Source organism: Candidatus Poriferisodalis sp. (genome assembly GCF_965214215.1).
GTDB lineage: Bacteria > Actinomycetota > Acidimicrobiia > Acidimicrobiales > Poriferisodalaceae > Poriferisodalis.
In genome coordinates this window covers 1-114,427 of record NZ_CBDCBD010000003.1, presented here as the reverse complement: position 1 = coordinate 114,427, position 114,427 = coordinate 1, and the positions used below count along the sequence as shown (strand labels likewise).

Here is a 114,427-nt window from a genome sequence, read left to right as displayed (position 1 = left end):
CATCGACCACAGCTTTGCATCTGCGGCGGCGCTCGCCGCAGTTCGACACGGCGAGCCGTAATCACCCGAGTCTGTGCCGACCAGGTTGTTAGCTTGCGGGGGTGCCCGAGTTCGTACTGGCCGTCGATCTCGACGGTGTGTGTGCCCAGCACACCGAGGCATTCCGCCGGGTGGTGGCGCGCGAGCGGAACGTGAGTGAGGACACCCTGCCCCTCGTGCGCAGTTGGAGCTTCAAAGAGTGGGGCCTCGACGATGGCGACTTCGAGGAGTTGCACCGCATCGCGGTGCTGGACTACCGCATGTTCCGCGACATCGATCCGATGCCGGGTTGCTCGGAGGCGCTGTGGCGCCTGTCCGATGCCGGTGTGTGGATCCGGCTGGTGACGCACCGGCTCTACACGAGCTGGGGCCACCGGGTGACCGTCAGCGACACCGTGGAGTGGCTCGACCGCTATCGCATTCCCTACCGGGACATCTGCTTTCTGGCAGACAAGTCGGTGGTGAACGCTGACGCGCACATTGAGGATGCGCCGCACAACATCGAGGCCATCCGGGCTGCTGGCGGCCATGCCATCGTGTACGACCAGCCGTACAACAGCGATCTGGCCGCCCCTCGCGCCCATGACTGGGTCGAGGTCGAGGAGATGATCGTCGAACTGATGGCGGCGGCCGGCAGTGCGGTGGCCCGTCCGTTGCCAGGCATTGACGCGGGCTCAGACCGGCTGGAACGGCGCACCCTGGATACGGCATGAGCAGTGCCCAGACCGAACCGGTCACGCCGCCCCCGCCGATCGACGCGGCGACAGTGGTGGTCCTGCGCGACGCCGCCCCCGCCGCCGCCCCCGGCCACGGCTTCGATCGCGCCCCCAGCGATGTTGGGGCACACATCGAGGTGCTGATGCTCAGGCGCAATTCGCGGGGCTTCTTCGGCGGCATGTGGGTGTTCCCCGGCGGCCGGGTGGATCCTCCCGACCGGGCTGCGCCCGGCGACGTAGTCGGCCCATGCGATCCCCGGACCGCCACAGGGTCCGCGGGCCTGCATTCGGGCGACATGCGGGGGTACCGCACCGCCGCAGTACGCGAGGCCGAAGAGGAGGCAGGCATCGACTTGTCGGGTGCTGAGCTGACTCACTTCGCCCACTGGCTGCCGCCGCCGATCCGGCCCAAGCGATTTTCGACGCACTTCTTCGTCTGCAAGGCACCGTTGGAACTGGAAGAGGTGCGCGTCGATGGCAGCGAGATCCTGGACCACGCTTGGGTGTCACCTGCGGCGGCGCTGGAACGGCGGGCAGCGGGCGAGATCGAATTCGTCACGCCCACATTCGTCACCCTCACGTGGCTGTGCGGCTTCAGCACTTCTGCCGAGGTGCTGGCCGCCGTGAACGGTCACGAGTGTTTTCACACTGAAATCATCCCGTCGCCGGAGACTGACCCCGGCAACGTCGCCGTCTACGTGGGCGACGCCGCCTTCCCCGACGGCGATCTGGATGCGCCCGGTCCGCGGCGCCGCTGCATCATGGTCCGCTCCGGCTGGCGCTGGGAAGAACACGACGGCACCGCTGCTGCTGCGGGCTGAAGGTGAGGTCAGTCGAATGGGATCAGGCGGCGGGCCCGATCGATGAGACGCTCGATCTGGTCCTGCTGGGGCGGTCCGTCCGGGCCGCCGCCGGGGCGAGCGGCGCGGAAATCCGTGGGCGCCTCAGACGGGTCAGCGCCGAGGGAGATCATGGTCAAAATGCCGAGCACTGCCGTCCGCGCCATTCCTGCACCGCAGTGCACGAGCACGTTGGAACCCCGGTAGAGCGCATCGTTGGCGTAGGCGACAGTTCCCATCAGCGCATCGTCGAAGGTGACGTACCCGTCGGGCGTGGGGAGCCACAGCGCTCGAGCGTCGAAGTCGCTGCGGAACCGCACCTCGTCGAGGTCGAACTCCCCGAACCGCTCGGCATGCTCTGCGAGCGTCGCTGTCAAGTCGTCCTGGTTGACCTGCGACGCCAACCACGGCGGCATGTGGGTCAGCAGCCACGGGATGTAGTCGGGATAGCGCAGCCTGATCTCATCGGGTGTGAGCAGGCAGACCAGCGACGTGGCTTCCACACGGTCGAGAGCGGACTGGGGGTCGGGACCGACGGCGGAGAAGTTGGTGACGAACAGGCGGCCGCGGGCCGGCGGAGAGGGCAGCGGAATCTCGTCGATGCGGTGCTGCACGGCCCTCACGCACCCTCTTGGACGTCAGCGCCACCGCCCTTGCGGAACCGCGCGAAGCGGCGCTTCGGTTCCTCGGGCGGTTCGGGCAGAGGCGGCCACGCCTGCGGCAGCTCCTGCTGCCCGCTGCGACGTACCTCGTCGAGCTCTTCGCGGCTGTAGGGCTCCGAGCGGGGATCGAGCGCCCGGTAGCGGGCCTCGGCACTCGCGAAGTTCTCAGCGGTGATGAGGTCGTCGATCAGGGTGCACGGTTCCCAGTCGGCGCGAGGCCCGAGATATACGTAGCCGTCGGCCACGTCGCGCAGTCGCAGAGCGGTGTCGACACCGTCGAGGGAGCCATGCACCTCCGTCATCGCGACACTGCCGAGCGTCGAGGCCACCACGTCCAGACCGAATCGGATGTCGGCGCGGCCACGTCCCTCCGGCGAGCGTGAGATCAGCTCCTCGACGCGTTCTGTGGCCCCGGTGTCGGACAGCGCGCCGTGAATCACGACTCGCCGACAGCCGTCGCTCATCCAGCGCCACAGCAGGTTGCCCGCAGAGGTTGTCGGCGAGCAGTCGACCCACTCGACAAGATCTGTCGTGGTGGCGGCGACATTCATGTACACGAGCGCCCGCTGTCCCCGGCGCAGCACTTCCGCAGTAAGCACGCTCGCTGCGTGAAACGCGGACATGTCCCGGTAGTGCCCGCCGAGCGACCAGTTCCGCAGCCCGAGTTCGGCGGCTGAGCGACCGTCGAGCAGGTCGGGATCCTCCACGTAGGTGGGCAGGCCGAGCGCGATCACGCGGATGGGCCGGCGGTCGTCGTCTCGGCGGCGTTCAGCGTCGTTGTGCCTCCAGACTGCGTGCAGCACATCAGCATATTCCTGGTAACCGAATCCGATCCCGAGTAGATCGACGAACAGATCGGCGCACGCCCGGCTGTCCCAGTCGGGCCCATCGACCAGCGCATCGAGCTCGGCTTGCCGGCGCGAGTTGGTGAACTCCCAGGCGAGGTTCTCCACGCCGTTGTCGGCGAGCTCGGAGAGGCTGCCTGCCAAGAAGCGCAGATGCTGGCGCACCCCGATCTGATCTCCCAGCAACACGATCTGGTGACGACCGCAGATGCCGCCGAGGTATTCCTCAGGCGAGTGAAGCGCGGATGGGGACCGCTCGTCGTCGGTGGTTTCGGGCGGCACCGCCTATGAGTCTGCCCGCTGGCGACGTCGAATCTGACGCCAAGACGGCCGACAGTCGACTCAGAGCACTTGTGTCCAGGCCAGTTCTGCCGCTGCAGCCGACTCAGAGACCGCCGCCGCGAAGTCGTTTGGGGTGGATTTGCGATCTCTCAACTCTGGATCGAGGGCATACCGCCGAGCGTGCTCCACGTGGACCGCGGGCACTGGTTCGGGCAGCGGGGTCGGCGCTCGGCGTTGGTAGTCCGGTTCGAGGTAGATCCAGCCGCTGGCGAGCGTGCCAAGCGGTTCGCGGTCAAGGCTCGTCTTGCATACGAGCCGCGCTGTGGGACCCCGGTCGACATCGAAGGCGAGCGGCACGGCCAAGTCGGGGTGCATCGCAAACGTCGCATCGAGTGCGCCGTCTGCCACCAGCGCGTAGTCGCACAATTCGCCGTCGGCAGGCAGCGGCTCGTGTATCAGCACGGTGACGGCTCGGTCGGCCACAACTTCGTATACGCGGTTCGCCGCGCCGACCACGTAGCCGCCGACGACCTCGGCGTCGATGGCATCCCATACTTGGTGCGGCACCCGCCGCGCTCGGGTCATCGCATGTGCTGTGCGTGTCAGCACGAGCGCTCGATGCCCGGGCTCGATGACCTCAGTGAGCAGCACGTCGCACATATGCGCCGACACCGGGCCGCGATTTCGCAGATGCGGCCACGCGTACGACGTCCGCAGGTCGGCCGTGTCGGTGACGGCATCGAGGTCCAGGTCGTAGTCGAGCCCAAGCACGCGCATGGGCGGCCCGCTGACGACGAAGCGGTGGTTCACCTCCCATACCGCTCTCAGCACATCGAGGTACTCGCGGTAGGCGAAGTTGTGACGGATGCCCCAGCGAAGTAATGCCTCGCGTGCAAGCTGCTCGTCGAAGGTCGTGCCGGTGACCACCGCATCCAGCCGTGCTTGGTCGTCGACGCACGCGTATTCCATCGCGACGATGCTCACGCCGGACCGGTACGCCGCCGCAATGAGATCCTGCAGGAACAGCCCCGCGCGACGTGTGGGTGTGTGGTGGCCAACGAAGACGACTTGGTGACGCTCAAAGAGCTCGCAGACGTAGGTAAGCGGGTCGGTGCCGTGTGTTGCGAGCCATTCGGCAAGCTCTTCGATGAGCGCCGGCTGGATCGGTGGAAGCTCGCGACGATGCCGGTACAGAGCAATCCGCTCGAGCAGCGCACGATCGTCTCGACGCCCGTCCACCTGCTTCGACAGTACCGTGTCGGGCCGTGGGAATGCGCATCTACGACACAGCGCAAAAGGCGGTCATCGAGCTCGAGCTCGGCGACCACGTTGGCATGTACGTGTGCGGCATCACGCCTTATGACGCCACCCACCTCGGCCATGCCGCCACCTACCTGGCGTATGACTTGATGATCCGGCGTCTCGAAGACATGGGCCACTCCGTCACGCTGGTGCGCAACTACACCGACGTGGACGACAGCATCCTGCCCAAGGCGGCTGAGCTCGGCGAGCACTATCTGGCACTGGCCGAGCGGGAGATCGAGCGTTTCGAAGCGGACATGATCGCCCTGCAGGCACGGCCAGCGGCGCACGAGCCGCGGGCCACCGGGTCCATCGACGCCATGATCGCCATGATCGCCAAGCTGCTTGACGCGGGCCACGCGTACGTCTCGGCTGATCGGGTGTTCTTCGATGTCGCCACCTTCCCGCAATTCGGGAAGCTGTCGGGCTATAGCGCCGACCGTATGACCGAGCTCGCGGCTGAGCGCGGCGGCAGTCCCGACGACCCCCGCCAGCGCAACCCGCTCGATTTCGTGCTGTGGCAGGCCAGCGCAGACGGCGAGCCCTCATGGCCGTCGCCGTTCGGCCCGGGACGTCCTGGCTGGCACATCGAGTGCTCAGCAATGGGTTACGCAGCGCTGGGCCCCACGATCGATATCCACGGTGGCGGCGGCGACCTGGTGTTTCCCCACCACGAGTGCGAGATTGCTCAGAGCGAGGCAATTCATGGCGCTCCGTTGGCCCGCTACTGGGTGCATGCGGGGCTCGTGGCGTACCAAGGGGACAAGATGTCGAAATCGCTCGGCAATCTCGTCTTCATCTCGGATCTGCGTGCCCGCGTCGACCCGCGAGCCATCCGGCTCGCGTTGATGGCACACCACTACCGCACCGAGTGGGAATGGTTCGACTCGGAGGGCCTCGCGGCCCAGCGCGACCTCGACACGTTGGTGGGAGCTGTGGCGGGTGCGCCGCCAGCCGCCGGATCCAGCGGAGGGTCATCGGGCTTGCTCGCTGAGGTGCAGGCTGTGCTGGATGACGACCTCAATGCCCCGATGGCCCGCGCCGCACTGCTCGACGCGGCCGCAGCCGTCGATCGCGGGGCGGCGGGCACCGCTTTGCGAGGCGAGTTGGCAGCCGGGGCGGCGCTGTGCGGCATCGACTTGTCCCGGCCGCCTGCTACTGCTGCGCCGTGACGCGGTGCGCCCGGAGACAGGTGCAGAGGCTGAGCCGGCAGGCGAAGCCGTGGCCCGAGCGGCCCGTGAGCGCAGCGAACAAGAGCGGGAAGCAATCCGCTCAACCGTCCGAGAATGCGCCAGTTGGCGCTCGTTCGTAGGGCAGTAGCGATGGCGACGCTGGCTGTGGTCAACCAGAAGGGCGGCGTGGGCAAGACGACGGTCGCGCTTGGCATCGCCGAAGCTGCGTGCGCTGGCGGGCTGAGCGTCCTCGTCGTGGATCTGGACCCCCAGTCGAACGCGTCTGCCGGTCTTGGCGTGTGGAATGGCTCGCCGAACGTTGACGACGCGCTCGCCGACCCGACGCCCGGTGCAGTGCTCGCGGCGGTCACCGACGCCCGCTGGCCCCCCGACGGGCCGTGTCCCCAGCTGGCGCCTGGTAGCTATGCCTTGGCCAGCCGGGAGCCTCAGATGGCTGCCGACTTGGTGGGCGCGCAGGATCGCTTGCGTATCGCTCTCGCAGGTGTGAACCACGATCTCGTGCTCATCGACTGCCCCCCGTCGCTGGGACTGCTGTGCATCAACGGTCTGTTCGCAGCCGACCGTGCGCTCGTGGTGACCGAGCCGGCCGCTTGGGCAGCCGACGGAGTCGACCTCATGCGGTCCACCATCAAGCGAGTCTCGCAGCGCCAGGGCACTCCCACGATTGCTGGCATCGTGGCGAACCGCGTGGGGCGCACACGCGACAACGCCTATTGGGCCCAGCAGCTCGCTGAGCGCTTCGGCGCCGACATGTTGCCGCCCATCCCGCAGCGGGCCGCCATCGCTGAGGCTTCCGGGCAGTCTCTGCCGCTGCGGGCGCTCGGCCGCCGGGCTGGCGCACCAGAAGCGGCGCAGGCATTCGACGAGCTCTGGGCCGACCTCGAGCGCCGCCTGGGCTGAGAGCTGGCGGTACGCTCGAATTGCGCGCCGCTGCGGGGTTTCACTATGGCCAACTACGACCCGAACCGACCACGGCCGAGCGTCGAACCGACGGTCGCGCTCCCGGGTGACCTGCGGTCGGCCGAGGCTGCGGACGCACCGCCTGTCTCACCCGCCGACACCGATGCCGACCCGGCTCCTGCGCCCGCGTCGCACCTCTTGCCGCGCCATGCCGAACCGGTCGACCGCCGCCTGCTTGCGGCATTCGGAGGCGCTCTCGCCGCCGGATGGCTGGTTGCGGCAGTCGTGGCGTGGTGGCTGTGGCGGCGCTGGCGCCGTCGCCGTTGAACCATCCACGCTTGCGATGTTGAGATGGGCCACGCTGTGAATGTGGAACCCCGCGCCGGCAGCGTCATTGCCGACGATGCTCGAGTGGTGGAGGCTCCGAAGAGCTTGAGTCCTTCGGGCGCGTCGACCTTCCGGCAGTGCGCGAGGCGCTGGAAGTTCCGCTACGTCGACAAGCGGCCAGACCCCCCGGGAGAGCCCGCGTTGCGCGGCACGTTTGTGCATCACGTGCTGGAGGAGCTGCTTGCGGTCGCACCCTCACAGCGAACGCTTGAGCGTGCGCGTGCAATCTGCCGAGACCTGTGGCCGCAGCTCGCTGCAAATTCCGATTTCATGGCGCTGGAATTGCCCGAAGACCAAGAACGGGCCTTTCGATGGAATGCGTGGACGGACATCGAGGGCTACTTCGCGTTGGTGGATCCCGTCGAGGTCGACGTGGTGGATCGTGAGCGCGATGTTCATACCTCGCTCGAAGGAGTGCCGTTCCGGGGCATTGTGGATCTTGTCGACCGGGTGCCCGCCGGACTGCGCGTCACCGACTACAAGACGGGCCGTCCGCCCCCGCAGCGCTTTGTCGACAGCCGCCTGTCGCAGGTCTGGTTATATGCAGCTGCGCTTGAGTCTGTGGGCGATGACGTCAGCGACGTGCGGCTGCTGTACCTGGGCGAGACGGGTGCCGGCCGCGGGGAACGCCGGCCCACTGAGATCGCCCGCCCGTTCGACCCAGAAGCGGTCTCGGCGGCGGTCGACCAGCACTGCAGCACATGGGATCGCATCGCCGAGGCCACAGCGACGGGCCGATTCGAACCCACCCCGGGCCCGTTGTGCAGCTGGTGCCCCTATCGCGACGACTGTCCCGAAGGCCAGCTCGAGCACCAGCGGAGGAACGGCATCGCTGCGTGAGCGATGCCGCATCAGACATCGCATCGCTGCGTGAGCGATGCCGCATCAGACATCGCATCGCTGCGTGAGCGATGCCGCATCAAACACCGCATCGCTGATCGCTGCGTGAGCAAAGCGGTGCAGGCACCGGCCATGCTGTAGGCCGATCTGGCGAACCGGGGAGCATCAGATGGACTACGAGCAGATCACTGTCAGCGACCACGACGACGTGCGGGTGCTGACGCTGAACCGGCCCGAGAAGCTGAACGCGTGGACACCGCGCATGCAATCGGAGCTGACCCACGCTGTGACGAGCGGCAACGACGATCCGTCGGTCGGCGCCTTCGTCATCACCGGTGCGGGTCGCGGCTTCTGCGCCGGCGCAGACATCGCTGAGGTCTTTGCCGCCCGGATTGATGCCGCAGACGAAGCGGGTGGCAGCGTGGGTGAAGCCGCCGCCGGTGATGATGCCGCGGCAGACGACTGGGTCAATCTCGTGCGCAGCTCCAAGCCCATGGTGGCGGCCATCAACGGCGCCTCGATCGGCGTCGGCCTCACGATGGTCTTGTCCATGGATTTTCTGGTAGCCCACAGCAATGCGAAGCTTTCGTGCCGTTTCGTCAAGATGGGCGTGACGCCGGAGCTGGCGTCGTCGCACATCCTCATCCAGCGATGCGGCTGGGGAGCGGCCTCGGATCTGGCACTGTCCGGCCGGATCGTCCTCGGAACCGAGGCAGCCGAGCTGGGCCTCGTCGACGAAGTCACCGACGGGGACGTCTTCGAAGCAGCGCTCGCCCGCGCGCGCAGCTACGCGGAGAATCCGCCGACCATGCTGCAGTTGACCAAGCAGCTCCTGTCCGACAATGGATCCGACACCGATCTGCGGGCCGTGCAGCGTCGTGAGATGGAAGCGCTGAATGTGGCTCGCGCATCGGACGATCACCGTGAGGCAGTCGCTGCGTTCCTTGAGAAGCGCCCGCCAAAGTTCCGGTAGGCCAGTCCTGCCGAAGCCCCGGACCGCATCGCTGCTCGCTGGTTGCCGACGGGCCAGCGATGCCTGAGCTTCCCGAAGTCGAAGTCGTCCGGCGACAGTTGGAACCGTCTCTGGCCGCACGGCGGATCACCGATGCCTGGGCTCATCCGTCGCGTAAGTTCGCATCCGGCGTCGATGCGGTGGGTAGCGAAGTCGAGGCATTGCGACGGCGCGGCAAGTACCTGATTGCCGAGCTGGACTGCGGCCGTGACTTGATCACGCATCTCGGCATGACCGGGCGGCTGTGCTTTGCCGACACGTCCACTGCGGCACGCGACGACTTGCCGCCGCCTCGGCCCGTCGATGGATCGGCGGCGGAGGCCATGGCCCCAAGAGCAGTCAGCGCTGACGACCCATATGTGCGTGCCTGGTGGCGTCTCGACAGCGACGAGGTGCTCTGCCTGCATGATGTTCGCCGGTTCGGCCGGATTGCCGTCTGCGACCGGGGCGACTACCGCGATCTGCCCACGCTGGCGGCAATGGGTCCAGAGCCGTTGGATGAGGGCTTCGACGCAGCAGCGTTCTGGCGAGCGAGCCGGAGGTCGAGCCAGCGCATCAAGACACAGCTGCTGCACCAGCGCCTCGTCGCCGGCATCGGGAACATCTACGCCGACGAAGCGTTGTTCTTGGCGTGCATCAACCCGTCAGCTCGCGCGATCTCGCGGCCGCGAGCGGAGCTGCTGCTGGCAGCGCTGCGCGATGTGCTGGTCGCGAGCATCGAGCGCGGCGGCAGCACGCTGCGCGACTACTACAGCCTCACCGGCGCCGGCGACAATCAGAAGTACTTCGTCTGCTACGGCCGCGCGGGCGAACCGTGCGTGCGCTGCGGCACCGAATTGCGCCGCCGGGTGCTAGATCAACGCTCGAGCACGTGGTGCCCTGCCTGCCAAAGGCGTTAGCGCGGCAGCGGCCTCGCTGCAGCCGGGCATACTTGCAGCACATCCAACGATGCACGCGGGGGTTCGGGTGGACAACGAACTGTGGCGATGGGTCTGGGTTGCGGTAGCGATGGTCATGGGCATCGGCGAGATCTTCACCGCCGGTTTCTTCTTGCTGCCGTTCGCCTTGGGCGCCGTGCTGGCTTCGGCCGCCGCGTGGATCGATCTTCATGGCGGCGTGCAGTGGCTGCTCTTCTTCGGCGGCACCGGCGTATCCATGCTGATTCTGCGCCGTTTCATGCGCCGCCAGGACCGGCCTGACGATCTCCCGGTCGGCGCGAATCGGTACGTCGGCATGGACGCCCGGGTCATCGAGGACATCGACCTCGTCGAGAACACGGGACGCGTCCGAGTTGAGTCGGACGAGTGGCGGGCAGTCGCCGATTCCGGACCGATCGAAGAGGGCTCCCTCGTACGGGTCACTGCATTGCGTGGCACCAAGCTGCTCGTCGAGCTTGCCGAGCCGCCACCCCCGGACTACGTGCGTCATAGTGACCCAATGGTCGCGCCCGCCGCGGAAGCAAGCCCGGAAGACAGCGCAGAAGCTGACACGAGCGAGTCGGGCTCTGACAGCGGCGACCAGAACGAACACTCAGACACTCCGAGGAGCGATTGATGGACAGCATCGAACCGGGAGTCATCCTCCTGGCAATAGTCGCACTGGCGATCTTCGTGATCGCCGCGAAGGGCTTGCGCATCGTCCGTCCCTTCGAACAGGGCCTCGTTGAGAACTTGGGCAAGTACCGATCCACCGTCGAGCCCGGTCTGCGCTTTGTGATCCCGTTCATCCAGCGGATCTTGAAGGTGGACATGCGTGAGCAGGTGGTGGACGTGCCACCGCAGGAGGTCATCACCAAGGACAACGTGGCGGTCACCGTCGATGCTGTCATCTACTACGAGCCCACCGACCCGGTGAAGCTGAAGTATGCGGTCGGCAACTTCATCATCGCCGTGACGAAGCTGGCCCAGACCAACCTCCGCAACGTGATCGGCGATCTGCAGCTCGACGATGCGCTGGTGTCACGCGAGGTCATCAACTCCAAGCTGCGACAGATCCTCGACGATGCCACCGACAAGTGGGGTACTCGTGTGGTGCGCGTCGAGATCCAGCGCATCGAGCCGCCAGCCGACGTGACCACGGCGATGCACCGTCAGATGAAGGCAGAGCGCGATCGGCGCGCGGCGGTCACCGAGGCCGAGGGCGAGAAGCGCGCGGCGATCCTGCAGGCGGAGGGTGTGAAGCAGTCCCAGATCCTGCGGGCAGAAGGCGAGGCTGAGGCGATCAAGCGAGTCGCCGATGCCGACAAGTACCAGAAGCTCACGGTCGCCGAAGGCGAGGGCCAAGCCATCGAGCGGGTCTTCATGGCGATCCACAACGGCGATCCCACCGACGACCTGATCGCCATCAAGTACCTCGAAGCGCTACAAGGCATCGCGGACGGTCAGGCCACCAAGATCTTCCTGCCGCTCGACACCAGCGGTGTGCTCGGTGCCGTCGCGGCCATGGGCGAGATGTTCCGCGAGACAAACAGCCCGGCCGCCAGTTCCAGCGGCGCCCAATCCGGCGAGTAGCGCTCGCCGCAGCTTCTCCGACAGTCCAGCGGATCAGTCGGAGCGGAGCGCTTCGGTGGGCGACACCTTGGCTGCCCGGATTGCCGGATACAAGCCGGCGATTGCTCCGATCAGCACGGCAGCAGCGATCCCGCCGATCGGCGCAATGGGCGGAATGATCACGCGCCAGCCCTGCGCTGTCGCGTAGACGTATGTCACGGCCACGCCCAGCAGGACGCCGACGGTGCCACCCAGCGAAGCGAGCGTCAGGGCCTCGATGAGGAACTGTCGACGGATGTGTGCCCGGGTCGCTCCGATCGCCCGGCGCAGTCCGATTTCGCTGCGCCGTTCGATGACTCCGATCACCATGACGTTCGCGACGCCGATCGCACCGACGAGCAGAGCCACCGCTCCCAAGCCCAAGAACAGACCGGTGAAGGAACTCTCGGCAGCCGATTGTGCCTCGAGCAGGTCTGACGGACGGCTGATTTCCACTTCCTCGGGGTTCTCGGGATCGATGGTCCCAGCGAGCACATCACGGGTGGCGTCGATGTGAGCTTGGTCGACGCGGACGTACACGACCGTCGGGGCCCCCTCGGTGTCGAAGTAGTCCTCCGCCGCCTGATCCCCGATCAACACGGCGCGGTCCAGATCTGCTGCGAGCGCGAATGGCTCCAGCACGCCCACGACCTCGACCCAGTGCTCGCCGATGTACAGCTCGACGGGAACGTCAAGGTTGCGAATGCCGAGACGCTCAGCTGCTACCGAGCCGACGACGGCGACCGGATGCGACCTGGTCCCCTCGGTGAGGAACGAGCCGTCCTTGACCGTGCCGTGCAAGGTCTCCAACAGACCCGGATCGGTTGCGAACACCCTGATGCCCCCGGTTTGGTCCGCAGGCACAAAGTCATTTCGGTAGACGCCGACATCGACGCTGTACACCGCTGCAGTTGCCTCGACGGTGGCGACACGCCCGACGGTCGCAACTGCGGTCTGCGGGAGCGCCGAATCGCCCGCTCCGAACCCTGACCCGGCTTCGACGGTCAGCAAATTCGTGCCGAGCGCGCCGATCTGGTCAAGCAGAGCCGATTTCGAGGAATCCGACAGGCCGAGAACGCTCACCAGCGATGCGATCCCGATGGCTATGCCGAGTGCCGACAAGACCGAACGGAGCTTGCGGGCCGCCAAGGAACCGAGACCGACCCGAATGACCTCGGACAACCGCAGCCGGCTGGGTGCGAGCGGCGCGGTCACTGCGGCCCGATCACCGGGAATTGGGCCGGACGTCACGTTCGAGCCGTCCATCGAGGATCTGCAGCTGACGAGGCAGCGCGGCTGCGATCTCTTCGTTATGGGTGACGACGACGATCGTGCGGCCTTCGGAGTGGAGCGACTTGAAGAGTTCCATGATCGACGCCGACGTCGCGGAGTCGAGGTTGCCGGTGGGTTCGTCGGCCAGGACGAATGCTGGCTCGTGCACCAGTGCCCGTGCGACGGCAACCCGCTGCGTCTCGCCGCCGGACAGTTCATTGGGGCGGTGCCACATGCGATCCCCGAGGCCGACGCGTTCCAAGACCAACTCCGCTGCCGCGCGCCGCTGCGGGCGAGCAGCGCCGTGGTACAGCAGGCCGTTCGCGACGTTGTCGATGATGGGAATCCCAGCGAGCAGAAAGAAGCGCTGGAACACGAAACCGACGCGCCGTCCCCGGACTGCGGCGAGATGATCATCGCTGAGCACCGAGCTGTCGATTCCTTCGATCAGCACGCTGCCGCTCGTGGGCTGGTCGAGCGTGCCCATCACGTGGAGCATGGTGGACTTGCCGCTGCCGGACTGACCGACGACGGCGACCATCTCGCCTCGATCGATTCGCACCGAGACCCCATCGAGGGCAACGACAGGCGGCGATCCCGGATAGCTCTTGGTGACGTCACGCAGTTCGATCGCAGGCGCCGATGGATCGGGTGCGGCCAACATGTGCTGGCTGGCGCGGACGCGGCGCGATCGTCCCGGCGTCGACGATCGTTCCAGGGCATTGGCGTCGAAGTCGTGTGACGCGGGGCTACTCACCGGGGAACCACGACGTGCATTCCGGCTGCCAGCTCCCCGCTGGCGACTTCGACATCACCGTCGACGAACAGTCCGGTCTCGATGCCGACGAGACGCGTGGTTCCGTCCTCGTCCAGCACCTCGACGGCGTAGCCGCCCTCGACGAGGGCCAGCAGGGCGGTGGCGGGTACCACCAATGCGTCCCGAATCAGCGTCTCGGTGACCTCCACCGTCACCGTCGCGCCGATCCACACCGGCGACGCAGGTTCGGTGAGCAGGATCGTGACCTCGACGGTGTTCTCGCCGGACTGAGCGTCGAGTGCAGGCGTCGGGTTGATGGCGGTGACCGAACCCGCCACGTCGGTGTCGTCCGGCAGTTCGACGTTGACGGCGATTCCCACTGAGATCAGGTCGCGATCGCTGAGCGGCAAGCTGGCGATGACCCGCTGCGTGGTCGCCATACCGCCACCTCCAGGCGTCTCGATCACGGTGAGCGGCGCGAGTGTCGCGCCGACCTCGCTGTCTTGGCCCACTTCGACGCCCTGGCCCCACGAGCCGATCTGCACGGGCCCAGCGGTGAACAGCACATCTGCGGTGCTCACTGTGCCGTCGACGTGCTGGTCGGTGTGCTCTTGCCAGCTGCGCACCGCCGCAGCAGTGTGCAGGTCGAAGATTCCGTCGACCTCGAACGCTTCGTCGTCGCCGAATCCCAGTTCGGCAAGGTTTGCTTCGAGTTGGGCAACGTCGGCGCCTTCGAGGCCAACAGTCATGTTTCGATAGGCCGGAATCCCGCCGTACATGACGAACAGCGGGCGGTAGGTCTCGGCGTAAGCGGCCGCGTCGGCTTGAGCGCTGCGAAGAGCTGCTTCAGCGCTTGCCAACGAAGACTCGAGAGCGGAGAGTTCTTCCGCAGACGGTTCGGCGAGAAGATCAGCAAGGGCCTGCTCGGCGGCCAGGACTGCGGCGTCCGCTGACTCGAGTTCCGCCGCCGACGCACCGTCGACCAGATCAGCGAGAGATTCTCTGGCCGTCGCGAGATCGGCACGAGCCTGCTCGAATCGGACATCGGTCGGATTCTCGAGAAGTTCCAGGCGCTCTTGGGCGGTGAGCACTTTGGACTCGGCGTCGTCGATCTCGGCTTGGGTCGGGCCTGCCAGGAGTTCGGCGAGTGCCTCTTGGGCGGTGAGCACTGTGGACTCGGCGTCGTCGATCTCGGCTTGGGTCGGGCCCGCCAGCAGATCGGCGAGGTGTTCTTCGGCAGTCAGCAGTTCCGCACGCGCCAAGTCGATCTCGACCTCATTGTCCGAATATTGAAGTTCGTCGCGGAGCCGTTCCCGGGCCGCGCGCCGTGCCGCTGTGGCCGTATCGATTTCTGCTTGGGACGCCCCAGCGTTCAGGGTGGCGAGAGCTTCTGAGGCGGTCTGCACGGCGGCTCGTGCGGAGTCGATCTCGGCTTGCGATGCACCCGTCTTCAGCGTGGTCAGTGCCGCTTCGGCGTTGGCGACCTCGACACGGGCCGCCGCGAGGTCGGCGGCGGTGGGATTGCCGAGCGCCTCAAGTGCCTCCGATGCGGCCGCGACCGCTGCTTGTGCGCTGTTGAGGTCCGCAGTGCTCGGCGGTTCGAGCAGGTGGTCGCGCTCCTCGATGGCCTCGGTGACCGCAGCTCGTGCCGTAGCAGCCTCAGCATCGCTCGGCCCCGACATGGCTTCGCTCAAGTTGTCCGATGCCGTCGAGAGCCCATCTTGGGCCGATGCCACCTCGGCGAGCACGCGAGCTGTGTCTTCATCGGTGGGCTCGTAGACGACGAGATAGAGCTGCTCGCCCTGCCGTACAACGGTCCCCTCGCCGGCGAGATGCATGAGTACGCCGTTGCTGCGGGCTGTGAGCGTGACCGTTCCCTCATAGTCCAGCGTTCCGCTGATCTCGGTGTACTCGGTCAGGTCGCGCTGGCTGATGAGCGTTGTGCTGAGGCTTGACTCTCCTTGGGAGTCCGCATCGTCGTCGGCGCCGTTCCCGATCGCGACCAGTGCGGCTGCGCCGACGGCAACGATGAGAATTGCCGCTGCCGTTGCTCGCAGCGCCCGGCGCTTGGACCGCACGGTCATTGCCGGCCGCCGAAGCGCCCTGCAGTGGGCAAGTGCTCGCTGCAGAGCTCGAACGCAGCGCTGTCGTCGCCGTCGTCGAGGTCAATCCCGCCAAATGGCCCCCCAGACCCTGGGCCGCTGCCTCCTCGCCCGAAGGCGTTCGGATCCGGGTCGGCGATGTCGATGCCGTTGTCGCGCATGCACTGAGCAAACTCGAGCAGGCGGTCGAAGAGCTCAATCTGCAGCTCGTCGAAATTCTGCCCGCCTGGGCCCAAGGCGAGGCCCTCGATGAGTCCGTCGCATGCGGCTCGCGCTGCGGGCAGGTCCGGATCCCGCCCGATTTGGCTGCGATTCTCGTCATCTTGATCGGCGCCCCCTGGGCCGAATCGACGGCCGAACGCGATCGTGCCGTCGGCTTCCACGACCGGATCGGGGAAGTCCACGCCGTTGTCGCGCATGCACTGGGCGAAGTCGAGCAGGCGTTCCTCGTCGGTGATTTCGGCGGGTGTGCCTGGGTCTGAATCTGAGGTTGAGTCTGCCTCGGCACTTGCGTCCGCGGCGGCGACAGTCGTCTCGCTGGCGTCGGCTGCCCCTGATGCCCCGTCCACGCCGGCGGCGGTCAGGGAGTTGTCTGGGGTTGTGGTCGTCACCGATTCGAGCGTGGCGAGACCGCTGGAATCACTGCTGCCGCAGGAAGCTGCGGCCAGCGCGGTGATCGCCACGACTGCCATCGGCACGGTCCAAGAAAGCTTGCGCATGCGAAAGATCCTCCACGTCGGGCGAATTGCAACGTAGGGACTCCAAGTGAGAGACGGCTAAGAACGGTCCGGATCGGCACCGTTGCGGATGTAGACGCACACGCCGCAATTGCGCCTAGGGTGCGCGGCCATGGCGTTGGGGTTGCCGTCGGTGCTGGTGGGTTCGTGGACCGATGACGACGCCGAGACCGGTGTGACCGTCGTGCTCCCGCCCCCAGGCACCCTGGGCGCCATCGCGGTGCGGGGCGGGGCGCCCGGCACTCGGGAGGCCGCTGCGCTCAGCTCGACTGGCGCCGGCGTCGAATGTCACGGCGTGGTGTTGTGCGGCAACAGCGTGTTCGGCCTCGCAGCGGCCGACGGTGTCGTTCGCTGGTGTGCCGAGCAGGGCCGCGGTCTCAACATCCGCGACAGCATCGTGCCCGTCGTCGGCGGAGCGGTCGTGTACGACATCCAGTCGCCGGACAGCGAACGTCCGACTGCGGCGGCCGGTTGGGCCGCCTGTGAAGCCGCCAGTGCCGCCGAGCCCGAAACCGGTCGGGTCGGCGTCGGGCGTGGCTGCACGATCGGCAAGGTCGCCGGCCGAGATTTCTCGGTGCCCGGCGGGTTGGGCGCTGCGGTGGAGCGTTCGGGCGAGGTCGTCGTTGGCGCTGTGGTGGCAGTGAATGCCCTGGGCGATGTCATCGACACTGATGGCACCGTGCTGGCCGGGTGTACGGCGCCTCCTGGTTCTGAGCGGTACCCCTATGCAGCGATCGACGCGATACCCGGATTCACCGGGCGCGGCACCGAAGAGCCCGAGTCACCCGAGCGCGGCAATACCACCATCGGCTGCGTGGTCACCAATGCTCGTCTGACCAAGCCGGAGGCTTGCCGGGCAGCCGACCTTGCGCACACGGGCATCGCCCGGGCAATAGAGCCGCCGCACACGAATTTTGACGGCGACGCCTTGTTCCTGCTCGCCACAGGCGAAGTCGACACCCAAGCTGATCTCGTCGCGATGCTCGCAGCGGCGGCGGTCGCACGGGCGATCCGTTCAGAATTCGTCACCTGAGGCTGAGCCGATCGGCGAAGCCGTGGCCCGAGCGGCCCGTGAGCCCAATCGCATGAGAATGGGGAACAAGGGCTGAACGCAGCAGGCGGCACGATGCGGAGGCTGGATTCCGCGCGTCTTCCAAGCTGGCCGCGACTGTGGCAATCTGGTCGCACCAGAGAAAGGGGGTGGTCCACACAATGCCGAAACGTAAGAGGACTCTGGAGGTGGCCGGGCGCTGAGGCGACCCGCTTCCGAGAAGGGGACGTCTCCATCAGGTGGCGACTCCAACCCGGACCACCGAACCCCACAAGATCCGCGTGCTGGTCCTCATGCGGCCGCAGCTCCGCCCCAAGGCGGTGGTGCGAACATGATCTTCGGGTAAGCGCAGGCCCCGGCCAACGGGCCGGGGCCTGTTCGCGTCTGCGGAGTGCTTTCGACGGGGCATGTTCGGCCTTGCCCAGCGTCTTGCCCGGACCCGGTCACGTCGAGCGAGGCACCGCTATGGTCGGCCCATGGATTTCGACTGGCCCGACGATGACGATCCTCGCCGCGTCGCGGTGCGTGACTGGCTCGACGACCACGACGGCGATCCGAGCCAGGAAGCGCTCGCGCACGCAGGATACGTGGCACCTCATTGGCCGAAGCCCTACGGCCTCGACGCTGACCCCATCACCCAGCTGCTGATCGACGAGGAGCTTGCCAAAGCCGATGTGAAGCGGCTGGCAGGCGGCATCGGGCTCGGCTGGGCCGGTCCGACAATCCTCTACGGCGGCACAGACGCGCAACAGGACCGCTACCTGTGGCCGATCCTTACCGGCGAGGAAGTGTGGTGCCAGCTGTTCTCTGAGCCTGACAGCGGCTCCGACTTGGCCAACTTGGCGACCCGGGCCGTGCGCGACGGCGATCGGTACATCGTCAACGGTTCGAAGATCTGGTCCTCTGGGGCGCATCGCAGCAAATTCGGCATCCTCATCGCCCGCACAGACCCCGATGTGTCCAAGCACCGCGGCGTGTCCTACTTCATCTGCCCGATGGACGCGCCCGGCCTCGAGCTCCAGCCGATCGTCGACATGACCACGGCTCACTCGTTCAACCAGACGTTCTTCACCGATATGGAATTGCCCGTCGAGAACCGGATCGGGGACGAGAACGACGGTTGGCGGCTGGCAAAGATCACGCTCGGCAACGAGCGGGTATCGCTGTCAGGCGAAGGGGCGCTGTGGGGCAGCGGCCCCAGTGCTGCCGATCTGCTCGACGTTGTGCGATCGGCTGGCGGCTTGGCCGACCCGGTGATGCGCGACCGGGCGGCGCGCCTGCACATCGAGGGAGAGGTGCTGCGTCTCATCCGTCTGCGGACGCTGAGTGCGCGTCTGGCAGGCCGCCAGCCGGGACCCGAAGCCAGCGTGCGCAAAGCGCTTGCTGACGATCACGGCCAGCATGTGATGACGCTGGCAAAGGATCTCTCAAGTGCCCACGGGCTGCTCACAAACACCGGCCCGCTCGGCACATCGCCCGATTTCCCGAAGACTCAGGCGGTCGTTGAAGGATGGAACGGCTGGCACGGCGGCTACCTGTTCAGCCCTGCGCTCACGATCGGCGGCGGCACCTCGGAGGTGCAGCGCAACATCATCGCCGAGCGGGTGCTGGGCCTGCCCCACGACGTCGACGTGGATTCCGGCAAGACCTGGGCCGAGTCCCGATCCTCGCTCGCCTGATCCGCCGCCCCGATCGGGCTGCGGCTAGCGGCCGGTGAATGTGGGAGGGCGCTTCTCCAGGAACGCCTTGACGGCTTCCTTGGTGTCCTCGGTGGTGAAGTTGAGCGACTGAGCCATGCCCTCGCCCTCGAGTGCGGTGTTGAAGTCGGCCGAGGCGTTGAGCGTCAGCAGGCGCTTCGTCATTGCGACAGCAATTGGCGGCCCGGCGGCGAGGCGATCGGCCCAGTCATCGACGAAGGCGTCGAGGTCGCCGTGGGGCACCACCTTGTTGACGATTCCGAAATCCTCGGCTTGTTTGGCATCGGTCACGTCTGCGAAGAAGGCCAACTCCTTCGCACGGTGCAGGCCGATGAGCCGCGGCAGTATCCACGTACCGCCGAAGTCGACACTGAGTCCGCGGCGAGCGAAGATCTCGCTGAAGCGAGCCTGATCGGAGGCCACGATCAGGTCGCAGGCGAGGGCCAGATTCATGCCGGCGCCCGCAGCGACGCCGTTCACCTTGGCGATGACCGGCACCATGATCGAGTAGAGCGCCGAAACCGTCTGGTGAATCACATTCAGGTCTTGCAGCGCGTGTCGCTTCGGCCCGTCGTCGTCACCGCCGGCGAGATCGGCGCCGCTGCAGAACGCATCGCCTGCGCCGGTCATCACGACGCAGCGCACCGTGGGGTCGCCGCCGATCTGGTTCCACGTGTCGCGCAGCTCGGTGAACATCTGGGTGCTCGCCGCATTGAGGTGGTGGGGCCTGTTCATGGTGATGGTGACAACGCCGTTGTCTGCCGCGTCGATGATCAGAGTCTCGAGTTCTGCCGATTCCATGAGCAGCGACGCTAGTGGTGGGGGGCGCGCTGCGCCCGTTGGCTCAACGACGCTGATCGGACCAACCAGCTAGGCGTTCGACCGTCTGATTCATGTCGTCGTTGCTGCCGGCGAACGAGAAACGGATGTAACGGTGCCCCTCGGCAGGGTCGAAGTCGATGCCGGGTGTGGTGGCGATGCCGAGTTCCGCAAGCCACTTGGCTGCGAGCTCGGCGCTGTCGTCGGTGAGATGGTCGACATTGGCGTAGATGTAGAAGGCTCCGTCGGGCGGGGCGATGCGATCAATGCCCGCCGAGGGCAAGCCGTCGAGCAGGATTCGGCGGTTGGCGGTGTAGCGCGCCACGTTCGCCTCGAGCTCGCCGATGCTGTCGAAGGCGCCCACGGCGGCGTACTGAGAGACCGTGGCCGCGGCGATGGTGGCGTTCTGGGCGAGGCGCTCGACTGGCGAAACGAGGTCGGGTGGAAGCAGCAGCCATCCCAGCCGCCAACCGGTCATCGAGAAGTACTTGGAGAAGCTGTTCACGACGACGGCACTCGGGCTGTGAGCCGCCGCCGTGGCCGCCTGCGTTCCATAGGTGATGCCATGGTAGATCTCGTCGGACACGAGCCGCACGCCGGAGTCGTGGCACCAGCGAGCAAGTCGGCCCAGCTCGTCGGCCATGAGCATGGTGCCGGTGGGGTTTGCGGGACTGGCGACGACCAGCCCGTCGAGTGAGCCGGCGCACTCAACCCCCTCGGCGGTCAGCCGGAACCCGGTCTCGGGTGTGACCGCAATCTCGATGACCTCGATGTCCAGCGCTTCGAGAGTGTTGCGATAGCAGGGATAGCCCGGTGACGTCACCGCCACCCGGTCGCCTGCCTCGAAACACGCCAGGAAAGCGAGCGTGAACGCCCCGCTGGCACCTTGGGTGACCACGATGCGATCTGCATCTGTGTCGTGCCCATACCAGTCGGCGTAGTGCTGAGCGAGGCGCTGCCGCAGTGGTTCGATGCCCACGGCCGACGTGTAGCCCAGCACGTCACCGTCGATGGCAGCCTTTGCAGCGGCACGCGCTCCCGCGGGGGCGGGCGTGGATGGCTGGCCGACCTCCATGTGCACGACTTCGCCGCCAGCGGACTCCCGCTGCGCAGCAGCTCGCATCATCTCCATCACGAAGAACGGCGCGATGTCCGCCCGCTCCGAGATCTTGAGGCCGCTCACGCCCGGGCCCATTCGCGCATGGCCTCAGAGGTTAAGCAGCTGCGCGGATAGGCGCGCCTGCTCATCTCTGGCATCTGTGCCTACTGGCTCGAGTCCTCAGAGCCCGTCTCGGGCGACGGGGCAATCTGGGGTGTTTGTACGCTGCCGCGGTGCCCGGCCACGCCACAGATGTACTGGCGCCTGGCCTGATGGTGTGCGGGACCGCATCCAACGCCGGCAAGAGCACGCTCGTGGCAGGTCTGTGCCGCTTGCTGGCACGGCGTGGCGTGCGAGCGGCTCCGTTCAAGGCCCAGAACATGGCGTTGAACTCCGCGGTTACTGCCTCGGGTCACGAGATTGGCAGGGCCCAGTTCGCACAGGCGCAGGCTGCGGGCGTCGAAGCGACAGTCGCCATGAACCCGGTGCTGCTCAAGCCCACCGGTGACGTCGACGCACAGGTGATTGTGGAGGGCCGCCCACTGGGTTCGATGAGTGCGGCGCAGTATCACCGCTACAAGCCGGAACTGTTCGAGCTTGTCCTGAAGTCACTGCTCCAACTGCGCTGCGAATTCGACGCTGTCGTGCTGGAAGGAGCGGGAAGCCCCGCAGAGATCAACCTTGCCGACAGCGACATCGTCAATCTGCGCGTCGCCGAGCGGGCGGGCGTGCCAGCGATCGTCGTCGGTGACATCGACATGGGCGGGGTCTTCGCCTCACTCGCGGGCACTGTCGCGCTGCTCCCTGCCGCACAGCGGGACCTTGTGCGTGGCTTCGTGATCAACAAGTTCCGCGGCGACCCGAGCCTGCTCGGCGACGGCCTCGTCGATCTCGAGCGACATAGCGGGGTGCCCACGCTCGGCGTGATACCGATGCTCGACGAGCTGCACATCGACGCCGAAGACTCCGTCGCGTTGGCACAGATGCCGCCGCCACGGGCCGATGCTCATCTCGACGTGGCCGTGATCGCACTTCCGTACCTGTCGAACTTCACCGACCTCGATCCTCTCTTGGGGGAATCCGATGTCGCCGTGCGTCTCGTTCGCTCGGCGCGCGAGCTGGGTCGTCCTGACCTGATCGTGCTGGGAGGATCCAAGGCCACGGTGAAGGACTTGGCATGGATGCGCTCACGGGGCATCGCCGATGCTCTGCGCGAAGCCGTCAATGAACACGGCGCAGTCGTGCTCGGACTTTGCGGCGGCTACCAGATGCTCGGCGCGAGCATCCATGACGACATCGAGTCGCGACAAGGGAAGGTGCAGGGTCTGGGCTTGCTCAGCGTCGAGACCATGTTCGAGGCGGACAAGGTGCTCGCCCAGCGCCGAGGTAAATCCTGCGGAGCTGACGTATGGGGCTACCAGATCCATCACGGCCGGGTCCAGCCCACCTCCGGCAGCGGTGAGGAGCCCTGGTTGTGGCTCGGCGGCGAGCTTGAGGGCTGGCGCAGCGGTCGGGTGATGGGCACGTCGCTTCACGGCGTCTTCGAAAGCGACGAGTTCCGGCACGCGTTCTTGGCCCGGGTGGCTGCCGACCGCGGCTGCCCCTACACGCCGGAACCCTGCTCGTTCGCCGAACGCCGCGAGGCGCAGTTCGACGGGGTCGCCGACGCCATCGAGGAGCATGCCGACGTGAGGGCGCTCCTCGAGATCATGGGCGTCGAAGCGTGACCGAGACTTAGCCGCAGCCGTCGCCGGTCGCGGAGAGCCTCAGTAATCGATGCCCTTCTTGGCGCGGATGCCTGCGTCGTAGGCGTGCTTGGTCTTCGTCATCTCTGTCACGGTGTCGGCAAGCTCGATCATCCATTCCGGGGCGTCGCGGCCGGTCAGCACCAGCGACACCCGCTCTGGTCGGTCACGGAAGGTGGCCTCCACTTCGGTTGCATCGATCCAGCCCCAATTGAGGGGATAGGTGATCTCGTCAAAGATGACGAGACGGTGATTGCCCGATTCCACCAGCGCCTTGCCATGCCGCCAAGCCTCGCGGGCCTCGGCCTCGTCCCGGGTGAGGTCTTCGCTGTCCCAAGTGAAGCCTTCGCCCAGCGACCAGAAATCGATGCCGAGCGGCTCGGCCATCATCTGCTCGCCGGTCACCCAGTTGCCCGATTTGAGGAACTGCACCACCGCGACAGGCCAGTCGCGCGCACGGGCCCGCATCGCAGTGCCGAACGCCGCTGACGACTTCCCCTTGCCGTTGCCGGTGTTGACCACGATGAGGCTGCGCGCCACGCGCAGGCCGTCGGGGCGAGGGTCGTCGGTGGGCGGCGCGTCGGTGGGTGTCGAGCCGTCTGGTTGTGATGCATTCATGAGTGGTCTCCATTCTGTGCGGTGCCGCGCCCTGCGTGCACCGCGTTGGTCGTGTGTGCTGTTGTCGTTGCTGTGGGGACGATGACGGGGCCGTCGCAGTCGCGCAGCACCCTGACGTGTGCTCCGAAATGGCGAGCGATGCTTTCTACGGTGAGTACGCCCTCGGGACGCCCGCACGCCGCCACGCGCCCCTCAGACAGAATGGCGACCCGGTCGCCATAGCGGGCTGCGAGAGTCAGGTCATGCAGGGTGGCAATGACCGTCAGGTTCCGCTCGCGACGCAGCCCATCGACGAGATCGAGCACATCTTGCTGATGGCCCAGATCGAGTGCGGTCGTCGGCTCGTCGAGCACCAAGATCGGTGACTGCTGCGCGAGCGCCCGAGCCAGTACGGTTCGCTGCCGCTCGCCACCGGAAAGTGATTGGACAGCCCGGTCCTCGAAGCCGCCGAGATCAAGCCGTTCGAGCACTTCAGCGGCGATTCGACAGTCTGTGGCTGTCTCGGCAGCGAAGATGCCCCGGTGCGGTGTGCGGCCCAGCAGCACGTAGTCGCCTACGAGCATTCCCTGAGGGATGACGGGCGACTGGGGTACGTAGGCGAGGTACTGGGCCCGCACGGAGCGCCGCTGGCTCGACAGGCCGTCAATGCGAACCTTGCCGTCAAAGGCGACGAGCCCGAGAAGGGCCCGCAACAGGGTCGTCTTGCCGGCGCCGTTGGGGCCCACGACGTTCACCCATTCGCCCGCCGAGACGCTGAGGTCGACTCCCTGCAGGATCGGCGTTCGGTCGAGGCTGACCTCAAGCGCCTCCACTTCGACGGTGGCGCTCACCAGATCTCCCGCCGGCTCGTCCGCAGTACGAACACAAAGAAGGGCGCTCCCAAGAACGCCGTGACCACGCCGATCGGCAGCTCAGCCGGGGAGAGCACCGTGCGTGCGGTCAGATCGGCAAGCACCAGGAACGCCGCGCCGAACAGCACGGAGAGCGGCAGCAGGACGCGGTTGCTGGTGCCGAAGATCAGCCGGATTGCGTGGGGCACGATGATGCCGACGAAGCTGATCAGCCCGCTCACCGACACTGCGGCGGCCGCGCCGAGCGATGCCGCAAGCAGGACTATCAGCCGGATCCGGCGGGGTTCGAGGCCGAGCGCCGCAGCTTCTTCGTCCCCGACCGCAAGCACGTCCAGCGCCCGCCGGTAGCGCAGCATGATGGCGGTCGTCACCAAGAAATACGGCAGCAGCAGTGCCGGCTCGGCCCAGCCCGATGTGGCGATCCGACCGAGGAGCCAGGCGAGGATCCTGCGGAACGCGTCGGCGTTGGCTTGCAGCAGATACGTCTGGCAGGCAGCGAGAAAGCTCGCCACTGCGATTCCCGCGAGAATCAGCGATGCAGTCGAACGGCCGCCGATGTGTCCGGCGAGGTATGCCACGGTCACCGCGCCGAGCGCCCCGCCGAACGCCGCGATCGGAACGAGGTCGAACACGCCGGCGCCGTCACCGATGTCGTTGACGATGGCGATGGTCGCGCCTAGCCCGGCGCCGGCGGCAATGCCGAGCAGGTAGGGGTCGGCGAGGGGGTTACGAAAGGCCGCCTGATAGGTGGCTCCGCTCGTGGCGAGCGTTGCGCCCACCAGCAGCCCGAGTACAACGCGGGGCAGCCGGATGTCGGTGACGATTGCTTTGTGCGCGTCATTGAGGCCCGACTCGACCGCAATGCCAGGCAGCAGATCGGCCAGCTCCATCAGCACCCGGTGCGTTGAGATGCCGACCGGGCCAATAGTCAGCCCGGCGCCGACAGCGATGACGACGGCAACGATGCCGGCAACAAGCGCTCGGGCTTGCAGTCGCGATGCCTGAAGTTGGACATCGTCGGCACTGGTGGCGCCAGATGCGCCGATAGCGCGCATCACGACCTCACCCTCCAGTCACCAGCGCCGCACACGACGCCGCGACGCAGCGCTGCGGGTACCGGTCAGCTCGCTGCCCCGATCGAGATGACGGCGTCGGAGATTGCCGCGATGAACTCCACGAGGCGGGGCCCCCAGCGCGAGACGATGTCGTCATTGAGCTCGACGACCCGGCCGTGCCCGACGGCACTCAGGGTGTCCCAGCCTGTGCGGGCAGCAACCGTCTCGGCATTCTGGTCGCAGCACAGCGTGTCCGCCAGGAAGATCAAGTCGGGATCGGCGTCGACGATGTACTCGTTGCTGAGCTGCGGATAGCCGTACGAGCTTCCGTCGGAATCGGCGGGATCGGCAATGTTGTCAAGCCCGAAGAGCGAATACACCTGTCCGATGAAGGTGCTGCTTGTCACCGAGTACAGGCCGTCGGTGAGCTCGTGGTAGTAGGTGAGCCCCGAAGCGTCGGGTGCAGCGGCGATGAGAGCGTCAATCTCGCTGCGCATCTCCGAGATCAAAGCGGCCGCTTCGTCGATCTGCCCGGTGGTCTCGCCGAATTGTGCGATCTGCACATACACCTCGTCGAAGGTGGCGGGTGCGTCGATGCCGAGCACCGCAATCCCCAGCGACTCGAGGTTGGCCTCGATGTCGCCGTCGCTGCCCATGACGACGAGATCGGGGTCGTATGACGCGATGGCCTCGACGTTCGGCTGCCAGCCGCTCAAGTCGGTGACGGGTGCCTCGGGCGGGTAGTAGGAGTAGTCATCGACGGCGACCACCCGGTCCCCGGCACCGATCGCGAACAAGAACTCGGTGCCGGTGGGGGAGATGGAGACGATTCGCTGATAGCGGTGCTCCGGTTCGTCGGGCGCCGGTTCGGTGTCTTCAGTCGCTTCGGCCGACTCTGCCGTTTCGCCGGTCTCCTCCGCCGTCTCGGAGGCGGCTTCGGCCGTCGTCGTCGGCGCCTGTGTTGCGGCCGGTGCCTCGGCGCCGTCAGCAGCCTCGGTGGCCGCCGCGGGCGTCGGAGAGCTGTCGGTGTTGTCCCCGGTACAGGCTGACGCCCCCAAGAGCACGACTGCCAGTGCCCACAGCAGCCGCGTCAGCGGCATTGCCCGATTGGTCGTAGGACGGTTCATGGTGTTCTCCCTTGCGCTCGAGTTCAGGGCCGAGCAGCGGGAGCACCCACCGCACGAGCCGCTCCTTACCTCGAGGAATCGGTTCGTGGATGGCAGACGGGAGGCGACCGGACTCGTCCCCCGAAGGGGCATCACCGTTGCGGGACAGTGCCGGGATCTCACCGGCTTCGCTCACGACAACCGGGTGCGAGTGTAGAGGCTGAGCTGCATGGCGAAGCCGTGGCCCGAGCGGCCCGTGAGCGCAGCGAACAACATCTGGATACGACGAGAGACGCGCCGTGCCGGCTGCGCCCTAGGGCGAGACCGTCGTCGAGCGGCCCTTGCGCATGCGCCAGTAGCTCGCCGTGATCGGCACCGTCAGCGTGACGAGGATCACGAGGTTGACTCTGCCATTTATGCCCGGCGGATACACCGGTTCGACGAGGTAGTGCGAGACAAAGCCGGTCTCATACGGTTCCTGCCCGCCGCGGCGAAGCAACCACGTCTCCCACACGGTCAGCGGGCAGTCCGAACCGGTGAGGTTGACCACGCCGGCGGCACCAATCGCCCCCAGGTGCCACTTCATCAGCCTCGGCCAGCGCCTCGCCATGAACCCGCCCACCAGCAGGAACACGATGTAGCTCAGGTGCGATGCCGCCACAAGCCGCGCCAGCCCGACAGCAACCATCGCTTCGCTCCTGTGTCAAGCCGCTGCTGCGACGCTATCGAGCGCTTACGCCGCGTGCGGCGCCAAATTCGTGGGCGTGACCATTGTCGCGGCGGCCGGTTGATTCGACCGCAGGTCGGTCCAGCGGGCAGACTCTTGACATGGGCTCAGCGATGTTGACCGATCTGTATGAGCTGACCATGCTCGATGCGGCCCTGCAGTCGGGGGTCGCGTCCCGGCGCTCGTGCTTTGAGGTGTTCGCCCGGCGGCTGCCGCCTGGCCGTGGCTACGGCGTGGTGGCTGGCCCGGGGCGCCTGGCCAAGCTGCTGGCCGATTATCGCTTCGAGAGCGATGATCTCGAGTATCTCGCCAGCTTGGGCCGCTTCAGCGACGCGCTGCTGGAGCATCTCGCCACGTTCCGGTTCGACGGCGATGCCTGGAGCTACCGAGAGGGCGATATCTACGTGCCGGGCAGCCCGGTGCTGCGGGTGGACGCCTCGTTCGGTGCGGCGTTGCTGGTGGAGACGCTCGTGCTGTCGGTGCTCAATCACGACTGCGCGGTCGCCTCAGCAGCGGCACGGATGCACGACGCCGCGGTCGGACGCCATCTCATCGAGATGGGCGGTCGCCGCACCCACGAGCTCGCCGCCGTGGCCGCAGCGCGAGCGGCCTGGCTGGTCGGCTTCGATGCCACCTCCAATCTGGCTGCCGGCACGCGGTTCGACATTCCGACGGCAGGTACCGCGGCGCACGCCTTCACGCTGGCCCATCACGACGAGGAAGCAGCGTTCGAGGCGCAGATGCGCGCGCACGGCCTCGAGACCACGCTGCTCATCGACACCTATGATCTGCGCACCGGGCTCGAGCGCGGGCTGGCTGCCGCGAAGCGGCTCGGCGGCGTTCCCGGCGCTGTGCGCATCGACTCGGGCGATCTGACCGTCGAGGTGCCGCGGGTGCGTGGATGGCTCGACAATGCCGGCGCCGAGTCGACTCGCATCGTGGTGTCGGGCGACCTCGACGAGTACCGCATCGCCGACCTGGCAGACCTGCCGGTCGACGGCTACGGCGTGGGCACCCAGCTCGTGGTGGGCTCGGGTCACGCCACCGCCGGCATGGTGTACAAGGCAGTGGCCATTGCCCGATACTCCGGCACGTTTGAGCCGGTCATCCCGGTGCAAAAGACATCGGAGGGCAAGGCCACGCGTGGCGGCGTGGTGCGGCCGTACCGGGTGGTGCGCGACGGCGAAGCCGTGTCTGAGACGCTGGTGGAGCAGGACCGCCCAGGCCCAACCAACAGCCGGCCGCTGCACGTGCCGCTACTGCGATCTGGTCAGGCCGCGTACCCCTACGCCCTCGCGCAGGATCGCGTCTTCCATCAGCGAGTTCGCAGCGAAATGCCCGCCACGATGCGCAGACTCGACGGCGCTCCGGCGTTCGAAGCCGAAATCGCCGCCGAATCCCGCTTGAACTAGCTGCCCGGCTGCGGCACCAGGCGCAGGTACGGCAGCGGCGATTCCCAGCCGTCGGGGTACTTCTGGGCCGCCGCTTCGTTGGAGACCGCGGGCACGATGATGACGTTCTCGCCCTGTTGCCAGTTGGCCGGCGTGGCGACCTGCTCAGCAGCGGTGAGCTGGCACGAGTCGAGCAGGCGCAAGATCTCCGCGAAGTTGCGGCCGGTCGTCATCGGGTAGGTGAGCGACGCCTTGATCTTCTTGTCAGGGCCGATGATGAACACCGTGCGAGCCGTGGCATTGTCGGCCGCCGTGCGGCCTTCGGAAGTGTCGCCGGTGTCTGCGGGAAGCATGTCGTAGAGCTTGACGACGTTCAGTTCAGGATCGCCGATGAGTGGGTAGTTGACTTCGTGGCCGGTCGCGGAGGCGATGTCGGCTTTCCAGTTCGTGTGGTCGCTCACCCCGTCGACGCTGATACCGATGATTTTGCAATCGCGGGCGGCAAAGTCGTCCTTCAGCCCGGCGACTGCTCCGAGCTCGGTGGTGCACACCGGGGTGAAGTCTTTCGGATGAGAAAAGAGCAGTGCCCAGCCGTCGCCGATCCAGTCGTGGAAGTTGATCTCGCCTTCGGTGGTGTTGGCGGTGAAGTCGGGAGCGGTGTCGTTGAGGCGCAGTGCCATGTTCGTCCTCCATCGTGGGCAGTGCCGGCCGCGGCACGTGTCGGGCAGGTTAGCGCCATATTACGATAAATCCGACCTGATTAGTCGGGAATTACCCGGCCGCCTGGACGCGGCCGTCTGGCGCTCTCCACCGGATGCCGCCGCTCAGCAGCAATCGCGAATCGGTGTGCCGTCGGCGTGGTGGTAGTGGACATTCGACGACTCGTTGAGTGCGCGGTCGCCTGTCCGTGCCTGAGAGGTCTCGAACACCCCGGCTGCGGCGCCCAGCTCCAACGCCCGTTCCACATCCACCACCCGGGGCCCTCGGCGCTGCACTTCAGCAGTCGCCGCTTCGTCGGCGCCGATCGTGCGCTCCCGGTCGCCGTCAAGCGACAGCACCGTCGGGCCTCGTAGCTCCACGGCTTCACCCAACTCGACGCGGCGGTGATCGAGCACGGGCACAGTCCGGTACAGCCCGGGTGCCAGCGCGACGCGCATCGGCCGACCGCCCGGTCCGCACTCCACCAGCACGCCCGCGTCCTCGTCGAAGGGGCAAGGCCGTAGCAGCCCCGCCAGTGAGCTCAGCCCGATACTTGCAGGATGGGCGCGCGACACCAGGACCTGCCGCAGTAGCGCCCCGTCCGCTGGCATCCGATTGCCGACGAAGTCATCGGCCAGCGTCACGGCGTCGACCAGCGCGATCTCGGTCCAACCGTCCGGCAGCACCCCGGTGTGCAATCCGACTGTGATCAGCTTCGAACGGGGGGCGCACGCCGCGGGGTCGACCACTCCGCTCGCCAGGAGCCCGGCGGCGGCACCGGCCACTGTGGGCTCGGTCAGGCTGGGAAACACGTTGTTCGTACCGGTCGACATCGGCACCACGACGGCCTCGGGCCACACCCCGCAGACCGTGCGGTTGGTCCCGTCACCGCCCAGCGTGACCAGCACGCTGACATTGCGTGCCCGCATAGCCTCGACGGCGCGCACCGTGTCGGTGGGCGAGACGGTCGCACCGACGTCGACGATCTCGATCTCGGCATCTATGCGCAGGTCGGTGAGTGCCCCGGTGGCGATGCCGAACGGTTCTGCCATGGCCACGATTCGCGTCGCCCCGGCGGTGACGGCGCCGATGACTGCCCGGGCGATGCGATTGCGCTTGTCCTCGGTGGTGGACACAGCGCCTCGCGCCGCAACCCGGCGAACGTCGCGCCCCGAGACCGGGTTCGCAATGATCCCGACTGTGCCGTCGGCGGTGTTTCGGCCGGAGCAGTGCTCGTTCAGCCTTGGGGCAGATCCGACCATCGCTCGATGACGCTAACCACCCGCGGCGCCTGACTGCCGCGCGGTGCTCTGAACTGTTGTACTGGGGACATGGCCGGTGGAGCAAAGACAGGCGACCTCACTCCACTCGAAGCGCACACCTGGTCGCCGGCTGCATTGACCATTGCGGGGGCAGATTCCTCCGGCGGAGCCGGGCTCGCAGCGGATCTGCGCGCGTTCGCCGCATCCGGCGTTCACGGCGCCTTTGCGCTGACGCTGGTGTCGGCACAGAACACCGCCGAGTTCCGAGCTGCGCAACCCGTCGATGCCGAGTTGGTGGCGGCGCAGATTCACGCGGTGCTCGACGACATGCCAATTGCGGCTTCCAAGACGGGCCTGCTGCTCACTGCTGACACTGTCGCTGCCGTCGCATCGATGGCGGCCCGGCGGCTCCCCCAATTGGTGGTGGATCCGGTGCTGGTGGACGGTGCCGGCGAACCCATGCTCAGCCCCGAAGCCGAGCGATCGGTCGCAACTCGCCTGCTGCCGAGCGCCCGGGTCGTGACACCCAACCATCTTGAGGCGGGGCGATTGGTCGGCAGCGATCTGGGCGACGAGATTGAGGCGTGGATCGACGCCGCCCATGAGCTTGCGGCCGCGGGTCCCGAGGCCGTGATCGTCACCGGCGGCCGACTCCAGACTGGCGAGACGATCACCGATGTCGTCGTCTGCAACGGCAAGGTGCGTCTGCTGTCGGCTCCGCGCATAGACACCCGCAACGTTCGTGGGTCGGGAGACATTTTCTCGGCGGCCATCTGTGCAGAACTGGCCAAGGGCGCAGAGTTGGATGCTGCGATTGACCGTGCCCACGATCTGACAACACGCGCGATCTCCGTGGGGGCAACTCGCCGCCTCGGCAGCGGCCGCGGACCCGTCGACCCCTTCGCCGTCTGAACCCGGTCCCGTTCGGACCAGCCTGCCTACACTGCGAACGCTGAACGTGGCGTCGAGCCCGAGTTCGCCTCGAGGTCGACGGAGGCGCACACCCCAGGAGGCACACGGTGACACGCGAGCGCTGGCAGGCAGAGTTCGAGGCCACCTCGGTGCGCGACGCCGATTTCGAAACGATGAGCGGCCTCGACTTGGAACCGCTGTACGCGCCTGCCGACGACGAGCCCGATTCGAACGTCAGCTGGCCCGGCCAATACCCCTACACGCGCGGCGTACACGCCAGCGGCTACCGCGGCCGGCTGTGGACAATGCGGATGTTCGCCGGTTTCGGTACACCGGAAGACACCAACAAGCGCTTCCACGAGATCCTCGAAGCGGGCGGTGGCGGTCTGTCGACTGCGTTTGACATGCCCACCCTCATGGGCCTCGATTCCGACGATGTCATGTCGCTGGGCGAGGTGGGCCGCTGCGGCGTCGCAGTCGACTCGATCGAGGACATGGCAGCGCTGTATGACGGCATTGACCTTGAGGCGACGACCACGTCTATGACGATCAACGCGCCCGCCGCCACGATCTGGGCGATGTTCGTGGCCAACGCCGAAGAACATGGCGCGCATCGCAGCAAGCTCGGCGGCACGCTGCAAAACGACATCCTCAAGGAGTACCAAGCCCAAAAGGAATGGGTGTACCCCCCGCGGCCCTCGATGCGTCTCGTTGCCGACACCATCGAGTTCGCCACCAACGAGATGCCCCGGTGGAACTCGGTGTCGATCAGCGGCTACCACATTCGCGAAGCCGGTTCGACGGCGGCCCAAGAGCTTGCATTCACCTTGGCCAACGGGTTCGCCTACGTCGAGGCCGCCGCCCAGCGGGGCCTGTCGACCGACGAGTTCGCGCCGCGGCTGAGCTTCTTCTTCAATGCTCACATCGATTTCTTTGAAGAGATCGCCAAGTACCGAGCGGCACGCCGCATCTGGGCTCGGTGGATGCGCGACCGTTACGGCGCGCAGAGCGAGCGGTCGATGATGCTGCGGTTCCACACCCAGACGGCGGGGGTGTCGCTCACTGCGCAGCAGCCGGAGATTAACATCGCTCGCACGGCGATCGAGGCGCTCGCCGGGGTGCTGGGAGGCACTCAGAGCCTGCACACCAACTCGATGGACGAGGCACTGGCGCTGCCGACCGACAAGGCGGCCCGGATTGCGCTGCGGACCCAACAGATCATCGCCCACGAGACCGGGGCAGCGAACGTCATCGACCCGCTCGGGGGCAGCTGGTTCATCGAGGAATTGACCGACAAGCTCGAGGCCGAGGCGGAAGAGATGTTCTCCCACATCGACGACTTCGGTGACGGCTCGATGCTCGAAGGCGCATTCCGCCTGATCGACGAGGGCTGGTACCAGTCCGGGATCGCCGACGCGGCCTATGACTTCGAGAAGAAGGTGAATGCGGGTCGCCGGGTCGTGGTGGGGGCCAGCGCCTTCACCGAGGGCAGCGAGGACGACGACATCGACCTCCTGAAGATCACCAGCGACGATGAGCAGCGTCAGGTCAAGCGGTTGCAGCAGGTTCGAGCCGACCGGAATCAGGCCGCTGTCTCCGAAGCACTGGTGTCGCTTCGCCGGGCGGCCGAAACCGACGCCAACCTCATGCCGCACCTGATCGAGTCTGTCCGGACGCGGGCCACGGTGGGAGAGGTGACCAACGCCTTGGCCGACGTCTTCGGGCGGTACACCGAGCGGCCATTCATCTGATCGGAAGCCAGTCTCGGGTGCGACACGACGTGTCGCAGACGGCACGAATGACCTGCGGTTTCGCTGTTTGAGCGAATTGCCGGCTCCCCGGCGGGGTTGGGCTAATGTCCCGTCATTCCGACCCGGAGGCCGTCACGTTGACCACACTGCCCGCGCCGCAGTCAACCCGCGCGCGAGCGTGGTTGGCGGGTTCGCGCTGTATCGGTCGATCCGGGCGGGTCGTCTCAATGGCGTTGCTGGCGGCAGGGGTGCTCGCAGCTTGCGGAGGCGGGACCGAGCAGACCCAAGTTGAGCGCGAAGTTCAGGACTACCTGCAGGGCGTGGTGGCGCCTGCGGAGATTGCTGACATCGACTGTCCCGAAGACGCCCCCATCCGTCCGGGTTCGACGTTCCTGTGCGACGGCCTTGTCGAGGGCGCCTTCTATGAGGCACAGGTGACGATCATCGACGAGCAGGGACGCCGCGAAATCCGGCCTCGTCAAGCAGTGATGCAGGTCAATGCCACCGAGACGGCGCTGGGCGCCGAAGCGGCGACGGCGCTGGGATTCAATGTCCAGGCCAATTGCGGCGACGACCAGTACCTGGTGGTCTCCGTCGGCCATACGTTTTTGTGCACGCTCGAGCGATCCGATACGGCGGCCACGCAAGACATCGAGGTCAAGGTCCAGAACGAGATCGGTGCCATCGAGTGGAGGCTGAAGGGCTAGGCCCAAGTCGTGGGCGAGGATCAATATGGCTCGGCATAGATATGACGCGGCGGGGAACTTGCGCCCGTTGCACCAGCGCAGCCCTGGCCTGTGGTGGACCGCAGTCCTCGTCGTGGCAGCGATGCTGCTGACCGGCTTCGCGGCAATTGCCTCAGTGCTCTAACCAGTAGTGCGCCGGAGGCGCGCAGATCCACCGACGCGGCGTCAGGCGCGCACGTCAACCACGGTGCGTCCTTGCACCTCGCCGGCCAGGATCTTCGGGCCCAGGTCGGCGAGTTCGCCCAGGCCCACCGTCGTCGCCATCGACGCCAGCAGATCGCGGTCGACGAGTTGGTCCAGCCGCTGCCATGCCGCGGCGCGCGGCTCATATGGGCACATGACCGAGTCGATGCCAAGAAGGTTCACACCGCGCAACAGGAAGGGAATGACTGTCGTGTCCAGTCCGTTGCCCCCCGCGAGGCCGCACGCTGCCACGCTCGAGCCGTACGACATCTGGGTCAACGCATTCGCCAGCGTGGTGCCGCCGACCGCGTCCACGCATCCGCCGAATCGTTCACTGCCGAGTGGCCGCTGGGGCGGTTCAGACAGCTCCGACCGGTCGATGATCTCGGAGGCGCCGAGGTTGCGCAGGTAGTCCGCGGTCTGCGGCCGACCCGTCGAAGCAGCGACCGCATGGCCGGCCGCCGACAACAGGTGCACTGCGACACTGCCGACCCCGCCCGCTGCGCCCGTGACGAGTACTGGCCCCGATGCAACGCCGTGGGTCTCCAGCGCTTGGGCGGCCAGCATCGAGGTGAACCCCGCCGTTCCAATCGTCATCGCTTCGAAGGTCGTCAGTCCATCGGGCAGTCGGACCAGCCAGTCGCCGCTGACTCGTGCTCGCTCTGCGTATCCACCCCAGTGCGCCTCGCCGACCCGCCAACCGGTGAGCACCACGCGATCGCCTGCGGCGAAGCGGCTGTCGTCGGAGGACTCCACGACTCCAGCGAAGTCGATGCCTCCCACATGCGGGTACATGCGAACAAGCCGTCCGATCCCCCCCAGGATCATCCCGTCCTTGTAGTTCAGGGTGCTGTACTCGACAGCGACCGTTACGTCGCCGTCGGGCAGCTGGCCGTCATCGATGTCGGCCAGCTTTGCCGTGACGGCCCGATCCTGCTCGTGCAGCATCAATGCGCGAAATGCCATGGATGTCTCCTCGTAGCGTGTTGCCCTCGACCCTGCAGGCCCAGCGAACCCGCGGGACATTACCGCCCAGGTGTCCGGCACCACCGTTGAAGGCGCCTACGGACCCGCAGGGCGCCCTCAGTAGGCTGCCGTCATGGCCTTGAGCGACCCGATGGCTCCCCCCAACGCAGTGCGTGAATCGATGATGGAGACGCGGCGCGAGACATTCGACGTCACGCCGGCAGCTCTCGACAAGGTGATCGAGCTGCGCGACAGCGAGGTCGACGGCGAACAGCTCGCACTGCGCATCGAGGTGACCGGCGCTCAAGGCGTCGACTACACCTACGACCTCGCGTTCGAGTTGCTGACCGAGGCCGACCCAGCCGACGTTCCGTTCGGTGTGGGGGGCGGTCTGACGGTGTTGATTCCCGATCGCGACGTGCCGAAGCTCGACGGTGCCTCATTGGATCTGCCCTCGAATCCGAACCAGCCCGGCCTGGTGCTGCGCAACCCGAACCGACCCGATCTGGGGCCCAATGCCCAGCTCGACCTCGACGGATCGGTGGCGGACAACGTCCGCGAAGTGCTGACCAAGCGCATCAACCCTTCGATTGCCGCTCACGGCGGGTTTGCCGAGTTGGTTTCCGTCGAAGGCGACACAGTGGTCGTCAAGCTGGGCGGCGGCTGCCAAGGCTGCGGCATGGCGAATGCCACCGTCACCGCAGGCATCGAGCGCACACTGCGCGAGCTGATCCCCGAGGTCGAGCGGGTCGTCGACCTCACCGACCACGCCTCGGGCGAGAACCCTTACTTCACCTAGGCACGGCATCGCAGCTCGTCGAACCTCGGAGGCACCGGCTGTGGGCGTGATCCTCACCGACCAGGGCGAGCTCGCAGCGCCGGAGCGCGCGATGGTCATCGTCGCCCATCCCGACGACATCGATTTCGGCATGGCGGGAACCGTTGCAGCGCTGACCTCAGCCGGCTGCCATGTGGCCTACTGCCTCGCCACGAGCGGGGAAGCCGGCGACGATGACATGTCCCACACGCCCGACGAGCTGGCCGCCATGCGGCAGGCCGAACAGACCGCAGCAGCGGCGAGGGTGGGTGTGAGCGATCTGCACTGGCTCGGCCATCCCGACGGCATGGTCGTGGCCGATTTGGGTTTGCGCCGCGACATTGCTCGGGCGATCCGGATCTCGCGCCCCGACGTGGTGATGTGCCAGACCACGGTCCCCAACTGGGACCACATCTACATCTCCCACCCTGATCACCTGGCGACGGCTACGGCCGCATTGGCGGCTGTCTATCCCGACGCTCGCAACCCGCGAGCGTTTCCGGAGCTCCTCGATGAGGGCCACAAACCCCACAGCGTCAGCGAGATCTGGCTGACAGGCACGGAGCCAAACCGCTATGTCGACATCACCGACACGTTCGAGCGCAAGATGGCTGCGCTCAAGGAACATCACAGCCAGGTCGCTCAATTCGATGAGCTTGACGAACGGGTCCGGGAATGGTGCACCAGCACCGCTGAGTTAGGTGGCATGAGCGAAGGACGGCTCGCCGAGGCGTATCGAGTCGTCCCGGCCGGCTAGGCGACACGGACGCCCGACGCCGTAGGCTCCTGCGCTGGCTGGCGTGCGCCAGGCTCGGCCGATTCGATCGCTTGAGATTCGAAGACCACGCCGACGGCGACTCGAACGAGGGGAGACGAGACGATGGGACGAGGGGTCATTGCGTACGGGGCGTATGTGCCGTACTGGAGACTGGACCGCTCCAAGATCACTGCGGTGATGGGCTCCGGCGGTGGCCGCGGGCACCGTGCGGTGGCCAGCTACGACGAGGACACCACGACGATGGGTGTCGAGGCAGCGCGCAACGCTCTGCGCGGCACCGACATCGTTCCCGATTCGGTGCTGTTCTCGACCGCCAATCCTGCCTACATGGACAAGACGAACGCCTCTGCGATTCATGCGGCGCTGGATCTGCCCCGTTCCTCATGGGCTGTCGACGCAGGTGGGGCGCCACGCTCGTCAGAAGCCGTCTGGGCGCTCGCGGCTGCGAATCGCGGTACCAACCTGGCGATCGCCTCTGATCTGCGTACCGGTCGCCCTACCAGCAGCGACGAGGCCGGCGGAGGCGACGGCGCTGCCGCGTTCGTCTTCGGTGACGACTCGGTTTCGCCGGTGCTGTGCGAGTGGCTCGGCGGCGCGGTCGCCACGGCTGAATTCACTGATCGCTACCGGCAGCCCGGGGATGCGTTCTCGCGGATCTGGGAGGAACGGTTTGGCGAGCAGGTGTACCTGCCGCTCGCCAACGACGCCATCGAGCGTGCGCTCGTCGACGCGAGCGTCGGGCTTGACGGGATCGACAAGATCGCGATCGTCGGCATGCACGCACGCGCTGTGCGCGGACTGTCCCGTGTTGCTGGTGACAAGCTCGTCGCTGATCTCACCGGCGAGATCGGCAATACCGGCTCGGCGCACCCGGCCGTCGTATTGGCGGCGATCCTCGACGAGGCCACACCTGGCCAGACGATCCTGCTCGTCCATCTCGCCGACGGTGCCACGGTTGATGTGCTGCGCACGACCGACGCCATCGCCGATTACACGCCGTTTGCGTCGGTTCGGTCCCAGATCGATCGAGGCAACGACGCGCTCGATTACAACAAGTACCTGACTTGGCGCGGCTTCTTGGACCGCGAACCGCCCCGTCGCCCAGACCCTGAACGCCCCGGCGCGCCGCCGGCGTTCCGTTCCGAGGACTGGAAGTACGCCTTTGTCGGCTCGCGTGACCGCAGCACTGGCGCGATCCACCTGCCGCCGATGCGAGTGTCGATGGAAGGCGGTGCCGTCGACGACATGGAGCGCGTCCGCATGGCGGACATTCCCGCCACGATTGCGACGTTCACCGTCGATCGCCTGGCCTTCTCGCTGTCCCCGCCGATGGTGGCAGTCGTCATCGACTATGACGGTGGGGGTCGCTTCCAGGCCGAGATGACCGATGTCGATCCAGATGAGGTGAGGATCGGCGACCGCGTCGAAATGACGTTCCGGCGCCTGTACAGCGCGGAGGGAATCCATAACTACTTCTGGAAGGCGCGACCGGCTGCAGGGTGACGCAGCATGAGCCAGTCTCCAGCGGCCATAATGTCGCTGGGAGATGAGGTGCTTGCGCGCTCAACGCTGCGCCGGCCGAGCATCCACCAGTCCATCACCCAAGACAAAACCCACCACAAGGCAGGCACACATGAGTTCACATGGCATTCGCGACAAGGTCGCGATCGTCGGAATGGGTTGCACCCAGTTCGGCGAGCACTGGGACCGCAGCGTCGATGACATGCTCACCGACGCCGCGCACGAGGCGTACGCGTCTGCGGGCGTCGAACAAGACGACATCGACGCCTTCTGGCTCGGCACGATGGGTTCGGGAGTCTCCGGCCTGACACTGTCCAAGCCGCTGCAGCTCGACTACAAGCCGGTCACCCGGCTCGAGAACATGTGCGCCACCGGATCCGAAGCGTTCCGCAACGCTGCCTACGCAGTCGCATCGGGCGCCTACGACATGGTGATGGCCATCGGCGTCGAGAAGCTGAAGGACTCGGGCTACTCCGGTCTGACGGGCGCTCGTCCGCCGAGCGACGGCACCGACTCGTCGATCACCGCTCCGGCCACGTTCAGCCTGCTGGCACCGGCCTACGCCCACAAGTACGGGCTCGATGAGGACACCATGAAGGAAGTCCTCACCCGCATCGCCTGGAAGAACCACCGCAACGGCGCACTGAACCCCCGGGCTCAGTTCCGCAAGGAGGTCGCCAAGGAGACCATCGCCGGCTCGCCGCTGATCGCTGGTCCGCTGGGCATCTTCGACTGCTCGGGCGTGAGCGACGGTTCGGCCGCTGCAGTCCTGGTACGGGCCGAAGACGCCCACAAGTACTGCGACAACCCGCTGTACATCAAGGCGCTCAGCTTCGCTTCCGGCCCGGCGACCGGTGCCCTCGACAGCACCTACGACTACACCACCTTCCGTGAGGTCCAGGCATCGGCAACCGAGGCCTACAAGCAAGCTGGCATCACCGACCCCCGCTCGCAGATCGCGATGGCTGAGGTGCACGACTGCTTCACGCCGACCGAGCTGGTCCTGATGGAGGATCTTGGCTTCGCCGAGCGTGGCCTGGGCTGGAAGGAAGCCATGGCCGGCACGTTCGACCTCGATGGCGACCTCCCGGTCAACCCAGACGGCGGTCTGAAGAGCTTCGGCCACCCGATCGGTGCATCCGGCCTGCGGATGCTCTTCGAGTGCTGGCTGCAGCTGCGTGGCCAGGCCCCGCCTGAGCGGCAGATCCCCTCGGTGACCGAGCACGGCAAGACGCTGGGACTCACCCACAACCTCGGCGGACAGCCTGGGGCGGCAGTGAGCTTCGTCTCAGTCGTCGGTTCCGAGCTGGGCTAGTCGTACAACCCAACGCTTGACGGCCCGGGGCGCATGCTCCGGGCCGTTTCGCGTCTGGACTCTCTCGTGCACCCGGGGTGCGAGGGGGTGGGCGCACCCATGCTCGGACAGGCGCAGCGCCGCCCGTTGCACGGTGGATGGGCTTCGGCGCTGCGAACTGCGCGTGGGCACCCCCACCCCCTCACACTCCTACCGTTCGAGGCCTCTAGGCAGTGATGCGGGCGAGGGTCTTTTGTACCGCGGCGGCTATGCCTTCGGCGTCTAAGCCTAGTTCGGCGTGTAGTTCTTGGGCAGTGCCGTGGGGAAGGTAAGCGTCGGGGGTTCCCAGCTGCGCGATGCGTGGGACGCTCGGGGTGTCGAGTTGTTGCAGGGCGTCGCTGACGAGGCTGCCGAAGCCGCCTACTCGTACGCCGTCTTCGACAGTGACGACGAGAGGGTGGGCCGCGGCGTCGAGCACCATGGAGCGGTCAAGCGGCTTCAGGATTCTTGGGTCCCATACGGAGACCTCTACACCTTCGGCGCTCAGGTGTTCGGCTGCTTCGAGGGCTGCGTTGAACGTCTGACCGGCGGCCAGGATGCAGGCATCGGGGCCCGAACGGTGTTGGCGGGCTTGTAAGCGCGTTACGCCCGCGACGAAGCCTGGTTGGCGGACCGATGCATCCACTGGGCCTTTGCCTCGCGGCCAGCGAATTGCTGCAGGGCCATCGGTGATCTCGAGCGCTTGCGCGAATGCAATGGGCAGTTCGTCAGGTGACGACGGGGCGAACACGGTCATGCCCGGAACTCGGCTGAACATGGCTATGTCGTAGAGACCGTGGTGGGAGGCGCCGTCCGGTCCGGTGACGCCAGCCCGGTCAACGCAGAGGATGACCGGCAGACGGTGCAGGCCGATGTCGTACAGCGCTTGGTCGAAAGCTCGCGCCAGGAAGGTCGAGTACACCGCAACTACCGGCCGGAGGCCGGCGCGCGCCATGCCGGCGGCTGAGGTCAGCGCATGCTGCTCGGCGATGCCGACGTCGTAGAAGCGATCGGGGAATTCACGCTGGAATGGCAGCAGCCCGGTGGAGCCGGGCATGGCTGCGGTGATCGCGACGATGTCACGGTCGCGTCGCGCCGCTGCGATGAGTGTCTCGGTGAACACAGCGGTGTAGTCGCGCACGACGGGCTCAGCAGGCTCGGCTGCCTCTGCATCGGCATCGGGGTCTGCTGGTGCAACTGCGAGATTGGCAGGTGGCCCGACGTCTGTGCTGAGCGGCGGTGCACCACCGGTGGCGGGATCGAACAAGCCGATGTCGTGAAGGTGCTTCTCGGTGTCGTGCTCGGCAGGTGCGTAGCCGCGTCCCTTCTGCGTCACCACGTGGACGACGATCGGGCCGTTCACATAGGAGGCAGCGTCCCGGAAGGCCGATTCCATCGCCGGAATGTCGTGCCCGTCGACGGGGCCGACATAACGCACGCCCAGCGTCTCGAAGAATGCCGGGGGTCCCCACATTTCGCGCATTGCGGCAGCGGCGCTGTCCAGGCTCCGGCGCACACCGTCTCCCAGTGGCACCCGTTCGAGCAGGTGGTCGACTGCTCGACGGCCCTGCACGTAGTGAGGCGACTGCCGCAGCCGGGACATCACGGTAGAGAGCCGGCTGACGGTTGGTGCATAGGAGCGGCCGTTGTCGTTGAGCACGATCAGCGCCCGCTGGGCGTAGTGGCCGAGGTTGTTGAGTGCCTCGAATGCCATCCCGCCGGTCATGGAGCCGTCGCCGATGACTGCGACGACGCGCCGGTGCTCGTGGCCTGTCAGCTGGAAGCCCGTAGCGAGACCGGAAGCCCAGCTCAGCGACGTCGACGCGTGGCTGTTCTCGACAATGTCGTGAACGGACTCCTGCGCGCTGGGGTATCCCGACAGACCGTGCCGCTGGCGCAGTCGCTCGAAGCCGTCCTTTCGGCCGGTAATGAGCTTGTGCACGTACGCCTGGTGCCCGGTGTCCCAGATGATGACGTCGCGCGGTGATTCGAAGACCCGGTGAAGCGCCACGCTGAGTTCGACCGCCCCGAGATTCGAACCGAGATGGCCGCCGGTCCGCGAGACGGCCTGCACCACGAAGTGCCTGATCTCCGCGCAGAGCTCGTCGAGCTGCGCGGGGTCGAGCGCCCGCAGGTCAGCCGGACTGGTGAGCTTGGCGAGGTGCATTCGCGGCCCAAGGGTACTCAGCGCCCAGCGGGCACTTCGGCGGCCGCCTCGGCGCGCTCGCGATGTCCGCCGAGCGCGAGGGTCGGCGCCCCCGAAAGGCTGACGAGCAATGTCAGGGCGTACAGCAGCAGGCCGAGCAGCACGGCCTGGCCTTCGTTGACGCCGTGTGCGTCGAGGAACAGCACCAGCGCTGTCTCGCGGACCCCGAGTCCGCCGATGGCAACGGGCAGGTTCTGCACGATCAGCACCATCGGAGCGAATGCAAACCACGCGAGCAAACCGGGGTTCGCACCGATGGCGGCGCCGGCGAGAGCCGTGGCCAGCACGAGCAGGAACTGGTAGGCAAACCCGATGCCGAGGAGACGCCCGGCCGCACTGCGGTGCCTGCGAAACACGGTCAGGCCGGTGTGCACCGCACCGAGCCAGTCCCGGATGTGGCTGCCTCCTGACAGTCGGCCGAGACCGCGGGGATGTTCGGCGAACCAGACGACAAGCGCCAGTATCAGCAGCGTCCCGAGCGCCAACGCACCGGCGATCTGCCCTCCCGAGTGGCGCAGCAGGCTCGGCTGCAGCGTCAGCGCAGCGAGCGTGAAGATGGGCAGCACGATCCAGCCGGTGAGCCGTTCGATGATGACGGTCGCGAAGGCGTTGGCACGACTGCCGCACATGCGGCCCAGCCGGTTGATGCGCAGAACGTCGCCGCCGATGGCGGTGGGCAGGAAGTTGCCGACGAACTGCGCCGCCAAGTAGATCGACAGCATGGAACGGCATGACACTCCGACACCGAGGGTGTGCGCTACATGCCACCACCGAGCAGAGGCCATGAAGAACGCGATCGCAATTGCCGCCGTCGCAGCAACCAACCAGGCTGCGGCGGCGCTCTTGGATCCCAGATCGAGCGAGGAGATCTCCTCTCGGCTGACCGAAATCAGCCACGCGAGCAAGCCGCCGCTGACGCCCAAGCGCAGCACGATGCGCACCAGCGGCACGGCCAGAAAGCGCAGTACCGAGCGCACCAGCGGCGACCGAGCGATGCGCCGCGCCGCGCTCGTGCTGAAGTGCAGCAGCCGTCGCTGCAGTGGCGGGACTGGTGCTTCGGTGTCGCGCACTGCTGTCAGGCTGCCATGGCGCGGCAGCGCCGCGGCTGCATTCCGCAGCGCTGGCTCGGCGCGTCGCCCCAGTGGGCACGGCGACCCACGTCGATCCGGAAGCGTTTCACGTGGCTTCGCACAATAGTGTTGCGGACGCGCAGTTCACCCGCAGCTGTGGCCCGGTGGTCCGGTGCCGATGGCGGCAGTCGAATCATTGCGGCGCTGTGACCATGCTGTGTCCCAACGTTGGCGGAGAACATGACACTCACATCTGACACGACAGCGACGGCGAAGCCACTGGTGGAACTCGATGTCGTCGACGCGACGCTGCGCGCGGCGCTGGACGCAGGCGGCGAGTGGGCTGAGCTGTTCGCCGAGGATCGCGAATCGGCCGCGGTGGTCTTCGACGAAGGCCGCGTCGAGGAAATGAATTCGGGCCGCGATCGCGGTGTCGGCATCCGGGTGACTGCGGGCGACGTCACCGGCTATGCGCACACGTCAGACCTGAGCGCCAAGGGGCTCGCTGAGGCCGCACGCACGGCCGCAGCCGTGGCGAGACGGCAGCCGCACGGCGGCACGGTCGACATGATGTCATTCTTCGGAACGGGTCTCGCTGAGCCACAGGTCGCCGTCTTGCCGGCATCGGTCGGTGCGGAGCACAAGGTGGCATTGCTGCGTGCTGCGGACGATGCTGCCCGCTCCAACCACGAGGCCATCACCCAGGTGACTGCTCGTTATGGCGAGAGTCGCCGCCGGATCATGGTGGCGAACACCAGTGGCGTGTGCGCAGCCGACGACCAGGTGCGGACGCTCTTCTCGGTGGGGTGTGTCGCGAGCGGCGACGGCGGCTTGCAGACCGGACGCGAGACAGTTGGTTACACGGTGGGATGGGAACTGTTCGACGACTATGACCCAACCGAGCTCGCCGTGCGTGCGGCGCAGCGCGCCGTCACCAAGCTCGCAGCTCGCCCCGCACCGAGCGGCGAGGTGCCCGTGGTCATCGCTTGCGGCGGGGGCGGCGTGCTCTTCCACGAGGCCTGCGGTCACGGCCTCGAGGCCGATCTGGTTCGCAAAGGCGCATCGGTGTTCGCCGGCCGGGTGGGCTCCCAGGTCGCAGCCAGCGGCGTGACACTGGTCGACGACGGCACGATGGGACCCGAGTGGGGAGCGTTGGTCATCGACGACGAAGGCCATCCCACCCAGCGCAACGAGCTGATCAGCGACGGTGTCCTGACCGACTACATGTGGGACTGGCTGCGCAGCCGCGACGAGGGCCGTGCGCCGTCGGGCAACGGTCGCCGCCAGAGTTATACGCACCTGCCGATGGTCCGGATGACGAATACATTCGTCACCAACGGCGACACCGATCCCGCAGACATCATCGCTGATACTCAGTCAGGCGTCTATGTGGCGCACCTCGGCGGCGGCCAGGTCAACACCGCCACTGGCGATTTCGTGTTCGGCATGACCGAGGCGTACCTCATCTCCGACGGTGTCATCACCGAACCGCTGCGCGAGGGCAACCTGATCGGCAACGGTCCCCAGGTGCTGGCCGACATCGACGCCATCGGAAACGACTTCGCCATGGGGAGCCCCGGTACGTGCGGCAAAGACGGCCAGGGCGTGCCTGTCGGCGACGGCCAGCCCACGTTGCGCGTCCGGGCACTCACGGTGGGGGGCACCGCCGCGTGAGCGGCGGGGTGTGACAGCGCGTGAGCGGCGGGGTGTGACAGCGCGTGAGCGAACAACGGCAATTCGACACCGACGAGCTAGCCCAGCTAGCCGAGCGGGTGTGCGAGCAGGCCCAGGGCGACGAGCAGATCGAGGTTTGCGTGTCGACGGGGCGCTCCACCACAGTGCGCGCCTACAACGGCGACGTCGAGTCCTTGCGTTCGGGCCGCACCGCAGCGATCGGCGTCCGGGTCGTCGCGCTAGGGCGCCAAGGTTTCGCCTCCGCTGGTTCGCTGGACGCCGACGTGGTGTCCGACACGCTTGCTGCTGCCCGTCGCAACGTGACGTTCGGCGAAGCCGATCCCCATCAGGGGCTCGCTGAACCCGATGGTGCGGTGCCACCTGGCCTCGATCTCAGCGATACCGCGGTTCTGCGCATCAGCGACGCCGAGAAGATTGCAGCGGCTATCGATCTTGAGCGTCGCTGCTTGTCGGCGGATCCGCGCATCTCCGGCGTGCGCGTCGCGGCCTGGAGCGACGGATGGTCGCAGTCGGCTCTGGCGTCAAGCACCGGCATCAGCGTGCAGTCTGAACACGGAAACTGCTCGGTCGGCGCTCAGCCGCTCGCCACCGACGGTGACGAGACGCAGATCGGCTACGCCGGCGATGCTGCATGGCGGCCCGACGAGCTCGACATCGATCGCGTCGTGACGGAATCGACAGCGCTGGCCACCGGGCAGCTCGGCGCGACAAAACCGCCGAGCGAGCACTTGCCAGTCGTGCTTGCCCCGCCCGTTGCGGCGGCGTTCATCGGCGTGGTTGCCAGCGTGCTTGCTGCGGACAGCGTGCTCAAGGGCCGTTCGCCGTTCGCCGATCGTGTCGGCGAGCAGATTGCCGACGAGCGGTTGCATCTCATCGACGACCCCACCGACCCCACGACGCTCGGCGCAGCGAACTTCGACGGCGAAGGTCTCGCAGCGCGCCGCAACGCGCTCATCTCCGCTGGCGTTCTGCGCGGGTTCCTCCACAACTCCTACACCGCGCGCCGGTCAGACACCACGTCGACGGGCTCGGCAGTGCGCGGAACGCGATCTCTCCCGGGCGTGGGCACCCATGCTCCCGTGGTAGCCACGGGCGACATCGCCGCCGACATGCTGCACGCGTCCGTCGGCAACGGCGTGCTCGTACGAGGCGTCAGCGGCCTGCACAGCGGGGTCAATCCCACGAGCGGTGATTTCTCTGTCGGCGCGTGGGGACACCGGATTGCGGGCGGCGAGATCGCTGAGCCATTTCGCGAGGCCACCATCGCTTCCACCTTGCAGCGGATGCTGCTGGCGATTTGCGGCATCGGCGCCAGCGCTGAGCCCCTTGCGGGAGGCATGTCGATGCCGCCGCTGGTGATCGCCGACGTAGCGCTCTCGGGGGTCTGAGCGATGCCACGCGCGCCAGCTTCAGCGGCCGTCGAGAGGCATCCGCACTTGGCAGACGACTGCCCGGCGGGCTGGGTGCGCGTCGACTTTCACACGCACACGATGTGGTCGGGCGACTCGACGACGACGCCAGACGAGTTCGCACAATGCCTGTCCGAGAGCGGCATCGACGTGGTGTGCATCACCGACCACAACGCGGTGCGTGGCGCCCAGCAGCTGCAGGGCGAGCTGGATGCCCGCGTCGTCGTCGGCGAGGAGATGAAAACCCACGCGGGGGAGATCATCGGGCTGTTCCTGACCGAGCGCGTGCCGCAGGGCTTGGCGCCTGTTGCGGCTGCACGAGCCGTCAAATCCCAGGGCGGGCTCGTCTACATCCCGCACCCGTTCGACCCGCTCCGCAACAACCTGCGCCACGACGTCCTCGATGAGCTCGTCGCCGAGGGCCTCGTCGACGGCATCGAGGTCCTGAATGCGAAGACGAGCCTCAACAGCCTCAACTCGCGTGCTGCGCGCTACGCGGGCGAACACCGCTTGGCGCCGGGGGCAGGCAGTGATGCGCACGTCGCCGAAGCGCTCGGGGGCGCATACCTCGAGATGCCCGACTTCGACGACGACGATCCCGCCGGCTTTCTGGCATCGATGCGCCGAGGCTGGGCAGTCGGCCATCACTACGACCCACCCCGTCGCTGGAGGCCGCGCATCGTCCCATCGGTGGGGAGTGACGACTAGGGGCGATTTCAGTGCCGGACTTTGCCGTGGCGTTCCTCCTCGGCTTGCTGCAAGGAGTGACGGAGTTCTTCCCCGTCTCATCGAGCGCCCACCTCGAAGTCGTGCCGTGGCTGGCCGGCTGGGACCTCTTCGACGGCGACACCGAACTCGAGAACGCCTTCGATGTTGCACTCCACGTGGGCACGCTCGGAGGGGCAGCGTTGTACTTGCGCGCCGACATTGCCCGCTATGCCGCAGCCCTGTGGCGCGGCATCCGCGGCCGTGCTGAACGAGACACGGCGATCGCGGCGAGCTTGGCGCTGTCGGCGATTCCTGCCGCAGCGGTGGGGGTTGCCCTCGAAGATCGCCTGCTCGATCTCGCAGAGGAGCCGTTGCTGATTGCGACGCTGTTGGCGGGCTTCGGCTGGTTGCTGTGGCGGTCTGACCTTGCTGCGGGCGAGCGCGGTGCGCAGCGACCGCAGGACTCCTACCGGCTGCGGGACGCCGTCGGCATGGGTCTCACACAGGCAGCGGCGTTGCTGCCCGGCGTGAGCCGCTCGGGAGTGACCATCACCGCAGGCCGCTGGCTCGGCTTCGACCGGGCTGCGGCTGCGCGGCTGGCCTTCCTCATGAGCCTGCCGCTCATCGCAGGGGCGGGTGTCTATCGCGCCATCACGTTGGCGGACGCTGTGCCGACGAGCGAACAGCTCCAGCTGTTCTTCGTCGGGGGTGTTGCTGCTGCGGTGTCGTCCTGGGCGGGGGTTGCCGCCATGGTGTGCCTGCTCGGCCGCGTCGGCAGGCACCCGCCGCGATCCCCGTTCGCGCTGTTCGCCGGCTACCGCCTGGCCTTGGCAGCGGCAGTGGCGATCGTGGCTATCACCGGTTTGCGCTGAGCACGATCGGTACCACGACTCCCGTCGCGCTGGCGCGGGCCACCTCGTCGATGTGAACGGGCTCGATCTCGACGAGCCAGCGATCTCGCGATGCGGCGAGGACGTAGGCAGGCACGCGAGCTGCGCTCATGTCTACGTCGCTGGGATCAAACGGATCTATGTCGGCGAACAGCATCAGTTCCACCTCGGTGCCGGGCTTCACGTCTGGAGCGTGGGACACCACGCTGATCCCGATGCCGCTGCGCCCCGGGCTCACGCCGGACGCGGGGTCGAAGTCCAACTCAGTCAGCAAGCCGCCACGCGGGACCGCCCGAGTCAGCTCGCCAAGGCCGATTGCACTGGTGAGGGCTCCCGCGGGCACGAGGTGAGCGGGCACCTCGACGAGATCGACGTGGTCTTCGGGCGAACTGCCCACCGCCAGCGGGATTTGCGCGGCCAGCACGCGCACCGAGGTGCCCCATGCAGCAGCGGCCGAGCGCGCCCGGCCGGCCATGCCCGCGACGAGCATGAGTGCCACGAGTGCGACGACTCCGACAGCGGACCAGTGCACCAGGTTGGGGCGGCGTCGCCAGAGATCGCCGAGTTGTGAGATGAGCGCCATGAGAGCCTCCGTCGCGAAGCCATCGCAGCGGCTGGGCCGCTGCGGGCTTGTCTCGATGCTGGAGGCGTCAGCCTGACGCCGAGGCGGCCCCCACGGTTGAGCTCGACGAGCCGTTCGACGAGCTGCTGTCCGAGGAGGCCGATTCCTTGCTTGCTGAATCGTTTGTTGAATCGCTTGGCGAATCGCCGGATTTGGTTGACGAAGATGAGCCGGACGACGACGAGCTTGACGAGGACCGGCTGTCGTTCCGGTAGAAGCCGCTGCCCTTGAAGCTGATGCCGACGTTGGAGAAGATCTTGCGGACCTCGCCGCCGCAGGTCGTCTCGTTCGGGCTGTCGGTGCCGTTGACCGCCTCGTCGTCACGAGGTAACGGGCACACCGTGATGGGATCGTCGGAGAAGCTCTGGTAACGCTCGAAGGACTGACCGCAGTCGGTGCAGCGGTACTGGTAGGTGGGCATGAGGCCTCCGTCCTGTCTCGAGCCAGCAACTGAGCCGAGAGCCTGAGCTTGAGCCGCCGAGCAGTGTAGTCACCCGCCCTATGGACGTGTCTACCCAATTGATCACACCGGTGCGCACCGAATCGAAACGTCCCCTAGGTTCGGGCGCCGTGCAGCGCCCCGATCTCGTTGATCGTCACGGCATCGACCAAGAGGCAGCCGAGACGCTTGCCGCCTTCGGGTTCGATGCGGACACCTTTGACGAGCTGCGCGAACAGCTGGTCAGCAGGTCCCGATCGAGCCGCGACACAGTCGCCGTCAACTGGGTGCGCGCGAGCATCGAGCCGCCGCAGCACGGCGACCTCGTTCCGTTGCCGCCGCTGGGCTCAAGCGAACGTTCCCAGCTCGCGCGAGCAGGCTGCGAGGCAATCGCCGCCGGGCACGTGGGTGTCCTGCTTCTGGCAGGCGGTATGGCCACTCGATTCGGCGGCGGCGTCAAGGCGCTGGCGGAGTTGTTCGGGGGACTGACCTTTGCGGACGCCAAGATCGCCGACTTGCGGCGTCTGTCGAGCGAGATGGCGTGCGCAGTCCCGTTGTGGCTGATGACCAGCTTCCAATCGGATCGGCCGCTGCGAGAATGGGCTGCGAAGGCATCCGAGAGCGCCCACGTGCACGTCGATTTCGCTCCCCAGGGTGTGTCGATGCGCATGACCCCCCGCGGCGACTTGTTCCGGAACCGAGCCGGACTTGTGTCATTGCACGCGCCGGGTCACGGAGATGCCCCTTGGGCGATGCGCCGCAGCGGCCTGCTGGGCCGGTTCGCCGATGCCGGCGGACAGTGCGTCTTCGTCACCAACATCGACAACGCCGCAGCAACGCTGGATCCGGCCGTCATCGGCGCGCACCTCGCCGGGCAGCGACCGCTCACCTGCGAAGTCGTCCGGGGCAGTGCGTCGGGGGGTTCACCGTGGCGTGTGGATGGACGGCTGCAGATCGTGGAGGCGTTCCGCCTGCCACCTGAGATTGACCCGATGGCGCCTGGCGCGGTGAACACGAATTCGCTGGTCGCCGACGTGGAGGTGTTCTCAGCAGAATGGCCGCTCACGTGGTTTGAGGTGCGCAAGCAGGTTGATGGCACCGAGGTCGTGCAGTTCGAGCGTCTCATCGGCGAGCTGTCGGCGTTCGTGGACACCACGATGCTGCTCGTTGAGCGCGATGGCCCCGACGGTCGATTCCAGCCGGTGAAAGACCCAGCGGAGCTCGAGAACCGCCGCCCCGAGATCGCGCGCATTCTCTCGGCTCGGGGCATCGTCACCTACCGCTGAGCTGCGCCCGCGGCGCAGACGGCAGGACCCTCTGCTCCAGCGATCCAGCTGGTCGCAACGTCGCAGAGTCTCCTGCCGTCTCCGCCGCTGCGGCATCTGTGTCTGCTGGTGCAGGTCCTCAACCGTCGCCGCTACATTGCTCCCGGTGTTGCCGCTGGAGACTGCGCGTGAGTTCGTCTTGGACCGATGTGCAGCGCGCAAGCTCGAGCGTGTCGCAGTCGCCGATGCATTGGGCTTGGTGACTGCCAGCGAAATCGTCTGCTCTGAAGACATCCCGCAGTTTGCGAACACGGCCATGGACGGATTCGCTGTTCGATCTGCCGATGTGGCCGACGCCCCATGCGAATTGCGGGTCGTCGAAACGATTGCGGCGGGGCATGCACCGCAGGTGACGGTCGGACCGGGGGAGGCCAGCCGCATCATGACGGGCGCGACCATTCCCCCGGGCGCTGATGCAGTGGTGATGGTGGAGCGGACCAGCATGGCGAAGCCGGCTGGCACCGCGGCGGGCGGGGCCGACAACCCCGAGACGGTGCGCGTGGAGGTGGGCGTCCCGCCGGGCAATCACGTGAGGCATGCGGGCGACGACCTGCAAGCCGGTGCCCACGTCTTCGGCGTCGGCACCGAGCTCACCGCTGGACATCTCGGGGTGCTGTGCAGCCTCGGGATGACCGAGGTGGAAGTGTTCGGGCGGCCGCGGGTCGGCGTGTTGTCCACGGGCGACGAGCTCGTTGACGACGGCAGCCCGTTGCAGCCTGGTCAGATCCGGGATTCGAACCGCCGAACGCTGCTGGCGTTGGCACATCGGGCCGATGTGGACTGCGTCGATTTGGGACTCGTCCGAGACGATCCCGATGCAATAGAGGCCGCCATCCTCACCGGCGTCGACACGTGCGATGCCATCGTCACCTCCGGCGGCGTCAGCATGGGCGACTTCGATTACGTGAAGGCCGTGCTCAACCGCATCGGCGATATGCGCTGGATGCAAGTGGCGATCAAGCCTGCCAAGCCGCTGGCGTTCGGCACCGTGGGCGATGTGCCGGTGTTCGGCCTGCCGGGCAATCCGGTCTCGTCGATGGTGTCCTTCGAGCTTTTCGCGCGGCCGGGTCTGCGCTCGATGATGGGCCATCCGGATCCGATCCGAGCGACGGTCGGGGCCACCGCCGCGGAAGATCTTCCGCGACGCGTCGACGGCAAGACGCACTTCATGCGGGTGCTTGCGACACCCAAGAACGGTGGCATCGAGGTTCGCTCCGCCGGGGGGCAGGGCTCGCACATGCTGTGGGCCATGGCGAACGCCAACGCGCTGGCGGTCGTGCCCGACAGCGACGGTGTGCGTGCCGGCGAATCGGTCGACGTGCTCTTGCTGGACTGAACATCGTTCGCCGCTTCGGAGAGATCGATCAGTGGTCGGTACGCTCTGGCCAATGAATGGTGCAGCAGGTGTCGTTGCCCCGGCCCGGGCGGAAGACCTCGTCGATCCATTCGGCCGACATGTCGGCGACTTGCGCATCTCGGTCACCGATCGCTGCAACTTCCGCTGCCAGTACTGCATGCCGGCCGAGGGCATGACGTGGCTGCCGCGTTCAGAGATTCTGAGCTTTGAGGAGATCGAACGCTTCGCCGAGGTGTGCGTGGAACGCTTCGGCTTCGAGAGCATTCGGCTGACAGGCGGCGAACCCCTGGTGCGAGCGCACCTGCCGCGCCTCGTGGAACGACTGGCGGGTCTTGGCGTCGATGTTGCGCTGACCACCAACGGCGCCACGCTGCGCTTGCACGCCAAGCCGCTGGCCTCGGCCGGGCTGTCGCGCATCAACATCAGCCTCGATTCGCTACAGCGCGACAGATTCTTGGAGCTGACCCGCCGCGACGAGCTCGACCGGGTTCTCGACGGCATCGACGCAGCCATCGACGCCGGGCTTGCCCCGGTCAAGATCAACACGGTCATGATGCGCGGGATCAACGACGACGAAGTGGTGGACTTCGCGCGCTACGGCCGTGAGCGAGGCGTCGAGGTCCGCTTCATCGAGTTCATGCCGCTCGAAGCAGGCGACGTGTGGAACGCAGACGTGGTTGTGCCGGCCGACGAGATCCTGGCGGCCATCTCTGCTGAGTATCCGACGGAGGCCGTCGTACGTGCCAACGAACCTGCCGAGCGCTACCGATACCTGGACGGGGGCGGTCACGTTGGCGTCATCGCCAGTGTCACCAAGCCGTTCTGCGGCAATTGCGACCGGGTGCGGCTCACCGCCGAAGGCCAGTTCCGCACGTGTCTGTTCGCGCTCGACGAGTTCGACATGCGATCGATCCTGCGTAGCGGTGCGACGGGTGCCGAACTCGATGATCGGCTGGCAACCGCCGTCCGCGATGCAGTGGGCACCAAGTGGGCCGGCCACTCGATCGGCCAAGTCAACTTCATTAAGCCCAAACGGACAATGAGTCAGATCGGTGGCTGAGGCCGCCGATCCATCAGACACAGAGGTGGCTGAAGCATGACCGAGTCACCGTTCACCCACTTGGATCCGCTCGGCCGGGCGCGCATGGTCGACGTCACTCCGAAGGAGGCGTCCCACCGGCGGGCGATCGCTCGCTGCCGAGTGCACATGGCGAACGAGACGGCGTCGCTGGTTGCTCGCGGTGCGATCGCCAAGGGGGACGTCATCGCGGTCGCCCGCGTGGCGGGCATCCAGGCTGCCAAGCGCACCCCCGATCTCATCCCGCTCTGCCACCCTTTGCTGGTCGGCGCTGTCTACGTGAACTTCGAGATCGCCGATACCTGGATCGAGATCGAGGCCCAAGTGGAGACGGTGGATCGCACCGGCGTCGAGATGGAAGCGATGACGGCGTGTTCGGTCGCCGCGCTCACCATTTACGACATGTGCAAGTCAGCCGACCGTTCCATGGTCATCGGCGACCTGACCCTGTGGGAGAAGACGGGCGGTAAGTCGGGCACGTACCGTCGGACAGACGCTGGCCAAGATTGATCGCGTTCTCTCGCGGGAACGACAGGAAGCTCTGAACAGACGCGCGATGGCTCGGTCGGTTCGGGAAGATTAATCTTCGGCGACGCACACGCAAGGGATATGCGGGGTTCGTGCGGGATGAAGTGGCACCCTGTGTGGGCAGGCCCGCTAGCGAGGCAGGTGATGCATGACACAACTGGTCTTGGTGTTGTTGGCCATCGCTTGGATTGTGGTCTTGGCCCCCGATGTTGCGCGCCTCGTTCGACCTCGTCGCGCGGCCACATCATCAGTCGACCAGTTCCGTCAGCAACTCGACTCGCTCGGCCGATCCGCTCCGGCCGCGGCGCAGATTTCCCAAGCGCGCGCGCGCAGGCAGTTCGGCGCGCCGCAGCGGCGATGGACGAGCCCGACCACGTCGATGCCTGCCACGCCCAAGCAGGCGGCGATCCGACGACGCGATATCGGCACACTGTTGGGGCTGTGCACCTTGGTGACGCTCGCTGGCACACTCGCCACGGGCTCGGTGTGGGCAGCGGCAGCGTTTGCCCTGATGCTCGCTGCTACCACGGCGTTCGTGGCCCTCGTGGTTCACCGACGCCGTGTAGCGCCCACCGCTGAGGTGCACTATCTGCCGCTGCGGGATCCCGACAATGCCTCGACAGTGAAGATGATTCGCCGTACGGCAAACCAATAGGAACAACGCCGGAGGTATATTCGACGGCCGCCCGATTCGGGGGTGTAGCTCAGTTGGTAGAGCGCTTCGGTCGCATCGAAGAGGCCAGGGGTTCGATTCCCCTCACCTCCACGCTGAGGAGGCTGTGTGTGGCCGTTGCCCGGATCTTGACGGCGTGCTCTCCCTTCTTTCGTCGGGTTGCCGCTCTTGGCGTGGCTGCCATGCTTGTGGTAGCTGCGTGCGACAGCAACGGCGAGGCCGAGTCTCGATATGACGGATTGGCAGTTCCCGAATCGCAGTTGAAACAGGTGCCCGACATGGTGTTCAGCGACACCGACGGCAACGACTTCCACTTGGCAGCCGACACACAGGGGCAGGTCCGCCTCGTCTACCAGATGTTCACCAACTGCCCCGACATCTGCGGCGTGCAACTCGCTCAGCTCGCGAGCGTGCTCAACCGCCCAGGTGCGCCGGCGAATGTGGCGGTGCTGGCGGTGACGGTCGACCCAGACCGCGACACGCCTGAGGTGCTGCGCGCCTACCTCGATCAGTTCAGCGACGACTTTGTCGGGCTTATTCCCGGCAGCGAACAGCAGTTGACCGATCTGCAGAACGCGCTCGGAGCACTGGCCTCGATCAAGATCTTCGAGACCACCACGACCGAGACGCATCAGATGGCATCAGATGGCGGCGACATGGGCGACACAGACATGGGCGACATGGATCACGGCGATGTCGACTACGACATCGCCCACGATGCCCGGGTGTTCGCCTATGCGCCGAACGGATACGGCTATGCGCAGTACCCGCACCCCACGCGCCAGACGCAGTTCGACCACGACCTGCCGATTCTCGCGGGCATCCAGCCGGACGCCCCAGCCCCCGCAGGCTTGTAGCGATGCGCTTTTGGTGCTCGGCTCTCGAAGTGCCGTGGAGTTGGTCGTGGCGGGCTTACCCAGGCGTCTGGGCAGCATCACTCGCGATCGCCGTCCCGTATCTGGTGGCCCGTCGCCGCGCACGCGACATGCGCCCGGGGCCGCTCGCGCCGTCCGATGCCGCCGCCGAACGACGGCAGACGTGGCTGTTCCTCTCAGGAGTGTTGGCGTTCTGGGTGGCATCGGATTGGCCGCTTGGCGTCCTCGGCGCCGGATACCTCGCGTCGGCCCACATGGCGCAGTTCATGCTCTACACGCTGGTGGCCGCGCCGTTGCTGGTTCTCGGCACGCCCGAACCGATGGCGCGCAGGATCTTGGCGAAGCTGCGTCTGTACCGCTTCATGACCCGCCTCACACAGCCGGTGTGCGCTGGGCTGGTGTTCAACGGCTGCCTGGTGGCGACGCATTCGCCGTGGGCGGTGGACACGCTGCGGGCAAACCAGTTCGGGTCCTTCGTGATGGACGCCGTGTGGCTTGTCTCCGGTGTGCTCGTGTGGCTGCCGATCTGCTCACCGCTCACCGAGCACCGGCTGCGCGCCTACCCCGGCAAGATGGTGTACCTGTTCCTGGCGCTCGGGGTCGTGCCGGCGGTGCCGGCAGGGTTCTTGACCTTTGCCAGCTTCCCGCTCTACGCCACCTATGAGCTGGCACCCCGGTTCTACGGTCTGGATGCGGCCACAGACCAGCAGACGGCCGGGCTCATCATGAAGCTGGGCGGCATACCGATCGTGTGGGGAACCATCGTCGCCATGATGATGCGGTGGGCCGACGAGTCGAAGAACCTGAGCCCGGTTCAGCCGCCTAGTCCACGATGATCAGCGCCCAGTAGATCACCACGGCAATCAGCGCTCCAGCGGCCGCAAGCGCGCGCAACGACAGCCACAGCTCATCTCCGGGCCGCATCGGTCGCCGGGGCGGGCGGCCGAACATCAGCCCCAGCCCGGCGGTGCGGCGGGGCTCATGACGTCGGTGCCGCGTCCGCTTGGCCGATGCGTGCGCCCTCACGCTCGCGCAGCCGCACGTTGACCCACATCTTCTCGACGTGCTGGGCCACCGTCAGCGCCCCCTGCGGCACTTCGTGCTCCGAGAGGAACGTCTCGACCTCGGTGGCCAGCTCATGGGTGTGCATCCCTCGGATACCGCCGACCATGCGCGAAATGGAATTCTGGGGGAAACGATCGGTCAGTTCGTCCCATCGATCCCGGATGAAGGCCCACGCCAGCGGGCCCCAGTCGAGGTGGGTCATGGCGGCGCCGAGCAGGTACGGGGCATTCTGGGTGCGGACTTCGGCTGCAAACAATTCGAGCGTCCGCTCGAACAGCCCGCGGTCGTCGAACAGCAGCAGCGATTGCAGGTATCGCAGCTCGCTTTGCGGAGTTTCAGCCGACCGGTACAGCTCCAGCATCTGTTCGTAGTCGGTCTCGTCGCCGGCCGCTGCGGTGACCTGCACGATCGCGGCGGCCAGGTTCGGCTCGACAGAGGCGCTGTTGCCAACGGCCTCCTCGAAGAGCTCCCGCGCGCGGGCCCGGACCAGCTCGTCACGTCCACGGCCCCCGGCCGCCTCGAAGAGCACACCGCGCAGCTCGCGGTCGAGATCGGGCTCACCGGGCTGGGGCTCGAAGCCCAGCACGCCCAGTGCGGTCGTCGCCAGGTCACGGATGAGCACAGCCAGTGCCTCGCGCCCGGCCGGTTCGGCGATCGCGTGCAGTCCCTTGAGCCCCCAGATCATCCGCTGCCACACGTGCAGGTCGGTCTCGGAGCCCAGGTCGGTCACCAGCCCGATGAATTCGGCGGCGCTGGCATCACCGGCCACGACGGCCGCGTAGGTGTCGTCGACGAGCCCGTATCGCTCGATGGGTTCGAGCACCTCCAACGCCTGCCGTGCCACGGCGGCGAGCAGCTCTGCGCTGTAGCGCACCCGGTAGTAGCCGTGCCCGCCCGAGTTGACGATGACCCATTCCACAGACGCGCCCAGGTCCAGCGTTGCCGAGGCATCGGTGAGCAGAAGTTGCCGCTCGACGGTGCTGCCATCGACCAGCCGGGCCCGCACCATGACCGGCACGCTCCAGATCGCAGCATCGGGTGCCTCAGCGCCAGCGGAATCTCCGGATCCGTACACGAAGCGATGCTGGGCAATCCTCAGGCCGTCGTGATGCGGTTCGACCGACACGATCGGGTAGCCGCGCGTGAAAATCCAGCCGTCCATGACCGACCGCACCGGCTCGCCGCTGGAGGTCTCGAGGGCATCCCACAGATCGGTCGTGGTGGTGTTGGCGTAGCTGTGACGCTCCAAGTAGTGCTGCACGCCCGCCGCGAAACGGTCGGGGCCGAGGTACTGCTCGAGCATCCGCACGACCGCCGCGCCCTTCTCGTAAGTCAGCACGTCGTACATGCCCTCGGCATCGGCCGGGGAGATCACCTCGTACTCGACGGGACGGGTGGTGCTCAGCGCGTCTACGTCGAACGCCGCCCCCCGCTCGATCGAGAACTCGTCCCAGCGCTTCCATTCCGGCCGGAAGGCATCGGTGGTGGCCACCTGCATGAAGGTGGCGAAGGCCTCCTTCAGCCAGATGCCGTTCCACCAGTCCATCGTCACGAGATTGCCGAACCACATGTGCGCAAGTTCGTGTGCCACGACATCGACGATGCGCAGCAGCTCAGCGGTGGTGGCCTTGTCGGGGTCGGCCAGCAGCAGCGTCTCGCGGAAGGTGATGGCGCCCATGTTCTCCATGGCACCGAATGCAAAGTCCGGCACGGCGATGAGGTCCACCTTGGTGCCTGGGTAGGGAATGCCGTAGTAGTCGACCAGCCACGCGAGCGCGAACGCCCCGGCTTCCAAACCGAACCCGGTCAGCGCGGACTTGCCGCGCACGTGAACGATGCGCAGCGGCACGCCGCCGACATCGACCGGCTCGGTGGCTTCGACGTCGCCGACGATGAACGCCATGAGGTAGGTCGACATCTCCATGGTGTCGGCGAAGTCGTCGCGGCGCCGGCCGTCGGCCAAGATTTCCGACGACACCACCTCGGAGCAGCTGACCGCCATGAGATCGGCCGGCACGATCATCGTGACGCCGAAGACGGCCTTGAAGTCGGGCTCGTCGAAGCACGGAAACGCTCGCCGGGCGTTGGTGGACTCGAATTGTGTCGTGGCGATGGTGCGCAGCTCGCCGTCCTCGTCGACGAAGGTGGACCGGTAGAAGCCGCGGAGCTGATCGTTCAGCTCGCCGGCAAACGTGCAGCTGATCCGGAGATCGCCGGGTTCGAGCCGGCGGCCGTCGACGGGACGCAGCGCCATCCGCTCCGTTTCGGCGTCGAACGTCACTTCTGCGGCAATCGCGGACCCGTTCTGTTGCAGCGTCGCTTCGCCGCAGTCCAGATCGGCGGCATTGAGCATGATGCTGTCGACGGGCGCCTGCACCGTTGCCGCGATCACAACCTCCCCGACAAAGCGGGCCTCGGCGATGTCGGGCTCCATGAGAATGTCGTAGCGACTCGGCAGTACATCTCGTGGCAGCCGGTACGGGTTGGCATCGGGCGAGCCATCAGTCAGAAACGTCACGGCGCGCACACTACCGAGGCCTTCCGATCCCACACAGATCGTGCGAACGGTTCAGTCGAGGTGCTAAGCCCACGGGCGTGGAGCCTGGGGATGTTCTGGATGTTGGCAATGCACCCGATGCCGCTGTCGATGAGGCGGCGCTGGATGTGGTCGGCATCGGCAATGCCATGGTGGATGTGCTGCTGCGCGCCGATGACGCCGTCGTCGATGGCCTGGGCATTGTCAAGGGGGCCATGACGCTCGTGGACACCGAGCGAGCGACCGAGCTTGCCGCGATGGTGGAATTGCTCGGCGGCGCCGACGAGATGACTCCTGGCGGCTCGGTGGCCAACACCATGCTCGGCATCGCCGCGCTCGGCGGGCGCGCCGGATACATGGGCCGAGTCTGCGAGGACGGGCTTGGCGATCTGTTCGTCGCCGACATGGCTGCTCACGGCGTTTTTCAGTCCACCGCGAGAGCGCCGCGTGATGACCCGACCGGGCGCTGCACGGTGGTCATCACACCCGACAGCGAGCGAACGATGAACACGTACCTGGGTGCTTCGGCCGGGTTTGCTCCAGCCGATGTGGACTGGGACATGGTGGGCCGTGCCCGCACCGTGTTGCTGGAGGGCTATCTCTGGGATCCGACGGCCGCCCGAGCGGCACTGCGCGAGGTGGCAGAGCACTGCGCTGCACCTGGCAACGACTGCCAGGTCGCGCTCAGCTTGTCGGATTCGTTCTGCGTCGAGCGCCACCGGCGCGAGTTCATCGACATGGTCGACCGTTGCACCAACGTCCTGTTCGCGAACGCGGCTGAGCTCAAGGCGCTGTACGACACCGATGATCTCGACGAAGCGCTCGGCGAGGTGCAAGGCCGTGTGGACATCGCATCTGTCACGCTCTCGGCTGCAGGCGCAGTGCTCGTCACTCCCGACGAGATCGTGAACGTGCCGGTCGAGCCGGTCGACGAGGTGATCGACCGCACCGGTGCGGGCGATCTGTATGCGGCCGGTGTGCTGTACGGCCTCGCGAACGGTTATGACCTGGAGCTATGCGGCCGACTGGGCTCGGTGGCAGCCGCCGAGGTCATCTCCCACGTGGGCACCCGGCCGCTGGTGCCGCTCGACGAGCTGGCCGCCGACTTGATCTAGAGCCCGTCGTCGTTGCTGCTGCCGGGCCGTGCCTGAATTCCATCGATGGCCCGAATGTCCCGTGCAGCGTGGGAGGGCATCGCTGGTCCCTGCTCACTCGGCCGTGAACAGTGACGCCAAGGTCTCGTCGGCGATGGCGTCAAGCAGAGCCTGCAGGCGGCGGCGTTCGGTGCTGACGTTGCTGGGGTTCGGCGTCACCGCCTCGAGATAGATCTTGGCCTTGGGTTCGGTGCCGCTCGGCCGGATGCAGATGCGTACCTGCGTCGTGGGGTCGTGGTGCGGGCCGTCCGTCGTGGCGGGAGTCAGCTCCAATTCCAGTAGGTCAGCTCGGTGCGGCGCACTCGAGTCGAGCCAGTCGGTGATCTTTGTGATGGGGCGGTTAGCGATCATGTCGGGCGGATCGGCCCGCAACCGCGCTATGGCCGCAGCAATCGCTTCGGTGGCGGCGCGCACCGACGCCGCGGTCGTGACATGGAGGCCGATTTCGGCAGCCAACTCGTCGAGGCGCTCCAGTGGCCCGATGCCGCGGGCAGCCAGCGCCCCAGCCAACCGTGCGAATTCGACGGCGGCTGAGACGCCGTCCTTGTCCAGCACGGCGTCGGTGACCGAATAGCCGAGCGCTTCCTCGTAGCCGAACACCCAACGGGCTTCGCGATGCGCCAGCCGCGGCTCCATGATCCACTTGAAGCCGGTGAGAGTGCGGTGGTGAGTGACGCCCCGGGCGCTGCACAGGGCTTCAACCATCCGACCTGACACCACTGACGACGCCGAGATCAACGGCCGCACATTGGCCTCGACGTCCTCGCCGTCGCCCGCCAGGCCGATCAGCCAATCGCACAGCAGCAGGCCGAGTTCGTCGCCGCTGAGCCGGCGCCACGCACCGTCCTGTTCGCGGACGGCCACCGCCAGGCGGTCTGCGTCTGGGTCGTTGGCGAGGACCACGTCGACGCCGACCTCAGACGCCAGTGCCGTCGCATCATCGAGCGTGCCGGGCTCCTCGGGATTGGGGAACGGCAATCCGGGAAATGAGCCGTCGGGATGTCGCTGGTGTTCGACATAGATCGGCGGCGGCAGCCCCGCGGTGGCGAACGCATGACCCAGGGTCTGCGAGCCGACGCCGCACAATGCCGTGTAGACGATCGGCGTCACATCAGCCGGATCGACTGGTCGGCTGTCTGAATCGAGGACGGGGCGGCGGACCGCAGCACCGACGTATTCGGCGATTACCGAGCGCACCTCGAGGCTCTTCACCGCGTGCCGGGCAGCCAGATCGCCGTCGACGGGAAGCAACGACAGGTCCATGCGAGCTTCGATGCGGCGGTCGATCGGAGGCCGGATCTGGGTGCCGTCGGACCAGTACACCTTCAGGCCGTTGTCGGGACGGGGGTTGTGGCTCGCAGTGATCATCAGTCCCGCACCTGCGGATCGGGCGAGCAGCTGCCGCGCGAGCAGCGGCGTCGGGGCCGGTGCGTCGATGATTGCCGTCGGGATGCCCATGGCGGCGAGTAGGCGCGCCGCGTCGAAGGCCATGTCCGCGGAGCCCTGCCGGGCATCGAAGCCGACGACGGCGCCTCGCCGGCCCAAGTCGCACCCGATCAGTTCGTTGCCGATGGCTCGGGCGGCGACACGGGCCATGACGCGGTTCATGCAGGCCGGCCCCGGACCCCACGACGCCCTCATTCCGGCCGTGCCGAACCGCAGCCGGCTGCCGAAGTGTGCCTCCACCCATTCGACGTTCGAACGATTGGCCTCGATGTCGCGACGCATCGCTTCGTCGGGTTCGACCGCCAGCCAGGAGTCTGCGAGTGCTTCGGGGGTGGTCATAGGGCAACGCCTCCGCCTACCGCTGTCCGTGCTCGGAGGCTGAGCCGGCAGGCGAAGCCGTGGCCCGCGCGGCCCGTGAGCGCAGCGAACAAGAGCGGGAAGCAATTGGTGCGACAACTGGAAGGTTCACCTGCGTGTCCGTGCTTGGAGGCTGAGCCGGCAGGCGAAGCCGTGGCCCGCGCGGCCCGTGAGCGCAGCGAACAGGAGCGGGAAGCAATTGGTGCGACAACTGGAAGGTTCACCTGCGTGTCCGTGCTTGGAGCGAGGGCGCAAGTATGTTCGGCTTGTCATGTTGTTCCCGACGTTCGTCTTCGGCGCATTCTTCTTTGTCGTCTTCGTCGTCAACTGGCTGACCCGGCCCCACCCGGCGCTGTGGAAGCCGCTGATGCTCGCTGCCAGCATCGTCTTCTATGGCTGGTGGAGCTGGCGCTTCGTCTTCCTGCTGCTCACGACCATCGTTATCAACTGGGTCGCGGGGCACTTCGCGGTCAACAGCACTGCGGACGGGAAACGCTGGTGGGTCGGACTCGGCGTCACCGCCAACCTCGTCATTCTCGGCGTCTTCAAGTACTGGGACTTCTTCGCTGTCGAGATGTCCAACCTGCTCGAGCGATTCGGCATCACGGGCGCGCTGCCAGTGCTGGAGTACACGCTGCCGGTCGGCATCTCCTTCTACACGTTCCAGGCGATGAGCTACATCATCGATATCGGTCGGGGGAACATCCGCGAGATGACGCCGCTGGACTTCGCGGTGTACCTGTCGTTCTTCCCCCAGCTTGTGGCTGGCCCGATCGTGCGGGCGTCGGAGATGGCGCCGCAGCTCGCTGCCCGGCCCGACCCCCGCTACGTGCCTGCCGCCGAGGCCTTCGGGCTGATCCTGAACGGGCTGTTCAAGAAGGTCGTGATCTCCAGCTTCCTGGCGAGTGAGATCGTGGACGGCGTCTTCGCCGATCCAGGCGCGCACAGCGGCCCCGAAGTCGTGCTCGGGGTCTACGCCTACGCAGTCCAGATCTACGCGGACTTCTCCGGCTACACCGACATCGCCATTGGCGTGGCGCTGCTGCTGGGCTTCCGGTTCCCGCAGAACTTCAACAATCCCTACCGGGCGCTCACCCTGCAGGATTTCTGGCGGCGCTGGCACATGACCCTGTCCCGCTGGCTGCGCGACTACCTCTATGTGCCGCTGGGCGGCAACAGGAAAGGCCGCGCCACCACTTATCGCAATCTCATGGTCGTCATGTTGCTCGGCGGCCTGTGGCACGGCAGCACCTGGAATTTTGTCATCTGGGGCGGCATCCATGGTGTCGTTCTGGCAGCGGAGCGGCTCGTGCTTGAGCAGCGAGAGCGCAGCGGGGCCGGTCCCGTGCTCTCTCCGGCAATCGGCGAGGTCGTGCGCTGGCTCGTCACCTTCCACGTGGTGTGCCTGGCGTGGGTGTTCTTCCGGTCCGAATCGCTGTCCGCTGCTGTGGAGATGCTCGGCGCTGTTGCCAGCTTCGACAACTACGCCGGCACTGCGACACCGCTGGTGATTGCCGTGACCTTCGGCGCGCTGGCATTCCAGTTCATGCCCACGGACTGGTTCGACCAGCTGCGCGACGGCTTCGCCAGCCTCGGCTGGGTGGCCCAAGGCGCTGTGGTGGGCATCTCATTGGTGGCAATTGACGTACTCGGCCCCACGGGCGTCGCCCCGTTCATCTACTTCCAGTTCTGAGCAATGCCGGCCTCGCACGTTCCGCCTGATCCCTCGACCGCTCCAGCGGCATCGGGGCCGCGCCTCGACGCGACAGACCGCCATAACGGCGTGGCGGCCGGCAGAGTCTTGCTGGCTGGCGCGCTCGGGCTCGTGCTGGCGATCGTGGGCAACTCCCAGCAGCTGCTGCGTGAGGCGCAGCAGAAGCCGTTCGGCTGGGAGCGCGACGCTTCGGTAGCGGTTTGGGAACCGATCGAGGGCGCCTCCAGCGCGGTCGGGCTGCACCTGCCGCGCTTGTGGGTTGACGAGGCCTTCGGTCGATCGGTGGTCGATCCCGGGGCAACATCCGATGAGTTCGCCGTTGCGGCCGAGCCCGATTCGACCGCAACGGCGACGCCGACGGAGCAGACCTCATCCGAACAGGTCGTAGCGACCCCTGGCATCGAGGCCGACACGCAGCCCGGGGGCACAGCGCCGCTGGTGGCCCCGGGGCCCCGGCCGGCGCCGGCCGACGGCGCGTCGTCGGAGGCCGGAACTGCCACGGGCGACGAGCAGCCCGTCACTGGGGCCAGCGACGGCGCAGACAACACCGGGGAGACCCCCATCAGCGCACCGCCCACGACCGTGGCGTGGTTTCCCACACCGGACGATCCGCTGCGCTTGCACATCATGGGCGATTCGATGGTGCAGTTCTTCGGCCACGTCATGGTTGGGCTGGCCAATGACACCGGCGTCATCGAGGCTTCCTCTGAGCATCAGCTCTCGAGCGGCCTGAGCCGTCCCGACTTCTACGACTGGCCCGCTCGAATCGTCGAGGTGATTCCTGCCACCGATCCCGACGCGGTGGTGATGATGTACGGCGGCAACGACGCACAGGCGCTCGTGGTGGACGGTCAGATCGCCCGCCCCTTCTCGGAGGCTTGGGTGCAGGAGTACTCGGCGCGGGTCGCCCACGTCATGGACCTGGTGACGACCGACCCCGACCGGGTGTTGATCTGGGTGGGCCAGCCGATCATGGAGAGCCCCGACTACGACGAGCGCATGCAGCAGGTCAACAAGGTGTTCGCCGCCGAGGCCGCCAAGCGGGATCGGGTGATCTATGTGGACATCCGCGACCTGTTCCGGGGACCGAACGGCGGATTCAGTCGCTACGTCGCTGACGCAGACGGGCAGCTCGCCGATGTGCGTCTCTCCGATGGCGTGCACCTCAGCACCGTCGGGGGGCGCTGGCTGTCACAGGTGTTGCTGGATGAACTCGGCGGCTTGGTCGATCTGACGTCGGGCGCAACTTCGTGAACCTGCGGGTTGCATCCCGCCCTCGGCGAACGCCGGGGGCTGCCGCCGCAATTGTCGTGTGCCTACTGGCATCGGGACTGCCGTCGGGTCCGGTGGGCGCGCAGTCCAACGACGATGCCGTTGAGGACGCTGTTGAAGACGCCGCCGATGACGGCACCTCCGATGACCTCGCCACCGGTGGGTCGTCGGCGCAGGTCCCCGTGCCGCCGCCGAGGCATACCGACGACCCGTGGGCGGATCCCGTGTTGCGGTGGCCCGACCCGCTCGCCGAGTCCGGGCTGGGCACCGAGCCCACCTACTACTGGTTTGCCCGCGAAGACCGGCGGTCGCTCCTGGCGGCGGCAACGCCCGATCGGCCGCTGCGGGTGTGGTCGGGGGGCGATTCGATCTCGGGCGGTCCTGTCTATGGCTTCCGGCAGCTGATCGGCGACGATGAGCGATTCCGCTTTACCGAGGACATCATCACCTCGACCGGCGTGGTGACCGACTGGTATTTCGACTGGATCGCCTACGTGACCGATGAGATCACCGAAGGCCCATACGACGTGATCGTGCTGGCGATGGGTGCCAATGACAAGCAACGTTTCCGCGACCACCCCGAGCGACCCGGCGAACCGGCCTGGGTCCAGCGCTACCAAGCCAGGGTGGCCAAACTCGTCTCCGCAGCGGTGAGACCGGGGCGCCTCGTGATCTGGGTGGGGCTTCCTCCCTTGGGAACGAGATTCCTGTCTGACTTGCCCGGCATTGTCAACCCCTTGTCCGAGGCTGCGGTGAGCGAGATCGACGGAGCCATATTCGTGGACGCGTACGAGACGTTGGCCATAGATGGGGGCTATACGGCGTGGCTCGACGCCGATCAAGGGCGCCGCCGCATCCGCACGCAGGACGGTGTCCATTACACGCTGTATGGCGGCCTGGTGCTGACCGAGCCCATCCTGGCCGAGATTCACCGACGCAGCGGCTGAGACCCGCGGGGCACGTCACCGGCACAGCGGCTTGAATTCCAGTCCGCTGCCGCTGAGCCGCTCGAGCGCCATGTCGAGCCCGCGTACCGTCGCCCTGCGAGCGCCGCCGCCATCGTGCAGCAGGATCACTGCGCCGGGTGCGGTTCGCGCCACGATGCCATCGGCAACCTCCTGCGCGGTGGGCTGCAGCCAGTCCTGCGGGCTGTACGTCCAAGACGCCAGCCTCAGGCCGAGGTCGGCAGACCATTCCCGGGTGGAGTCGCCCAGATCCCAGTACGGCGGCCTGAGACACGAAGTGGCGAGGGGCCCCAGGAGCTCCTGGGTACGCCCGACCGATTGCTCGAACGCCGCCCGCGAGAGGCGTGCAAGAGATGCGTGATCCCATGAGTGGTTGGCGAGCGTGTGGCCCTCATAGGCGATCCGTTGCACGAGCAGCGGGTAGCGCTCTGCGAGCGAGCCCACGACGAAGAACGTCGCCTTGGCGCCATGGCGCGCCAGCACGTCGAGCACCTGCGAGGTATAGGCGGGATGGGGCCCGTCGTCGAAGGTCAGGTACGCCACCGAGCCATCGTCGGGCAGAACCGGCGGGGATGTGCGTGTGCTGGACCAGAAGCCGGTGAGGTCACGAGTTGCGATGGCGCCGCTGCGCGAGGCCCCGAACACCTCCACCGCGAGCCGGTAGTCCGCCGGCTCCAGCAGCGACGACGCGACAGTGACCGTCCACTCGCCGTCCGATGGTGCCCGGATCGCGAATCTCTGGGTTCGCTCGCTGATGGGCACCAGCAACGTTCCGTCGCCGAGACGGAATTCCAGCCAGACGCCCGCCGGCGCATCGAGCGTCGCCACTACCACTTCGTTCTCCGCGACATGCCCGGCATACCCATGCCGCTCGCGCAGCTCGATGCGGTCCGACATGGCCGTGCCCACGCCATCGAGCGCCAACGCCACTGGGGTCGCGGGACGGCTGATGTGCAGCGTCGGCGTGTAGTTGATGGGTTCGACGCTGGTGGGGGTCACGACCGCGGGGCCTGGTTCGGGGTCTGCTGTGTCCGGGCTGCCGACAGCGACGGACAGCGTCGTACGCCGTGTGATCACCGTCAGCGGCTCGCCAGGTGAGCGGTCGAAGAGGGACACCTCGATGGTGCCGTCACGGATGTCGATCGAGTCGATGATGATGCGACGCCCGAGGTTGACTGGCGGCCGCATATCGAATGCCTCGCCGGTGTTGATGACGGGCACGAGCAGTTGCGCCTGGGGCGAATCGGCGGACCGTGCCTCGACATGAAGAGCGGCGTCATTGTCGCCGTCGCCGTCGAGGTCGCCTCGGGCCCCCTCGGGGTGCAGGACGAACATGCGATCCGGGTACCGTGCGCGGAAAGCGGACTCCAGAGCTGCCGGCAGCCAGCTCCGATCGGCTCCTTCCGCGATCACCGGGTTCGGATCGCTCTCCTGCTTGGGCTCGTCCAATGGGGCCACCGCGGCCGACTGCGCGGGACCGTCATCGTCAGACGGCTGGTTTGGCGGCGGTGTAGCAGCGGACTGTGTCGCGGTTGGTATCAGGGCCGGCGAGGGCAGCGTCGTTGTTGTTGACGTGTCGTCAGCGTCACCGGTGTGCTCAGCCTGCGCTGATTCGCCGATGTCGGCACCTGCTGGCGCCGCGTCCCGGCCTTGTCCGATGTGGCACGCGTTGACGACCAACGCCGTAACGATCAGCGCACTCACCGATGCCGAGGTGCAGAGCTTGCGCACTCCTCGATAATCGCCGGTCTACCGGCGTATGCAGCGGCAGCTGAGCCCGCTCACGATGGCCGCTGCCGCGGGCGACGCCAACGGGCTAGCCGCGACCGCAGTTAGGGCGCTTGCCGTGGTTGGCCTTGCTGCGGCGCGCCCGGAGCTTCCGCTTCTTGGTGCGCTTCGACATAGACGTTGCAGGCTACCGAGGCCGCCCCTGAATCAGTCCGGCGGCGCTGGTTCGGGCTGGTGGGCGAGCGGGGGAAGATCGGCTCAGCCGACTGCACCGACCTCGTGGAGCTTTTCGATGTCGTCAGCGTCGAAGCCCCAGTCGGCCAGCACCTCGTCGGTGTTCTCGCCCGGTGACGCCGGCGGTCGGGCGACCTCGCCTGGGGTGCGACTGAAGCGGGGTGCAGGCGCTGGCTGCATCACACCCTCCACCTCCACGAAACTGCCGCGGGCCACGTTGTGCGGGTGGTGGGGCGCCTCGGAGAGGTCGAGCACTGGCGCATAGCAGACATCTGAGCCGGCCATGATGTCGTCCCACTCGTCGCGGGTCTTGGTCTTGATGACCTCCGCGAGACGCGCCCGTTTGTCTGCCCACGCATCGCGGTCGTTGCGGTCCACAGTGGGAGCGTCGGCCAGGCCGGTCTTCTCGAGCAGCTCATCGTGGAACTTGCCCTCGATCGACCCGACTGAAACGAACTTTCCGTCGGAGGTCTCATACACGCCGTAGTAGTAGGCGCCGCCGTCGAGGAAGTTGGACTCCCGCTCGTCGGCCCAGCCGCCCGAGCCGTAGATGCCGTAGATGGCCGCCATCAGCGACGCCGCGCCCTCGGTCATGGCGGCGTCCACGACCTGGCCCTGCCCGGAGTCGCGCGACTCGAGCAGCGCTGCGCACACGCCGAATGCCAAGTACATGCCGCCGCCGCCGAAGTCGCCCACCAGGTTGAGCGGCGGGCTCGGCGCCTCGGCCGGTCCGATGGCGTGCAGAGCGCCCGTGAGGGCGATGTAGTTGATGTCGTGGCCGGCGGCATGTGCCATGGGGCCTTCCTGACCCCAGCCGGTCATGCGCCCGTACACCAGTTTCGGGTTGCGAGCCATGCACTCGTCGGGGCCGAGGCCGAGTCGTTCGGTCACACCTGGGCGGAATCCCTCGATCAGCGCATCGGCCTTTTCCACCAGCTTCAGCACCGTCTCGACGCCGTCAGGTGACTTGAGATCGACCGCCACCGAGCGACGGCCGCGGTTGAGCACGTTGAACTTGCGTCCACGGTCGATGCCCAGGTCTTCGGGCGTCATGCGATCGACGCGGATGACGTCCGCGCCCAGGTCGGCGAGCAGCATTGCGCAGAACGGCCCGGGGCCGATGCCCGCCAGTTCGATCACCTTCAGTCCCTGCAGCGGTCCCATGGGTTCCTCCCGGTCAGCGGGCGTCGCGGCCGCACGCCCGTGCTGGCGAAGTCTTGCACGCAGCGCACCTCAACGCCCGAGTGAACGGGCACGGGCCAACCGTCGATGCCGCGTCGGTCCGAGGGAGTCGGTGCACTCACTAGCCTCGCCCGGCGATGGAACGCTTTGGGTTCGTGGGTCTGCCCAACGCGGGGAAGTCGTCGCTGTTCAATTCCCTCGCTGGCGGCGGCGCCTTGGCTGCTCCGTACGCATTTGCCACCACCGATCCGAATGTCGGCGTGGCTCGCGTGCCCGACACTCGGCTTGATGCTCTGGCCGCCATGAGCGCCAGCCGCAAGGTGGTGCCCTCGACCACCGAGTTCATCGACATCGGCGGGCTGGTGGAAGGCGCCAGCAAGGGCGAGGGACTCGGCAATCGATTCCTCGCCGGGATCCGCGAGGTCGATGCAATTGTCTTTGTCCTGCGGGCCTTCACTGATGCCGACGTGCCCGGCCCTGCGGATCCGCTGGAACACCTGCGCATCGTCGAGACCGAGCTGACGCTCGCAGATTTGGAGTCGGTCGAGTCACGGATCGACCGTCGGCGCAAAGCGGCACGCAGCCAACCTTCCGATACCGCGCTCGCCGATGAGGCAACGGCACTCGAGGCTGCGCTCGAGCACTTGGAATCCGGCACACCGCTGTACCGGGCATGGCCGCTCTCGGGGTCGTGCGACGGCGCCGACGAACATCCCCATCGCGTCGCCCTGCGGAGCCATTTCCTGCTGACCGACAAACCGGTCATGGCGGTGCTCAATATCGGAGAAGATCAGCTCGACGAGGCCCCCGGGCTGGCTGCGCCCATCGAGGCTGAGCTGCCGGGCGCCACCGTGCTGCCGCTGAGCGTGCAGCTCGAGGCGGAGGCCGCGCAGCTCGCCGGCGAAGAACGAACCGAGCTGCTCGAAGGGCTCGGCCTGGGGGAAGGCGCGCTGGAGCGATTTGTGGCGGCTGCCCATGGACTGCTGGGCTTGCGGACTTTCCTGACCACGGGTGAAAAGGAATCGCGGGCGTGGACGTTCCGAGCCGGGTGGCGGGCACCTCAGTGCGCCGGGCGGATCCACACCGACTTCGAACGCGGCTTCATTCGGGCCGAAGTGATCGACTGGGCCGAACTGCTGGACTTGGGCTCGTGGTCTGCGGCGCGTGACGCCGGCCGCCTGCGCGTCGAAGGCAAGGACTATCCGATGCGCGACGGCGACGTCGTGGAGTTCCGTTTCAACGTCTGACCATGCCGTGGCTGGCGTGCGGGGACCGAGTGGTGGCAAGCCTCGAAGTCGCTCGCACCCGCGCTGAGCGTCGCCGTGGCCTGCTCGGGCGCGACGACCTGACCGGGGCGCTGCTGATCGAGCGGTGTCGCTGCGTGCACACGATCGGGATGAGCTTCGACATCGACGTGATGTTCCTGGACGCGCGGCGGCGGGTGGTGGACATGGTGACGATGCCGTCGGGCCGCATCGGTCGGCCGAGGCTCCGTGCACGATCGGTCGTCGAGGCCCGGGCGGGCGCGTGCGAGCGCTGGGGCCTAGCGGTAGGGGACGCCCTCGAAGTCCGGCTCGACGCGTGAGCGGAGGTGCTTGCATCTGGTTGTGCGGGGTGTGTAGGTTGCTGCGCTGTTTGCTCTGAGGAGGAGTGCGATGTCGAATTTGTCCCCCCCCCCCCGTTGATGCGGTTGGTCTGAGCCGCGGCGGCGGTGCTGTTCCCCGGCGGCGATCGGTCCCGTTTTGGCGGGCTGTCGCGGCGGTGGTGTTGTTGGGTTCGGTCCTGGCGGCGGTGTCGGGTTCTGCCGCGGTGGGGGCGCAGACGAGCTGCAACGTCTCGGACGCCACAACGCAGGCGACAGACGCCTACCACTTTCACCGCAGCAACGACATGGGGAACGCGGAGACTGCCACAGCGGCCTACCGGGTGCTGATCGCGTTGGGCGCCACCCTTCCGGCGTGGACGGGCAGCCAGATTTCGGGTGCCGCGCCGACAACGCCGATCACTGAGGCTCAGCTACGTGCCTTTACCAGCGGCCGTAACGACACCTGGGCCGGTTGGAATCCGATTTACACCGCGTTGAATTGCCTTGAGTCGGCATCTCCGACGGTCACGGTAGGTGTCGCGGAGCCGGCGGGGCATAGGCAGCCGGCGTTGACCGCAGTGGTGGCCAACGAGGGAGCGAACAGCGTGATCATGGTGAGGTTCCCTGAGGGGTTGGAGGGTGTGCGTTCCGTCCGTTTCGCTCCCGCGACTTTGATACGGGATGACCTCAAGACCTTCGCGCCGCCTGGCGCGACTGCCACGGCGAGCGGCGGAGCGAGTTGCAATACCGGCGCCGACATTATTACTTCTGAGCATTACACGTTCCGTGCCATAAAGAAGGTTTGGGATCCGAACAAGGGCGGTCCGGGAATCGGCGGGTTCAACGAAGTTTGGTCCAACAGCAATATCGGCACGAGGTCGATTGGCGGCCCGACGATCGCAAAGCGGTCTGGTGAGGTGGCGAACGTGCCGGTGACGTTGTGCCCGGGTTCTGAGGGCAAAACGTTCGGGCTGAAATGGGACCTGGTTCCCCGCAACGGCATTGCCGAGTCTGATTCGTTTGCTCACGACGCCGCAAACTGCAAGGACCGCACCTACAGGCGTAACGCCTATTACAGGGCTAGCAGCGCCCGCACGTCTCCGCAGACACGGGCCAAGGGCGAACTTTACAGGGCCGGCGGCGCTTACCCGGGCTCGCCCGAAGAAGCAAGCGACACGTTGGTGTATCCGGCGAAGACGGTCAATCAGGCGCACCGCTGTTGGACGACGGTGACGATCGTCGGTCAAGGCCAAGGCGGTCAGCCCGCTGTTGAGGAGGGTGATAGCCAGCCCGCCCAGGATGAGGGCCAGCCGGCCCAGCAGGACAGCCAGCCGGCGCAAGAGGAGCCTGTGGTGGACCCTGAGCCAGGGCCGGTTTGTGTGTCGGATGCGTTGTTGGCTGATGTGGAGGGCTACGCCGCGGAGACTTGGCGTAAGTCCGCAGATCATGTGCCGCGCTGGTCACGGGTGCTTGCAGCGTTCGGGCAGGCCAACAGCTACAGCGCCAATCCGATGACTGCCAGCGAGGCGCAGACTTACGCTGATCGCAGCTGGGGCAGTCGCTGGGTGCCGGTGACGGCCGCGTTGCAGTGCCTGGAGGCAGAGGCGTCGTAGCTCCGGTCGCTGCCGCACACGGGTTCGGGGCAGGCCGCCGCACACACGGCGGCCTGCCCCTACGCGCTACCGGTCTGCCACGACGGGTGAAAGGGCGCGTGCTGGTTCAGCGTGCTTGGCTAGGTGCATGACCGATCGTGTGGGCGAGGCCGCTGCGGTGCAAGCTCGGTTGTGGCTGGTGGCCACGCCCATCGGCAATCTCGCGGACATCGCCCCTCGGGCGGTCGAAGTGCTGACGGCGGTGTCGTTCGTGGCATGTGAGGACACCCGACGCACCGGGTTGCTGCTGGGGCGGCTGGGTGTCGGCGGGCGGCCGCTGGTGGCGATGCACGAGCACAACGAAGCCGCCGTTGCCTCACAGATCGTGGAGCGCCTGGCGGCGGGAGAGACCGCTGCCTACATCACCGACGCAGGCATGCCGACGATTTCCGATCCGGGGCAGCGCCTGGTAGCGGCGGTCGCGGCTGCAGGTCTCACTGTCAGCGTGGTGCCCGGGCCTTCCGCACCGGTGGCCGCGCTCGCTGTTTCGGGCCTACCGACGCAGCGCTGGGCCATGGAGGGCTTCCTGCCCCGCGGCGGGAACGCCCGCTCGATGCGACTGGCCGAGATCGCTGATTCACCGCGCACGGTTGTGCTGTTCGAATCGCCGAAACGCCTGGGCGCAACACTTGCCGACCTGGTCGAAGCCTGCGGCGCAGAGCGGCCCGCGGCAGTGGCGCGCGAGCTCACCAAGTTGCACGAGGAGGTGGTGCGCGGCACGCTCGGCGGGCTCGCCGCTAGGTTCGCCGAGCCGCCCAAAGGCGAGATCGTCGTGGTGGTCGGCCCAGCGATGCCCACCGCCCCCAATGACGCTGAGATCAGCGCCGAGCTGGAGCACGAGCTGGCCCAAGGCGCTACCACACGCGATGCGGCCGCCGCGGCAGCGCAGCGGCTCGGCGTCAGCCGCAACCGCACCTACCCGCTGGCAGTGGAGCTTGCCCGCACGACCGGCGGTCCGCGGCGGCGGAGTTGAGGGCCTGGGTACCTTTGTCCTGACGAGCAACCGCGATGACATGTCACGCTGGAACGCCCGCATCGGGAGCTGCTGACAACAGATGCCGCCGCCCGCAACATCGACCTCGTCAAGCTCTGATGCGCACTGGGACGTTCCTATAGATGTCAAGTGCGTGTTTTGAGGGTGGCGAGGTCGGCTCGGAGTGTGCGGTAGATCTCTCGTGGCTCTTCGCCGAGCCGGAGATCTCAGGCGATGGCGACCACGCCGTACATGGCGCCCACGATTACGCCTGTCAGCGCGATGAAGGTGCCGATCAGCCAGCGGAACTGACGCGCGGACTCGGCCCGGTCGGCTTTGCGCTGAGCGGCGTGCTCGGTGGTCAGTGCTGCCAGTGCGGTCCGGTCGTCTTCGCGCTGCGCGGCCTGTTCGGCCTGGTCGGCTTTGCGCTGTGCGGCAATTTCGGCCCGGTCGGCCTCGCGCTGTGCGGCAATTTCGGCCCGGTCGGCCTCGCGCTGCGCGGCAATTTCGGCCCGGTCGGTCGCGCTGTGCGCGCGGCGGCCAGCGCGGCTAATGCGCCGGTCGTCTTCGAACTGTGCGGTCCGGTCGTCTTCGAACTGTGCGGCAATTTCGGCCCGGTCGGCCTCGCGCTGTGCGGCAATTTCGGCTCGGTCGGCTTCTCGCTGTGCGGCGTGTTCGGCTCGGTCGGCTTCTCGCTGTGCGGCCTGTTCGGCCCGGTCTGCCTCTCGCTGTGCGGCGATCGTCAGCGCGAACTTCGAGAACTCGGCCGACAGCACTGCTTCGAGGTGCAGCTTGGTGACCAGGTCTGTCACCGGTGCGGCCGGCAGGCACGACATCATGTACTCCGCGACCTGCTCGTCGGCGTGCTCACACAGCCAAGCGTAGAGGCGAGAGCGGTCGTTCTCTGACACTGCGGGCTCCTTCGTCGAAGGGGTGGCGCTGTTGACCGTAGATGCCCGAGCCGACGCATCAAACTGAATTTCAGTGCTTTTCGTTGCTGCGCGTGTGCGCGTAGGACGAAAGAACCGGATTCCCGTGGGCAGCCCGTTCGACTTGCGCGGCACTTCGCTGCACTTGTGCTCCCATCGGGCGACGCCGACAGCTTCGGTATCGTGGACCGACGGCTGGTCCGTATCTCGCAGCTGCTCGCCGCGCTGCGGACGGGCTGGTCAGCGCCGGTGTGGGCACCGTGCTCCTGTTTGGGTCGCTCGCCAGAGGCGACACGGCCACTCCCGGCGACATCGATCTGATCGCGATCGACGACGGCTTGGGCGATTACGGCCGACGGGCGGAGCTGCAGCAGCGAGCGCAGGCGGTGTCAGGCCATGCGGTCGATGTGATGGTGACTGACGCCCCCGAGTGGGCGACGCGCACTACCGGCGTGCCGTGCTCGATGGAGGCGCTTATCGCCAAGGACGCGGTCACTCTCGCCGGCCCGTTGCGCATCCGACCTGAAGTGCGGCCTGGCGCAATCTGAACGGCGCTGCCGCGGCATCTGGGGCCTGACTGTGCCCGATCTGCTGCGTCAACTCCACGAGGAGCATTGCTGCCCCTCACTACCCTGCAGGCGTGGCTTCCTACTACGTCACGACGCCGATCTACTACGTGAACGACGCCCCACACATCGGGCACGCGTACACGACGATCACCGCGGACGCGATCGCCCGCTGGAATCGTCTGCGCGGCAACGACGTGATGTTCTTGACCGGCACCGACGAGCACGGTCTCAAGGTGCAGCGGGCGGCACAGGAAAACGACTGCACGCCCATCGAGTGGGCCGACCGCACCGTGGTGCGTTTCCAGGAGGCTTGGCGGCAGCTCGACATCTCCAACGACGACTTCATCCGCACCAGCGAGCCCCGACATCACCACGCGGTCCAGCAGCTCTTGCAGGCTTGTTACGACAACGGCGACATCACCCTGCAGACCTATGAGGGCCTGTACTGCGTGAGCTGCGAGGCCTATTACACCGACGACGATCTCGACGACGGCAACTGCCGCATCCACCGCCGGCCCGCCGAGCATGTCACCGAGGAGAACTACTTCTTCGCGCTCAGCCGCTATGAGAAACCCCTGCTGGACTGGTACGAAGCTCATCCCGACTTCGTCGTGCCGGTGACCAAGCGCAACGAAGCGCTGGGATTCATCCGCGGCGGCTTGCAGGATTTCTCGATCAGCCGCACATCGCTGGACTGGGGCATCCCCATTCCTTGGGATCGAGAGCATGTCACCTACGTCTGGTTCGACGCGCTGACCAACTACATCACCGCGGCGGGATACGCCAGCGACGACGCTCAGTTCGCGCATCGCTGGCCGGGCGTGCATCTGATCGGCAAAGACATCCTGCGCTTCCACTGTGTGTACTGGCCGGCGATGCTGATGAGTGCCGGAGTGCTGCCGCCCAGCCGAGTCCACGTGCATGGCTTCCTGCTGGTCGGCGGCGAGAAGATGGCGAAATCAGCGCTCAACCAGATCGCCCCGGGCGACTTGGTGAACGACTTCGGCAGCGACGGCGTGCGTCACCACTTCTTGCACGATCAGCCCTTCGGCCCTGACGGCGACTTCTCCTATGAGGGGATGGTCGCCCGCTACAACGCGGACCTGGCCAACAATCTGGGCAACCTCATGAGCCGAGTCGCCACCGTGGTCGCTCGAAAGTGCGACGGCATCGGTCCGACGCCCCGCCCCGACAGCCCGCTGGCCGCCGCGGTGGCCGAGTGCTTTGCCGACACAGCGGAGGCTTGGGAGCGGCTGGCGCCTTCAGAAGCTCTCGTCGCCACCTGGCGCATCATCCGCGAGACCAACGCCATGCTCGAAGGGGCTGAGCCGTGGAAGCAAGATCCCGGACCCGAGGTAGATGCCGTGCTCGGCGATGCGCTCGAGGCGCTGCGCATCGTGGCGGTGCTCGCATCGGTGGCGACACCGCGGGGTTGCGAGGAAGTGTGGCGGCGCATCGGCATGGAGGGCTCGTTGGCCGATCAGCGCCTGCCCGAGGCCGCTACGTGGGGGGGCTATCCCGGCGGCCTCGCTGTGTCGACCGGCAATCCGCTGTACCCGCGCTTGAAGTGATGCCAGGCGATGAGCCACCGGCGATGAACGCAGGGCCGCAAGCCGAGGTCTGGGTCGACAGTCACTGCCACCTGTGGGACGGCGGCGCCGAGTTGGTCGCGGAGGCCCACCGAGACGGCGTCGCGTGGCTGGTGGACATCGGCACTGATGTCGAGCGCAGCATCGCTGCACTGGAACGGGCCCGAACGCTGACAGGTGTCGCCGCCACGATCGGGCTGCACCCCCACGATGCAGACGACGGCCCCGCGACGCTCGACGTGCTCGAGCGGCTCATCGCCGACGCGCTGGGCGGCGGCGACGCGGGCGTTGGCGGCAGCGCTCGGCTCGTCGGTGTCGGGGAGTGCGGGCTCGACTACTTCTACGAGCACTCCGACCGGGCGAGCCAGCGTGAGGCGTTCGCTGCGCAGATCGCCATGGCGCATCGCTACGGGCTGGCGCTGGTCATCCACAGCCGCGACGCCTGGGAAGACACCTTCGACGTGCTCGACGCCGAGGGCGTGCCCGAGGGCACGGTGTTCCACTGCTTCACCGGCGGGCCCGACGAGGCGCGCGGGGCCCTCGAACGGGGCGCATCAGTGTCGTTCAGCGGCATCGTTTCGTTTGGGAACGCGGGCGAGATCCGCGACGCCGCAGCGCTCGTGCCTGCCGACCGCTATCTCGTTGAGACCGACGCGCCATATCTGGCGCCGGTACCGATGCGGGGCAAGCAGAACCGTCCGAGCTGGGTGCGCTTGGTGGGCGAGGCAGTCGCTGCCGCGCGCGGCATCCCAGCGAGCCAGGTGGCCGCAGAGACCACCGCAAATGCGGTGCGCATCTTCGGTCTCGGCGAGGCTGATACCTCGTGACTGACGGGCTGCTGACCCTGCCCGCGGTCAAGGAGCTGCTGGGCAGGGCCGACGCGGCGCCGCGCCGCAGCCTGGGTCAGAACTTCGTCGTCGATCCCAACACCGTGCGCCGCATTGCCCGACTGGCGGGCGTGGGGCCAGGTGATCGCGTCGTCGAGATCGGCGCGGGCCTGGGCTCGCTCACGCTGGCATTGGCCCAGACCGGCGCCGAGGTCGTGGCGGTAGAAACCGACGGGCGGCTAGTGCCGTTGCTGCAGGAAGTGGCGGGCCAATCGGCCGGCACAACGGCCGGCGAAGCGACCGATGGGGTGGCCGGCGACCGGAATGGCTCCCTCACCGTGGTACATGCCGACGCTCGCCGAATGGACTGGGACGCCCTGCTGGCAGGGACAGGCTGGCATCTCGTCGCGAACCTGCCCTACAACATCGCCACCTCGCTGGTGCTCACGGTGCTCGATGATGTGCCTGCTGTCACCCAGATGCTGGTGATGTGCCAGAAGGAGGCGGCCCAGCGACTTGCGGCGGCCCCGGGGGGCGGCACGTACGGAGCGGTGTCGGTGCGAGTGGCAACCCACGCCGATGCCGAGCTGGCCGGCACAGTGCCCGCCACGGTCTTCTACCCCCGCCCCGACGTGGAGTCCGCGCTGGTGCGCATCACCCGGCGGGCGCCCGGGATGGATCCGGTGCTGCGCAGCGAGATCGACCGCCTGGTCAGCACCGCGTTTGCGCATCGCCGCCAGATGCTGCGCCGAACCCTGCGGCGTGCCTTTGACGACGCTGACGAGACACTCCGTGCCGCAGGCGTGGAACCGACCGACCGCCCGGAACAGCTCGGGCTCACTCAGTGGACGCGCCTCGCAGAGGTGTCCCTCGCAGCCCAGACCCAGGGTTGAGGCTGCCGTGGCGGAGCGTTCGGCCTCCCACGTTGAACCGACTCGGTTGCTGGCGCCGGCCAAGCTGACGCTGCGGCTGCACATCACCAGCACCCGGGCCGACGGCTATCACCTCATCGATGCTGAGATGGTGACGCTGGACCTGTGCGACGAAGTCATCGTGCATCCCAGCTCAGCGTCGTCCGTGGAGGTCGTGCGGCTGCCCGGCGCCGAAGGTGCCGACGCAGGTCTGCCGGCTTGGGAGATTCCCGCCGACAGCTCCAACCTCGTCATCGGGGCGCTCAAGCTGGCCGGCCGCACCGCCCATGTCGAGATCCGCAAGCGCATACCGCCCGGTGCCGGGCTGGGCGGGGGATCGGCTGACGCCGCGGCAGTGCTGCGCTGGGCCAATCGCCTCACGGCCAGCGAGCGTCCGCGTCCAAGCGCCATGTCTGAAGCAGCCGGCAGCCCGTCATCTGTGCAACCGAACGAGTCTGCGGACCCGTCGATTGATGCTGGCGAGCCCGCGCTCGTCACTCCGCGTCAGGCAGCGTCGCTGGGCGCGGACGTGGCCTTCTGCCTCGTCGGCGGTCGTGCCCACGTCACGGGCATAGGCGAGTTCATCGAGCCGCTCCCGTTCCGCGACCAGTCCTTCGTGCTGTGGACGCCGCCGATCGGCGTGGACACCGCCACGGTGTACGGCGCATGGGATGAACTGGGCGGACCGGCTGGCCAGAACTCGAACGACCTCGAGCCTGCAGCGCTGGCCGCCTATCCCGAGCTCGCCGCCTGGCGCGATGGGCTCGCTGCCGCCAGCGGTCGCACGCCGCAGCTAGCCGGCAGCGGCGGCACATGGTTCGTCATGCCACGCTTCGGTGCACGCCTGGGCTTGCCATCGCGCGACGGTGCCTGCACCACCGAGGCGCGCGCCATTGGCCGGCTTTAGCCCAGATCCACCGGTGTCGCTGGGTTCGGCGGATTGAACGTCTGAGCGTTCAGATGGTACCATTGCTACATGTCGGCGGCGGCGGTTTCTGTGGCTGGTTCACGGCCGAGCATGTCCGCTGCCGCCCGTGGATGGATCGAGGAACTGCCGGCCGGCACATGGTTCCGCTCAGGCGCTGTGCCAGGCCCGAGACATGTCACGAAGAACGTTCTCAGTCGCCTCATGGCAGCCGCCTGGCCGATCATCGGCAGAGCTGCGCGAGGTATCTACTGGCGCCGGCCGCCGCCGGCTGATGCCAGTTACGGATCGATGCCTCTGCTGCTCAGCGATGCGAAGTCGATCATCGGGCCGCCCGGTTCCTGCTATGCGAGCTACGGGGCGCTTTCGCTCATCGGCTGGTCGACGCAGGTGCCGTACCGCACGATTCTGGCGGTGCCGTACCGCAACCTGACGCCCCCCGTCTTGCCGGTCGGCCCGCCGGTGACTTTCACTGAGAGATCGAACGCACGGCGAAAGTCGTTGAACTGGAACGAAGCGAATCTGCTCGAGGCAGCCCGGTCCGCTCTCAGAGCCGACTACCACAACTGGGATCACGCCATGTGGCTGCTCACCGAAGCCAACGGATGGATGAAGCAAGGCGAACCCATCCGTAAGGAGATGCTGCTGAGGGCCGCTGAGACTGAGCCCCCCGAACGCGGCTGGGCAGGCCGCTGCGGCGGAGAAATGTCGTTCGGGGCCGTGATCGGCCGTCTCTCTGACGATCTGCCCGATCTAGTGCAAGCACCGTGAGGCGAGCCTGAAAATGCGGTGCGGCGACGTTCGGAAAGTTCCGCTCATCGAACGGCGCGACCTGTTCGATGCCGTCGTGAGCCGTTCTGCTGACGTCTACGGCATCGAACCCTCTCTGATCATCCGCGACTACTGGCTCATCAGCACGCTGTGGGCATGGCAGCGCGCTGTCGGCAGCGGATATGTGCATCGCGCTTATCCGAACCCTGAGCTGTCCGATGTAGACAACCGAGTCGGACGGTTCGTGTTCGGCGGAGGAACTTCTCTGTCGGCTGCGTGGGGAATCACGCAAAGATGGTCCGAGGACATCGATCTGGCACTCAGCCTGTCCGACCGTGCGACCCCGAAGCATTTCACGCAGGCTTGCCAGCAGGCATTCAGAACGACGGCGCTGAGCCTCTCCGCTGCACACAACGTCACCGACCAAGGACCATCGCACTGCTTTGCTTCTTTCCTGCGCGATCAGCAGGCGGTCGCACGCGTCGACGTGACGTCCAGACCGCTCGACGCAGCCCCCGTCTGGACGCAACACGAGACAGTCATGTCGATGATGGGACGCATGTGCGACGACGACGTGCTTGAAGCCCACCCTGAACTCGGCGGCTTCGAAGTCGACACATTGGGTCCCGGGACGACAGCGATGGACAAGCTGCTCGCCCAGACGCGGGCAAGCATGTCCGGGGATCTGAAGCGCATCAACGAACGGGCCCGCGACCTGTACGACCTCGCCTGCGTCGCCCGCGACAAAGACAGGTTCGAAGGACACCTCGGTCGAGACAGCAAAGCGCTGCTGTATCACTCCGAGTGGTGGCTGCCGCCAGACGACCCGAAGCGGCCACCAGACGGATTCGCGTCGTTGCGGTCTTTCGACCCGACAACACATGAATACGAAGCGCTCGCCGGCGGCTACGACGATGTTCTCAACGGCATGGTCTGGGGCGAGAAGATCCCGCTGAACGAAGCGATCCGGCTCGCCGTCAGCCTCGACCCCGGCCCGTCAGAACCGAACCGACCGCCCGAAGCCAACCCGCTCGTTGCGTACCCGCGGCGCTGAGCGAAACTGCGCGACGCCCCAGCGCGGCCGACTGCTCGGTCAGCGGTTGCGGCGCTGGTAGCGCGTGCGCCGCAACATCTTGCGGTGCTTCTTCTTGCGCATCCGCTTGCGGCGCTTCTTGACCAGCGATCCCATGAAGGCTCGCACGCTAGCGCCTTCGCGACGGCGTGCCACGAGCCAGCGCAGCTGGAGGTCGCGACGCGTGTGCCAGGCCGCCGTGTTCGTTCGGTCCTCGGACACGTTCGGCTACTGGCGGGCTGAACCCGAATTCTCGGCGGTGGCGTTCCAGCCGGTCGCTACGCTCGATCCTGAGCCGAACCGACCGGTCCGGCAGGTGCCATCGGGGATCGTTCAATTGGCAGGACATCGGGTTTTGGTCCCGGCAATGGAGGTTCGAGTCCTCCTCCCCGAACCACGACGTCAGCGTTGGCAATGAAGCCGGCCTGCGCAGCGATCGTGCTGGCAGCCGGTGCCGGCACTCGCATGGACTCGGACCTGCCCAAGCCGCTGCACCCAGTTGCCGGCCGCGCCATGGTGCTGCGTGTGCTCGACGCCTTGGCCGAAATCAATGCCGGCCCGATCGTCATGGTCGTCGGACATGGGGCAGTTCAGCTGCGAGCCGAGGTAGGCGCGTGCGCGCCCCAACCCGACCGCGTCGTGTTCGCCACGCAGCCGGACCAGCTGGGCACAGGCGATGCGGCCCGTGTCGGCCTGTCCGCGCTTGGGGAGCGGCCGGCAGCCAGCGATGTTCTCGTCATTCCTGGCGACACGCCCCTGCTGCGGAGCGCCTCGTTGTCCCGGCTTATCTCGGCGCGACGGCAACGCGACGCTGCGGCGAGCCTGCTGACGGCTCGACTCGACGATCCGACCGGCTATGGGCGCATCGTGCGCACCGGCGGCACGGTGAACATCGTGGAGCAGCGGGACGCCTCGGCGGCGCAAGCCGCGACCAACGAGATCAACGCCGGTGTGTACTGCTTCGACGTTGCGCAGCTGCGCGCGGCGCTGCCGCAGCTTCGCCAAGCCAACGCGGCATCCGAGTACTACCTCACCGACGCGATCGGGCTGCTCGCACGCGCAGGTCAGCCGATCTCGACGGTGACGCTGCCCGACCCGGCCGAAGCTATGGGTGTCAACGACGCCGAGCAACTCGCGGCGTGCGAGGCCGCGCTGTCGGCGCGCGAGCCTCGCTGAGCGTCGGCGGCTCCATGGCGGCACGCCTCTTCGAGACGCGGGTGCGGTCGGATAGCCTCGAATCGTCGCCCGACTGCCGAACATGCCGCCAAAACCCATTGCCGAGCGTTCCGCCCAGCCCTCAGCTAGTGCTGCTTCGAGCGCGTCTGCGTCGAGCACGTCGCCCCCTGCACCGCTGAGAAAGGAACACGCAATGGAGCTGGTCACCAAGAAGCGCTTGCACCTCTTCAGCGGCAGAGCAAACCCTGAGTTGGCTACCGAGATTGCCTCCCAGCTCGGCGTGGAGCTCGGCGACCCCGGGCTCATCGACTTCGCCAATGGCGAGATCAAGTGCAAGTTCGCGGAGTCGATTCGCGGCGGCGACGTGTTCATCATCCAGAGTCACGCCGCCTGCGAGACCATGAGCCTCAATGATGCGATCATGGAGCAGCTCGTCATGGTGGATGCCGCGCGGCGTGCGTCAGCCAAGCGCATCACCGCGGTCGCGCCCCTGTATGGCTACGCCCGACAGGACCGCAAGGCCGCGGGCCGCGAACCGATCACCGCGCGACTGCTCGCGGACATGTTCACCGTCGCAGGCGCAGAGCGGCTGGTGTCGATCGACCTGCACAGCGGCCAAATCCAGGGTTTCTTCGACGGTCCGGTGGATCATCTGACGGCGGCGCCGGTACTCATCGACTACCTGTCCGACGTCATGGGGACCGACTCGGTGATTGTGTCGCCCGACACCGGCCGTGTGAAGGTGGCTGAGCGCTACGCGACCCGACTCGGCTGCGATGTGGCGTCCATCTACAAGCGCCGCGCGACCGACAACGCCAACGAGTCCGAGGCGCTTGGCATCATGGGCGAAGTAGCGGGCCGCACCTGCGTGATCATCGACGACATGATCGACACGGCCGGAACCATCTGCTCGGCCACCGAGACGCTGCTTGCCAGCGGCGCGTCCGACGTGATGTGCGCGAGCACGCACGGATTGTTCTCCGAACCCGCCGTGGACCGCTTGAAGAATTCCTCGCTGAGCCAGGTCATCGTCACAAACACGGTGCCAATTCCGAGCTCCAAGCAGTTCGACAAGCTCGTCGTGCTGAGCGTTGCCGGCGTGTTCGCCGACGCTTTGGAGTCGGTGTTCGAGGACGCGTCTGTGTCGGAGATCTTCGACGGCCAGAACCTCTTCTGAGACCCGTAAGCTTCCTCGTCGCTGATCGACTCGACGCCCGTCGCCCAAGAGTTCGTGAGCTGGCGGGGCCCAACTGCCGAAAGGGCCAGCATGGAACAGCTGAAGCTCATCGCCGAGCCTCGTCACATGACCGGCACGGGCCACTCGAAGCGCCTGCGCGCTGCCAACAAGATCCCCGCGGTGATGTACGGCCACGGCAGCGATCCCGTGACCATCACGCTCGACCGCCTGCGGTTCCGGGCTGCTCTGAACGCTGCAGGCCCGAACGCGATCATCACCCTTGAGGTCGACGGCAAGGACCATCTCACCATCGTCAAGGACATGCAGCGTGATTCGATCGCCAACCGCGTTACTCATGTCGATTTCCTGCTTATCTCCCTCGACGAGCGGCTGGTGGTGGACGTGCCGATTCGCCTCGTCGGCGAGGCGGCGGTGGCCGGCCGCGAAGGTGCGGTGGTACAGCAGCAGCTGATGTCGCTGCACGTCGAGTCACCTGCGGGTGTGATCCCGCCGGCATTCGACGTCGACGTGGAGACGCTCTCGCTGGACAACCCAATCCGCGTCAGTGATCTTCCCCTGCCTGAGGGCATGGTGAGCCTGTTCGAAAGCGACACGCTCGTGGCTATTGCGCAGCGGACACGCGCCGCCGTTGCTGCGGAGCAGATCGACGAAGCAGGCGAGCCAATCGACGCCGAGGAAGCCGCCGCCGACGACGCCGCCGACGAGGACTGACCGACCCGGTGTCTGTGTTCCGCCGGGCGGCCGCGCGGCGGGGAACAGCCGCAGACTGGCTGGTGGTGGGTCTCGGTAACCCTCCGGAGCGCTATGGGGGAAGCCGTCACAATGTCGGGGCCGAGGCCACCGAACGTTGGGCATCGGCGCTTCAGTGCGACTTGGCGGTGCAGCGGCGCGAGCACGCTCGCGTCGGCGAGACGACGGTGGGCGAGCGCCGCGTCACGCTTGCGTGCCCGTCCACATTCATGAACGAGAGCGGCCGCAGTGTGGGCGCGCTGGTGAGACGTCATGGCATCGTCGAGCCGTCGCAGCTCGTAGTCGTGCACGACGAACTCGACCTCGACCCCGGGCAGGTGCGGTTCAAGGCGGGCGGGGGGATCGCCGGCCACAACGGCTTGGCGTCGATTGCCGACCAGCTCGGAACGCGTGACTTCGTACGTCTTCGCATCGGCATCGGCAAGCCGCCACGACCCGAAGCCGGCCGCAAGTGGGTATTGCAGCGGCCGGCGCGCTCGGACGCGCCGCTGATCGATGCGGCACTGGACCGTGCGGTGTCGGGGTTGGAAGTGTTGGTGCGCGACAGCATCGAGGCGGCCATGAACGTCGCGAACGCCCGACGGCGGGGACCCGATCCCCACCCGCAGTGAGCGCGGCAGACTCGGCGGGCGCAGCGCCGCTGCGGGTGCTGACCGAGCGACTTGCCAACGACCGCGGCTTCGTGTCGATGCTGGGCCGCGCGTCGGGTTCGATTGCCGTCGCCGAGGGAGCCCGCCCGTTCGTCGCCGCCGGCTTGGCGACATTGGGATCGAGGGCACCGGTCCTGGTCGTGACTGCGACGGCCCATGAATCCGAGCGCTACGTCGAAGACCTCCGCACCTGGCTCGGGCCCCAACACGTCGCACTGTTCGGAGCGTGGGAAACGCTGCCGTTCGAACGAGTGAGCCCGGCGACCGAGACGATGGGCCGCCGGCTGGCAGTGCTGGAGACGCTGAGATCCCCCACCGACGCCAGCGAGAGCAATCTCAAGGTGATCGTCGCCCCGATTCGAGCGCTGCTTCAGCGGCTCAGCCCCGACGCAGTTGCCCCAGCAGTGTCGGTGATGCGCGTGACACGAGGCGATCGGTGCGACCTCGGCGAACTCGTGTCGCAGCTGGTGACTTGGGGATATCGCCGTGAGCATCAAGTTGAGCACCGCGGCGAGATCGCAGTGCGCGGCGGGATCGTGGACGTCTTCTGCCCGACGGTCGAGATGCCGGTGCGCATCGACCTGTGGGGCGACGAGGTAGACCGCCTCACGGAGTTCTCCATCGCCGATCAGCGTTCGGTCGCAGAGCTTGCCGAGACGCAGATGTACCCGGCGCGCGAGATGCGTCCCGATGCTGCCATGCGGGAACGTGCCGCAGCGCTGGCGATCAGCGAGCCGTGGTGCCGCGAGCACATGGAGCGCCTCAGCAGGGGTGAGCTGTTCGACGGGATGGAGTCGTGGCTGCCGTGGCTCGCTCCCGACGAGATCGTGCTGCCGGACCTGCTTGGCCCCGATGCGCTGGTGTTGCTGTGCGAGCCGCGGCGCCTCGCAGACCGAGCTGCCGACATCACCGCAGAAACCGACGATCTGACCCGTTCGCTGGCGGTCACGTGGGGCCTGCGGAGTCTTGGCGACTCGGATGACCACCACCCCAATGGCCCCGACGCTGCTGGCGCGGCATTCCCCCGGCTGCACGTTGCGTTCGACCGGTTGCTGGCCCGCTGCGAAGCCGCGGTGTGGTCGGTGGACTCCACCGCAGCGCCCACAGCGCAGGGCGATCGGGGGCCGCAGATCTCCACCGAGCCATGGGTGCCCGCCGCCGGCGATCCCAGCCGCCTGGTGTCCCAGCTCCGCCGCCTGGTGACCGGAACGCAGCGACAAGTCGGAGGCAGCGCGGAGCGACAGGTCGGAGACAGCGCGGCGCGATCCGTTGTCGTCGTGGCGGCCGAAGGCGACGGTTCGGCTGCTCGGCTCGCTGACGCGCTGGGCGCGGAACAAGTCCCATTGCGCTTGCATTCGGGGCCCTCAACCTTTGCCCCGCTGCCAGGCGGTCACGTGGTGGTCGCGCCGCTCGAACAGGGTTTCATCGCGCCCGCCGCCGGGGTCGCGGTGCTGCCCGAAGCAGAGTTCACCGGTCGCCGCCGAGTCCATCGCGCAGCTCGACGTCGCACCGGCGTCACGTCGTCGTTCGAAGATCTCAGCGTCGGCGACTTCGTCGTTCATCACCATCACGGCATCGCCCGCTACGCAGGGCTCGTGCGCCGGGCCTTCGGCGACGACGAGCGCGACTACCTCGAGCTGGAATTCCGGGGAACCGACCGGCTCTACCTGCCCACCGAGCAGATCGACTTCATCCGCCCCTACATCGGCGGGGAGACGCCCCGGCTCAGTCGCATGGGCGGCAGCGACTTCCAGCGCCAGAAGGCCAAGGTGCGCGCAGCGGTCGCCGAGATCGCCCAAGAGCTGGTGGTGCTGTACCAGCGGCGGATCACCACATCGGGCAACGCGTTCGATCCCGAAGGCCTGGGCATGGCCGAGCTGGCCGAGAGCTTCGCCTACATGCCGACGCCCGACCAGCGCCGCACCATCGACGAGGTGCTGGGGGACATGTCCGAGCCCACGCCGATGGACCGCTTGGTGTGCGGCGATGTTGGATTCGGCAAGACGGAGGTGGCGGTGCGGGCTGCCTTCTGCGCCGTGAGCGCCGGCAAGCAAGCAGCCGTGCTGGTGCCGACGACGCTGCTGGCCCAGCAGCACCACCAGACATTCGCAGAGCGTTTCGCCGACCATCCCGTCCGCGTCGAGGTGCTGAGCCGTTTTCTCACGCCCGCCGAACAGCGAGCGGTGGTCGCCGGTGTGGCCGATGGCACGGTCGACCTGGTGATCGGCACCCACCGGCTGCTGTCGGGCGACGTGAAATTCGCCAACCTGGGCCTGCTGGTGGTGGACGAGGAGCAGCGCTTCGGCGTGAGCCACAAGGAGGCGATCAAGTACCTGCGCGCCGAGGTCGATGTGCTGACCCTGACGGCCACCCCCATTCCCCGGACGCTCGAAATGGCACTCACCGGCATCCGGGACCTGTCGCTGCTGCAGACGCCTCCTGCGGAACGCCAGCCGATCCTCACCCACGTCGGCCCTTACGACGAGCGTGCCGTCAGCGAAGCCATCCGGCGAGAGCTGCTGCGCGAGGGTCAGGTGTTCTTCGTGCACAACCGCGTCGCCGACATCGGCGTGGTGGCGGCAGGCCTGGCAGAACTGGTGCCCGAGGCGCGCATCGCCGTGGCGCACGGTCAAATGGACGAGGGAACGCTGGAACAGGTAGTCATCGACTTCTGGGAAGGTGCCTACGACGTGCTGGTCTGCACGACCATCATCGAGTCGGGCATCGACATGCCGAGCGTCAACACCCTGGTCGTGGATCGCGCCGATCTACTGGGCCTCGGTCAGCTGCATCAGATCCGTGGGCGTGTGGGCCGTTCGGGTCAGCGCGCCTACGCATACCTGTTCCACCCTGAGGGCCGTTCGCTCTCTGAAGAGGCCTACGAGCGCCTGCGCACGATCGGTGAATCCACCGAGCTGGGCTCGGGGTACCGCATCGCGATGCGCGACCTGCAGCTGCGCGGCGCCGGCAACCTGCTCAGCGGCGTGCAGTCGGGCCACGTCGCCGCCGTTGGCTACGACCTCTACTGCGAACTTGTCAGCGAGGCAGTTGCCTCCCTGAGCGGCGAAACGCCCGAACAGCCGACCGAAATCGTCATCGATCTGCCGCTCGTCGCACACCTTCCCGACGACTACGTGGCCGACGCGACAGGCCGCCTCGAGGCGTACCGCCGACTCGGAGCAGTCACCGAGCTCGTCGAGGTGGCCGACATCGAAGCTGAATGGACCGACCGCTACGGACCGATCCCGGATGCCGCGCGGACGTTGTTGCACATTGCACTGCTGCGCGCCGAATGTCACCGGCTCGGCATGCGGACCGTGGCGTTCGCTCCCGGCCACGACGGCGGGCGGGTGCGCTTGGGGCCGCTCACACTGACAGCGAGCGAGGAACTACGCATGCGGCGCATCTGTGCAGGTACGCCCTTCAGCGCAGCGCGCTACAAGGTGGACGCAGGTGCAGGCGGCAGCGAGGTGCAGCTGTCGGTTCGCGCGTTGAAGCCGGCCATGGTCGGGCACCTGTTCTCGTTCTGCCAGCAGTTGCGGCCCCCCGGCGACTGAGGCGTGCAAGGTTGCCGAAGCGGCAACCACCTAGCCTGCCCGCAGTGCGTGCCCGGGGGAGTTCCATGATTCGACGAACTGTGTTGCTGGCAGCGCTGGTGGGGGCGTCGTTCGCGTGCAGCGACGACGGAAACGTCGTCACCATCGAAACGGGGCTTGACCCCGAACTCGTCGAGGCAGCCGACACCGATGGCGATGGTGTGGTGTCACGGGATGCGGTCGAGGCTGCTGAACGAGAAGCGCAACTCGAGGCAGAGCGGGTCTCCCAGGAAGCTCAGCTTGAGGCCGAGCGGGCTGAACGCGATGCAGCGCGGGCAGTCCAAGAAGCCGCGTACCGAGCACTGCTCTCCGACGGCGCCGCCGTCGCCGCGAGCTTCCCGGGCGGGCAGGTACTGGTCGGCGACGTCCTTGCGAACATCGTGGAGTCACCGGTCACGCTGATGGACGACCCACAGAACCCGACCCAAGAGGAATACGTATCCCGACTGACCTCCATGGTTCAGTTGCGCCTCGCGGGCACCGCATTGAACGGGCTGGGTTTCGCGGTTGATATCGGACTGTCGGACGCGGAGATCAATGGGCAGGTCCAAGCGCACCTCGAAGGCCCCTTCGAAGAGTTCGCGCAGCAGCGCGCCATCGAAGAAGACCCAAGCATCGAGCGGCTGGCGACGCCTCACTGTGTCAGCGCGCTGGCAGTGGCGTCCGAAGCCGATGCATATGCAGCCGCCGGTCGGGTGCAGGACGGCGAACCGCTCGGCGATGTCGCCGCTGCGGTCAACCTGCCCGGACTCACCGCGGTCGATGGCACCCTCGGCTGCGACCAGCCGTTCGGCTTGTTCGGCGGCGGCGAGCTGGCACTGGCGCTGCTCGACCTTGAGCCCGGCGAGTTGAGCGATCCGCTGACGCTGCCGTCCGCGGCGAGCCCGACGGGAGAGCTCTGGGTGGTGCTGCACCTGGATTCGCTGCGCACCGATGCAACCGACCTCTCCTCGATCGGACCGTTCGCGGGCCACGTGCTGACCGAGATCATGTCGTCCTATGAAGTGGATGTCGCCCCCGAACTCGGCGACTGGATCGCGGGCAACCTGCGGATATCGATGCCGCTCCTGCCGTGAGCCGTCGGTACGGGGATCGCGATGGCTGCTGAGCGTCGACCCGACGTCCAACCGGAGGCTGAGCCGGCAGGCGACGCCGTGGCCCGAGCGGCCCGTGAGCCCGTCTCGAAAGAGACGGGTGAACAAGAGCGGGAGACTACGGGCGAAACATCGGCCGGGTCGGCATCTGCGCGCCGTCAGCCGGATCTTGGGCCGCGCCTCGTCTCGCTTCATGAGGTGATCACCCGGCTGCGTCGGGAATGCCCGTGGGACCGGACGCAGACGCACGCGACGCTCGCCTCCTACGCGCTCGATGAGGCCTCGGAGCTCGCCGAGGCGTTGCACGCCGCCACCGAGGCTCAATCCGGTGACGCAGCCCAGTTGGCCATAGCGATCGAGGACTTGGTCGAAGAACTCGGCGACGTCCTGCTGCAGGTCATGATGAATGCCGCGATCGGCGAGCAGGCCGGAACGTTCACCTTGGCTGAGGTGCTCGAGACCGTTGAGGCCAAGATGCTGCGCCGCCATCCGCACGTCTTCCTGCGTGACCCCGATGCTCCCGAACCCAGCGATGACGCGCTCTCGGCGCAGTGGGAGGCGATCAAGGCGGCCGAACGCGCTGCTCGCGCAGACCGCATCAAGGCTCGCGAAACGCGCAACTCCTGACGCGGCGTCGTCTGGCGCGCTGGTCGTGCCTGTCGCACGCTTCGGTACTGTGGCATTGCGTGACAGCACGCGCGTCCACGCAGATCGTTCAGGTGACCGGCCGGGAAGTTCTGGATTCCCGCGGCAATCCCACGACCGAGGCCGAAGTACGCACCGCAGGCGGCGCTGCGGGAAGGGCGATCGTGCCTTCAGGCGCCTCGACGGGCCAGTTCGAGGCCGTCGAATTGCGCGACGGCGAGCAGCGATACGGCGGCAAAGGCGTCGCCGTTGCGGTGGGGCACGTGAACGGCGAGATCGCTCAGGCGCTTGAGGGTCTCGATGCCGTGGATCAGCGACTCGTCGATCACACCCTGATTGAGCTCGACGCCACCATGAACAAAGCGCGCTTGGGGGCGAATGCTGTACTGGCGGCCTCGCTGGCAACAGCACACGTCGCCGCGGCGGCGCTGGGCGTGCCGCTCTACCGCCACGTCGGTGGTGCCAACGCTCATGTGCTGCCGACGCCGATGATGAATGTCATCAATGGCGGCGAGCACGCCGACAACAACGTGGACCTGCAGGAGTTCATGATCGTCCCCGTCGGCGCGGCGTCGTTCTCCGAGGCGCTTCGGTGGGGGACCGAGACGTACCACGTCTTGCGTGGTGTGCTGCGCTCGCGGGGGTTGTCGACGGCAGTCGGCGACGAAGGCGGATTCGCGCCCGACCTGTCCTCGAACGAGGCCGCGCTGGCACTGCTGATCGAAGCCATCACCGAGGCCGGATTCGAGCCGGGTGTCGACATGGCGCTCGCGCTCGACGTGGCGTCCACCGAGTTCTACGCCGAAGGCCTGTACACCCTGGCCGGCGAGGACCGCCAGCTCGACGCTGCCGCATTCGCGGGCTACCTCGCCGACCTGTGCGACCGCTACCCGATCTGCTCAGTCGAGGACGGCATGGCCGAGGACGACTGGGCCGGCTGGTCCGCTCTCGGCGAGCTCCTGCGTGACCGGGTCCAGCTCGTCGGCGACGATCTCTTCGTCACTAACATCGAGCGGCTCGGGCGCGGCATCGATGCCGGCATCGCAAACAGCATCCTGGTGAAGGTCAACCAGATCGGCACCCTGACCGAGACGCTCGATGCGGTCGAGTTGGCGGGAAGGTCTGGTTACACCGCAGTCATGTCGCACCGTTCAGGCGAGTCCGAAGACACCACCATCGCCGATCTGGCTGTTGCGACCAATTGCGGGCAGATCAAGACTGGCGCGCCGGCCCGCTCCGATCGTGTCGCCAAGTACAACCAGCTGCTGCGCATCGAGGATGAGCTCGGCGACGATGCTGCCTACCGGGGAGGCAGCTCGCTCGCCAGAGGCTCATGAATCCACAGTCCGTGAACGAGGCACCCATCGATGCACCGGCGCGTTCCCGCCGACGGGAGGGGCGGCCACGGGTCATGGCGACGCTCGTCGGCTTGGCGATCTTGGTGAGTGTCGTCGGCCTGCTCGCAGTGCTGCTGTTTCCTTGGCAGTCGCTGAATTCGCAGCGGCGCAACATTGACCATGCCGCCGACACGCTTGAACGGCTTCAGGCGGAGACTGCGCACCTGGCCGACCAGGTGGCCGATGCCCGAGACCCAGTGGTCGTGGAGCGGATCGCACGTGAGCAGCTGTCGCTCGTGCGTGAGGGTGACACGCTGTATCGCCTGAACGTGAATCCTGCCGAGGTCATCACGCTGCCGTCGGCGTGGCCGCTGCCAGGCGTGGCACATCTGCTCAGCGACGGCGATCGCTGACCGATCGGCTCAGCCCCTAGTCAGTCATGATGCGCAGGGCGCGTCCGATGATCGCATCTCGATGAGTGTCGGGATCCACGCCGCTCTGCTCGAGCGACAGGCGGATCGTGCCGACGGCGGCTGCCGCACGGATCCGATCCCCGACTTCGGGAGAAGATCCGGTGAGCCAGGCAAACAGGTCTCTCGCTTGGGCTCGCAGCCGTTGACCGACTGCGCTGTGTTGAACGTCGACATCGCCGGCGACGAACCGGAACGCCACGATGTGGCGGGCGAGCAGGTCGAAGTACCGATCGAGCACCTCGCGCAGGGCTTCCGGCGTTGGCTCCAGTTCGGCCATCCAGGCGATGATCGTCTCGCCGTCGCTCTCCATCGGATCCAAGACCTCAGCGAGCACCTCCTCCTTGCCGGTGAAGTGGTAGTAGAGCGCAGCCGGTGTGAGGCCAAGTCCCGAGGTGAGCTGCCGGATCGAGGTGCCGCGGTAGCCCTGCCGGGCGAACAGGTAGCGCGCCCGCTGCAGGATCGCGCCGTGCGTGTCCGGCGGTACCGCTTCGCTCGCGCGTTCCGACGTGCCGTCAGTACCCGCTGATGCCCGTTCGCTGGCCACATCGCCAAACTACTGCTGTGCTTGCGGGCCGCTTGTCCTCGTGTCTGCGCGTAGCTGCCGCATGGTGCATGATGGTGCGCGCTCGGCCCTGCGGGCCGTGTAGACAGACACTCGGCTTGGACCAAGAGATTGCTCGGCCAGACGGCCGACGAGAAGAGGGGTCATTGTGGAGATCAGCGTCACGGTGAACGGCGAGACTCGCAGCGGCGACGTCGAACCGCGCACGTTGCTCGTGTACTGGCTGCGGGACGACCTGCGGCTGACTGGCACCAACGTGGGCTGCGACACGTCCTCGTGCGGAGCTTGCACGGTGCACGTGAACGGCGAATCGGTGAAGTCGTGCACGATGCTGGCGGTGCAGGCTGATGGCGAAGACATCTTGACCATCGAGGGCTTGGCACCGTCAGACGACGAGCTGCACCCGATGCAAGAGTCCTTCCGCCAGAACCACGGGCTGCAGTGCGGCTACTGCACTCCCGGCATGGTCATGGCGGCGGTATCGCTGCTCGAGGAGAACCCCGACCCATCCGAGCGTGAGGTGCGTTTGGGTTTGGAAGGGAACCTGTGCCGCTGCACGGGGTACCACAACATCGTCAAGTCGGTGCTGGCATGCGCCGCCGGCGAGACATCGGACTGAGGGGGGTACAGCAATGATTCCTGCAGCATTCGACTACGCACGAGCTGGCTCCGCGCAAGAGGCGATAGCGCTGCTCGGCGAGCATGGCGACGAGGCCAAGCTGCTGGCGGGCGGCCATTCGCTGCTGCCGATGATGAAGCTGCGCCTAGCGGTACCCAGCGTGGTTGTGGACATCGGCCGCGTCACCGACCTCAGCTACATAAACGACGGCGGCGATCACATCGCCATCGGTGCGCTGACCCGTCACCGCGCGCTGGAGACCAGCGACCTGCTTGCCGCCGAGTGCCCGTTGCTGGGGCATGTGGCCGGTGAGGTCGGCGACCCGCAGGTCCGCCACCGCGGCACCATCGGCGGTTCGCTGGCGCACTCCGACCCGGCCTCCGATCTGCCGGCAGCCGTGCTGGCGCTGGGCGGCACGCTCGTCGCGCAGGGTCCGAACGGCAGCCGTGAGATCTCCGCCGGCGACTTCTTCACCGGCTACTTCGAATCGGCACTGGCCGACGACGAGATGCTCACCGAGATCCGGGTGCCCAAGGCGCCGGGCGACGGCTGGAACTATCAGAAGTTCAACCGACGGGCCCAGGATTGGGCGATCGTGGGCGTCGCCGCAGTGAATGTGAACGGTGGGACCAGCGTTGCGCTCGTGAACATGGGCTCCACGCCGCTGCGTGCGGGTGCGGTCGAATCCGCACTGGCCGGGGGAGCTTCAGCCGCTGATGCAGCCGAGCAGGCCGCTGAGGGCACTGAAGCCCCCACCGACCTGAACGCCACGCCGGACTACCGCAACCACCTCGCCCGGGTGCTCACCCGCCGGGCACTCGAAGCCGCCGGTATCTCCTAGCGGCTTGGGCCCGGCTCGACGAGCCTGGTGGCCAGGCCGCCGTCAATGAGCAGACTGGTGCCGACAAGGTATTTAGTTTGCTGCAGCGCACGCGTGCGTCTTGTCGTGCTGAGCCATGACATGAGGCCGCCGCTGGTCTGTCATCGCTGCGAGCGTAGCCAGGAGCGCATCTGCGGATAGCCGAATCTGACCTTGCCGCGACCGGCAGGCTCGATGGCCCCGACATCGATGAGACGCCGCCGATAGGTCTGCGCGTAGTTGGGAGAACGTTCGATCCGTTCCGCTATGAGGCTCATCTCTGAGTCGGCTTCGTCAAGAGACATCGCCCACAGGAATGAGCGATCCATGTCCGACAGACCGCTCCAGATCGGCTTGACGATCTGCTCCAGCAACACATGATCGGCTTCCATGGCGCCGGCGGCTGCGTGGGTGGCAATGATGCGGGCGCCGGGGGTTGCCATTTCCCAGGTGTGATAACCGAGCAGCTGAATGGTGAACGGATGGCCGCCCGAGGCGCCGACCAGATGCCCGAGTGCAACGTCGTCGATGCGACCGCCGGCTTGCTGTATCGGCTGCCTGAGCGCCGCTGCTGTGTCGTCGGGCAGCAGCGGTGTGAGCCGAGCGCGGGCACAGCGTTGGAAGAAGGTCATTCCGCGATCAACCAGAAGCGTCTCGTCAATCTCGGGCAGAGCCGCGCCGACGAATGCCACAGGCAGCAGCTCGCGGCGGGTGATGTGCTGAACGGTGACAGCGAGTTCCGTCGCCTCGGATTGCGACACGGCTTGCAGTTCGTCGACCGTAAGAAGCAAGCCGGTCGAATCGGCGGCGACGTTGGCGGCCAGCGCGGTGAGTGCGGAGCGCAGGTCGACCTCGGCGATCTGAGTGGCGGGTCTTTCGTTCCATTCGACACCGACGCCCATCACCGAGACGGACGAGACTCGCCGTGACGGCTCGCCATTGTCTGCCTCGCGGAGATGTTGCAGTGCTGCGTTGGTGACGAGACGGCAGAGGTCGCGCACCGATGCCGACATGGAGATCACACGCCAGCCGAGACGCAGCGCCGCGTCCTCGGCCTCGTTGAGCAGCACGGTCTTGCCAGAGCCGCGCACACCCGTGATGAGCATGGTGTAGTCGGGGTGTTGTGGGCCCCGCGCGAAGGCGTGCTCAAAGCGGGCAACGACATCGTCTCGGCCTGCCAGCATCGGCGGTGAGGTCCCGAATGTCGGCAGGAACGGGTTGTCAGCAGCAGTCATGCCGATGTCCAAGACGACGAGAAAATGCGGCGTTCACAACCTCGGTGTGCATCTGCCAGCGTCACTCAACCCGGATTCCCTCGCTTATCCGACGGCATGCGACAAGGTATCACGAGTTCTCACCTTTTGTTTAGTTCTCACTTTTAGGTGAAGTATCACTTTCAGCGGAGCGTCTCGGATTCACACCGGAGTCGCGGCCGACTCAACCGCGGTCGGCCGAGGCGAGCTGCGCAGGCGAGGTACTCAGTCCAGCAGCCCGGTGGCTTGGCCGCCGTCGATGAGCAGGCCGGTGCCGGTGACGAACTTGGCTTGCTCGCTGCACAGGAACGCCACCGCGGCGCCGAAGTCGTCGGAATCGCCGCAGACGCCCATCGGGTTGCTCTGCCCGGCCTGTTCTTGGTCCATCATCTTTGACACCCGGTCGGTCCAATGCGTACCGGGCTGAGCTGAGTTCACCGTCACTCCGTCGGCTGCCACTTCCCGGGCGGTGAGCTTGAGGAAACTGGTCAAGCCGGCCCGTGCGACCGAGCTGGCGAGCAGGAACGGGATCGGCTGCTTCACGCCGACGCTGGTGATGGCGCACACCCGCCCCCAGCCGCGCTCACGCATTGGCGGGATGGCCACCCGGCACATCTCGATCATGGCCTTGCAGTTCATGTCGAATGCCATCTGGTAGGCATCCATCTCGGTGGTGTCGAACATGCCCGGCGGCGGACCGCCTGCGTTCGTCACCAAGATGTCGACGGAGCCGAGCCCGGCAATGGCCTGCTCCACGAAGCTGCGACCGTCGTCGGGGTTGCCGAGATCGGCGGTGATCGAGAGCACGTCGCCATCGATCTGCGCAGCCGCCGCGGCCAGGCGCTCAGAGTCCCGGCCGCAGATGGCCACGCGTACGCCTTCGGCCGCGAGCGCCTTGGCCGACCCGAGCCCCAATCCTGCTGAGCCCGCGGCCACGGCCGCGGTGCGTCCTGAAATTCCCAAATCCATCGTCGATTCCCCTGTCTCAGCCGGCTGTGAACGGGTCCAGCCACTCGGTGGTCGCCCGGAACCGTAGCTAACGACCGGCGCTCCCGGCTGGCCCAGGCCAGTCGGTACGCCTGCGGACGCGGTCTGGACCAGCCCTGTGCCGTGACGACTCCCTCGTGCTGTGCGAGCGCCGTAGCATCAGGGCGTGAGCGTGACCGGCGCGCCGCCGACCCACGACGAGCTAGTGGCGAAGATGACGGGCGGCATGACGCGTCCCGATCTGCCTCGGTTCGAGGGCTCGGAGCGGCTTCGCCCGGACGGCCGCCCTCGGCCTGAGTTCCGAGCAGAGCTGCGCCGAGTCCCGAACGTGATCAATGCAGTCGAGGTCATCGCGACCTTGGCAGCGCCGGTGGCAGTCATCGCTGCGGTGATCGCCACCGGCCACCCGCTTGCAGTGGTCGCAGCGGTGCCCGTGATCGGAACGCTGCAGCTGCGGTGGTTCATCCTGCACCACGAAGCGGCCCACCGGTTGTTGTTCTCTCACCGCTGGCTGAATGACCGCATCGGCATCAACCTGCTGGGCTGGCTGCCGATGGGCACCGGCTCGCACTTCTACCGGCGGGGCCACGCCAACCATCATCGAGACGAATTCGGACCCAAAGAGCCCGACTTCCTGCTGTATTCCTTCTACCCGATCTCTGCAAGGTCGCTGCGGCGCAAGCTGTTGCGCGACCTCGTCGGCGTGTCGGCGTGGCGCATCACCAAGCCCCGCTTCACCGGGCTCGTGAAGCTGAAGTACGTGCCGCTCAGCCTGCGGTTCTTCGCCGGGCAGGCGATCGTGTTCGGGCTGTTCTGGCTGGCCGGCCACCCATGGCTGTACCTGATGGCGTGGGTGCTGCCGTGGTTCACCTGGTACCAGTTCATCAACCGCCTGCGAGCCGTCGCAGAGCACGGCGGCATGACCCGTACCTCCGATCGCCGCAATACCACGCACCACATCCGCCAGAGCTGGCTAGCGCGTGTGCTGTTCGTGCCGTACCACGTCGGTTATCACCTGGCCCATCACGTCGACTCGGGCGTGCCGGCCCGGAACCTGCCGCGCTTGCAGCGCGCACTGGAAGAGGACGGCTACCTGCCCGCCGCGGCATCGTGGCCGACCTACCGGGCGCTGTGGCGCTCCCTTGCCGCCGGCTCGCCCGAGCCTGCGTAGCCCCCATCTCCGATCGCCGGCGAGGCAACCCGACGGATGAGGGCCGCCGTCGAATACGTTTCGGGGCCATGTCGCGACTGAAATCTGCCCAGCTCGGTTCGAACTGCGGACTCCAGGTCTCCGAGCTCTGCTTGGGAACCATGAACTTCGGGGTCCCCGGTCGGGGACACCAGGGCGACTGGACCCTCGGCGTCGACGAAGCGCGCCCAATCTTCGAGGCCGCCATCGAGCGCGGCCTCTACTACTTCGACTGCGCCGATATCTACGGCGTCGGTGCCTCCGAGGAGGTCGTGGGGCAACTGCTGAGGGAATTGCTGCCACGTGAGCAGTACGTGCTGACCACCAAGGTCTCGATGCCGATGGGCCGCAACCCCAACGAGGGGGGCTTGAACCGCAAGCACATCATGGAGGGCATCGACAATTCGTTGCGGCGCCTCGGTGTCGACTACGTGGACCAGCTGATCATCCACCGCCATCCCCACGGCATCCCCGGCACCGTCGACACGCCGATCGTCGAGTCGATGGAGGCGCTGCACGATGTGGTCAAGGCCGGCAAGGCGCTGTACCTGGGCGGTTCGTCGATGTTCGCCTGGCAGTTCGCCGAACTGCAGTTCACTGCGCAGATGCGGGGCTGGACCAAGTTCGTCTCCATGCAGAACCACTACAACCTCATCTACCGCGAGGAAGAGCGTGAGATGAACCCCTACTGCGCTAGCACCGGGGTGGCGCTCACCCCGTGGTCGCCTCTGGCACGTGGCATTCTCACCGGTTCCTACCGGGGCAGCCTCGATGCTGGCACGACCGACCGCTCGAAGGGCCAAGACCGCGCCCGCACCGAGAGCCTCTATCGGGGCGAGCGCGACTTCGACATCGCCGACCGGGTGTCTGAAGTTGCCGAGCGGCTCGATGTGCGCCCCGCCCAGATCGCCTTGGCGTGGCTGGCGAATAAGCCCGAGATCACCGCCCCGGTCGTCGGTGTGTCCAAGATCAGCCAGCTGGACCAGCTCGTCGAAGCAACGACCATCGAGCTCAGCGCCGACGACACGGCCTACCTCGAAGAGCTCTACCAGCCCGTCGAGAACCTGCTCTCGCTCGGCACAAGCTGAGCAGCAGGTCCCCACGGTGAACACATGAGCGTGCTCGTGACCGGCGGAGCGGGCTACATCGGCTCAGTCGTGGTCGATGCACTCGCAGAGCGCGGCGAGCGCGTTGTGGTTGTCGACAACTTGTCGCGATCCTCGCAGCCAGTGCTGCCTCCTGGGGTCATCTTCGAGTCCGCCGGCGTAGGCGACAGCGAGGCGATCTCCCGACTCGTACGTGGTCATGGCATCACTTCGTGCATTCACCTTGCGGGGCTGATCGCTGTCGGAGAGTCCGTGCGGGACCCGGGTGCGTACATCGAGAACAACTTCGTTCAATCGGCACGGCTGATCCGGGCGCTCCTCGACGGTGGTGTTGAACTCGTGGTGTTCTCCTCGTCTGCCGCGGTGTACGGAAACGCATCGACTCAGCCGATCACCGAGAGCGCTCCGCTTCAGCCGACGAGTCCGTACGGTTGGACGAAGCTCTGCGTCGAGCAGATGCTGCGCATGCATGACACCGCCGATGACCTTCGATCGGTGTCGCTGCGGTACTTCAATGCTGCTGGAGCGACATCGAACCGGACCGAGCAGCACAATCCCGAGACGCACCTGGTGCCCTTGGCCGTGCGCGCAGCATCGGAGCGTCAAGAGCCGTTGACAGTGTTCGGTTCGGACTATCCCACGCCCGATGGCACCGCAATCCGGGATTACATTCACATCTCCGATCTCGTTGACGCTCACTTGCTGGCGCTTGGGTACCTTCGCGATGGCGGTGCAACCACGGCGCTGAATCTGGGTGGGGGAACTGGTCACTCGGTGCTCGAGGTGATCGCGGCGGTCGAGCGCGGACTGGGCCGCACCGTTCGGTACAAACTCGGGCCGCGCCGCGCCGGTGATCCAGCCGAGCTGATCGCGTCGCCGCAGCTGGCTCAGCGCACCCTGAACTGGGTGCCGTCGCGCTCGACGCTTGCGGAGATTGTGGCATCGCTGGCCGCGTTCGACCGATGAGACGCGACGCCCACGCAAGATGCCACTCGGCTCAGTCGAGGAGCGAGGCTCCTGCCGCCGGCCGTGACAGCCAGACGCGCGCGTCGAATCCTGTGGTGACCCGATAGCTCTCTTGAACGGCGCTGGCAAAGGCGTTGGCGGCCTCAGTGTCAACCAGAGCCACTGCGCATCCGGCGAAGCCTCCGCCGGTCATGCGGGCACCGATGCATCCAGGACTGGTCTGCGCAATCTCCACGATTGCATCGAGCGCAGGTCCCGAGACCTCATAGTCGTCTCGCAAGCTGACGTGGCTTGCGTTCATCAGCGCCCCGAGAGCCTCAGCGTCGTCCTCGCACATGGCTTGCGCAGCCTCAAGGGTTCGCTCATTCTCCGTCACGACGTGGCGCGCTCTCCGTCGCTCATTGGCGAGTTCGTCTGGCATGCGCTCGACATCATCGAGCCGCGCGTCTCGCAGTGCGGCCACTCCGAGCCAATCCGCCGCCCGTCCACAGGCGGATCGGCGGTCGGCGTAGGCCGAGTCGACCAGTTCTCGCCGAGTCGTGGTGTCGAGGATCGCCGTCACAGTTCCCTCAGGAAGCCGCCGAGGCCGGACATCGAGCAACCGGCAATCGATCAACGAAGCGTGACCTGCGATTGCACAGGCGGAGATCAGGGGATCCATGATTCCGCAGGGCATGCCGACGACTTCGTTCTCGACTCGCTGACACAATTGGGCAGTTTCCGCAGGTTCCCAGCTCTCGCCTGCGAGTTGCAGCAGTGCTGCGGCCAGAGCGACTTCCAGAGCCGCGGATGACGACAAGCACGCTCCGATCGGGACGTCCGTTGCTATCGAGCAGTTCCATGAACCGGTTGAAATGCCGTGTCCATGCAGCAGATGGCTGACGCCGAAGACATACGAGGCCCAATGCGTGGAATCGATCGACTCGCGTTTGCTGTCCAGTGCTGCCTTGCCGAAGTCTTCCGAGATCACTGTGCTGCGGCGACCGCTTCGAGTGGGACTCAGTGCGACGACCGTGTCGAACTCGATCGCCATCGGAAGTACGTACCCGCCGTTGTAGTCGGTGTGCTCGCCGATCAGGTTGACTCGACCCGGGGCCCTGCTCACCACAGCCGGTTTGCCCCAGCTCTCGCGGTGCAGCGCAATAGCGCGCTGAGCCGCCGGCGTTCGATTTGTCACGCCGACTCGCGGACAACCAACTCGACGGGCAGCTCCACGGTCTCCCTCTGCGCACCCGGCGATCCGATCAGGTCGCTGAGGGCAGCCACGGCCTCTGCGCTGAGCCGTGAGCGATCGAGTCGAATGGTCGTGAGAGCTGGCGTCACGTAGGAGCTCATCTCAATGTCATCGCAACCCACGACGGCGATGTCCTCGGGCACTCGACGACCGCTTGCGACTGCCGCTCGAACGGCTCCGATGGCGACGAGGTCGTTGTACGCAAAGACACCGTCTAGGTCTGGCATTTGGGCTAGCAACTCTGCGAGGCCTGCTTCGCCCCCTTGCACAGTCGGATCGGTCTGCGCCATGGCCGGTGGCCGATGGTCGCCGCGGGTGTCCGCCAAGGTTCGCAGGAAGCCGCGCTCGCGGTGACGTCGCCGGGGCGGGGACACCGTGGCACTGATGACGCCCATTTGCTGGCAACCACGCTTGAGTAGGTGTTTCGCAGCGAGCCCGCCTCCGCCTTCCAGATCGAACGACACGCATGCGACGTTTGGTGCCTCCAGAAAGTCGTCCACGACCACGATCGGCAGCCCGCGCTCGCCGTAGTCGGTGAGTTGGTCGATCGAGTCGAGCGCGGGAAAGACGATGACACCGTCCACGGCGCGCACCCAGAACGACCTGAGTACCTCGGCCTGCCGCTCGGGGTCGCTGCCAGTACTCGCGAAGAACATGGTTTGCCCGGCTCCACGGGCGCGCTGCTGGATCCCTTCGGCAAGGGCGGGGAAAAACGGGTCGGTCATGTCGCCCCCGACGAGACCGACCGTGCCGCTGCGCTTCGTGATGAGTGCTCGGGCAACCATGTTGGGCCGGTAGCGCAGTTCTTCGACGGCCGCCATCACCCTGAGGCGCGTCTCCTCGGAATAGCCACCTTCGTCATTGACGACGCGCGACACGGTGCGCGGCGAAACGCCAACCTTGCCGGCCACGTCGTGGAGTGTTGCTTCCCGATCCATTGCGCTCCGCTGGCGAATTCTTGATCTGATCTGTTCCGTCGAACATCGCCGGATCAGTGCCAGCGCGAACCTACCGGCTCAAGCGGAGCGGGCACCGGTGCCAGGTCATCGTTGACGTCAACGTTGACGCCAACGTTGACGTATAGTATTTTGGCTGGAACGATCGACCTTGCGGCAGACGGGAGCCTCGGCCGCCGAACACCGCGGCCGGACGATCGAAGCCAGCAAGGGGGGCAGATGGCCGCAGTCGCATTCATCGGGGCGGGGAGCACGGTGTTCTCGCGCAATCTGATGAGCGACCTGTTCGCGTACCCCGACCTGCGCGATGACCTCGACATCCGCCTCCACGACATCGACCCCGATCGACTGCGCACTTCTGAGATCGTCGGCCATCGGCTGGTCGAGGCGGCCGGCGCGCGCGCCAAGATCATGGCAACGACGGATCTCCGAAGTGCCGTCGAGGGTGCCGATTTCGTCGTCACGATGTTCCAGATCGGCGGTTTTGAACCGGCGACCGTCCTGGACTTCGAGATCCCTGAGCGATACGGCCTCCGCCAGACGATTGCGGACACCATCGGAATCGGCGGAATCATGCGCGGGCTCCGGACCGTGCCTGCACTGCTGGAAGTGGCCGGAGCCATCCGCGAGTTCAGTGCCCACGCACGGTTGCTCAACTACGCAAATCCGATGGCGATCAACATGTGGGGCCTGTCGTCGATGACTGATGTCGAGGCGTACGGGCTCTGTCACAGCGTGCCGATCACGGCGCAGCACCTCGCTACCGACTTGGGCATAGGCGTCGACGAACTGGACTACGAAGCTGCAGGCATCAATCACATGTGCTTTTTCTTGCGGCTGGAGCACAACGGGGAAGACCTGTACCCGAGGCTGAGAACTCTCCATCGGGCGCCGGAAGACTCGCCCAGGCGCGGCGAGTGGGGATTGCATGATGCTGTCCGCTACGAGATGCTGCGGCGTCTCGGCTACTTCGTCACGGAGTCGAGCGAGCACTTCGCCGAATACACGCCTTATTTCTTGAAGGACGGCCGGCCGGACCTCATTGAGCGATTCAAGATTCCGGTGCGCGAATACGTGCGGCGTTGCGAGGAACAGATCGCTGAGTGGGAGGAGCTTCGGCGACGTCTCGAAGACCCCGAACACCCATTGGAAGTTCCCCGCAGCGACGAATACGCACCTCAGATCATCCACAGCATCGCGACAGGTACCGAGCGCTCGGTGTACGTCAACGTGCCGAATCAAGGCCTGATCGACAACCTGCCCGCTGGCTGCACGGTCGAAGTACCGGCCACGGTGGGAGCCACTGGGATCACGCCACACAGGATCGGTGCGCTGCCCCCGCAGTTGGCTGCGTTGATGCAGACCAATATCGGTCCCCAGGAACTCACGGTCGAGGCGCTTCGGACGGGTCGCATCGAGCACGTGTTCCACGCTGCGATGCTCGATCCGCACACCGCCGCTGAACTCGATCTTGACCAGATCTGGTCGCTGACCAGCGAGCTGATCGAAGCTCACGGCGAGTTCATTCCGGAATCACTCCGGTTCGAGCATCGGTCCGCCGGAGGCGGACGCGTGACGCAGTCTGGGGGGGCAGTCGCGTGACACAGACCGCGGCGCCGTCGCAGGTGTCGCGCCGACGCCCGCTGTTCGGGTCGTCCAGCCTGCATGGAGGATGGCGGTCAGCGATCTGGTTCCTGCTCCCCGCTTTGGTGGGGTTTGTGGCGTTCTACCTCTATCCGGCGCTGCGGGGCGTGTACATCAGTTTCACTGACTGGAATCTCATCGCCAACCGGGGCAGTTGGGTGGGGGCCGACAACTACGACCGTCTGTTCAACGACCGTCAGGTCTGGGAATCGCTCAAGATCACGTTCAAGTACACCGTCATCAACATCGTCTCGCAGACGATCCTTGCGGTCGCCATAGCGGTGCTCATGGACCGACTCACCAAGTCGGTCACGATCCGGGGAATCCTGCTGCTGCCGTGGCTGATCCCGAACGTGATCGTGGCGTTGCTCTGGGTCTGGATGCTCGACGGGAACTTGGGCATCGTCAACGATTTCCTGGGGCTCTTCGGGATGGATCCCGTCAGGTTCTTCACCGACACCGGCAAGGTCATTCCGAGCCTCGCAGGAATCAACACCTGGCGCCATATGGGCTACACCGCCTTGCTGATCTTCGCCGGCTTGCAGACGATCCCTCGCAGCCTGTATGAGGCAGCGGCAGTCGACGGCGCAACCGAGCGTCAGATGTTCCGTGACATCACGATCCCGCTGCTGCGCCCGATTCTGGCCCTGGTCTTGGTCATCACGATCGTCGGCTCGTTGCAGGTGTTCGACACCGTGTTCGTTGCCACCGGCGGCTTCGGCGGGCAGCCGGGAGGACCGGCCAACGCCAGCCGCGTGATCTATCTGTACATCTACCAGAACGCCTTCGACTTCAACCAGCTCGGCTACGCGGCTGCGATCTCCGTACTGCTGGTGGCCATTTTGCTGACCGTCACCTTCTTGCAGCTCAAGCTCCTGCGGGCCGGCGAGAGCGACCTGGCATGAGCACGCCAGCGGTCGAAGATGTGGCGGCCGACGTAGCGGGACCGCAACCGCCCGCTCAGCCCTCCGCCAGGGTGAGAAAGCCGCGGATCGGACGTGCCGCGGCATGGGCATTCATGGTCGCCATCCTGATCGTCAGCGTGTTCCCGTTCTGGTGGGCCTTGCGCACTGGCCTGTCCACCAACGGTGAGCTTTTCGCCGGTGAGCAGAGCCTGCTGCCGGTCGGGTACACCGACAACAACTTCGAACGAGTCCTCGGCACCGCCAGCGACGAAGAGATCCTGGAGAGCCTCGGCCGCCAGAACACCGGATCGTTCGACTTCCTGCAGTCTTTGAAGGTCAGCGTCATTGTGTCGACGGCGGTGACCGTCGGGCAGGTGGCGTTCTCTGCCATGGCGGCCTATGCATTCGCTCGCCTGAGGTTCCGGGGCCGCGACAAGCTGTTCTTCCTCTTCCTCAGCGGGCTCATGGTTCCGCCGATCTTCACGCTCATTCCGAATCTGATCCTGGTCAAGAACCTGGGCTGGCTGAACAGTTACGCGGGAATCATTGCGCCGTTCTTCTTCATGACGCCATTTGCGGTGTTCTTCTTGCGGCAGTTCTTCCTGGGCATCAGTCGCGAGGTTGAGGAGGCGGCGCTGCTCGATGGCGCCGGGCACTTCAGGACGTTCTTCGGGATCATCGTGCCCATCAGTGCCGCTCCGCTCGCGACGCTCTCGATCCTCACCTACATCACTGCGTGGAACGAGTTTCTCTGGCCTTTGGTGGTGGCTCGGGACCCGGCGCGCCAACCGCTCACGGTGGCGCTGGGCCAATTCACGGCTCAGCAGCCGGGGACCTCCCCGGACTGGTCTGGCCTGATGGCGGGCACATTGCTCGCCGCTCTGCCGATCATCGTGATCTTCTTGGCCTTCGGCCGGAAGGTCGTCGACTCGATCGGATTCTCGGGGATCAAGTGATCCCCACCGACAGTCGGGGACCCGATGTGGGTCGCCGCTTACTCCTGGGAGGGAGAACCAGATGACAAAAGCGCTATGGAGGCTGCTCGCAGTCCTTCTCGCATTTTCGCTAGTCGCCGCAGCGTGCGGCGGCGACGACGACGAAGCCGACGCCCCTGCGGCGACTGAGGCCCCGGGGGCGGACGACTCCGACTCCGACGCTGGCGACGACATGTCCGCAGAGCCGGTCGGCATCGAGTACTGGCTCTGGGACGGCAACCAGCAGCCCTTCTACGAGCAGTGCGCCGCTGACTTCGAGGCCGCCAATCCCGGCATCGACGTCGAGATCACCCAGTTCGGCTGGGGCGACTACTGGACCAATGTGACCGCAGGATTCGCTTCCGGCTCCGGTCCTGACGTCTTCACCGATCACCTCGCCCGCTACCCGGAGTTCGTGGCCAGCGATGTCCTCGTTCCGCTCAATGACTTCGTCGAACGTGACGGCGTCGATACCGGCGCCTACTTCCCGGGTCTTGCTGAGCTGTGGGTAGACAACCATGGCAACCGTTACGGCCTGCCGAAGGACTTCGACACGATCGCGCTCGTGATGAATGCCGACCACGTTGCCGGCACAGGCGTGAGCGCCGCCGACTTCGCAGCAGCCCAATGGAACCCCGACGACGGCGGTTCGTTCGGCGAGCTCATTCGCAAGCTGAGCGTCGATGCCAACGGCAACACTGGCGACTCGGCGGACTTCGATCCGGGCAACGTCGAGGTGTACGGCCTCGGTCTCGAGGGCAACTTTGGCGCATTCGGCCAGACAACCTTCTCGGCATTCGCTGCGTCGACCGGGTTCGAATTCCTAGACGTGAATCCGTTCGGAGACTCGGCGAACTACGACGACGCGCGCTTGGCGGCCACCATCGACTGGTTTGCACGGATGATTGAGGCCGGATACGTCGTGCCCATCGAGGACGTCGAGTCGCTCGGCGGCACCACCGTGTTCCAGAACGGCTCAGCCGCTGTCATGGCAGACGGTTCGTGGAAGATCGGAACCTACGTCGGCGCCGATACGCCGTTCGACGTGGAGTTTGCTCCGCTCCCGGTCGGACCGAGCGGTTCGCGCGCCTCGATGTTCAACGGCCTCGCCGATTCCATCAACAAGCACTCCGAGCACCAAGAAGAGGCATGGCAGTGGGTCAAGCACATGGCGTCGGCTGAATGCCAGAACGTCATCGGCGAGGGCGCAGTCGTGTTCCCGGCCATCCCCTCGGCTGCGGAGATCGCGATCGCTGCGCATCAGGGCAACGGCGTGGACGTGACTGCGTTCACCGTGCATGTCGACGACGGCACCACGTTCCTGTTCCCGATCACCGACAGCGCCAGCCAGATCGAGGCCATCGTCGGCCCCGCCATGCAGGAGATCCTGCGCGGCCAGGCCGACGCTGCGGAACGCCTTGGACAGGCGTCCGACGAGGTCAACGCGGTCCTCGGTTCCTGATGGTTGTCTGCCCTCTCAGCTGAGTTCGGATCGGAGGTGCCGGTGATGTCGAGGAGTCGCCTTCCGTACTTCTCGACGCGCCGGCGGCCTCCGGTCCGCCTCCGCGCTGGCGGCGATCGGAGCACGCCTTCCCAAAGGCCGATCCGCACAGCCGGCGTCAGTGTGCTGCTGGCACTGGCAGCACTGATCGGGAGCGCCTGTGGCCGGTCCTCAACGAGCATGGGCGTCTTTGGGATGACTGTCGAGACGTCGCCGCACGCCGAACGCGCGACTTGCGCTGAGCAATTCGCATCGCTCGACCTCGAACACCATACGCGCGGCCCCGGCGCCAGTCGTTCCATGTTCGACGGCATGGGCGCCGGTCTTGCCGTCGGCGATGTGGACGCCGACGGAGACGACGACATCGTGTTGGCGAATATCAGCGGCGCAACCTCCCTGCTGTGGAACGAGGGCGACCTGCGTTTCCGCCGCGATCCCCTCATCGAAGGCCGGTTCCGGCAGGTGTCGATCGTCGACAGCGACGGCGACGGCAGCAATGACGTCGTACTCACGACCGGCGTCGGCCGTCCCCTCGCCATGCGCAATACCGGGGCGGGATCGACAGCTGCTGAGCGCTTCGAGCGGCATGAGATCGTCGGATTGGATGCCTACACCTACTCGATGGCGTGGGGCGATCTCGGCGGGGACGGAGATCTCGACGCCGTGACCGGTGCCTACAACGCAGAGCTCACTGCTGAACGACGCCTGAACCTCGGAAACAAGGGTGGTGTGGGGCTCTTCGAGCGCAGCGGGAGCACGTTCGCCCACACCCAGCTCGCAACCGAATCCCAGGCACTCGCAACTCGCATCGGTGACATCGACGGCGATGGCCGGGTCGACATCTTCGTCGGCAACGACTTGGCGACACCCGACTACGTGTGGTTCGCAGGCGCTGATGGTGCGTGGGAGCAGGCGTCGCCATTTTCCCAGACTGCCTTCAGCACGATGGGAGTCGACGCCGGCGACATCGACAACGACGGCGACCTGGACCTGTTCGCCACCGACATGAAGCCGATGGACGATCGCCCTGAGACCCTCGACGCGTATGCGGGGGTCCAAGCTGACATCGACGCCTCGCCCACCGACGACATCCAGAAGCCGGAGAACGTGCTGCTGCTGTCGAATGACCACGGCTACGACAGCGATGCGCCCTCATTCGGTGTCGAAGCCACCGGCTGGAGTTGGTCCGGTCTCTTCGGTGATCTCGACAACGACGGATTCCAAGACCTCTACGTCGTCAACGGCATGGTGGCCGAGAATCTGTTCGGACATCTTCCCGACGCCAGCCTGATCGAGCCCAACCAAGCGTTCCGCAACGTGGGAGGCGAGCGATTCGAGCCGGCTTCGGGCTGGGGACTCGACGACACGACGGGTGGCCGAGGCATGGCGTTCGCCGATTTCGACCTCGACGGAGATCTCGACATTGTCGTGAACAACCTCAACGCACCGTCGCGTCTCTACGAGAACCGGCTGTGCGCAGGGAACTCTGTGACCGTGGCGTTGCGATGGGCCGGAACGGGCAACACCGCGGCATGGGGCGCCGCCGTCAGGTTGCGCGACAGCGACAGTGGCACGCTCGTGCGCACCGTGGAATCGTCACGCGGCTACCTCTCGGGCGCATCAGCGGTCCTGCATTTCGGCGTGGGCGAAACCTCCGGTCCTGTCGAGATCGAGGTCACGTGGCCCGATGGCGAAGTCGACAAGATCGGCGACGTTGACGTGAACCGCCATGTCACGATCACCCGGACAACAGGGACAGGCACCCGGCTGACGGGGACAGCGCCGCAATGAGTCCTGAGCACCCCGTGCAGCCGGGTTCACCGGTCGAGCGTCGTCGTGACGCTGCGGTGCACCTGACCCCGCTGCTTCCGGCCGCGGCGGCGGTGACAGTGATCGGCCGACCGGCGGTCTGGGCTGCCCCAGCGCTCGTGCTGGGGCCGCTCGTCGGCGGAGTCCTGACGCGGGGCCGCGATGTCGGCAGGAGGCATCGGCTTCGGGCCATCGACTTCAACGCGACCGTCGCGCTCGCTGCACTGGCCTTGTGGGGAATCTTGGAATTCGGTGCGCGGTTCGAGTTGGCCGGCGTCCTCGTGCCCGTCGGCCTGCTCTTGCTCGTCTTGCTGTGGCTGAACTGGCTCTTGATGATGGCGATCGCCGCGAACCGGGCGAGGTACGGAGAGCTGTTCGAACCGCCGTGGGTCGTGCCGTTCTCGCGCTGGCTGGTTGCCCGGGGTGGACAAGGCACACGATTCTCGACAAAGGAGTGCTCACATGGCGACGGTTGAGCTTGCAGAGCTGACCAAGGTGTACCCGGGAGGCGTCACCGCCGTGAACGCCATGAGCCTGAGCATCGACGACGGCGAGTTCGTCGTGTTCGTTGGCCCATCGGGCTGCGGCAAGTCGACGGCGCTGCGCATGGTCGCCGGTCTTGAGGAGATTTCCAGCGGGACCCTGCGAATCGGGGATGCCGACATGACCAAGGTGCATCCCCGCGACCGGGACATCGCCATGGTCTTTCAGAATTATGCGTTGTACCCGCACCTCACGGTCCGCAAGAACATCGCCTACCCGCTGAAGCTATCCAAGACACCGAAGTCCGAGATCGAGGAGCGAGTCGCGCGAACAGCCGACGTGCTGCATCTGACGGAGTATCTCGACCGCAAACCGGCGGCGCTGTCAGGCGGGCAGCGCCAGCGCGTCGCCATGGGACGGGCGATTGTGCGCGAGCCGGCGGTGTTTCTCATGGACGAGCCGCTGTCGAATCTCGATGCGAAGCTGCGCGTGTACATGCGCAGCGAGATCTCCCGGATCCAGCAAGATCTCGGCGTCACCACCGTCTATGTCACCCACGATCAGGTCGAGGCGATGACCATGGGTGACCGGGTGGCTGTGCTCAACGGTGGTGTGCTCCAGCAAGTCGACAAACCCTCCGTGCTCTACCGCCGGCCCGAAAATATGTTCGTCGCAGGATTCGTCGGGTCACCGGCGATGAACCTCTTCGAGTCGGCGATCTCGATCGGCGACGCCGCGATCACCGTGGAAATGGCTGATCAAGCGGTTGAAATGCCACTCTCGTTTCTTGATGACTGTCCGGCCCTGCGCGCCCACGAAGGCAGGCGTGTGGTTTGTGGCATCCGGCCCGATGACGTCTACGACGCTGCACTGGCCCCGGAGGGAGGGCAGCGGATCAGCGCCAATGTGCAACTGCTCGAGGAGCTCGGATCTGAGATCGTGGCGCATCTCGACATCGGAGTCCAACGTGTCGAGGCGGGCGGTCCGAAGACCGATGCGGATGACTCCGAAGACCTTGGCAGCGCCTTCTTGGGCCGGTTTGCCCAGCAGAGCGAGGCGCGCGTCGGTCAGCGCATCGAGATCGCCATCGACGTGTCGGCAATGCACTTCTTCGATGTGGCAACAGGCAGCGTCATTCGCGACTGAACCGTCTGCAACGGCCAACGGGCCGCCCGAGACGCGCTACTAGCGTGCGAATGGCGTGCCGGTCCTGCTTCTGCCACTTGGAGACCGCTGCATCGGGGTGAATGCCAGGGCGTAGCCTTGGCGCTCGTGTTTACGGTGCCCAGTAACCCCGCTGAGGTCTCAGCGGCGCTGTCCGAGCACGGCTACCTCCCCGATGAGGGCCTCTCGACTGTCGTCTACCTCTCGGTCACCATGGGTCGGCCGCTGTTCCTCGAGGGCGACGCTGGAGTCGGCAAGACCGAGCTGGCCAAGGTGCTTGCGGCCTGGATCGGAGGCGATTTCATCCGCCTGCAGTGCTACGAGGGCATCGATGCTGCGCAGGCGCTCTACGAATGGGACTACACACGCCAACTCCTTCACCTGCGCACTGCGGAGGCAGCAGGGCGTGCGGCGGCCGACGCCGAGGCCATCGAGGACGAGCTGTATTCGGAGCGTTTCCTGATTCGCCGGCCGCTGCTGCGCGCCATCGACCACGACGACGCCACGCCCGCTGTGCTGCTGATCGACGAAGTCGACCGCGCGGACGACGAATTCGAGGCATTTCTGCTTGAGGTGCTGTCGGATTTCACCGTCACCGTGCCCGAGCTGGGCACGATCACGGCCTCCCAGCCGCCGCTTGTGGTGGTCACCTCTAACCGCACCCGCGACGTGCACGATGCCCTCAAGAGACGCTGCCTGTATCACTGGGTGTCGCATCCCTCGGTGGACCGCGAGGTTGAGATCGTCAAACTCAAGCTGCCCGATGTGGACGGCACACTCGCACGGCAAGTGGCGTCGGCCGTGTCGGTCATGCGCGAAATGCGGCTGTACAAACCGCCCGGTGTGGCCGAGACCATCGACTGGGCAACGGCCTTGGGACGTCTCGGAGCTGCCGAGCTGGATATCCCCATGCTGGAAGCCACGTTGGGCACGGTGCTGAAGTATCGCGAGGACACCCAGCGAGTCACATCGGTGGGCATGGAGATGATCATGGCCGCCGTGGCTGAGGCCTGATTGAGCAAGCCATGAGCGTCGCCGGCACTGAACTGGGTGCCCCCGCGTCGACAAGCGACGGTCACGTCAACGAGCCCGAGCGCTTGGCCTCGGCGTTCTCGTCCATCCTGCGCGGCGCGGGGCTGGTGGTCACGATCCGGCGGGTCATGGCCTTCACCGAGGCGCTCCGGCTGCTCGGTGTTGCCGACCGTGAGGACGTGTACTGGGCAGGCAGGGCGACGCTGGTGGGAAGTCCCGCCGATATCGGCGTCTACGACCGCGCATTCGCCGTCTTCTGGGAGGGCCGTACGCCCAGCGGGATCGTCGTGGAGCTGCCGCCGATCTCGGTGACGCTGGCTACCGACACTGAGGACGACAGCGACGCGGCGCCGCCAGCCGATGGGGATGAGCCCGACACCGGCCCCACGCTGCGCGTCCGCTACAGCGACGTCGAGACGCTGCGTCACAAGGACTTCGCCGACTGCAACGACACAGAGCTGACTGAGCTACATACGCTGATGGGCGAACTGCGCTTTCGGGCGGTCACCCGGCGCTCGCGGCGCGCTGTTCGGGCAAAGCGCGTCTCCCGGCGACCCGATCTTCGCCGCACGATCCGCCGTGCCTTGCGCACGGGAGGCGAGGCCATCCGGCGCGAGTTCCTGACCGGCGACCGCAAGCCGCGGCGTCTGGTGCTGCTGCTCGACATCTCTGGCTCCATGGAGCCCTACGCCCGTGCACTCGTGCGTTTCGCTCATGCCGCGGTGGTCGGGCGCACCCGGGTGGAGGCATTCACGATCGGCACCCAGCTCACCCGGGTCACCCGAGAGCTGTCATCCCGCGATCCCGACGCTGGTTTGCGGGCCGCCTCCGACTCGGTACTGGACTGGTCGGGCGGCACCCGGCTGGGTGCAACACTGCACGAGTTCAACGATCGTTGGGGAGTGAGAGGCCACGCTCGCGGTGCGATCGTGGTGATCTGCTCGGACGGCTGGGACCGTGGAGCTCCTGACGAACTGGCCGAGCAGATGGCGCGATTGCACCTGGTCACCCACCGGCTTGTGTGGGTCAACCCGCTCAAGCACACTCCCGGCTATGCGCCGCTGGCCCGTGGCATGGCCGCGGCGTTGCCGCATGTCGACGAGTTCATCGAAGGTCATTCCTTCGATTCGCTCGAACATCTGGCCGCTGCCATCGCGGCCTGAGTCGGGCAGCATCGCGACCTCACTCGACGGATCACTCACCGAGAAGGCGAGACTGGACAGATGGACGAGATCCTGAATGACATCGACCGATGGCGGGCCGCAGGCCAGAGAGTGGCCGTCGCCCGGGTGGTGGACATCGAGGGCTCGGGGCCACGCGACCCAGGGGCTGCGATGGCCGTGAACGAAGAAGGCGAAGTCGCCGGCTCGGTCTCGGGCGGATGTGTCGAGGGCGCCGTCGTAGGCGAAGCGCTGGAGCTGCTGGGCGGACGACGAGACCCGGGTATCACCACCTTCGGCTACAGCGACGACGAGGCATTCTCCGTCGGTCTCACCTGTGGCGGCACGATCCACCTGTTCGTCGAGGAACTCAACTGGTGACCAGCATCTACGAGGAGTTCCGCGACGCCATCCGGGCTGAGGAGCCGGTTGCACTGGCAACGATCATCGAAGGCCCTGATGCGCGTGCGGCGTCTGATGTGCGCCCGCACCCGGGTGCCAAGTTGCTCGTGCGGCCCGACGCACCGACGCGTGGCACGCTCGGCAACTCCGAACTTGACCGGGTTGTCGAACGCGACGCTTTGGGGATGCTGGATGCCGGCATCAGCGAGGTGCGCCACTACGGTCGGCACGGCGAAGCACGCCAGATGGATCTCAGTGTGTTTGTCGAGTGCCATGCACGTCGACCCCACATGGTGATCTTCGGCGCAGTCGACTTCACGAGGGCACTTGCCTCCCAAGCAAAGCTGCTCGGCTACCGGGTCACCGTTTGCGATGCGAGAGAGGTGTTCGCCACCAGGCGACGCTTCCCGATGGCCGACGAGGTAGTCGTGGACTGGCCGAATCGCCTGCTCGACCGCATCGGCGACGACCTGGGCCCGCGAGATGCCGTATGCGTCCTCACCCACGACCACAAATTTGATGTCCCCGCCATCGTCGGCGCTCTGCCCACCCGGGTCGGCTACCTCGGCGCCATGGGCTCTCGAACGACCCACGAAAAGCGAACAGAACGCCTCCGAGAAGCCGGCGTCACCGAGGAAGAGCTCGACCGCGTCATGGCCCCAATTGGCCTGGACATAGGCGGTCGCACCCCGGAAGAAACCGCGGTCTCCATCGTCGCCGAGATCATCGCCGCCCACACAGGGCACCAAGCCCCCCGCCTAAGAGACGGCCAAGGTCGCATCCACTGATCGAACGGGCGCGACGGTGTGAGGGGTGGGCAGGGGCAGGGGTGCCCACGCGCAGTTCGCAGCGCCAAAGCCCATCCACCTTGCAGCGGGCGGTGCTGCGCCTGTCCGAGCATGGGTGCGCCTGCCCCGTCCATCCCGGGCTCGGATTCGCACCACGACCGACAGGTAGCGTCAGCGCGATGGACTTCACAACAAACGAGGACCACGAGGCGATCCGCGAGGGCGTGCGACGCGTCTGTGCCGACTTCCCCGACGAATACTGGCGCGAGCGCGACGAGCAGCACGAATTCCCCTGGGACTTCTACAACGCCATGGCCGAAGGCGGCTGGGTCGGCATCGCCATTCCAGAGGAATACGGCGGCGGAGGCCAAGGCATCACCGAGGCGTCGATCGTGCTCGAGGAGGTGGCCGCCAGCGGCGCCGCCATGAACGGCTGCTCGGCCCTGCACCTGTCGATCTTTGGCATGGAACCGGTGCGGAAGTACGGCTCTGAGGCTCTGGCCAAAGAGATCCTGCCGGGAGTGGCCGACGGCTCGATTCACGCTGCGTTTGGAGTCACCGAGCCCGACGCCGGCACCGACACCACATCGATTCGTACCCGCGCTGAGCGTGACGGCGATGAGTACGTGATCACCGGCGCCAAGGTGTGGACCACCAAAGCGCCCTACTGCGACGTGTGCCTGCTGCTGGTGCGCACCACGCCCAAGGAGCTGTGCGACGGCCCGACTCAGGGCATGACCCTGCTGCTAGTGGACTTGCAGGACCCGGCGGTCGACATCACCCCGATCCCCAAGGTGGGCCGCAACGCGGTGGTGTCGTGCGAGGTCCGCTACGACGGCCTGCGGGTGCCGGTCGACCGCCGCGTCGGCGAGGAAGGCGAAGGCTTCCGCTACATCCTCGACGGCCTGAATCCCGAGCGAATCCTGATCTCCGGTGAGGCGTTGGGCATCGGCCGCGTCGCGCTGCGCCGCGCCGCTGAGTATGCGAAAGGCCGAGTGATCTTTGGGCGCCCGATCGGTCAGAACCAGGGCATCGCCTTTCCCCTGGCCGACAGCCACGCCCGCCTGCACGCCGCCGAACTCGTGGTGCGCGATGCGTCGTGGCGCTACGACAACGGCCTCAGCTGCGGCGAGCAGGCCAATCTGGCCAAGTACTTGGCCTCGGAGGCGGCGTTCGAGTGCGCCGATCGGGCAATGCAGACCCACGGCGGCTTCGGCTACGCCAAGGAGTACGACGTGGAGCGCTACTGGCGAGAGGCGCGGCTGATGAAGATCGCTCCTGTCAGCCAGGAGATGGTCCTGAACTTCGTGTCTTCCAAGGTGCTCGGTTTGCCGCGCTCGTACTAGTCGAGCTCGGGGTTGTTGGCCAGTGACGACGGCGGGGGTGCTGCTCGCTGCAGGTGCGGGGACCCGGTTCGCTGGGTCGGAGCACAAGCTGCTGGCCGTCATTGAGGGCCGCAGTGTCGTCAGCCGTTCGCTCGACGCGCTGTGCGACGCGGGGCTTGACGCAGTCGTCGTCGTGACCGGGGCGGTGGATCTCTCCGAAGTGCTGGCCGAGGCCGGCGGCGTCATTGCTGTGATTGCGAACGAGCACTGGGAAACGGGCATCGCGTCGTCGGTGCACTGTGCTGCTCGCTGGGCGAGGGATGCAGGCCACGAGGCAGTGGTGGTGGGGCTCGCCGACCAGCCGTTCGTGACGTCTGCCGCGTGGCGAGCTGTTGGGGCCAGCGAGGGCCGCATCGCCGTTGCCACCTACGGGGGGCGGCGGGGTAACCCGGTCAGGCTGGCACGCGAGGTCTGGCCGCTGGTGCCGCGCGACGGCGACGAGGGCGCACGGACGCTGATTCGGCGATTTCCGGAAATCGTGGTGCCGGTAGCCTGCGAAGGGTTACCCGACGACATCGACACCGTGGAGGATCTGCGCCGATGGAGCTGAAGAGTGAATTCCGTGTCGGCATACCTGTCGAGCAGGCGTGGAGCACGCTGACCGACGTCGAGTTCATCGCGCCGTGCATGCCGGGCGCGCAGCTCACCGAAGTCGACGG

The 114,427-nt window shown here is 66.6% G+C and carries 108 protein-coding genes, 2 tRNA genes, 1 pseudogene and 1 riboswitch (1 of these 112 cut by a window edge); of the genes and pseudogenes, 77 read left to right on the top strand and 34 right to left on the bottom strand.

Features of this window, described 5'->3' with window-relative positions; all coding sequences use genetic code 11:
• Positions 1-3, bottom strand: the beginning of a protein-coding gene (nthB, locus tag ACOOF5_RS03145) for a nitrile hydratase subunit beta (RefSeq protein WP_420436537.1). 714 nt of this gene lie to the left of the window's left edge; the window shows 3 of its 717 coding nt (coding positions 1-3); the start codon lies at positions 1-3; its stop codon lies off the left edge, out of view.
• 98 nt (positions 4-101) lie between these two features.
• Here nthB and ACOOF5_RS03140 point away from each other — a divergent pair, with 98 nt between their 5' ends.
• Positions 102-752, top strand: coding sequence for a 5' nucleotidase, NT5C type (locus ACOOF5_RS03140; RefSeq protein ID WP_420436535.1), 651 nt, complete (start codon positions 102-104; stop codon positions 750-752).
• Positions 749-1,576, top strand: a complete 828-nt coding sequence (locus ACOOF5_RS03135; protein ID WP_420436533.1) for an NUDIX hydrolase — start codon at positions 749-751, stop codon at positions 1,574-1,576. Before ACOOF5_RS03140 ends, ACOOF5_RS03135 begins: the two co-directional genes overlap by 4 nt.
• Positions 1,577-1,584: 8 nt before the next feature.
• On the opposite strand, the gene ACOOF5_RS03130 is transcribed toward ACOOF5_RS03135, so the two are convergent.
• The 3 genes from ACOOF5_RS03130 to ACOOF5_RS03120 are packed head-to-tail and all read right to left on the bottom strand — an operon-like array spanning position 1,585 to position 4,622.
• A complete protein-coding gene (locus tag ACOOF5_RS03130; protein WP_420436531.1) occupies positions 1,585-2,217 on the bottom strand; it encodes a hypothetical protein in 633 nt (210 codons plus the stop codon).
• Complete coding sequence (locus ACOOF5_RS03125) at positions 2,214-3,383, bottom strand: hypothetical protein (protein ID WP_420436529.1); 1,170 nt, start codon at positions 3,381-3,383, stop codon at positions 2,214-2,216. The genes ACOOF5_RS03130 and ACOOF5_RS03125 overlap by 4 nt, the downstream gene beginning before the upstream one ends.
• 60 nt (positions 3,384-3,443) lie before the next feature.
• Positions 3,444-4,622 (bottom strand): hypothetical protein, encoded by a 1,179-nt coding sequence (locus tag ACOOF5_RS03120; protein ID WP_420436527.1) that lies wholly within the window; start codon positions 4,620-4,622, stop codon positions 3,444-3,446.
• Between the two features lie 32 nt (positions 4,623-4,654).
• On the opposite strand from ACOOF5_RS03120, the gene cysS reads away from it, so the two are divergent.
• The 8 genes from cysS to ACOOF5_RS03080 all read left to right on the top strand — a co-directional run bounded on the left by cysS (position 4,655) and on the right by ACOOF5_RS03080 (position 11,527).
• Positions 4,655-5,857 carry a cysteine--tRNA ligase gene (cysS, locus tag ACOOF5_RS03115; RefSeq protein ID WP_420440865.1) on the top strand — a complete coding sequence of 401 codons (1,203 nt, stop codon included), beginning with the start codon at positions 4,655-4,657 and terminating at the stop codon, positions 5,855-5,857.
• A gap of 150 nt (positions 5,858-6,007) precedes the next feature.
• Positions 6,008-6,778 (top strand): ParA family protein, encoded by a 771-nt coding sequence (locus ACOOF5_RS03110; RefSeq protein ID WP_420436525.1) that lies wholly within the window; start codon positions 6,008-6,010, stop codon positions 6,776-6,778.
• Between the two features lie 45 nt (positions 6,779-6,823).
• A complete protein-coding gene (locus ACOOF5_RS03105) occupies positions 6,824-7,105 on the top strand; it encodes a hypothetical protein (protein WP_420436523.1) in 282 nt (93 codons plus the stop codon).
• A 42-nt stretch (positions 7,106-7,147) separates the two neighbouring features.
• Positions 7,148-8,005 carry a RecB family exonuclease gene (locus ACOOF5_RS03100; protein ID WP_420436521.1) on the top strand — a complete coding sequence of 286 codons (858 nt, stop codon included), beginning with the start codon at positions 7,148-7,150 and terminating at the stop codon, positions 8,003-8,005.
• A 169-nt stretch (positions 8,006-8,174) separates the two neighbouring features.
• Entirely contained in the window at positions 8,175-8,978 is an 804-nt protein-coding gene (locus tag ACOOF5_RS03095) for an enoyl-CoA hydratase/isomerase family protein (RefSeq protein WP_420436519.1), read from the top strand.
• A 59-nt stretch (positions 8,979-9,037) separates the two neighbouring features.
• Positions 9,038-9,916: a bifunctional DNA-formamidopyrimidine glycosylase/DNA-(apurinic or apyrimidinic site) lyase gene (gene mutM, locus ACOOF5_RS03090; RefSeq protein WP_420436517.1), complete on the top strand. Its 879-nt coding sequence runs from the start codon at positions 9,038-9,040 to the stop codon at positions 9,914-9,916.
• A gap of 67 nt (positions 9,917-9,983) precedes the next feature.
• A complete protein-coding gene (locus ACOOF5_RS03085; RefSeq protein WP_420436515.1) occupies positions 9,984-10,571 on the top strand; it encodes an NfeD family protein in 588 nt (195 codons plus the stop codon).
• Positions 10,571-11,527: an SPFH domain-containing protein gene (locus ACOOF5_RS03080; RefSeq protein WP_420436513.1), complete on the top strand. Its 957-nt coding sequence runs from the start codon at positions 10,571-10,573 to the stop codon at positions 11,525-11,527. Before ACOOF5_RS03085 ends, ACOOF5_RS03080 begins: the two co-directional genes overlap by 1 nt.
• A 33-nt stretch (positions 11,528-11,560) precedes the next feature.
• Here ACOOF5_RS03080 and ACOOF5_RS03075 read toward each other — a convergent pair whose 3' ends face one another.
• The 4 genes from ACOOF5_RS03075 to ACOOF5_RS03060 all read right to left on the bottom strand — a co-directional run bounded on the left by ACOOF5_RS03075 (position 11,561) and on the right by ACOOF5_RS03060 (position 16,395).
• Positions 11,561-12,811: an ABC transporter permease gene (locus tag ACOOF5_RS03075; RefSeq protein ID WP_420436511.1), complete on the bottom strand. Its 1,251-nt coding sequence runs from the start codon at positions 12,809-12,811 to the stop codon at positions 11,561-11,563.
• Complete coding sequence (locus tag ACOOF5_RS03070) at positions 12,771-13,481, bottom strand: ABC transporter ATP-binding protein (RefSeq protein ID WP_420440863.1); 711 nt, start codon at positions 13,479-13,481, stop codon at positions 12,771-12,773. Before ACOOF5_RS03070 ends, ACOOF5_RS03075 begins: the two co-directional genes overlap by 41 nt.
• A gap of 89 nt (positions 13,482-13,570) precedes the next feature.
• Complete coding sequence (locus ACOOF5_RS03065; RefSeq protein ID WP_420436509.1) at positions 13,571-15,658, bottom strand: peptidoglycan-binding protein; 2,088 nt, start codon at positions 15,656-15,658, stop codon at positions 13,571-13,573.
• Positions 15,655-16,395, bottom strand: a complete 741-nt coding sequence (locus ACOOF5_RS03060) for a hypothetical protein (protein ID WP_420436507.1) — start codon at positions 16,393-16,395, stop codon at positions 15,655-15,657. The genes ACOOF5_RS03065 and ACOOF5_RS03060 overlap by 4 nt, the downstream gene beginning before the upstream one ends.
• Positions 16,396-16,525: 130 nt before the next feature.
• Here ACOOF5_RS03060 and ACOOF5_RS03055 point away from each other — a divergent pair, with 130 nt between their 5' ends.
• Both ACOOF5_RS03055 and ACOOF5_RS03050 read left to right on the top strand, forming a co-directional pair.
• Positions 16,526-17,446: a P1 family peptidase gene (locus tag ACOOF5_RS03055; protein ID WP_420436505.1), complete on the top strand. Its 921-nt coding sequence runs from the start codon at positions 16,526-16,528 to the stop codon at positions 17,444-17,446.
• Positions 17,447-17,940: 494 nt separating this feature from the next.
• On the top strand, positions 17,941-19,143 hold the full coding sequence (locus ACOOF5_RS03050; RefSeq protein ID WP_420436503.1) for an acyl-CoA dehydrogenase family protein: 1,203 nt from the start codon (positions 17,941-17,943) through the stop codon (positions 19,141-19,143).
• A gap of 24 nt (positions 19,144-19,167) precedes the next feature.
• On the opposite strand, the gene ACOOF5_RS03045 is transcribed toward ACOOF5_RS03050, so the two are convergent.
• Positions 19,168-19,962, bottom strand: coding sequence for an enoyl-CoA hydratase/isomerase family protein (locus ACOOF5_RS03045; protein ID WP_420436501.1), 795 nt, complete (start codon positions 19,960-19,962; stop codon positions 19,168-19,170).
• A gap of 43 nt (positions 19,963-20,005) precedes the next feature.
• Entirely contained in the window at positions 20,006-21,163 is a 1,158-nt protein-coding gene (locus ACOOF5_RS03040; RefSeq protein WP_420436499.1) for a pyridoxal phosphate-dependent aminotransferase, read from the bottom strand.
• 149 nt (positions 21,164-21,312) lie between these two features.
• On the opposite strand from ACOOF5_RS03040, the gene ACOOF5_RS03035 reads away from it, so the two are divergent.
• Entirely contained in the window at positions 21,313-22,806 is a 1,494-nt protein-coding gene (locus ACOOF5_RS03035; protein ID WP_420436497.1) for a cobyric acid synthase, read from the top strand.
• Between the two features lie 39 nt (positions 22,807-22,845).
• On the opposite strand, the gene cobO is transcribed toward ACOOF5_RS03035, so the two are convergent.
• The 5 genes from cobO to ACOOF5_RS03010 all read right to left on the bottom strand — a co-directional run bounded on the left by cobO (position 22,846) and on the right by ACOOF5_RS03010 (position 27,142).
• Positions 22,846-23,442: a cob(I)yrinic acid a,c-diamide adenosyltransferase gene (gene cobO / locus ACOOF5_RS03030; protein ID WP_420436495.1), complete on the bottom strand. Its 597-nt coding sequence runs from the start codon at positions 23,440-23,442 to the stop codon at positions 22,846-22,848.
• Complete coding sequence (locus tag ACOOF5_RS03025; protein WP_420440861.1) at positions 23,439-24,275, bottom strand: ABC transporter ATP-binding protein; 837 nt, start codon at positions 24,273-24,275, stop codon at positions 23,439-23,441. The genes cobO and ACOOF5_RS03025 overlap by 4 nt, the downstream gene beginning before the upstream one ends.
• On the bottom strand, positions 24,269-25,348 hold the full coding sequence (locus ACOOF5_RS03020; protein WP_420436493.1) for a FecCD family ABC transporter permease: 1,080 nt from the start codon (positions 25,346-25,348) through the stop codon (positions 24,269-24,271). The genes ACOOF5_RS03025 and ACOOF5_RS03020 overlap by 7 nt, the downstream gene beginning before the upstream one ends.
• A gap of 65 nt (positions 25,349-25,413) precedes the next feature.
• On the bottom strand, positions 25,414-26,475 hold the full coding sequence (locus ACOOF5_RS03015; protein ID WP_420436491.1) for an ABC transporter substrate-binding protein: 1,062 nt from the start codon (positions 26,473-26,475) through the stop codon (positions 25,414-25,416).
• Between the two features lie 52 nt (positions 26,476-26,527).
• Positions 26,528-26,671, bottom strand: a riboswitch (adenosylcobalamin (AdoCbl) riboswitch).
• A 96-nt stretch (positions 26,672-26,767) separates the two neighbouring features.
• Positions 26,768-27,142, bottom strand: coding sequence for a DUF2784 domain-containing protein (locus ACOOF5_RS03010; protein ID WP_420436489.1), 375 nt, complete (start codon positions 27,140-27,142; stop codon positions 26,768-26,770).
• Positions 27,143-27,282: 140 nt separating this feature from the next.
• Between ACOOF5_RS03010 and pncB the strand changes: the two genes are divergently transcribed.
• The gene (gene pncB, locus ACOOF5_RS03005) at positions 27,283-28,593 is read left to right on the top strand and encodes a nicotinate phosphoribosyltransferase (RefSeq protein WP_420436487.1); all 1,311 of its coding nucleotides are present in this window, start codon (positions 27,283-27,285) and stop codon (positions 28,591-28,593) included.
• Here the strand turns inward: pncB and ACOOF5_RS03000 are convergent.
• Both ACOOF5_RS03000 and ACOOF5_RS02995 read right to left on the bottom strand, forming a co-directional pair.
• Positions 28,590-29,252 (bottom strand): peroxiredoxin, encoded by a 663-nt coding sequence (locus ACOOF5_RS03000; RefSeq protein ID WP_420436485.1) that lies wholly within the window; start codon positions 29,250-29,252, stop codon positions 28,590-28,592. The genes pncB and ACOOF5_RS03000 overlap by 4 nt on opposite strands.
• Positions 29,253-29,396: 144 nt before the next feature.
• The gene (locus ACOOF5_RS02995) at positions 29,397-30,533 is read right to left on the bottom strand and encodes an NAD(+)/NADH kinase (protein WP_420436483.1); all 1,137 of its coding nucleotides are present in this window, start codon (positions 30,531-30,533) and stop codon (positions 29,397-29,399) included.
• 69 nt (positions 30,534-30,602) lie between these two features.
• Here ACOOF5_RS02995 and thiD point away from each other — a divergent pair, with 69 nt between their 5' ends.
• The 4 genes from thiD to ACOOF5_RS02975 all read left to right on the top strand — a co-directional run bounded on the left by thiD (position 30,603) and on the right by ACOOF5_RS02975 (position 34,066).
• On the top strand, positions 30,603-31,445 hold the full coding sequence (thiD, locus tag ACOOF5_RS02990; RefSeq protein WP_420436481.1) for a bifunctional hydroxymethylpyrimidine kinase/phosphomethylpyrimidine kinase: 843 nt from the start codon (positions 30,603-30,605) through the stop codon (positions 31,443-31,445).
• Positions 31,446-31,552: 107 nt separating this feature from the next.
• Positions 31,553-33,196 (top strand): acyl-CoA mutase large subunit family protein, encoded by a 1,644-nt coding sequence (locus tag ACOOF5_RS02985; protein ID WP_420436479.1) that lies wholly within the window; start codon positions 31,553-31,555, stop codon positions 33,194-33,196.
• 227 nt (positions 33,197-33,423) lie between these two features.
• Complete coding sequence (locus tag ACOOF5_RS02980) at positions 33,424-33,903, top strand: DUF4333 domain-containing protein (RefSeq protein WP_420436477.1); 480 nt, start codon at positions 33,424-33,426, stop codon at positions 33,901-33,903.
• Between the two features lie 25 nt (positions 33,904-33,928).
• On the top strand, positions 33,929-34,066 hold the full coding sequence (locus tag ACOOF5_RS02975; RefSeq protein ID WP_420436475.1) for a hypothetical protein: 138 nt from the start codon (positions 33,929-33,931) through the stop codon (positions 34,064-34,066).
• A 41-nt stretch (positions 34,067-34,107) separates the two neighbouring features.
• Here ACOOF5_RS02975 and ACOOF5_RS02970 read toward each other — a convergent pair whose 3' ends face one another.
• Positions 34,108-35,091 (bottom strand): MDR family oxidoreductase, encoded by a 984-nt coding sequence (locus ACOOF5_RS02970; protein WP_420436473.1) that lies wholly within the window; start codon positions 35,089-35,091, stop codon positions 34,108-34,110.
• Positions 35,092-35,224: 133 nt separating this feature from the next.
• On the opposite strand from ACOOF5_RS02970, the gene ACOOF5_RS02965 reads away from it, so the two are divergent.
• The 4 genes from ACOOF5_RS02965 (at position 35,225) to ACOOF5_RS02950 (ending at position 39,522) form a co-directional block, all read left to right on the top strand.
• On the top strand, positions 35,225-35,890 hold the full coding sequence (locus ACOOF5_RS02965; RefSeq protein ID WP_420436471.1) for a NifU family protein: 666 nt from the start codon (positions 35,225-35,227) through the stop codon (positions 35,888-35,890).
• Between the two features lie 46 nt (positions 35,891-35,936).
• Complete coding sequence (locus tag ACOOF5_RS02960; protein ID WP_420436469.1) at positions 35,937-36,665, top strand: PIG-L deacetylase family protein; 729 nt, start codon at positions 35,937-35,939, stop codon at positions 36,663-36,665.
• A 123-nt stretch (positions 36,666-36,788) separates the two neighbouring features.
• Positions 36,789-38,189: an OB-fold domain-containing protein gene (locus ACOOF5_RS02955; protein ID WP_420436467.1), complete on the top strand. Its 1,401-nt coding sequence runs from the start codon at positions 36,789-36,791 to the stop codon at positions 38,187-38,189.
• Between the two features lie 130 nt (positions 38,190-38,319).
• On the top strand, positions 38,320-39,522 hold the full coding sequence (locus ACOOF5_RS02950) for an acetyl-CoA acetyltransferase (RefSeq protein WP_420436465.1): 1,203 nt from the start codon (positions 38,320-38,322) through the stop codon (positions 39,520-39,522).
• Positions 39,523-39,727: 205 nt separating this feature from the next.
• Here the strand turns inward: ACOOF5_RS02950 and ACOOF5_RS02945 are convergent, their stop codons facing one another.
• Together ACOOF5_RS02945 and ACOOF5_RS02940 are read right to left on the bottom strand one after the other, a co-directional pair.
• Complete coding sequence (locus tag ACOOF5_RS02945) at positions 39,728-41,707, bottom strand: 1-deoxy-D-xylulose-5-phosphate synthase (protein WP_420436463.1); 1,980 nt, start codon at positions 41,705-41,707, stop codon at positions 39,728-39,730.
• 17 nt (positions 41,708-41,724) lie between these two features.
• The gene (locus ACOOF5_RS02940) at positions 41,725-42,816 is read right to left on the bottom strand and encodes a lysylphosphatidylglycerol synthase transmembrane domain-containing protein (protein ID WP_420436461.1); all 1,092 of its coding nucleotides are present in this window, start codon (positions 42,814-42,816) and stop codon (positions 41,725-41,727) included.
• 240 nt (positions 42,817-43,056) lie between these two features.
• Between ACOOF5_RS02940 and ACOOF5_RS02935 the strand changes: the two genes are divergently transcribed.
• Genes ACOOF5_RS02935 through ACOOF5_RS02920 form a run of 4 tightly spaced genes read left to right on the top strand, consistent with a single transcriptional unit; the run spans position 43,057 to position 47,500 of the window.
• On the top strand, positions 43,057-44,490 hold the full coding sequence (locus ACOOF5_RS02935) for a TldD/PmbA family protein (RefSeq protein ID WP_420436459.1): 1,434 nt from the start codon (positions 43,057-43,059) through the stop codon (positions 44,488-44,490).
• A 44-nt stretch (positions 44,491-44,534) separates the two neighbouring features.
• The gene (locus ACOOF5_RS02930) at positions 44,535-45,899 is read left to right on the top strand and encodes a TldD/PmbA family protein (RefSeq protein ID WP_420436457.1); all 1,365 of its coding nucleotides are present in this window, start codon (positions 44,535-44,537) and stop codon (positions 45,897-45,899) included.
• 48 nt (positions 45,900-45,947) lie between these two features.
• Positions 45,948-46,628, top strand: coding sequence for a PHP-associated domain-containing protein (locus tag ACOOF5_RS02925; protein ID WP_420436455.1), 681 nt, complete (start codon positions 45,948-45,950; stop codon positions 46,626-46,628).
• 11 nt (positions 46,629-46,639) lie between these two features.
• Positions 46,640-47,500 carry an undecaprenyl-diphosphate phosphatase gene (locus ACOOF5_RS02920; protein WP_420436453.1) on the top strand — a complete coding sequence of 287 codons (861 nt, stop codon included), beginning with the start codon at positions 46,640-46,642 and terminating at the stop codon, positions 47,498-47,500.
• On the opposite strand, the gene ACOOF5_RS02915 is transcribed toward ACOOF5_RS02920, so the two are convergent.
• Together ACOOF5_RS02915 and ACOOF5_RS02910 are read right to left on the bottom strand one after the other, a co-directional pair.
• Positions 47,484-48,101 carry a hypothetical protein gene (locus ACOOF5_RS02915; protein ID WP_420436451.1) on the bottom strand — a complete coding sequence of 206 codons (618 nt, stop codon included), beginning with the start codon at positions 48,099-48,101 and terminating at the stop codon, positions 47,484-47,486. The two genes, ACOOF5_RS02920 and ACOOF5_RS02915, sit on opposite strands and share 17 nt — an antisense overlap.
• A gap of 67 nt (positions 48,102-48,168) precedes the next feature.
• A complete protein-coding gene (locus ACOOF5_RS02910; protein WP_420436449.1) occupies positions 48,169-48,561 on the bottom strand; it encodes an FmdB family zinc ribbon protein in 393 nt (130 codons plus the stop codon).
• 86 nt (positions 48,562-48,647) lie between these two features.
• On the opposite strand from ACOOF5_RS02910, the gene ACOOF5_RS02905 reads away from it, so the two are divergent.
• The 8 genes from ACOOF5_RS02905 (at position 48,648) to ACOOF5_RS02870 (ending at position 55,251) form a co-directional block, all read left to right on the top strand.
• Entirely contained in the window at positions 48,648-49,865 is a 1,218-nt protein-coding gene (locus ACOOF5_RS02905; protein ID WP_420436447.1) for a UTP--glucose-1-phosphate uridylyltransferase, read from the top strand.
• A gap of 145 nt (positions 49,866-50,010) precedes the next feature.
• Positions 50,011-51,240, top strand: a complete 1,230-nt coding sequence (gene glp / locus ACOOF5_RS02900; RefSeq protein ID WP_420436445.1) for a gephyrin-like molybdotransferase Glp — start codon at positions 50,011-50,013, stop codon at positions 51,238-51,240.
• A 52-nt stretch (positions 51,241-51,292) separates the two neighbouring features.
• Positions 51,293-52,321 (top strand): GTP 3',8-cyclase MoaA, encoded by a 1,029-nt coding sequence (gene moaA, locus ACOOF5_RS02895; protein ID WP_420436443.1) that lies wholly within the window; start codon positions 51,293-51,295, stop codon positions 52,319-52,321.
• Between the two features lie 36 nt (positions 52,322-52,357).
• On the top strand, positions 52,358-52,849 hold the full coding sequence (gene moaC / locus ACOOF5_RS02890; protein WP_420436441.1) for a cyclic pyranopterin monophosphate synthase MoaC: 492 nt from the start codon (positions 52,358-52,360) through the stop codon (positions 52,847-52,849).
• Positions 52,850-53,015: 166 nt separating this feature from the next.
• Positions 53,016-53,522: a hypothetical protein gene (locus ACOOF5_RS02885; RefSeq protein WP_420436439.1), complete on the top strand. Its 507-nt coding sequence runs from the start codon at positions 53,016-53,018 to the stop codon at positions 53,520-53,522.
• A 38-nt stretch (positions 53,523-53,560) separates the two neighbouring features.
• Positions 53,561-53,633 (top strand) — tRNA-Ala (locus tag ACOOF5_RS02880).
• A gap of 17 nt (positions 53,634-53,650) precedes the next feature.
• On the top strand, positions 53,651-54,397 hold the full coding sequence (locus ACOOF5_RS02875; RefSeq protein ID WP_420436437.1) for an SCO family protein: 747 nt from the start codon (positions 53,651-53,653) through the stop codon (positions 54,395-54,397).
• Positions 54,398-54,399: 2 nt separating this feature from the next.
• Positions 54,400-55,251 carry a cytochrome c oxidase assembly protein gene (locus ACOOF5_RS02870; RefSeq protein ID WP_420436435.1) on the top strand — a complete coding sequence of 284 codons (852 nt, stop codon included), beginning with the start codon at positions 54,400-54,402 and terminating at the stop codon, positions 55,249-55,251.
• Here ACOOF5_RS02870 and ACOOF5_RS02865 read toward each other — a convergent pair.
• Both ACOOF5_RS02865 and ACOOF5_RS02860 read right to left on the bottom strand, forming a co-directional pair.
• On the bottom strand, positions 55,238-55,366 hold the full coding sequence (locus ACOOF5_RS02865; RefSeq protein WP_420436433.1) for a hypothetical protein: 129 nt from the start codon (positions 55,364-55,366) through the stop codon (positions 55,238-55,240). The two genes, ACOOF5_RS02870 and ACOOF5_RS02865, sit on opposite strands and share 14 nt — an antisense overlap.
• A gap of 28 nt (positions 55,367-55,394) precedes the next feature.
• Positions 55,395-57,998 (bottom strand): M1 family metallopeptidase, encoded by a 2,604-nt coding sequence (locus ACOOF5_RS02860; RefSeq protein WP_420436431.1) that lies wholly within the window; start codon positions 57,996-57,998, stop codon positions 55,395-55,397.
• A 77-nt stretch (positions 57,999-58,075) separates the two neighbouring features.
• Between ACOOF5_RS02860 and ACOOF5_RS02855 the strand changes: the two genes are divergently transcribed.
• Positions 58,076-59,131, top strand: coding sequence for an adenosine kinase (locus ACOOF5_RS02855; protein ID WP_420436429.1), 1,056 nt, complete (start codon positions 58,076-58,078; stop codon positions 59,129-59,131).
• A gap of 93 nt (positions 59,132-59,224) precedes the next feature.
• On the opposite strand, the gene ACOOF5_RS02850 is transcribed toward ACOOF5_RS02855, so the two are convergent.
• On the bottom strand, positions 59,225-60,955 hold the full coding sequence (locus ACOOF5_RS02850; RefSeq protein ID WP_420436427.1) for a phospho-sugar mutase: 1,731 nt from the start codon (positions 60,953-60,955) through the stop codon (positions 59,225-59,227).
• 592 nt (positions 60,956-61,547) lie between these two features.
• On the opposite strand from ACOOF5_RS02850, the gene ACOOF5_RS02845 reads away from it, so the two are divergent.
• From ACOOF5_RS02845 to ACOOF5_RS02835, 3 genes are read left to right on the top strand one after another with little or no spacing between them, the layout of a single operon-like run.
• Positions 61,548-62,666, top strand: coding sequence for an MBOAT family O-acyltransferase (locus ACOOF5_RS02845; RefSeq protein WP_420436425.1), 1,119 nt, complete (start codon positions 61,548-61,550; stop codon positions 62,664-62,666).
• A gap of 3 nt (positions 62,667-62,669) precedes the next feature.
• Positions 62,670-63,941, top strand: coding sequence for a DUF459 domain-containing protein (locus ACOOF5_RS02840; protein ID WP_420436423.1), 1,272 nt, complete (start codon positions 62,670-62,672; stop codon positions 63,939-63,941).
• A gap of 56 nt (positions 63,942-63,997) precedes the next feature.
• Positions 63,998-64,906: a DUF459 domain-containing protein gene (locus ACOOF5_RS02835; protein ID WP_420436421.1), complete on the top strand. Its 909-nt coding sequence runs from the start codon at positions 63,998-64,000 to the stop codon at positions 64,904-64,906.
• A gap of 15 nt (positions 64,907-64,921) precedes the next feature.
• Here the strand turns inward: ACOOF5_RS02835 and ACOOF5_RS02830 are convergent, their stop codons facing one another.
• The 3 genes from ACOOF5_RS02830 to ACOOF5_RS02820 form a co-directional block, all read right to left on the bottom strand.
• Complete coding sequence (locus ACOOF5_RS02830; RefSeq protein ID WP_420436419.1) at positions 64,922-66,655, bottom strand: polysaccharide deacetylase family protein; 1,734 nt, start codon at positions 66,653-66,655, stop codon at positions 64,922-64,924.
• 85 nt (positions 66,656-66,740) lie between these two features.
• Positions 66,741-66,827 carry a 50S ribosomal protein bL37 gene (locus tag ACOOF5_RS02825; RefSeq protein ID WP_419554825.1) on the bottom strand — a complete coding sequence of 29 codons (87 nt, stop codon included), beginning with the start codon at positions 66,825-66,827 and terminating at the stop codon, positions 66,741-66,743.
• A gap of 83 nt (positions 66,828-66,910) precedes the next feature.
• The gene (locus ACOOF5_RS02820; RefSeq protein WP_420436417.1) at positions 66,911-68,050 is read right to left on the bottom strand and encodes a CaiB/BaiF CoA transferase family protein; all 1,140 of its coding nucleotides are present in this window, start codon (positions 68,048-68,050) and stop codon (positions 66,911-66,913) included.
• Positions 68,051-68,205: 155 nt separating this feature from the next.
• Here ACOOF5_RS02820 and ychF point away from each other — a divergent pair, with 155 nt between their 5' ends.
• The 12 genes from ychF to ACOOF5_RS02760 all read left to right on the top strand — a co-directional run bounded on the left by ychF (position 68,206) and on the right by ACOOF5_RS02760 (position 79,853).
• Positions 68,206-69,315 (top strand): redox-regulated ATPase YchF, encoded by a 1,110-nt coding sequence (gene ychF / locus ACOOF5_RS02815; RefSeq protein WP_420436415.1) that lies wholly within the window; start codon positions 68,206-68,208, stop codon positions 69,313-69,315.
• 2 nt (positions 69,316-69,317) lie between these two features.
• Complete coding sequence (locus ACOOF5_RS02810) at positions 69,318-69,653, top strand: DUF192 domain-containing protein (RefSeq protein WP_420436413.1); 336 nt, start codon at positions 69,318-69,320, stop codon at positions 69,651-69,653.
• A gap of 185 nt (positions 69,654-69,838) precedes the next feature.
• Positions 69,839-71,266, top strand: coding sequence for a hypothetical protein (locus ACOOF5_RS02805; protein ID WP_420436411.1), 1,428 nt, complete (start codon positions 69,839-69,841; stop codon positions 71,264-71,266).
• 127 nt (positions 71,267-71,393) lie between these two features.
• On the top strand, positions 71,394-72,278 hold the full coding sequence (gene rsmI, locus ACOOF5_RS02800) for a 16S rRNA (cytidine(1402)-2'-O)-methyltransferase (RefSeq protein WP_420436409.1): 885 nt from the start codon (positions 71,394-71,396) through the stop codon (positions 72,276-72,278).
• Between the two features lie 143 nt (positions 72,279-72,421).
• On the top strand, positions 72,422-73,186 hold the full coding sequence (locus ACOOF5_RS02795) for a hypothetical protein (RefSeq protein WP_420436407.1): 765 nt from the start codon (positions 72,422-72,424) through the stop codon (positions 73,184-73,186).
• A 272-nt stretch (positions 73,187-73,458) separates the two neighbouring features.
• Entirely contained in the window at positions 73,459-73,755 is a 297-nt protein-coding gene (locus ACOOF5_RS02790) for a hypothetical protein (protein WP_420436405.1), read from the top strand.
• 92 nt (positions 73,756-73,847) lie between these two features.
• Complete coding sequence (locus ACOOF5_RS02785; RefSeq protein WP_420436403.1) at positions 73,848-75,347, top strand: class I tRNA ligase family protein; 1,500 nt, start codon at positions 73,848-73,850, stop codon at positions 75,345-75,347.
• A gap of 23 nt (positions 75,348-75,370) precedes the next feature.
• Positions 75,371-76,192: a TatD family hydrolase gene (locus ACOOF5_RS02780; protein ID WP_420436401.1), complete on the top strand. Its 822-nt coding sequence runs from the start codon at positions 75,371-75,373 to the stop codon at positions 76,190-76,192.
• On the top strand, positions 76,189-77,085 hold the full coding sequence (rsmA, locus tag ACOOF5_RS02775) for a 16S rRNA (adenine(1518)-N(6)/adenine(1519)-N(6))-dimethyltransferase RsmA (RefSeq protein ID WP_420436399.1): 897 nt from the start codon (positions 76,189-76,191) through the stop codon (positions 77,083-77,085). The genes ACOOF5_RS02780 and rsmA overlap by 4 nt, the downstream gene beginning before the upstream one ends.
• Positions 77,086-77,092: 7 nt before the next feature.
• Complete coding sequence (locus ACOOF5_RS02770) at positions 77,093-78,010, top strand: 4-(cytidine 5'-diphospho)-2-C-methyl-D-erythritol kinase (protein WP_420436397.1); 918 nt, start codon at positions 77,093-77,095, stop codon at positions 78,008-78,010.
• Between the two features lie 309 nt (positions 78,011-78,319).
• Complete coding sequence (locus ACOOF5_RS02765) at positions 78,320-78,799, top strand: hypothetical protein (RefSeq protein ID WP_420436395.1); 480 nt, start codon at positions 78,320-78,322, stop codon at positions 78,797-78,799.
• 76 nt (positions 78,800-78,875) lie between these two features.
• Positions 78,876-79,853 carry a nucleotidyl transferase AbiEii/AbiGii toxin family protein gene (locus ACOOF5_RS02760; RefSeq protein WP_420436393.1) on the top strand — a complete coding sequence of 326 codons (978 nt, stop codon included), beginning with the start codon at positions 78,876-78,878 and terminating at the stop codon, positions 79,851-79,853.
• Positions 79,854-79,892: 39 nt separating this feature from the next.
• On the opposite strand, the gene ACOOF5_RS02755 is transcribed toward ACOOF5_RS02760, so the two are convergent.
• Positions 79,893-79,988 (bottom strand): 30S ribosomal protein bS22, encoded by a 96-nt coding sequence (locus tag ACOOF5_RS02755; RefSeq protein WP_323671112.1) that lies wholly within the window; start codon positions 79,986-79,988, stop codon positions 79,893-79,895.
• 205 nt (positions 79,989-80,193) lie between these two features.
• On the opposite strand from ACOOF5_RS02755, the gene ACOOF5_RS02750 reads away from it, so the two are divergent.
• The 10 genes from ACOOF5_RS02750 to ACOOF5_RS02705 all read left to right on the top strand — a co-directional run bounded on the left by ACOOF5_RS02750 (position 80,194) and on the right by ACOOF5_RS02705 (position 90,730).
• Positions 80,194-80,268: transfer RNA gene (locus tag ACOOF5_RS02750), tRNA-Gln, on the top strand.
• Between the two features lie 17 nt (positions 80,269-80,285).
• Positions 80,286-81,047, top strand: coding sequence for an NTP transferase domain-containing protein (locus tag ACOOF5_RS02745; RefSeq protein ID WP_420436390.1), 762 nt, complete (start codon positions 80,286-80,288; stop codon positions 81,045-81,047).
• Positions 81,048-81,240: 193 nt separating this feature from the next.
• Positions 81,241-82,224 carry a ribose-phosphate diphosphokinase gene (locus tag ACOOF5_RS02740; RefSeq protein WP_420436388.1) on the top strand — a complete coding sequence of 328 codons (984 nt, stop codon included), beginning with the start codon at positions 81,241-81,243 and terminating at the stop codon, positions 82,222-82,224.
• Positions 82,225-82,314: 90 nt separating this feature from the next.
• On the top strand, positions 82,315-82,956 hold the full coding sequence (locus ACOOF5_RS02735) for a 50S ribosomal protein L25 (RefSeq protein ID WP_420436386.1): 642 nt from the start codon (positions 82,315-82,317) through the stop codon (positions 82,954-82,956).
• Positions 82,957-82,964: 8 nt separating this feature from the next.
• On the top strand, positions 82,965-83,606 hold the full coding sequence (gene pth, locus ACOOF5_RS02730; protein WP_420436384.1) for an aminoacyl-tRNA hydrolase: 642 nt from the start codon (positions 82,965-82,967) through the stop codon (positions 83,604-83,606).
• The gene (gene mfd / locus ACOOF5_RS02725) at positions 83,603-87,202 is read left to right on the top strand and encodes a transcription-repair coupling factor (RefSeq protein WP_420436382.1); all 3,600 of its coding nucleotides are present in this window, start codon (positions 83,603-83,605) and stop codon (positions 87,200-87,202) included. Before pth ends, mfd begins: the two co-directional genes overlap by 4 nt.
• 65 nt (positions 87,203-87,267) lie before the next feature.
• Positions 87,268-88,317: a hypothetical protein gene (locus tag ACOOF5_RS02720; protein ID WP_420436380.1), complete on the top strand. Its 1,050-nt coding sequence runs from the start codon at positions 87,268-87,270 to the stop codon at positions 88,315-88,317.
• Positions 88,318-88,338: 21 nt separating this feature from the next.
• Entirely contained in the window at positions 88,339-88,962 is a 624-nt protein-coding gene (locus ACOOF5_RS02715) for a MazG nucleotide pyrophosphohydrolase domain-containing protein (RefSeq protein ID WP_420436378.1), read from the top strand.
• 59 nt (positions 88,963-89,021) lie between these two features.
• A complete protein-coding gene (eno, locus tag ACOOF5_RS02710) occupies positions 89,022-90,317 on the top strand; it encodes a phosphopyruvate hydratase (protein WP_420436376.1) in 1,296 nt (431 codons plus the stop codon).
• Positions 90,314-90,730, top strand: coding sequence for an FtsB family cell division protein (locus ACOOF5_RS02705; protein WP_420436374.1), 417 nt, complete (start codon positions 90,314-90,316; stop codon positions 90,728-90,730). Before eno ends, ACOOF5_RS02705 begins: the two co-directional genes overlap by 4 nt.
• 16 nt (positions 90,731-90,746) lie before the next feature.
• Here ACOOF5_RS02705 and ACOOF5_RS02700 read toward each other — a convergent pair whose 3' ends face one another.
• A complete protein-coding gene (locus ACOOF5_RS02700) occupies positions 90,747-91,334 on the bottom strand; it encodes a TetR/AcrR family transcriptional regulator (protein WP_420436372.1) in 588 nt (195 codons plus the stop codon).
• Positions 91,335-91,500: 166 nt separating this feature from the next.
• On the opposite strand from ACOOF5_RS02700, the gene ACOOF5_RS02695 reads away from it, so the two are divergent.
• Positions 91,501-91,971, top strand: coding sequence for a (2Fe-2S)-binding protein (locus ACOOF5_RS02695; protein WP_420436370.1), 471 nt, complete (start codon positions 91,501-91,503; stop codon positions 91,969-91,971).
• A 13-nt stretch (positions 91,972-91,984) separates the two neighbouring features.
• The gene (locus ACOOF5_RS02690; protein WP_420436368.1) at positions 91,985-92,812 is read left to right on the top strand and encodes an FAD binding domain-containing protein; all 828 of its coding nucleotides are present in this window, start codon (positions 91,985-91,987) and stop codon (positions 92,810-92,812) included.
• A gap of 140 nt (positions 92,813-92,952) precedes the next feature.
• Here the strand turns inward: ACOOF5_RS02690 and ACOOF5_RS02685 are convergent, their stop codons facing one another.
• Entirely contained in the window at positions 92,953-94,065 is a 1,113-nt protein-coding gene (locus ACOOF5_RS02685; RefSeq protein ID WP_420436366.1) for an ATP-binding protein, read from the bottom strand.
• Between the two features lie 243 nt (positions 94,066-94,308).
• A complete protein-coding gene (locus tag ACOOF5_RS02680; RefSeq protein ID WP_420436364.1) occupies positions 94,309-95,052 on the bottom strand; it encodes an SDR family oxidoreductase in 744 nt (247 codons plus the stop codon).
• A 184-nt stretch (positions 95,053-95,236) separates the two neighbouring features.
• Between ACOOF5_RS02680 and ACOOF5_RS02675 the strand changes: the two genes are divergently transcribed.
• From ACOOF5_RS02675 to galE, 3 genes are all read left to right on the top strand, one after another.
• A complete protein-coding gene (locus ACOOF5_RS02675; protein WP_420436361.1) occupies positions 95,237-96,241 on the top strand; it encodes a fatty acid desaturase in 1,005 nt (334 codons plus the stop codon).
• Positions 96,242-96,309: 68 nt separating this feature from the next.
• Positions 96,310-97,347, top strand: coding sequence for an aldo/keto reductase (locus ACOOF5_RS02670; RefSeq protein ID WP_420436359.1), 1,038 nt, complete (start codon positions 96,310-96,312; stop codon positions 97,345-97,347).
• 24 nt (positions 97,348-97,371) lie between these two features.
• Entirely contained in the window at positions 97,372-98,331 is a 960-nt protein-coding gene (gene galE / locus ACOOF5_RS02665) for a UDP-glucose 4-epimerase GalE (RefSeq protein ID WP_420436357.1), read from the top strand.
• A gap of 31 nt (positions 98,332-98,362) precedes the next feature.
• Here galE and galK read toward each other — a convergent pair whose 3' ends face one another.
• Positions 98,363-99,508 (bottom strand): galactokinase, encoded by a 1,146-nt coding sequence (gene galK, locus ACOOF5_RS02660; RefSeq protein WP_420436355.1) that lies wholly within the window; start codon positions 99,506-99,508, stop codon positions 98,363-98,365.
• On the bottom strand, positions 99,505-100,476 hold the full coding sequence (locus ACOOF5_RS02655) for a LacI family DNA-binding transcriptional regulator (RefSeq protein ID WP_420436353.1): 972 nt from the start codon (positions 100,474-100,476) through the stop codon (positions 99,505-99,507). The genes galK and ACOOF5_RS02655 overlap by 4 nt, the downstream gene beginning before the upstream one ends.
• Before the next feature lie 264 nt (positions 100,477-100,740).
• On the opposite strand from ACOOF5_RS02655, the gene ACOOF5_RS02650 reads away from it, so the two are divergent.
• From ACOOF5_RS02650 to ACOOF5_RS02595, 12 genes and pseudogenes are all read left to right on the top strand, one after another.
• Positions 100,741-102,123 (top strand): alpha-glucosidase/alpha-galactosidase, encoded by a 1,383-nt coding sequence (locus ACOOF5_RS02650; RefSeq protein ID WP_420436351.1) that lies wholly within the window; start codon positions 100,741-100,743, stop codon positions 102,121-102,123.
• Positions 102,120-103,070, top strand: coding sequence for a carbohydrate ABC transporter permease (locus tag ACOOF5_RS02645; protein WP_420436349.1), 951 nt, complete (start codon positions 102,120-102,122; stop codon positions 103,068-103,070). The genes ACOOF5_RS02650 and ACOOF5_RS02645 overlap by 4 nt, the downstream gene beginning before the upstream one ends.
• Entirely contained in the window at positions 103,067-104,026 is a 960-nt protein-coding gene (locus ACOOF5_RS02640) for a carbohydrate ABC transporter permease (RefSeq protein ID WP_420436347.1), read from the top strand. The genes ACOOF5_RS02645 and ACOOF5_RS02640 overlap by 4 nt, the downstream gene beginning before the upstream one ends.
• Before the next feature lie 61 nt (positions 104,027-104,087).
• Entirely contained in the window at positions 104,088-105,506 is a 1,419-nt protein-coding gene (locus ACOOF5_RS02635; RefSeq protein WP_420436345.1) for an ABC transporter substrate-binding protein, read from the top strand.
• Positions 105,507-105,740: 234 nt separating this feature from the next.
• A complete protein-coding gene (locus ACOOF5_RS02630; protein WP_420436343.1) occupies positions 105,741-107,336 on the top strand; it encodes a CRTAC1 family protein in 1,596 nt (531 codons plus the stop codon).
• Complete coding sequence (locus tag ACOOF5_RS02625; protein WP_420436341.1) at positions 107,333-107,830, top strand: hypothetical protein; 498 nt, start codon at positions 107,333-107,335, stop codon at positions 107,828-107,830. The genes ACOOF5_RS02630 and ACOOF5_RS02625 overlap by 4 nt, the downstream gene beginning before the upstream one ends.
• The gene (locus ACOOF5_RS02620) at positions 107,817-108,983 is read left to right on the top strand and encodes an ABC transporter ATP-binding protein (RefSeq protein ID WP_420436339.1); all 1,167 of its coding nucleotides are present in this window, start codon (positions 107,817-107,819) and stop codon (positions 108,981-108,983) included. Before ACOOF5_RS02625 ends, ACOOF5_RS02620 begins: the two co-directional genes overlap by 14 nt.
• Positions 108,984-109,109: 126 nt before the next feature.
• A complete protein-coding gene (locus ACOOF5_RS02615; RefSeq protein WP_420436337.1) occupies positions 109,110-110,015 on the top strand; it encodes an AAA family ATPase in 906 nt (301 codons plus the stop codon).
• Between the two features lie 11 nt (positions 110,016-110,026).
• Positions 110,027-111,196, top strand: a complete 1,170-nt coding sequence (locus ACOOF5_RS02610; protein WP_420436335.1) for a vWA domain-containing protein — start codon at positions 110,027-110,029, stop codon at positions 111,194-111,196.
• 60 nt (positions 111,197-111,256) lie between these two features.
• Positions 111,257-112,383: pseudogene (locus ACOOF5_RS02605) on the top strand (XdhC family protein).
• Positions 112,384-112,562: 179 nt separating this feature from the next.
• On the top strand, positions 112,563-113,729 hold the full coding sequence (locus tag ACOOF5_RS02600) for an acyl-CoA dehydrogenase family protein (protein ID WP_420436333.1): 1,167 nt from the start codon (positions 112,563-112,565) through the stop codon (positions 113,727-113,729).
• A gap of 22 nt (positions 113,730-113,751) precedes the next feature.
• Positions 113,752-114,318, top strand: a complete 567-nt coding sequence (locus ACOOF5_RS02595; RefSeq protein WP_420436331.1) for a nucleotidyltransferase family protein — start codon at positions 113,752-113,754, stop codon at positions 114,316-114,318.
• Positions 114,319-114,427: the final 109 nt, after the last annotated feature.

Bases quoted from the DNA above. Each gene is read 5' to 3' on its own strand.
- ACOOF5_RS03135 (WP_420436533.1), top strand. From the start codon at position 749: ATGAGCAGTGCCCAGACCGAACCGGTCACGCCGCCCCCGCCGATCGAC.
- cysS (WP_420440865.1), top strand. From the start codon at position 4,655: ATGCGCATCTACGACACAGCGCAAAAGGCGGTCATCGAGCTCGAGCTC.
- ACOOF5_RS03110 (WP_420436525.1), top strand. From the start codon at position 6,008: ATGGCGACGCTGGCTGTGGTCAACCAGAAGGGCGGCGTGGGCAAGACG.
- ACOOF5_RS03105 (WP_420436523.1), top strand. From the start codon at position 6,824: ATGGCCAACTACGACCCGAACCGACCACGGCCGAGCGTCGAACCGACG.
- ACOOF5_RS03095 (WP_420436519.1), top strand. From the start codon at position 8,175: ATGGACTACGAGCAGATCACTGTCAGCGACCACGACGACGTGCGGGTG.
- mutM (WP_420436517.1), top strand. From the start codon at position 9,038: ATGCCTGAGCTTCCCGAAGTCGAAGTCGTCCGGCGACAGTTGGAACCG.
- ACOOF5_RS03080 (WP_420436513.1), top strand. From the start codon at position 10,571: ATGGACAGCATCGAACCGGGAGTCATCCTCCTGGCAATAGTCGCACTG.
- ACOOF5_RS03075 (WP_420436511.1), bottom strand. From the start codon at position 12,811: ATGGACGGCTCGAACGTGACGTCCGGCCCAATTCCCGGTGATCGGGCC.
- ACOOF5_RS03070 (WP_420440863.1), bottom strand. From the start codon at position 13,481: ATGTTGGCCGCACCCGATCCATCGGCGCCTGCGATCGAACTGCGTGAC.
- ACOOF5_RS03065 (WP_420436509.1), bottom strand. From the start codon at position 15,658: ATGACCGTGCGGTCCAAGCGCCGGGCGCTGCGAGCAACGGCAGCGGCA.
- ACOOF5_RS03060 (WP_420436507.1), bottom strand. From the start codon at position 16,395: ATGCGCAAGCTTTCTTGGACCGTGCCGATGGCAGTCGTGGCGATCACC.
- ACOOF5_RS03055 (WP_420436505.1), top strand. From the start codon at position 16,526: ATGGCGTTGGGGTTGCCGTCGGTGCTGGTGGGTTCGTGGACCGATGAC.
- ACOOF5_RS03050 (WP_420436503.1), top strand. From the start codon at position 17,941: ATGGATTTCGACTGGCCCGACGATGACGATCCTCGCCGCGTCGCGGTG.
- ACOOF5_RS03045 (WP_420436501.1), bottom strand. From the start codon at position 19,962: ATGGAATCGGCAGAACTCGAGACTCTGATCATCGACGCGGCAGACAAC.
- cobO (WP_420436495.1), bottom strand. From the start codon at position 23,442: ATGAATGCATCACAACCAGACGGCTCGACACCCACCGACGCGCCGCCC.
- ACOOF5_RS03020 (WP_420436493.1), bottom strand. From the start codon at position 25,348: ATGCGCGCTATCGGCGCATCTGGCGCCACCAGTGCCGACGATGTCCAA.
- ACOOF5_RS03015 (WP_420436491.1), bottom strand. From the start codon at position 26,475: ATGAACCGTCCTACGACCAATCGGGCAATGCCGCTGACGCGGCTGCTG.
- ACOOF5_RS03010 (WP_420436489.1), bottom strand. From the start codon at position 27,142: ATGGTTGCTGTCGGGCTGGCGCGGCTTGTGGCGGCATCGCACCTGAGC.
- pncB (WP_420436487.1), top strand. From the start codon at position 27,283: ATGGGCTCAGCGATGTTGACCGATCTGTATGAGCTGACCATGCTCGAT.
- ACOOF5_RS03000 (WP_420436485.1), bottom strand. From the start codon at position 29,252: ATGGCACTGCGCCTCAACGACACCGCTCCCGACTTCACCGCCAACACC.
- ACOOF5_RS02995 (WP_420436483.1), bottom strand. From the start codon at position 30,533: ATGGTCGGATCTGCCCCAAGGCTGAACGAGCACTGCTCCGGCCGAAAC.
- thiD (WP_420436481.1), top strand. From the start codon at position 30,603: ATGGCCGGTGGAGCAAAGACAGGCGACCTCACTCCACTCGAAGCGCAC.
- ACOOF5_RS02980 (WP_420436477.1), top strand. From the start codon at position 33,424: ATGGCGTTGCTGGCGGCAGGGGTGCTCGCAGCTTGCGGAGGCGGGACC.
- ACOOF5_RS02975 (WP_420436475.1), top strand. From the start codon at position 33,929: ATGGCTCGGCATAGATATGACGCGGCGGGGAACTTGCGCCCGTTGCAC.
- ACOOF5_RS02970 (WP_420436473.1), bottom strand. From the start codon at position 35,091: ATGGCATTTCGCGCATTGATGCTGCACGAGCAGGATCGGGCCGTCACG.
- ACOOF5_RS02965 (WP_420436471.1), top strand. From the start codon at position 35,225: ATGGCCTTGAGCGACCCGATGGCTCCCCCCAACGCAGTGCGTGAATCG.
- ACOOF5_RS02955 (WP_420436467.1), top strand. From the start codon at position 36,789: ATGGGACGAGGGGTCATTGCGTACGGGGCGTATGTGCCGTACTGGAGA.
- ACOOF5_RS02950 (WP_420436465.1), top strand. From the start codon at position 38,320: ATGAGTTCACATGGCATTCGCGACAAGGTCGCGATCGTCGGAATGGGT.
- ACOOF5_RS02945 (WP_420436463.1), bottom strand. From the start codon at position 41,707: ATGCACCTCGCCAAGCTCACCAGTCCGGCTGACCTGCGGGCGCTCGAC.
- ACOOF5_RS02935 (WP_420436459.1), top strand. From the start codon at position 43,057: ATGACACTCACATCTGACACGACAGCGACGGCGAAGCCACTGGTGGAA.
- ACOOF5_RS02915 (WP_420436451.1), bottom strand. From the start codon at position 48,101: ATGGCGCTCATCTCACAACTCGGCGATCTCTGGCGACGCCGCCCCAAC.
- ACOOF5_RS02910 (WP_420436449.1), bottom strand. From the start codon at position 48,561: ATGCCCACCTACCAGTACCGCTGCACCGACTGCGGTCAGTCCTTCGAG.
- moaA (WP_420436443.1), top strand. From the start codon at position 51,293: ATGAATGGTGCAGCAGGTGTCGTTGCCCCGGCCCGGGCGGAAGACCTC.
- moaC (WP_420436441.1), top strand. From the start codon at position 52,358: ATGACCGAGTCACCGTTCACCCACTTGGATCCGCTCGGCCGGGCGCGC.
- ACOOF5_RS02885 (WP_420436439.1), top strand. From the start codon at position 53,016: ATGACACAACTGGTCTTGGTGTTGTTGGCCATCGCTTGGATTGTGGTC.
- ACOOF5_RS02870 (WP_420436435.1), top strand. From the start codon at position 54,400: ATGCGCTTTTGGTGCTCGGCTCTCGAAGTGCCGTGGAGTTGGTCGTGG.
- ACOOF5_RS02865 (WP_420436433.1), bottom strand. From the start codon at position 55,366: ATGTTCGGCCGCCCGCCCCGGCGACCGATGCGGCCCGGAGATGAGCTG.
- ACOOF5_RS02850 (WP_420436427.1), bottom strand. From the start codon at position 60,955: ATGACCACCCCCGAAGCACTCGCAGACTCCTGGCTGGCGGTCGAACCC.
- ACOOF5_RS02845 (WP_420436425.1), top strand. From the start codon at position 61,548: ATGTCCAACCTGCTCGAGCGATTCGGCATCACGGGCGCGCTGCCAGTG.
- ACOOF5_RS02840 (WP_420436423.1), top strand. From the start codon at position 62,670: ATGCCGGCCTCGCACGTTCCGCCTGATCCCTCGACCGCTCCAGCGGCA.
- ACOOF5_RS02825 (WP_419554825.1), bottom strand. From the start codon at position 66,827: ATGTCGAAGCGCACCAAGAAGCGGAAGCTCCGGGCGCGCCGCAGCAAG.
- ACOOF5_RS02820 (WP_420436417.1), bottom strand. From the start codon at position 68,050: ATGGGACCGCTGCAGGGACTGAAGGTGATCGAACTGGCGGGCATCGGC.
- ychF (WP_420436415.1), top strand. From the start codon at position 68,206: ATGGAACGCTTTGGGTTCGTGGGTCTGCCCAACGCGGGGAAGTCGTCG.
- ACOOF5_RS02810 (WP_420436413.1), top strand. From the start codon at position 69,318: ATGCCGTGGCTGGCGTGCGGGGACCGAGTGGTGGCAAGCCTCGAAGTC.
- rsmI (WP_420436409.1), top strand. From the start codon at position 71,394: ATGACCGATCGTGTGGGCGAGGCCGCTGCGGTGCAAGCTCGGTTGTGG.
- ACOOF5_RS02795 (WP_420436407.1), top strand. From the start codon at position 72,422: ATGTCAAGTGCGTGTTTTGAGGGTGGCGAGGTCGGCTCGGAGTGTGCG.
- ACOOF5_RS02780 (WP_420436401.1), top strand. From the start codon at position 75,371: ATGAACGCAGGGCCGCAAGCCGAGGTCTGGGTCGACAGTCACTGCCAC.
- ACOOF5_RS02765 (WP_420436395.1), top strand. From the start codon at position 78,320: ATGCCTCTGCTGCTCAGCGATGCGAAGTCGATCATCGGGCCGCCCGGT.
- ACOOF5_RS02755 (WP_323671112.1), bottom strand. From the start codon at position 79,988: ATGGGATCGCTGGTCAAGAAGCGCCGCAAGCGGATGCGCAAGAAGAAG.
- ACOOF5_RS02745 (WP_420436390.1), top strand. From the start codon at position 80,286: ATGAAGCCGGCCTGCGCAGCGATCGTGCTGGCAGCCGGTGCCGGCACT.
- ACOOF5_RS02740 (WP_420436388.1), top strand. From the start codon at position 81,241: ATGGAGCTGGTCACCAAGAAGCGCTTGCACCTCTTCAGCGGCAGAGCA.
- ACOOF5_RS02735 (WP_420436386.1), top strand. From the start codon at position 82,315: ATGGAACAGCTGAAGCTCATCGCCGAGCCTCGTCACATGACCGGCACG.
- ACOOF5_RS02720 (WP_420436380.1), top strand. From the start codon at position 87,268: ATGATTCGACGAACTGTGTTGCTGGCAGCGCTGGTGGGGGCGTCGTTC.
- ACOOF5_RS02715 (WP_420436378.1), top strand. From the start codon at position 88,339: ATGGCTGCTGAGCGTCGACCCGACGTCCAACCGGAGGCTGAGCCGGCA.
- ACOOF5_RS02705 (WP_420436374.1), top strand. From the start codon at position 90,314: ATGAATCCACAGTCCGTGAACGAGGCACCCATCGATGCACCGGCGCGT.
- ACOOF5_RS02690 (WP_420436368.1), top strand. From the start codon at position 91,985: ATGATTCCTGCAGCATTCGACTACGCACGAGCTGGCTCCGCGCAAGAG.
- ACOOF5_RS02685 (WP_420436366.1), bottom strand. From the start codon at position 94,065: ATGACTGCTGCTGACAACCCGTTCCTGCCGACATTCGGGACCTCACCG.
- ACOOF5_RS02680 (WP_420436364.1), bottom strand. From the start codon at position 95,052: ATGGATTTGGGAATTTCAGGACGCACCGCGGCCGTGGCCGCGGGCTCA.
- ACOOF5_RS02670 (WP_420436359.1), top strand. From the start codon at position 96,310: ATGTCGCGACTGAAATCTGCCCAGCTCGGTTCGAACTGCGGACTCCAG.
- galE (WP_420436357.1), top strand. From the start codon at position 97,372: ATGAGCGTGCTCGTGACCGGCGGAGCGGGCTACATCGGCTCAGTCGTG.
- ACOOF5_RS02650 (WP_420436351.1), top strand. From the start codon at position 100,741: ATGGCCGCAGTCGCATTCATCGGGGCGGGGAGCACGGTGTTCTCGCGC.
- ACOOF5_RS02640 (WP_420436347.1), top strand. From the start codon at position 103,067: ATGAGCACGCCAGCGGTCGAAGATGTGGCGGCCGACGTAGCGGGACCG.
- ACOOF5_RS02635 (WP_420436345.1), top strand. From the start codon at position 104,088: ATGACAAAAGCGCTATGGAGGCTGCTCGCAGTCCTTCTCGCATTTTCG.
- ACOOF5_RS02630 (WP_420436343.1), top strand. From the start codon at position 105,741: ATGACTGTCGAGACGTCGCCGCACGCCGAACGCGCGACTTGCGCTGAG.
- ACOOF5_RS02625 (WP_420436341.1), top strand. From the start codon at position 107,333: ATGAGTCCTGAGCACCCCGTGCAGCCGGGTTCACCGGTCGAGCGTCGT.
- ACOOF5_RS02620 (WP_420436339.1), top strand. From the start codon at position 107,817: ATGGCGACGGTTGAGCTTGCAGAGCTGACCAAGGTGTACCCGGGAGGC.
- ACOOF5_RS02610 (WP_420436335.1), top strand. From the start codon at position 110,027: ATGAGCGTCGCCGGCACTGAACTGGGTGCCCCCGCGTCGACAAGCGAC.
- ACOOF5_RS02600 (WP_420436333.1), top strand. From the start codon at position 112,563: ATGGACTTCACAACAAACGAGGACCACGAGGCGATCCGCGAGGGCGTG.